General features: G+C 72.3%; 89 protein-coding genes (1 of these 89 only partly in view). 35 read left to right on the top strand and 54 right to left on the bottom strand.

From position 1 onward, the window contains the following. Positions 1–415: 415 nt before the first annotated feature. Genes C2865_RS37525 through C2865_RS41685 form a run of 6 tightly spaced genes read right to left on the bottom strand, consistent with a single transcriptional unit; the run spans position 416 to position 6,220 of the window. Complete coding sequence (locus C2865_RS37525; RefSeq protein WP_106403527.1) at positions 416–1,285, bottom strand: glycosyltransferase family 2 protein; 870 nt, start codon at positions 1,283–1,285, stop codon at positions 416–418. Between the two features lie 11 nt (positions 1,286–1,296). After that, on the bottom strand, positions 1,297–2,199 hold the full coding sequence (locus tag C2865_RS37520; protein ID WP_106403526.1) for a CDP-alcohol phosphatidyltransferase family protein: 903 nt from the start codon (positions 2,197–2,199) through the stop codon (positions 1,297–1,299). Between the two features lies 1 nt (position 2,200). Continuing rightward, positions 2,201–3,256, bottom strand: a complete 1,056-nt coding sequence (locus tag C2865_RS37515; protein ID WP_106403525.1) for an iron-containing alcohol dehydrogenase family protein — start codon at positions 3,254–3,256, stop codon at positions 2,201–2,203. A gap of 5 nt (positions 3,257–3,261) precedes the next feature. After that, positions 3,262–4,002, bottom strand: coding sequence for a phosphocholine cytidylyltransferase family protein (locus C2865_RS37510; protein ID WP_106403524.1), 741 nt, complete (start codon positions 4,000–4,002; stop codon positions 3,262–3,264). Then, positions 3,999–4,643: a DUF5941 domain-containing protein gene (locus tag C2865_RS41690; RefSeq protein WP_106403523.1), complete on the bottom strand. Its 645-nt coding sequence runs from the start codon at positions 4,641–4,643 to the stop codon at positions 3,999–4,001. Before C2865_RS41690 ends, C2865_RS37510 begins: the two co-directional genes overlap by 4 nt. Next, positions 4,640–6,220 carry a CDP-alcohol phosphatidyltransferase family protein gene (locus C2865_RS41685; protein WP_106403522.1) on the bottom strand — a complete coding sequence of 527 codons (1,581 nt, stop codon included), beginning with the start codon at positions 6,218–6,220 and terminating at the stop codon, positions 4,640–4,642. The genes C2865_RS41690 and C2865_RS41685 overlap by 4 nt, the downstream gene beginning before the upstream one ends. A gap of 78 nt (positions 6,221–6,298) precedes the next feature. On the opposite strand from C2865_RS41685, the gene C2865_RS37495 reads away from it, so the two are divergent. Further along, on the top strand, positions 6,299–7,000 hold the full coding sequence (locus tag C2865_RS37495) for an IspD/TarI family cytidylyltransferase (RefSeq protein ID WP_106403521.1): 702 nt from the start codon (positions 6,299–6,301) through the stop codon (positions 6,998–7,000). Here C2865_RS37495 and C2865_RS37490 read toward each other — a convergent pair. Beyond that, on the bottom strand, positions 6,978–8,552 hold the full coding sequence (locus C2865_RS37490) for an LCP family protein (RefSeq protein ID WP_106403520.1): 1,575 nt from the start codon (positions 8,550–8,552) through the stop codon (positions 6,978–6,980). The two genes, C2865_RS37495 and C2865_RS37490, sit on opposite strands and share 23 nt — an antisense overlap. Positions 8,553–8,641: 89 nt before the next feature. Here C2865_RS37490 and C2865_RS37485 point away from each other — a divergent pair, with 89 nt between their 5' ends. Next, positions 8,642–9,661 (top strand): glycosyltransferase family 2 protein, encoded by a 1,020-nt coding sequence (locus C2865_RS37485; protein WP_106403519.1) that lies wholly within the window; start codon positions 8,642–8,644, stop codon positions 9,659–9,661. Positions 9,662–9,671: 10 nt separating this feature from the next. On the opposite strand, the gene C2865_RS37480 is transcribed toward C2865_RS37485, so the two are convergent. Next, positions 9,672–10,988 (bottom strand): UDP-glucose dehydrogenase family protein, encoded by a 1,317-nt coding sequence (locus C2865_RS37480; protein ID WP_106403518.1) that lies wholly within the window; start codon positions 10,986–10,988, stop codon positions 9,672–9,674. 41 nt (positions 10,989–11,029) lie between these two features. Between C2865_RS37480 and C2865_RS37475 the strand changes: the two genes are divergently transcribed. Further along, entirely contained in the window at positions 11,030–12,199 is a 1,170-nt protein-coding gene (locus C2865_RS37475) for an acyl-CoA dehydrogenase (protein ID WP_232836032.1), read from the top strand. Between the two features lie 8 nt (positions 12,200–12,207). Here the strand turns inward: C2865_RS37475 and C2865_RS37470 are convergent, their stop codons facing one another. Beyond that, complete coding sequence (locus C2865_RS37470; RefSeq protein WP_106403516.1) at positions 12,208–12,915, bottom strand: glycerophosphodiester phosphodiesterase; 708 nt, start codon at positions 12,913–12,915, stop codon at positions 12,208–12,210. 44 nt (positions 12,916–12,959) lie between these two features. Between C2865_RS37470 and C2865_RS37465 the strand changes: the two genes are divergently transcribed. The 3 genes from C2865_RS37465 (at position 12,960) to C2865_RS37455 (ending at position 15,318) form a co-directional block, all read left to right on the top strand. Further along, on the top strand, positions 12,960–14,120 hold the full coding sequence (locus C2865_RS37465; protein WP_106403515.1) for a 5-(carboxyamino)imidazole ribonucleotide synthase: 1,161 nt from the start codon (positions 12,960–12,962) through the stop codon (positions 14,118–14,120). Continuing rightward, positions 14,120–14,611, top strand: a complete 492-nt coding sequence (gene purE / locus C2865_RS37460; RefSeq protein WP_106403514.1) for a 5-(carboxyamino)imidazole ribonucleotide mutase — start codon at positions 14,120–14,122, stop codon at positions 14,609–14,611. Before C2865_RS37465 ends, purE begins: the two co-directional genes overlap by 1 nt. 134 nt (positions 14,612–14,745) lie before the next feature. Then, positions 14,746–15,318 carry a GtrA family protein gene (locus C2865_RS37455; protein ID WP_232836031.1) on the top strand — a complete coding sequence of 191 codons (573 nt, stop codon included), beginning with the start codon at positions 14,746–14,748 and terminating at the stop codon, positions 15,316–15,318. On the opposite strand, the gene C2865_RS37450 is transcribed toward C2865_RS37455, so the two are convergent. Continuing rightward, entirely contained in the window at positions 15,302–16,573 is a 1,272-nt protein-coding gene (locus C2865_RS37450; RefSeq protein ID WP_106403513.1) for an ATP-binding protein, read from the bottom strand. The two genes, C2865_RS37455 and C2865_RS37450, sit on opposite strands and share 17 nt — an antisense overlap. A 38-nt stretch (positions 16,574–16,611) precedes the next feature. Beyond that, a complete protein-coding gene (locus C2865_RS37445) occupies positions 16,612–17,283 on the bottom strand; it encodes a response regulator transcription factor (RefSeq protein ID WP_106403512.1) in 672 nt (223 codons plus the stop codon). Between the two features lie 122 nt (positions 17,284–17,405). On the opposite strand from C2865_RS37445, the gene C2865_RS37440 reads away from it, so the two are divergent. The 4 genes from C2865_RS37440 to C2865_RS37425 all read left to right on the top strand — a co-directional run bounded on the left by C2865_RS37440 (position 17,406) and on the right by C2865_RS37425 (position 20,507). Further along, a complete protein-coding gene (locus tag C2865_RS37440; protein ID WP_106403511.1) occupies positions 17,406–17,849 on the top strand; it encodes a hypothetical protein in 444 nt (147 codons plus the stop codon). Between the two features lie 182 nt (positions 17,850–18,031). Then, complete coding sequence (locus tag C2865_RS37435; protein ID WP_106403510.1) at positions 18,032–18,376, top strand: (2Fe-2S)-binding protein; 345 nt, start codon at positions 18,032–18,034, stop codon at positions 18,374–18,376. Between the two features lie 101 nt (positions 18,377–18,477). Further along, entirely contained in the window at positions 18,478–18,975 is a 498-nt protein-coding gene (bfr, locus tag C2865_RS37430) for a bacterioferritin (RefSeq protein WP_106403509.1), read from the top strand. A 68-nt stretch (positions 18,976–19,043) separates the two neighbouring features. After that, positions 19,044–20,507 (top strand): CYTH and CHAD domain-containing protein, encoded by a 1,464-nt coding sequence (locus C2865_RS37425; RefSeq protein ID WP_198653874.1) that lies wholly within the window; start codon positions 19,044–19,046, stop codon positions 20,505–20,507. Here the strand turns inward: C2865_RS37425 and C2865_RS37420 are convergent. The 5 genes from C2865_RS37420 to C2865_RS37400 form a co-directional block, all read right to left on the bottom strand. Next, positions 20,504–21,415 carry an NUDIX hydrolase gene (locus C2865_RS37420; protein ID WP_106403507.1) on the bottom strand — a complete coding sequence of 304 codons (912 nt, stop codon included), beginning with the start codon at positions 21,413–21,415 and terminating at the stop codon, positions 20,504–20,506. The two genes, C2865_RS37425 and C2865_RS37420, sit on opposite strands and share 4 nt — an antisense overlap. Further along, a complete protein-coding gene (locus C2865_RS37415; RefSeq protein WP_106403506.1) occupies positions 21,405–23,489 on the bottom strand; it encodes an RNA degradosome polyphosphate kinase in 2,085 nt (694 codons plus the stop codon). Before C2865_RS37415 ends, C2865_RS37420 begins: the two co-directional genes overlap by 11 nt. Before the next feature lie 61 nt (positions 23,490–23,550). Beyond that, positions 23,551–24,501, bottom strand: coding sequence for an adenylate/guanylate cyclase domain-containing protein (locus C2865_RS37410; RefSeq protein WP_106403505.1), 951 nt, complete (start codon positions 24,499–24,501; stop codon positions 23,551–23,553). 67 nt (positions 24,502–24,568) lie between these two features. Beyond that, a complete protein-coding gene (locus C2865_RS37405) occupies positions 24,569–25,465 on the bottom strand; it encodes a biotin--[acetyl-CoA-carboxylase] ligase (RefSeq protein ID WP_106403504.1) in 897 nt (298 codons plus the stop codon). A 49-nt stretch (positions 25,466–25,514) separates the two neighbouring features. Further along, the gene (locus tag C2865_RS37400) at positions 25,515–28,130 is read right to left on the bottom strand and encodes a phosphoenolpyruvate carboxylase (RefSeq protein ID WP_232836030.1); all 2,616 of its coding nucleotides are present in this window, start codon (positions 28,128–28,130) and stop codon (positions 25,515–25,517) included. Positions 28,131–28,223: 93 nt separating this feature from the next. Between C2865_RS37400 and C2865_RS37395 the strand changes: the two genes are divergently transcribed. The 4 genes from C2865_RS37395 to C2865_RS37380 all read left to right on the top strand — a co-directional run bounded on the left by C2865_RS37395 (position 28,224) and on the right by C2865_RS37380 (position 31,941). Beyond that, on the top strand, positions 28,224–29,816 hold the full coding sequence (locus C2865_RS37395; RefSeq protein WP_106403503.1) for an acyl-CoA carboxylase subunit beta: 1,593 nt from the start codon (positions 28,224–28,226) through the stop codon (positions 29,814–29,816). 70 nt (positions 29,817–29,886) lie between these two features. After that, positions 29,887–30,096 (top strand): acyl-CoA carboxylase subunit epsilon, encoded by a 210-nt coding sequence (locus tag C2865_RS37390; RefSeq protein WP_106403502.1) that lies wholly within the window; start codon positions 29,887–29,889, stop codon positions 30,094–30,096. A gap of 74 nt (positions 30,097–30,170) precedes the next feature. Beyond that, entirely contained in the window at positions 30,171–31,196 is a 1,026-nt protein-coding gene (locus C2865_RS37385; RefSeq protein ID WP_106403501.1) for an NYN domain-containing protein, read from the top strand. Positions 31,197–31,263: 67 nt separating this feature from the next. Then, complete coding sequence (locus C2865_RS37380; protein ID WP_106403500.1) at positions 31,264–31,941, top strand: hypothetical protein; 678 nt, start codon at positions 31,264–31,266, stop codon at positions 31,939–31,941. Here the strand turns inward: C2865_RS37380 and C2865_RS37375 are convergent. Genes C2865_RS37375 through C2865_RS37330 form a run of 10 tightly spaced genes read right to left on the bottom strand, consistent with a single transcriptional unit; the run spans position 31,898 to position 41,123 of the window. Continuing rightward, entirely contained in the window at positions 31,898–34,708 is a 2,811-nt protein-coding gene (locus C2865_RS37375; protein WP_232836029.1) for a hypothetical protein, read from the bottom strand. The two genes, C2865_RS37380 and C2865_RS37375, sit on opposite strands and share 44 nt — an antisense overlap. A gap of 24 nt (positions 34,709–34,732) precedes the next feature. Further along, positions 34,733–35,176 (bottom strand): TadE/TadG family type IV pilus assembly protein, encoded by a 444-nt coding sequence (locus tag C2865_RS37370; RefSeq protein ID WP_232836028.1) that lies wholly within the window; start codon positions 35,174–35,176, stop codon positions 34,733–34,735. Then, positions 35,173–35,631: a TadE/TadG family type IV pilus assembly protein gene (locus C2865_RS37365; protein ID WP_106403498.1), complete on the bottom strand. Its 459-nt coding sequence runs from the start codon at positions 35,629–35,631 to the stop codon at positions 35,173–35,175. The genes C2865_RS37370 and C2865_RS37365 overlap by 4 nt, the downstream gene beginning before the upstream one ends. Further along, positions 35,628–36,059 carry a TadE/TadG family type IV pilus assembly protein gene (locus C2865_RS37360; RefSeq protein WP_106403497.1) on the bottom strand — a complete coding sequence of 144 codons (432 nt, stop codon included), beginning with the start codon at positions 36,057–36,059 and terminating at the stop codon, positions 35,628–35,630. The genes C2865_RS37365 and C2865_RS37360 overlap by 4 nt, the downstream gene beginning before the upstream one ends. A gap of 4 nt (positions 36,060–36,063) precedes the next feature. Then, the gene (locus tag C2865_RS37355) at positions 36,064–36,261 is read right to left on the bottom strand and encodes a Flp family type IVb pilin (RefSeq protein WP_106403496.1); all 198 of its coding nucleotides are present in this window, start codon (positions 36,259–36,261) and stop codon (positions 36,064–36,066) included. A 9-nt stretch (positions 36,262–36,270) separates the two neighbouring features. After that, on the bottom strand, positions 36,271–37,221 hold the full coding sequence (locus C2865_RS37350) for a type II secretion system F family protein (protein ID WP_198653873.1): 951 nt from the start codon (positions 37,219–37,221) through the stop codon (positions 36,271–36,273). Beyond that, positions 37,218–38,144, bottom strand: a complete 927-nt coding sequence (locus C2865_RS37345) for a type II secretion system F family protein (RefSeq protein ID WP_232836027.1) — start codon at positions 38,142–38,144, stop codon at positions 37,218–37,220. The genes C2865_RS37350 and C2865_RS37345 overlap by 4 nt, the downstream gene beginning before the upstream one ends. Next, positions 38,135–39,439 carry a TadA family conjugal transfer-associated ATPase gene (locus C2865_RS37340; RefSeq protein ID WP_106403495.1) on the bottom strand — a complete coding sequence of 435 codons (1,305 nt, stop codon included), beginning with the start codon at positions 39,437–39,439 and terminating at the stop codon, positions 38,135–38,137. Before C2865_RS37340 ends, C2865_RS37345 begins: the two co-directional genes overlap by 10 nt. Continuing rightward, positions 39,440–40,327: a CpaE/TadZ family protein gene (locus tag C2865_RS37335; RefSeq protein WP_232836026.1), complete on the bottom strand. Its 888-nt coding sequence runs from the start codon at positions 40,325–40,327 to the stop codon at positions 39,440–39,442. Between the two features lie 4 nt (positions 40,328–40,331). Beyond that, complete coding sequence (locus tag C2865_RS37330; protein ID WP_106403494.1) at positions 40,332–41,123, bottom strand: hypothetical protein; 792 nt, start codon at positions 41,121–41,123, stop codon at positions 40,332–40,334. A gap of 430 nt (positions 41,124–41,553) precedes the next feature. On the opposite strand from C2865_RS37330, the gene C2865_RS37325 reads away from it, so the two are divergent. From C2865_RS37325 to C2865_RS37315, 3 genes are all read left to right on the top strand, one after another. Further along, on the top strand, positions 41,554–46,050 hold the full coding sequence (locus tag C2865_RS37325) for an FtsK/SpoIIIE domain-containing protein (protein WP_106403493.1): 4,497 nt from the start codon (positions 41,554–41,556) through the stop codon (positions 46,048–46,050). Positions 46,051–46,381: 331 nt separating this feature from the next. Further along, complete coding sequence (locus tag C2865_RS37320; RefSeq protein ID WP_106403492.1) at positions 46,382–46,747, top strand: hypothetical protein; 366 nt, start codon at positions 46,382–46,384, stop codon at positions 46,745–46,747. Further along, positions 46,744–47,127 carry a PIN domain-containing protein gene (locus tag C2865_RS37315; protein WP_106403491.1) on the top strand — a complete coding sequence of 128 codons (384 nt, stop codon included), beginning with the start codon at positions 46,744–46,746 and terminating at the stop codon, positions 47,125–47,127. The genes C2865_RS37320 and C2865_RS37315 overlap by 4 nt, the downstream gene beginning before the upstream one ends. Positions 47,128–47,391: 264 nt before the next feature. Here the strand turns inward: C2865_RS37315 and C2865_RS37310 are convergent, their stop codons facing one another. Then, a complete protein-coding gene (locus tag C2865_RS37310) occupies positions 47,392–47,664 on the bottom strand; it encodes a WXG100 family type VII secretion target (RefSeq protein WP_106397130.1) in 273 nt (90 codons plus the stop codon). Positions 47,665–47,914: 250 nt separating this feature from the next. Here C2865_RS37310 and C2865_RS37305 point away from each other — a divergent pair, with 250 nt between their 5' ends. The 7 genes from C2865_RS37305 (at position 47,915) to C2865_RS37275 (ending at position 55,241) form a co-directional block, all read left to right on the top strand. Next, the gene (locus C2865_RS37305) at positions 47,915–49,663 is read left to right on the top strand and encodes an acetyl/propionyl/methylcrotonyl-CoA carboxylase subunit alpha (RefSeq protein ID WP_106403490.1); all 1,749 of its coding nucleotides are present in this window, start codon (positions 47,915–47,917) and stop codon (positions 49,661–49,663) included. Between the two features lie 193 nt (positions 49,664–49,856). Next, a complete protein-coding gene (locus C2865_RS37300) occupies positions 49,857–50,219 on the top strand; it encodes a YciI family protein (RefSeq protein ID WP_106403489.1) in 363 nt (120 codons plus the stop codon). Then, positions 50,216–51,472, top strand: coding sequence for an RNA polymerase sigma factor (locus C2865_RS37295; RefSeq protein WP_106403488.1), 1,257 nt, complete (start codon positions 50,216–50,218; stop codon positions 51,470–51,472). The genes C2865_RS37300 and C2865_RS37295 overlap by 4 nt, the downstream gene beginning before the upstream one ends. 79 nt (positions 51,473–51,551) lie before the next feature. After that, the gene (locus C2865_RS37290; RefSeq protein WP_106403487.1) at positions 51,552–52,688 is read left to right on the top strand and encodes a DUF6745 domain-containing protein; all 1,137 of its coding nucleotides are present in this window, start codon (positions 51,552–51,554) and stop codon (positions 52,686–52,688) included. A gap of 58 nt (positions 52,689–52,746) precedes the next feature. Then, on the top strand, positions 52,747–54,045 hold the full coding sequence (locus C2865_RS39805) for a hypothetical protein (protein WP_157964080.1): 1,299 nt from the start codon (positions 52,747–52,749) through the stop codon (positions 54,043–54,045). 45 nt (positions 54,046–54,090) lie between these two features. Then, positions 54,091–54,639, top strand: a complete 549-nt coding sequence (locus tag C2865_RS37280; RefSeq protein ID WP_198653872.1) for a TetR/AcrR family transcriptional regulator — start codon at positions 54,091–54,093, stop codon at positions 54,637–54,639. Between the two features lie 98 nt (positions 54,640–54,737). Next, the gene (locus C2865_RS37275; protein WP_106403485.1) at positions 54,738–55,241 is read left to right on the top strand and encodes a DoxX family protein; all 504 of its coding nucleotides are present in this window, start codon (positions 54,738–54,740) and stop codon (positions 55,239–55,241) included. Positions 55,242–55,336: 95 nt separating this feature from the next. On the opposite strand, the gene C2865_RS37270 is transcribed toward C2865_RS37275, so the two are convergent. From C2865_RS37270 to C2865_RS37260, 3 genes are all read right to left on the bottom strand, one after another. Next, positions 55,337–57,022, bottom strand: coding sequence for a phospho-sugar mutase (locus C2865_RS37270; protein ID WP_106403484.1), 1,686 nt, complete (start codon positions 57,020–57,022; stop codon positions 55,337–55,339). Beyond that, complete coding sequence (locus tag C2865_RS37265; protein ID WP_106403483.1) at positions 57,019–57,816, bottom strand: purine-nucleoside phosphorylase; 798 nt, start codon at positions 57,814–57,816, stop codon at positions 57,019–57,021. The genes C2865_RS37270 and C2865_RS37265 overlap by 4 nt, the downstream gene beginning before the upstream one ends. Positions 57,817–57,910: 94 nt before the next feature. Then, a complete protein-coding gene (locus C2865_RS37260) occupies positions 57,911–58,369 on the bottom strand; it encodes a gamma-glutamylcyclotransferase family protein (protein WP_106403482.1) in 459 nt (152 codons plus the stop codon). A 54-nt stretch (positions 58,370–58,423) separates the two neighbouring features. Here C2865_RS37260 and C2865_RS37255 point away from each other — a divergent pair, with 54 nt between their 5' ends. Continuing rightward, positions 58,424–59,812, top strand: a complete 1,389-nt coding sequence (locus C2865_RS37255; protein ID WP_232836025.1) for an NAD(P)H-quinone dehydrogenase — start codon at positions 58,424–58,426, stop codon at positions 59,810–59,812. Between the two features lie 7 nt (positions 59,813–59,819). Here the strand turns inward: C2865_RS37255 and C2865_RS37250 are convergent, their stop codons facing one another. Next, positions 59,820–60,371, bottom strand: a complete 552-nt coding sequence (locus tag C2865_RS37250) for a PH domain-containing protein (protein ID WP_106403480.1) — start codon at positions 60,369–60,371, stop codon at positions 59,820–59,822. Positions 60,372–60,474: 103 nt separating this feature from the next. Between C2865_RS37250 and C2865_RS41680 the strand changes: the two genes are divergently transcribed. Next, the gene (locus C2865_RS41680) at positions 60,475–61,914 is read left to right on the top strand and encodes an OmpA family protein (RefSeq protein WP_106403479.1); all 1,440 of its coding nucleotides are present in this window, start codon (positions 60,475–60,477) and stop codon (positions 61,912–61,914) included. A 12-nt stretch (positions 61,915–61,926) separates the two neighbouring features. Here the strand turns inward: C2865_RS41680 and C2865_RS37240 are convergent, their stop codons facing one another. The 5 genes from C2865_RS37240 to C2865_RS37220 form a co-directional block, all read right to left on the bottom strand. Continuing rightward, positions 61,927–62,580, bottom strand: a complete 654-nt coding sequence (locus C2865_RS37240) for a Uma2 family endonuclease (RefSeq protein WP_157964079.1) — start codon at positions 62,578–62,580, stop codon at positions 61,927–61,929. 111 nt (positions 62,581–62,691) lie between these two features. Continuing rightward, the gene (locus C2865_RS37235; protein WP_106403477.1) at positions 62,692–63,981 is read right to left on the bottom strand and encodes an ABC transporter permease; all 1,290 of its coding nucleotides are present in this window, start codon (positions 63,979–63,981) and stop codon (positions 62,692–62,694) included. Then, a complete protein-coding gene (locus tag C2865_RS37230) occupies positions 63,978–65,252 on the bottom strand; it encodes an ABC transporter permease (protein ID WP_106403476.1) in 1,275 nt (424 codons plus the stop codon). The genes C2865_RS37235 and C2865_RS37230 overlap by 4 nt, the downstream gene beginning before the upstream one ends. After that, a complete protein-coding gene (locus tag C2865_RS37225; protein WP_106403475.1) occupies positions 65,245–66,765 on the bottom strand; it encodes an ABC transporter ATP-binding protein in 1,521 nt (506 codons plus the stop codon). Before C2865_RS37225 ends, C2865_RS37230 begins: the two co-directional genes overlap by 8 nt. Before the next feature lie 126 nt (positions 66,766–66,891). Continuing rightward, positions 66,892–67,962, bottom strand: a complete 1,071-nt coding sequence (locus tag C2865_RS37220; RefSeq protein ID WP_198653871.1) for a BMP family lipoprotein — start codon at positions 67,960–67,962, stop codon at positions 66,892–66,894. 231 nt (positions 67,963–68,193) lie between these two features. Between C2865_RS37220 and C2865_RS37215 the strand changes: the two genes are divergently transcribed. From C2865_RS37215 to C2865_RS37200, 4 genes are all read left to right on the top strand, one after another. Beyond that, positions 68,194–68,610 carry a cytidine deaminase gene (locus C2865_RS37215; RefSeq protein WP_106403473.1) on the top strand — a complete coding sequence of 139 codons (417 nt, stop codon included), beginning with the start codon at positions 68,194–68,196 and terminating at the stop codon, positions 68,608–68,610. A 10-nt stretch (positions 68,611–68,620) separates the two neighbouring features. After that, positions 68,621–69,898 carry a thymidine phosphorylase gene (locus tag C2865_RS37210; protein WP_106403472.1) on the top strand — a complete coding sequence of 426 codons (1,278 nt, stop codon included), beginning with the start codon at positions 68,621–68,623 and terminating at the stop codon, positions 69,896–69,898. Then, a complete protein-coding gene (locus C2865_RS37205; protein WP_106403471.1) occupies positions 69,898–70,977 on the top strand; it encodes an adenosine deaminase in 1,080 nt (359 codons plus the stop codon). The genes C2865_RS37210 and C2865_RS37205 overlap by 1 nt, the downstream gene beginning before the upstream one ends. A gap of 257 nt (positions 70,978–71,234) precedes the next feature. After that, a complete protein-coding gene (locus C2865_RS37200; RefSeq protein WP_106403470.1) occupies positions 71,235–73,472 on the top strand; it encodes a protein kinase domain-containing protein in 2,238 nt (745 codons plus the stop codon). 55 nt (positions 73,473–73,527) lie between these two features. On the opposite strand, the gene C2865_RS37195 is transcribed toward C2865_RS37200, so the two are convergent. The 6 genes from C2865_RS37195 to C2865_RS37165 form a co-directional block, all read right to left on the bottom strand. Further along, a complete protein-coding gene (locus tag C2865_RS37195) occupies positions 73,528–74,808 on the bottom strand; it encodes an amidohydrolase (RefSeq protein ID WP_106403469.1) in 1,281 nt (426 codons plus the stop codon). 55 nt (positions 74,809–74,863) lie between these two features. Next, the gene (locus tag C2865_RS37190; RefSeq protein ID WP_106403468.1) at positions 74,864–76,030 is read right to left on the bottom strand and encodes a glutamate--cysteine ligase; all 1,167 of its coding nucleotides are present in this window, start codon (positions 76,028–76,030) and stop codon (positions 74,864–74,866) included. 322 nt (positions 76,031–76,352) lie between these two features. Further along, the gene (locus C2865_RS37185; protein ID WP_198653870.1) at positions 76,353–77,072 is read right to left on the bottom strand and encodes an ABC transporter ATP-binding protein; all 720 of its coding nucleotides are present in this window, start codon (positions 77,070–77,072) and stop codon (positions 76,353–76,355) included. Beyond that, positions 77,069–78,025, bottom strand: coding sequence for an efflux RND transporter periplasmic adaptor subunit (locus C2865_RS37180; RefSeq protein WP_157964078.1), 957 nt, complete (start codon positions 78,023–78,025; stop codon positions 77,069–77,071). The genes C2865_RS37185 and C2865_RS37180 overlap by 4 nt, the downstream gene beginning before the upstream one ends. Before the next feature lie 9 nt (positions 78,026–78,034). Continuing rightward, positions 78,035–79,282: an ABC transporter permease gene (locus C2865_RS37170; protein ID WP_106403465.1), complete on the bottom strand. Its 1,248-nt coding sequence runs from the start codon at positions 79,280–79,282 to the stop codon at positions 78,035–78,037. A gap of 161 nt (positions 79,283–79,443) precedes the next feature. After that, entirely contained in the window at positions 79,444–79,887 is a 444-nt protein-coding gene (locus C2865_RS37165) for a hypothetical protein (protein WP_106403464.1), read from the bottom strand. A gap of 221 nt (positions 79,888–80,108) precedes the next feature. Here C2865_RS37165 and C2865_RS37160 point away from each other — a divergent pair, with 221 nt between their 5' ends. Then, positions 80,109–80,324: a hypothetical protein gene (locus C2865_RS37160; RefSeq protein ID WP_106403463.1), complete on the top strand. Its 216-nt coding sequence runs from the start codon at positions 80,109–80,111 to the stop codon at positions 80,322–80,324. A 98-nt stretch (positions 80,325–80,422) separates the two neighbouring features. Here the strand turns inward: C2865_RS37160 and C2865_RS37155 are convergent, their stop codons facing one another. Next, positions 80,423–81,010 (bottom strand): TetR/AcrR family transcriptional regulator, encoded by a 588-nt coding sequence (locus C2865_RS37155; RefSeq protein WP_232836024.1) that lies wholly within the window; start codon positions 81,008–81,010, stop codon positions 80,423–80,425. Between the two features lie 94 nt (positions 81,011–81,104). On the opposite strand from C2865_RS37155, the gene C2865_RS37150 reads away from it, so the two are divergent. Beyond that, positions 81,105–81,938, top strand: a complete 834-nt coding sequence (locus tag C2865_RS37150) for an SDR family NAD(P)-dependent oxidoreductase (protein ID WP_106403461.1) — start codon at positions 81,105–81,107, stop codon at positions 81,936–81,938. Between the two features lie 138 nt (positions 81,939–82,076). Here C2865_RS37150 and C2865_RS37145 read toward each other — a convergent pair whose 3' ends face one another. The 8 genes from C2865_RS37145 to C2865_RS37110 all read right to left on the bottom strand — a co-directional run bounded on the left by C2865_RS37145 (position 82,077) and on the right by C2865_RS37110 (position 90,720). Continuing rightward, the gene (locus C2865_RS37145) at positions 82,077–83,096 is read right to left on the bottom strand and encodes a glycoside hydrolase 5 family protein (RefSeq protein ID WP_106403460.1); all 1,020 of its coding nucleotides are present in this window, start codon (positions 83,094–83,096) and stop codon (positions 82,077–82,079) included. Next, positions 83,093–83,674 carry a PadR family transcriptional regulator gene (locus C2865_RS37140; RefSeq protein ID WP_106403536.1) on the bottom strand — a complete coding sequence of 194 codons (582 nt, stop codon included), beginning with the start codon at positions 83,672–83,674 and terminating at the stop codon, positions 83,093–83,095. Before C2865_RS37140 ends, C2865_RS37145 begins: the two co-directional genes overlap by 4 nt. Positions 83,675–83,765: 91 nt before the next feature. Further along, complete coding sequence (locus C2865_RS37135; RefSeq protein WP_106403459.1) at positions 83,766–84,737, bottom strand: hypothetical protein; 972 nt, start codon at positions 84,735–84,737, stop codon at positions 83,766–83,768. A 119-nt stretch (positions 84,738–84,856) separates the two neighbouring features. After that, positions 84,857–85,411 (bottom strand): Uma2 family endonuclease, encoded by a 555-nt coding sequence (locus C2865_RS37130; protein WP_269802774.1) that lies wholly within the window; start codon positions 85,409–85,411, stop codon positions 84,857–84,859. Between the two features lie 168 nt (positions 85,412–85,579). Further along, the gene (gene meaB / locus C2865_RS37125; RefSeq protein WP_106403457.1) at positions 85,580–86,560 is read right to left on the bottom strand and encodes a methylmalonyl Co-A mutase-associated GTPase MeaB; all 981 of its coding nucleotides are present in this window, start codon (positions 86,558–86,560) and stop codon (positions 85,580–85,582) included. Next, positions 86,547–88,724, bottom strand: coding sequence for a methylmalonyl-CoA mutase (gene scpA / locus C2865_RS37120; RefSeq protein ID WP_106403456.1), 2,178 nt, complete (start codon positions 88,722–88,724; stop codon positions 86,547–86,549). Before scpA ends, meaB begins: the two co-directional genes overlap by 14 nt. Next, positions 88,721–90,466, bottom strand: coding sequence for a methylmalonyl-CoA mutase family protein (locus C2865_RS37115; protein ID WP_106403455.1), 1,746 nt, complete (start codon positions 90,464–90,466; stop codon positions 88,721–88,723). The genes scpA and C2865_RS37115 overlap by 4 nt, the downstream gene beginning before the upstream one ends. Before the next feature lie 47 nt (positions 90,467–90,513). Further along, complete coding sequence (locus tag C2865_RS37110; RefSeq protein WP_157964077.1) at positions 90,514–90,720, bottom strand: SCO4848 family membrane protein; 207 nt, start codon at positions 90,718–90,720, stop codon at positions 90,514–90,516. A 50-nt stretch (positions 90,721–90,770) separates the two neighbouring features. Here C2865_RS37110 and C2865_RS37105 point away from each other — a divergent pair, with 50 nt between their 5' ends. Then, positions 90,771–91,874, top strand: a complete 1,104-nt coding sequence (locus C2865_RS37105) for a D-alanyl-D-alanine carboxypeptidase family protein (protein WP_106403453.1) — start codon at positions 90,771–90,773, stop codon at positions 91,872–91,874. A gap of 6 nt (positions 91,875–91,880) precedes the next feature. Here C2865_RS37105 and C2865_RS37100 read toward each other — a convergent pair whose 3' ends face one another. Continuing rightward, entirely contained in the window at positions 91,881–92,366 is a 486-nt protein-coding gene (locus tag C2865_RS37100) for a hypothetical protein (RefSeq protein ID WP_157964076.1), read from the bottom strand. Between the two features lie 35 nt (positions 92,367–92,401). Continuing rightward, on the bottom strand, positions 92,402–93,703 hold the full coding sequence (locus tag C2865_RS37095; protein ID WP_106403451.1) for a lipopolysaccharide biosynthesis protein: 1,302 nt from the start codon (positions 93,701–93,703) through the stop codon (positions 92,402–92,404). Positions 93,704–93,788: 85 nt separating this feature from the next. Between C2865_RS37095 and C2865_RS37090 the strand changes: the two genes are divergently transcribed. Further along, entirely contained in the window at positions 93,789–94,733 is a 945-nt protein-coding gene (locus tag C2865_RS37090; RefSeq protein WP_157964075.1) for a YihY/virulence factor BrkB family protein, read from the top strand. A gap of 10 nt (positions 94,734–94,743) precedes the next feature. Here the strand turns inward: C2865_RS37090 and galK are convergent, their stop codons facing one another. Next, entirely contained in the window at positions 94,744–95,823 is a 1,080-nt protein-coding gene (gene galK / locus C2865_RS37085) for a galactokinase (RefSeq protein WP_106403449.1), read from the bottom strand. Between the two features lie 325 nt (positions 95,824–96,148). Between galK and trpS the strand changes: the two genes are divergently transcribed. Further along, positions 96,149–96,307 carry the start of a tryptophan--tRNA ligase gene (gene trpS / locus C2865_RS37080; protein ID WP_106403448.1) on the top strand. 876 nt of this gene lie beyond the right edge of the window, so the window shows 159 of its 1,035 coding nt (coding positions 1–159); it begins with the start codon at positions 96,149–96,151; its stop codon lies off the right edge, out of view.

Raw genomic sequence — 96,307 nt, 5'->3', positions numbered from 1 at the left:
ACTTTTAGCACGCTGTTGAGTTCTCAAGAAACGGACTCGCTCTTTCGTCCACCCTCGCGGGCTTCCTCCGGAGCAACTCGTTCAACTTATCAGGTCTTTCTTCCCTGTCAAATCCGTTCTTTCGACCGGATTTCCCTGGAGTGGGACCCTCGCAGTTCGTTCTGCGCCTTTCGGCGTTTCCCTCGCTGCGATGTTTCTAATTTAGCAGATCCTCGCCGACTGTCAATTCGGTTTGTTTCCGCCTGCCATTCCAAAAAAGGTAATGCAGTAGCATACCTCTGTTTTTCCTGGCTTTTCGCCCACCGGCCGGCCGCCGCGATCTCAGACCGCTCAGGCGTCCCGCGCCCCGGTTGGGCACAAGAGAGAACTCTACGCTCTCCCCCGATGCGAGTCAAACCAAACCGGAAGACCGCTCTCAGACGATCGGCGGGCGCCCGGTACGGGTCATCCGCCAGGCCGTCCGCCAGCTGATGGGCCGACGTGGCCCCGCGTCGTTACGGCAACCTTCAACGAAGCCCTTGAACCAGGGCTTCAGAGCGTCCATCTTACGTTCGCGTAGGACCGTGATGCCCACCCAGTCGGCGAGGTAAACCACCGCGATCGGCCAGGGCAGGTTCCGCTTGGCCAGCCACACCCGGTTGCGCGCGTTGTACCGGTAGAAGGACGCGTGCCTCGTCGCCAGGGTCGGCGGGTGGCACATCACGGACTCCGCGTCGTAGACGATGCGGTAGCCGGCGTTCAGCACCTGCCAGGCGAGGTCGGTCTCCTCATGGGCGAAGAAGAAGTTCTCCGGCAGGCCGCCGCCCGCGTCGAAGGCCGCGCGGCGGACCGCGCTCGCCCCGCCGAGGAACGTCGTGGCGGGCGAGGACCTGCCGGGGTCGCCCGCGCGCAGCCGCGGCACGTGGCGGCGCTGGCCGGGGCCGCCGTCCGGGTCCTTGATCTGGAAGGACACGATGCCGAGCCCCGGGTCCGCCTCGAACATCGACTGGAGCCGCTTGCCCAGTTCCAGCGACGGGTAGTGCCCGTCGTCGTCCAGGAAGATCACGATGTCGCCGGTCGTCTCCTGCACGCCCCGGTTGCGTCCGGCGGGGACGCCGATGTTCTCGGGCAGCAGCAGCGTCCGGATGCGAGCGTCCTCCACCGGCGGAGTCCAGTCGCCGCGCACGCCGTTGCCGACGATGACGACCTCGACGTCCACGTCCTTCTGGTTCAGCGCGCTGCGCAGCGCACGGTCCAGCTCGACCGGGCGGTTCCCCATCGTCAGGACCACGACCGAGAGCTTCACGAAAACCTCTTCTACTTCAGCCGCCGCGAGGCGACGATGCTCACGAAGTGCAGAACCGTCTGCAGAACGGCGACGGCCGCGACGGCCACCAGCAGTCCCCTCGTCACCGACCATTCGACCGGCGACCCGAAGTAACCCCCGAGTCCTGGCTTGAACGCCGCCTCGTCGAGCGGCGAGTAGGAGAACCACCCGAAATTCCCCTCACCCGCGGGAACGGGCAGGTCGAACACGCGGTCCAGCACCGCGGCCGCGAGGATCAGCAGCGACAGTTCGACGGCGCCGATGATGCGGTGGAACTTCAGCAGGGACGCCGCCTGTCGGGCCAGCGCCAGCCAGGTCGAGGTGGGCCGCAGCGCGCGGTCTCCCCCGGGCGGGTCGGCGGGCAGCCCCGACTTGGCGCGGGCCACCACGACGTTGTCGGTCTCGGCCTTGATCAGCGCCACGCCGAGCGCGCCGAGCAGGCCGAGCATGATCCAGCCGCCCTGGCCCCAGGGGAGGTCGAACTGCTTCTCCGCGCGGAAGCCGAGGCCGATGACGACGGCGACCTCGGAGAAGTAGTGGCCGAGCCGGTCCAGGTAGACGCCGGTGATGGAGGTGCGGCCGGTGACCCGGGCGACCTCGCCGTCCGTGCAGTCCAGCACCAGGTAGAGCTGGACGAGGAGCGCGCCGACGATCGCGCTGACCAGGCCGGTGCCCCAGGCGAACACCACGCCGGCGCCGAGCCCGGAGAGGATCATCAGGTAGGTCAGCTGGTTGGGCGAGAGCCCGGCCCGCAGCGAGATCCAGGTCAGGAACGGCGACAACGAGCGGGCGTAGAGCCGTCCGGCCCAGTGCTCCTCGTTGCGGCGGTCCTTCAGGCCGGGGGGCTGGCCCTTCTCCCGGATCTCCTTGAGGCTGTAGTTCCTGGGGGGCATCTCAGCTACCGAACTCCTGTAGGTACTTGCCCACCGCGGTGCGGATCTTCGCCTCGTCCAGGTTGAGGTACTCCAGGACGGTGTAGCGGCCCGGCCGGGTGGAGGGCGCGAAGGCGACGGCCTGGGCGAACTGCTCGGCGTTGAGGCCGACGTCCCCGGGGACGAGCGGCAGCCGGTGCCGGCTCAGGCAGTCCGCGACGATCTGCGCCCGCCGCGGCTCCTCGCCGAGGTACTCCCGGCGCAGGAAGTGGCAGAACAGGGCGCCGAGCCCGGCGAGCTCGCCGTGGTTGCCGGTGCCGGGGAAGAGCCGGTCGATCGCGTGCAGGATCTCGTGGTCGCCGCCGCTGGCCGGCTGGGAGGAGCCCGCGAACGACATCGCCATGCCCGAGAGCACCAGGCCCTCGGCCAGCACGGTCAGGAAGGCGTCGGACTCGATCGAGGCGGGCTGGTGGATCAGCGCCTCGGCGGCGGTGCGCGCGACGGTCAGCGCGAGCCGGTCGATGGGCTCGCCGGTCTCGGCGTGCGCCAGCTCCCAGTCGGCGACCGCCGACAGGTTGCTGACGACGTCGCCGACGCCCGAGCGCACCAGGCCCTCGGGGGCGGCCCGCACGTAGTCCAGGTCGACGATCATGGCGATCGGCATGACGACGCCGAAGGAGCCCTTGCCCTTGTCGTGCTCCAGGGAGGCGACCGGGGAGCAGATGCCGTCGTGCGACAGGTTCGTGGCGACCGACACCATCGGGATGCCCGCGAGGGTCGCGGCGTACTTGGTGGCGTCGATGGTCTTGCCGCCGCCGATCGCGACGACCGCCTCGTAGGAGCCGCCGCGCAGCCGGCCGCCCAGCTCGACGGCGGCGTCGACGGTGCCGCCCGGCACCCGGAAGACCTCGCACTCGGCGAGCGTGGGCCGCACGTGCTCGGCGATGACGTCGCCCTGGCCGGGACCGACCGCGACGGCCACGCGTCCCTCGGTGGCGATCCGCCGGTCGGCCAGCAGCTCGCCGAGGGACGCGATCGCGCCGCGCCGCACGTCGATCGACAGCGGCGCGGTCAGCATCCGCGTCAGTAGCGGCACGCGATCTCCCTGGCCTTCTCGAGGTCGTCGTGGTTGTCCACTTCGACCCAGGAGACCTCGCCGATGGGCGCGACGGCGATGGTGCCGCCCCGGTTGACGTACTCCTGGTAGCCGTCCTCGTAGTAGAGGTCGGGGTCCTTCTCGAAGGTGGCCCGGAGCGCGTCGGCCAGCGCCTCGGCGGCGGCCGGCTCCAGCAGGGTCGCGCCGATGTACTCGCCGGCGGCCTCGGACGGGTCCATGAGCTTGGTGATGCGCTGGAGGGTGCCCTCGGGCGAGAGGATCACCTTCATCTCCTCGTCGGCGAGCTTCTTGACGTCGTCGACCGCCAGGAGGATGGAGGCCTTCTCGGGGTCGCGGGCCGCCAGCAGCGTCTTCTCGACGGAGACCGGGTGGACCGTGTCGCCGTTCACCATGAGGACGCCCTTGGCGAAGTGCTCGCGGGCCAGCCACATGGAGTAGGCGTTGTTCCACTCCTCGGCCTTGTCGTTGTGCACGAGCGTGATGCGCACGCCGTACTTCTCCTCCAGGGCCGCCTTGCGCTCCTCGACGGCGCCCGCGCAGTAGCCCACGACGATGACGACCTCGTCCAGCCCCGCCGCGGCGAGGTTGCGCAGCGAGATGTCCATGATGGTGGTCTCACCATCGACCGGCACCAGCGCCTTGGGCAGGGTGTCGGTGTACGGGCGGAGTCGGCGTCCCGCGCCGGCCGCCAGAATCATGCCGATCATGCGCCGGCCTCCTCTTCAAGATCAACTTCGGCACCTGTGCTGCCGCGCTCCGTCTCCAGCCAGGTGCGGACACTCTCCCACCCGAACAGCACGCCCAGATAAAGCGCGAGGACGGCGTAGGCGGGGGTGGCGAACCCGGCCGCCGCGGCTCCCGCGGCGACCAGCATCCGGCCGTCCCAGCCGAGTCCGGCCCGGTACACCCAGTCGGGCGGCCACAGTCCCTGGCGGGTCCGGTAGACGGTGTCGTAGTGGTGGTAGACCAGCACCGCGAGCAGCGTGTAGACCAGCGGGCGCGAGACCCCCTGGCTGAACCCGAGCACAGCGAGGTAACCATACTCGATGCCCCTGATCGCCGGGGGGACGAGCCAGTCGAGCCTGCCGCCGTGCGGGTGCGCCGAGGTGGGGCCGACCAGCAGGGTCAGCAGGACGGCGGGCGCCAGCAGCGCCGGCAGATCGCCCGTCCGGGCGCCCACGACCAGCATGAGGACCGACAGCGCGCCGACGACCAGGGTCGGCGCCAGCGGTGCCAGGCGCCCGCGGGCCAGGCCGCCGAGGGCTCGGGAGACCGGCCCGTCGTCGCGGTAGGCGAGCTGCTGCGCGGTGCGCGCCGCGGCGCGCGCTTGGGTGTCGACGACGGTCATGCCAGGGACCTCAGAACACGGCCGGAGAGGGTGTAGGCGGCGGCGAGGCCGCCCCAGGCCAGCAGGGCCAGGAACGTGACGCGGGCGTCGAAGAACGCCGCGGTCAGGGCGATGAGGGCGAAGCGCTCGCCGATCGGCAGGATGATGATCTTCTTGGCCCAGCGGGCGCCGGGGACGCGCTCCAGCGCGGCGCTCGCCCGCACGGCCAGCATGCCCAGGCCGCCGCGGCGCGCGGGCTGCCGTGCGGGCGGGTCGAGCAGGCTGTCGTCGGGGACGTCCAGCGGGAGCTCCTTGATCGGCGCCGGCGGCGCCGCGCCCTTGTGGACGGCGAAGCTGAAGTCGACCATGTGGCGGCAGGTCTGCAGGATGATCACGGCGCAGGCCAGGCCCCAGACGTCGCCGAGGCCCGCGGCGCTGTAGCCGACGGCCAGGCCGGCGTAGGCCAGGTACTCCTTGGCCCGGTCGAAGGTGGCGTCCAGCCAGGCGCCCAGCGTGGAGAACTGGCGGGTGTAGCGGGCGACCTGGCCGTCCACGCAGTCGAAGACGAAGGCGAAGTACAGCAGGATCCCGCCGGTGACCAGGCCCGTGCGGGTGCCGTCGGCGAACCACAGGGCGGCGACCGCGGCGATCGCCATGGAGATGCAGGTCACCATGTTGGGGGTGAGCCGCATCCGCGCCGCCCAGCGGGCGAGGTACTTGGAGTAGCTGCTGACGAAGTACGTGGTGAAGAAGCCGTCGTTGGACTTCACCGCCGTGTCCAGCCTGACCCGGTCCTCGTCGACGGCCTCGACGGCCCGGCGGGCGGCCGCGGCCTGCTCGGGGGCGAGGACGCGCTCGCAGACCAGGACGTCGACGTTGCGGGCGGCGACCGGCGTCCCCGCGCGGGCCAGGGCGACCAGCAGGAGGCCCGCGGCGTCGTCGCCGCGCGGGGCGGTGGCGGCCAGCACGGGGTCCTGCGCGACGGCGCGGTCGAACTCGTCGCGCGCCTCGTTGTCGACGAACACCTCGAGCCCGTCGGCGGAGCGGCGGCCGAGCTGGCGGACCGGCACGTCCACCTTCGGCAGCAGGTCCACCAGCATGGTCAGCCGGTCGCACAGCTCGGCGAGCAGGCGGGTGTCGACGACCTTGAGCGCGCCGCGGAACACCCCGCCCGGGTCGGTGACCTGGTGGAAGGGCGAGCCGGCCGAGACCACCCGCCGGCGGGCGATGCGGACGGCCGGCCGGGTGCCGGTCACCGGCTGCTTGGCGGTGACCGCCGTGGTGGTCTTGTCGCGCAGCAGGCGGATCAGCAGCTCTTCGCTGATCACCAGGTCGGCGTGCGCGAGGTAGACCTCCCCCGCCGCGCGCGCCAGTTTCCCGATCTCGAACAGGTCGGTCGCCAGGTCCGGCGACTCGATCACTTTGCGGCCGTTCTTGCGCAGCACCGAGGCCGCCTCGGGCCGGGCGACGACGCGCACGTCCGATACGTTGTGTGCCGCCAGCTGCTCCAGCAGCCGGCCGAGCACGGTCACCCGGTCGTCATACGCGAGCTCGGCTGTCGGGTCGCCTGGCTCGGTGGCCAGCACCACGAACGTCACTCGCGGCCTCCAACACAGCAGGTCAGATCAAAGCCCTCAGCCTAGTGGGTGTACGGACGGGGAACGGAGGAGTACCAGGTGAAAACAGCCGGTGTGATCCTCGCCGGGGGCGTCGGCCTGCGGGTCGGCGCGGGCCGGCCGAAGCAGTTGATCGAGGTCGGCGGGCGTCCGCTGCTGGCCTACCCGGTGGAGACCTTCGCGACATCGCGGCTTCTGGACCGGGTCGTCCTCATCATGGCGCCGGGCCACGTGGCGGCGGCCGAGGAGATCGCCGCCCCGTACGGCGGCCGGGTGGAGGTCGTCGAGGGCGGCGAGACCCGCACCGCCTCCACGCTCCGGGCGATGGAGGCGATGGGCGGCGAGCCGGACGACGCGCGCGTCCTGTTCCACGACGCCGCCCGCGCGTTCGTCGAGCACGACGTGCTGGACCGCTGCCTGGCGGGGCTGCGGACCCACGAGTCCGTCGCGGTGGCGCTGCCCGTCACCGACACCGTGGTGTCCGTCTCGGGGGAGCTGGTCCGCGACATGCCGCCGCGGCCGAGCCTGGCGCGGTTCCAGACCCCCCAGGGGTTCCGGCTCGGCACCCTGCGCGCGGCCTACGAGCTGGCGCTGAAGGACCCGGAGTTCGTCGCCACCGACGACTGCGGCGTGGTGCACCGCTACCTGCCGCAGGTGCCCATCCGGGTGGTGGCGGGCGACGAGCGGCTGCTCAAGGTCACCCACCCCCTCGACCTGGTGCTGGCCGAGCACCTGGCGGCTACCCGCACAGGTTCTGCGTAGCGGTCCTGGTCTCGTAGTCGGGCTCCTTGGCCTCGGCGGCGGTCTCGACCTTCTTCGGCCTGGCCCAGTCGCTGCCCACCACGACCTCGATCCCGCTTCCCAGCGCGTCGACCTTCTGCAGCTCGGCGAACGGGATCGACGCCGCGAGGGTGCGGGCCGAGTCGGCGCGGGACGGGCCGTAGCGGATGAGCGTGGGCTTGATGTCGCGGCGCTGCACGACGCCGGTCACCCAGGGGGCGCGGAAGCCGGCGGCGGTCAGCCCGGCGCTGGCCTTCTTGGCCACGCCGGTGACGCCGGTGCCGTTGCGCACCCGGACGTCGATCTGCTCCGGCGGGACGGTCAGCGGCTTCTCGGTGGCGGCCGGTGCGGGCTTCGGCTCCACCAGCGGCTCGTCCCGGTCGATCTTGCGGAACATGCTGCGGGCCTCGCCCTCGTCCCACAGGACCACGGACTGGTTGATCCCGCCGAGCAGCGCGGTGCCCGCCGGGTCCTTCAGCGGCACCTTCACGAACTTCACGTCGTCCAGCGACAGGTCCTTGAACTGGTCGGCAAGCTCGGTGGAGTGCTTCTTCAGGCCCTCGTCCACCCGGACGGCCCCCAGCATCGCGGACAGCACCCTGGTGCCCCGCACCGGGTCCTTGACCTTGGCCAGCGACTGGCGCAGCAGGGACGAGACGAACGCCTGCTGGCGCTGCATGCGCCCGATGTCCTCGCCGAGGCCGTGCCGGACCCGGGCGTAGGCCAGCGCGGTCGCGCCGTCCACGTGGTGCTTGCCGGGACTGAGCTTCAGGCCGCTGGCGCGGTCGTCGATGGGCTGCTCGGTGCAGACCTCCACCCCGCCGACGGCGTCGACGACCTTGAGGAAGCCCAGGAAGTTGACCTCGACGTAGTGGTCGATGACCAGCCCGGTGTGCGCCTCGACGGTGTCCTTCATCAGCTGGGCGCCGCCGTAGGAGTACGCCCAGGTGAGCTTGCCCTGCTGGGAGGCGACCCGGCGCCCCTGGGTGCTCTTGTGGGCGGGGATGGTCACCAGGGTGTCGCGCGGGAGGCTGACCACCGTCACCTTGTCGCGGTCCTCGGAGACGTGCATCAGCATCATCGTGTCCGAGCGCGCCCCGGCCTCGCGGCCCAGGTGCAGCCGCTTGATGTCCGCCTCGCTCATGCCGTCGCGCTTGTCCACCCCGGCGAGCAGGATGTTCATCGCGCCGCGCGGCCCGGAGCCCTGGGGCAGCTCGATGTCGATGGTCTGGATCTTGTCCTTGAGGAACTCCTGGAAGCCCCAGGCGGTGCCGGAGGCGAACAGCACCACGGCGGAGACGGAGGCGGTCGCCAGCAGGTTGCGGCGGCGGCGCACGGCCTCGCGGGCCGAGCCTGGGCCGCCCGCCCTGCGGCGGCCGCGCGGCGGGTCGAGCTTCACCTTCGGCGCGCGTTCGCTGTCGACGGCGACGGCGTCCCAGCTGCCGCTGTCGTCGGCCACGGGCCCTCCCGGACCCTCCGCCCCCGCAGGTCTGGGGCGGAAGTACTGCTCGATCGGGTCGTCGTCCCCGGCCATGTCCAGCCCCCTTCGCTCCACCCCGACGGACGGAAATCCCTCCGATCGTGGCCTGCGGACCTGGCTGGATACGTTACCGTGGCGCCGTCATGAATCAGTCTCTCCACGCTGACGGCGAGCCGCGCACCACCTGGCCGGCCGTATCCGTCGTCATGCCCGTTCTCAACGAGGAACGCCACCTCGAGGACGCGGTGAACCGCATCATGGCGCAGGACTACCCGGGTGAGCTCGAACTCGTGCTCGCCCTCGGCCCGTCCAAGGACCGGACCGAGCAGATCGCCCGCCGCCTGGCCGAGCGCGATCCGCGGGTCATCCTCGCGCGCAACCCCACGGGGCGCACCCCCAACGGGCTGAACATCGCGATCAAGGCGTCCCAGTACTCCATCATCGTCCGGGTGGACGGGCACTCCCTGCTGCCCGCCGACTACATCCGGGTCGCGGTGCAGACCATGGAGGCCCACGGCGCCGACAACGTGGGCGGGCTGATGGCGGCCGAGGGCGTCACCCCGTTCGAGAAGGCGGTGGCGCGGGCGATGACGTCGAAGTTCGGCGTCGGCAACGCCCGCTTCCACACCGGCGGCGAGGCCGGCGAGGTGGAGACGGTCTACCTGGGCACGTTCCGGCGCAGCGCGCTGGAGCGGGTCGGCGGCTACGACGAGACGTTCGTGCGGGCCCAGGACTGGGAGATGAACCACCGGATCCGCCAGACCGGCGGACGGATCTGGTTCACCCCGGCGATGCGGGTCACCTACCGGCCCCGGCCCGACCTCAAGCAGCTGGCCAAGCAGTTCTTCTACACCGGCCGCTGGCGGCGGGTGGTGGGCCGCGAGCACCAGGGCACGCTGAACCTGCGCTACCTGGCCCCGCCGCTGGCGGTCGCCGGGATCCTGGTGGGCACCGTCGCCGGGCTGGCGGGCTTCTGGCCGGGCTGGATCCTGCCGGTCGGCTACTTCCTGGCGATCCCGGTGGGCGGCACCCTGCTGACCGGCGAGGAGCTGCCCTGGAAGGCCAGGCTCTGCCTGCCGTTCGTCTACGCGACCATGCACATCTCCTGGGGCCTGGGCTTCCTGACCAGCCCGCCCGGCCTGGGTCTCACCAAGGACCGGTGAGCGCCCCGCGTCAGGGGCGGCCCAGCGCCTTGTAGGTCCAGCCGGCGGCGCGCCAGCGTTCGGGGTCCAGGGTGTTCCTGCCGTCCACGATGTTGCGCGTCCGCACCCGGGCGCCCAGCACCCGGGGGTCGAGGTCGCGGAACTCCCGCCACTCGGTGAGCAGCAGGACGACGTCGGCCCGGGCCGCGGCCTCCAGGGCCGACTCCCCGAAGCCGAGGGACGGCTGGGCCTTGCGGGCGTTGTCCAGGGCCTGCGGGTCGTAGACGGTGACGTCGCCGCCCTGGTCGCGGATCCCGACGGCGACGTCGAGGGCGGGCGAGTCGCGCACGTCGTCGGAGTTCGGCTTGAACGCGGCGCCCAGCACGCAGACCCTGCGGCCCTGGAACGATCCGCCGAGCAGGTCGCGGGCCAGGTCGATCATGCGCATCCGCCGGCGGATGTTGATGGCGTCGACCTCGCGCAGGAACGACAGCGCCTGGTCGACGCCGAGCTCGCCGGCGCGGGCCATGAACGCCCGGATGTCCTTGGGCAGGCAGCCGCCGCCGAAGCCGAGGCCGGGGCCGAGGAACCTGCCGCCGATGCGGTCGTCGTGGGCCAGCGCCTGCGAGAGCTTGGTGACGTCGGCGCCGGTGGCCTCGCAGACCTCGGCCATGGCGTTGATGAAGGAGATCTTGGTGGCCAGGAAGGCGTTCGCCGAGACCTTGACCAGCTCCGAGGTGGCGAAGTCGGTGACCACCAGCGGGACGCCGTCGGCGAGCTGGCGGGCGTAGACCTCGCGCAGGACGCGCTCGGCGCGCTCGGACCGCACGCCGATCACCAGCCGGTCGGGGCGCAGGGTGTCCTGGACGGCGTAGCCCTCGCGCAGGAACTCGGGGTTCCAGGCCAGTTCCACCCCGGGTGCGGGGGCCAGCCGCGCCAGCAGGTCCGCGACCCGGGAGGCGGTGCCGACGGGGACCGTGGACTTGCCGACGACCAGGGCCTCCCGGGTCAGCAGCGGGGCGAGCGCGGTGATCGCGGCGTCGACGTGGGAGACGTCGGCGGCGTACTCGCCGGCTTTCTGCGGGGTGCCCACGCACACGAAGTGCACGTCGCCGAACTCGGCGATCTCCTCGTAGGAGGTGGTGAAGCGCAGGCGGCCGTTCTCCAGGTTGCGGCGCAGCACCTCCGGCAGGCCGGGCTCGTAGAAGGGGAGGTCTCCGGCGGACAGCCGTTCGATCCTGTCGGGCAGGACGTCGATGCCGAGGACCTCGAAGCCGAGCTCGGCCATGCATGCCGCGTGGGTAGCGCCCAGGTAGCCGGTCCCGATGACCGTCAGCCGTCTCACCACCGCAAACCTCCCTTTTCCTACTGGCGGGTAGCATGCCTGGCATGAGCTCTGACTTTCCCGCCTACGCTCCGTCACAGGAGCACGAGCTGCTCCGGCGGACGATCCGCGAACTCGCCGACACCAAGATCGCGCCGCATGCCGCCGAGGTCGACGACCAGGCGCGTTTCCCGCAGGAGGCCCTGGACGCGCTCGTGCAGAACGACCTGCACGCCGTCCACATCCCCGAAGCCTACGGAGGCAACGGGGCCGACGCGCTGGCCACCGTGATCGTGATCGAGGAGGTGGCGCGCGCCTGCGCGTCCTCCTCGCTCATCCCCGCGGTGAACAAGCTCGGCACCGTTCCTGTTCTGTTGTCCGGCGGCGAGGAACTCAAGAAGAAGTACCTGGCGCCGGTGGCACGTGGTGAGGCCATGTTCTCCTACGCGCTCTCGGAGCCCGAAGCCGGGTCCGACGCCGCGGGCATGAAGACCCGCGCGGTACGCGACGGCGACCACTGGGTGCTCAACGGCACCAAGATGTGGATCACCAACGCGGGCGTGTCGGAGTACTACACCGTGATGGCCGTGACCGACCCCGACAAGGGCGCCCGCGGCATCTCGGCGTTCGTGGTGGAGAAGTCCGACGCGGGCGTCTCCTTCGGGCCCAAGGAGCGCAAGCTCGGCATCAAGGGCTCCCCCACCCGCCAGGTGATCCTGGAGGACGTGCGCATCCCGGCCGACCGGATCATCGGCGCCGAGGGCACCGGCTTCAAGACCGCCCTGGCCACCCTGGACCACACCCGCATCACCATCGCGGCCCAGGCCCTCGGCATCGCCCAGGGCGCCCTGGACTACGCCATCGGCTACGTCAAGGAGCGCAGGCAGTTCGGCAAGCCGATCAGCGACTTCCAGGGCGTGCAGTTCATGCTCGCCGACATGGCGATGCGCCTGGAGGGCGCCCGCCAGCTGACCTACCACGCGGCGATCAAGTCCGAGCGCGCCTTCCACGGCGAGGAGATCCCGGACCTGACCTTCGTCTCCTCCGCCTGCAAGTGCCTGGCCTCCGACGTGGCGATGGACGTCACCACCGACGCCGTCCAGCTGCTCGGCGGCTACGGCTACACCCAGGACTTCCCGGTCGAGCGCATGATGCGCGACGCCAAGATCTGCCAGATCTACGAGGGCACCAACCAGATCCAGCGCGTCGTCATGGCCCGCCAGATCCTCAAGTAGGCGGCGGTTCAGCCCGTCCCGGCCGCCATCTCCTCCCACGCGGTGAGCGTGGCCGGGACGTCGTCGACGATCACCGCGTCGGCGGCCCGGTACTTCGGCAGGTCACCGGGCTGCGGGCACCAGACCATGACCTCCAGGCCCGCCTTGTGCGCCACCTCCAGGCAGTCGGCGAACGGGCGCTGCTTGGGGCTGGGCTCGCAGGACCCGGTGTGCAGGGCCACCGCCTGCAGGCCCAGTCCCGCGGCGGTGGCCACGGCGTGGCCGATGGGGAACCACAGCCAGGTCAGCAGGCCGCGCGGGACGCCCGTCCCGGCCAGGGCCAGCAGCAGCGCCGGGTCGAACGAGGTGACCACCAGCGGCCTGCGGCGCGCCTCCCTGCGCAGCACCCGCTCCAGCAGGGGGGCGGTGCGCGGGTCCAGCGCGTCCTCCAGCACCGTCTTGACGTCCACGTCGACGCCGACGTGATCGGGCAGCGCCTCGAACACCTCCTCGATCCGCAGCAGGCCCTCGCAGGGCCCGTCGACGAGGAAGGAACCGTCCTCGGAGGTGAAGTCGTGCCGCACCACGAGACCGTCGTCCGCGGCCCGCTGGACATCGACCTCCACCCAGCCCAGCCCCAGGTCCACCGCCCTCAGCAGGGACTCCAGCGTGTTCTCCGCCGGGCCCGATCCGCAACCGCGGTGCCCGATGATCGTAGGTGTGCCGTCAAACATCATGGTGCGCCCCCACTAAGCTGCTCGTTGTGAGAAGTCCTGGTCAGATGCCTGTTGTCGGAATGGTGGGCGGGGGTCAGCTCGCCCGGATGACCCAGCAGGCCGCGATCGCCCTGGGCGTCCGGCTGCGCGTGCTGGCCGGCGCCCCCGACGAGTCCGCGGCGATGGTCTGCGCCGACGTGCGGCTGGGCTCGCACGAGTCCCTGGCGGACCTGCTGGCCTTCGCCGAGGGCTGCGACGTGGTCACCTGGGACCACGAGCACGTGCCGGGCGAGCACATCAGGGCGCTGGAGGAGGCCGGAGTGGTCTGCCACCCCGGATCCGCCGCCCTGCTGCACGCGCAGGACAAGCTGGTGATGCGCGAGCGGTTGTCCGCTCTGGGCGCTCCCTGCCCCGCGTTCGCCCCGGTCCACGGCAAAGACGATGTCACGGCCTTCGCCGGAAATCACGGATGGCCGGTCGTGCTGAAGGCCACCCGCGGCGGCTACGACGGTAAGGGCGTGTGGGTCGTCGGCTCCGAGGACGAGGCGGCCGCCGTGCTCGCCGAGGTGCTCGCGGCGGGCACCCCGCTGATGGCCGAGGAGCGGGTGGACTTCCGGCGGGAGCTCGCGGCGCTGGTCGCCCGCTCCCCGCACGGCCAGGGCGCCGCCTACCCGGTGGTGGAGACCGTCCAGCGGGACGGCATCTGCGTCGAGGTGATCGCCCCCGCCGCCGACCTGGACCCCGAGACCGCCGCGCACGCCCAGGAGCTGGCCCTGCGGCTGGCCGAGGAGCTCGGCGTGGTGGGGCTGCTGGCGGTCGAGCTGTTCCAGACCGCCGACGGCGTGGTGGTCAACGAGCTGGCCATGCGGCCGCACAACTCCGGCCACTGGACCATGGACGGCAGCCGCACCTCCCAGTTCGAGCAGCACCTGCGGGCCGTGCTCGACCTGCCGCTGGGCGACACCGCCGCCAGCGCCGCCTGGACGGTCATGGGCAACCTGCTCGGCGGCGAGGACCCCGACCTCTACCCGCGCTACGAGCACGTGATGGCGCACGACCCCGGCGCGAAGATCCACTTCTACGGCAAGGGCGTACGGCCCGGCCGCAAGATCGGCCATGTGAACGTGACCGGAGAGGACCTGGAGCGCATGCGGGCGCGGGCGGCGCACGCCGTCGACTACCTGCGCGATCCGGGCTCGGTCTACCCCGAGGAGAGGGAGAAGTGATGGCTCCGCAGGTCGGCGTGGTCATGGGCAGCGATTCGGACTGGCCGGTGATGAAGGACGCCGCCGAGGCGCTGGCGGAGTTCGGCGTGGAGTTCGAGGCCGACGTGGTCTCGGCGCACCGCATGCCGCACGAGATGATCGAGTACGGCTCCTCGGCGGCGGGACGCGGGCTCAAGGTGATCATCGCGGGCGCCGGGGGCGCCGCCCACCTGCCCGGGATGCTGGCCAGCGTCACCCCCCTGCCGGTGATCGGCGTCCCGGTCCCGCTCAAGTACCTGGACGGCATGGACTCGTTGTTGTCGATCGTCCAGATGCCCGCCGGGGTACCGGTGGCCACGGTCGCCGTGGGGGCCGCGCGCAACGCCGGCCTGCTGGCCGTGCGTATCCTGGCCGCGGAAAATCCCGAACTCAGCACGAAGATGCTGGAGTTCCAGCAAGATTTGTACCGTCAGGCGAAAGCCAAGGGGGAGAGATTGCGGGAGAGTCTGTGAGCGGCCTCCGCTCCCCCCGAGCTTCCCTCTGACGGGAATGTCCGTGAACCGGGGTGACGTTCTGTTCTCGTCGCACACCGCGTGTGCGGACACTCCGTGACCGAAGGGCTGGTCGTTCTGCTGTGAGCCTCCTGGTGAACCTCCGTACGCGGCTGCGCCGCATGGCCCGCGAACTGGCCAAGTTCGGCAGCGTCGGCGCCATCTCGTTCGTGATCACCTTCGCGGCGTTCAACGTGTTCCACACCGGGCTCGGGCTGGGACCGATGACCTCGACCACCCTGGCCACCGTGATCGCCACCACGTTCGCCTACTTCGCCAACCGGTACTGGACGTTCCGCCACCGCGAGCGCAGCGGCCTGGGCCGGGAGTACATGCTGTTCTTCGCCTTCAACGGCATCGGGCTGGTCATCACCCAGGTCTTCATCGGGTTCGGCTACTACGTGCTGGACCAGCGGACGGCGATCGCCTCCAACCTGGCGCTGATCGTCGGCACGGGCGCCGCCACGGTCTTCCGCTTCTGGTCGTACCGCAAGTGGGTGTTCATGGCGCCCGAGCCCGCCGTCCGGACGGTCCAGGAGGGCCGGCCCCCGGCGGAGCGCCCCGCGCCGGACCCGCCGTTCCCGGCCGGGCAGGCGGTCCCGGACGTGCCCGCCCCCGGACGCCACCGGACCGCGCGGGCGGGCTCCCCGGTCAGACCGGGCCGCTGACCACCCGTTCGGAGGCCAGCTGGGCGTCCTCCTTGCGCCGCATGAGGTAGGCGAACAACGCGGGCTTGGGCTGCACCAGCTCCAGCCTGCCGCCGTCCACGGCCGCCAGCGAACGGGCCAGGTAGAGCCCGAGCCCGGTGCCGCCGCCCCCGCTGACGTTCCGTTCGAAGATCTTCCTGGCCAGTTCCGGCGGGACCCCGGGGCCCTCGTCCCCCACCTCGATGATCACGTTCTGCCGGGTCAGCAGGGTGTGGATGGTGACCGTGCCCTCCCCGTGCATGAGGGAGTTGTCCAGCAGGGTGGCCAGGACCTGCGACAGGCAGCTGGGCGTCACCACCGCCACCAGGTCCGGCTCGCCCTCGATCCTGATCTGCCTGCCGTCCTTGGCGAAGATCGGCCGCCACTCCTCGACCTGCTGCTCGATCACCAGATCGATCGAGGTCGGCACCGCCTGGCCGGTGCGGTCGTGCCGCGCCCTGGCCAGCAGCTGCTCCACCACCGCGACCAGGCGTTCGGCCTGGGCCAGCGCCGCGTGCCCCTCCTCGCGCACCACGTCGGGGTAGTCGGCGGCCTCGATCATCTCCTCCAGGCGCATGGTCAGCGCCGTGAGCGGGGTGCGCAGCTGGTGGCTGGCGTCCGAGGCGAACTCCCGGCTGGCCGCCAGCAGGTCGGCGATCCGGACCGCGCTGTTGTCCAGGACCTCCGCCACGGTGTCGACCTCGGGGATTCCGTAGCGGCGCCGCCGGGGCCTGGCGTTGCCCGTCCCCAGCCCGGCGGCGGTGTCGGCCAGGTCGACCAGCGGCAGGGTCAGCCTGCGGGCCAGCAGGATCGCCATCCCGGTCGCGATCGCCACCCCCAGCAGCACCAGGCTGGCGATCAGCAGCAGCTGCCGGAGCACCTCGTCGCGCACCTCGGAGTACTGCCGGTGGACGGTGACCATGACGTCGCCCCGGCTGCTGACGGCCGACATGACCGGCCCCTCGAGCGGCCGGCCCGCCGTCTCCGTCGTGTTGTCGGGAAGCCTGATCTCGACGTACAGGTTCGGGTAGGCGCCGGAGATCTGCGCCGGGTCGGGCCTGCGGCCCTGACCCAGCGGTACCTCCACCTCCTTGACCAGGCTGGCGGCCGCGGTCTCCAACCCCTGCTTGGCATCGTCGTAGATGAGCTTGCTGACCACGTAGGCCAGCGGGATGCCGAGCAGAAGGATCGCCGTGACCGCCACCCCGAGGGTGGACAGTACGAGTCGGCGTCTCATTCATCCCCCATGGCCGGCGGAGGCGGCCTGAGTCGTCTTCAGTCTCCGCGTTCGAACCGGAAGCCGACGCCCCGCACGGTGGTGATGTACCTGGGGCTGGCGGCGTCGTCTCCCAGCTTGCGTCGCAGCCAGGAGATGTGCATGTCGAGGGTCTTGGTCGACCCCCACCAGTTGGTGTCCCACACCTCGCGCATGATCTGCTCGCGGGTGACCACCTTGCCCGCGTCGCGGACCAGCACGCGCAGGAGGTCGAACTCCTTGGTGGTCAGCTGCAGCTCGTTCTCGCCCATCCACGCCCGGCGCGACTCGGCGTCGATCCTGACCCCCTGCACGATCGGCGTCTCGGTGCTGCCCCTGCGCAGCAGTGCCCGGACCCGCGCCAGCAGTTCGGCCAGCCGGAAGGGTTTGGTGACGTAGTCGTCGGCCCCGGCGTCCAGGCCGACCACCGTGTCGACCTCGTCCGCCCGGGCGGTGAGGATCAGGATGGGCACGCCGTGCCCCTCGGAGCGGACCCGGCGCGCCACCTCCAGTCCGTCGAGCTCGGGCAGCCCGAGGTCCAGCACTATGAGGTCGACGCCGCCACCGAGGGCCCTCTCCAGGGCCTGGGGCCCATCGGGGCTCACTTCGACGTTGTAGCCCTCCCGCCGCAGCGCACGCGCGAGAGGCTCGGAGATGGACGTGTCGTCCTCGGCGAGCAGTACTGAGGTCATGCACCGATCGTAGGACCATTCATGAACGTTTCCTGGGCAAGCACACAGGCTTGACCTGCGGTTTGCCACTCGTAGTACAAACTCAAATACGAATCATCCCACTGTTGTGGAGGAAAACCCCTATGTCCCGGACGCCGGTGCAGCCCCACCCCGAGGTGGCGCGGGCGGTGGGGGCCATGTTGTTCGGCGGCATCCTCTCGACCCAGGTCCTCGGACTGCCCCGCGGTTTCGAGATAGAGGGCTATGTCGGCGTCTTCATGATCTTTTCCTGCCTGCTCGCCTGGGCGGGCGCCGCCTGGCTCCTGGTCGAGGGCGGGAAGCACGTCTGGTGGTACACCCTGGCCGACGCCGCCCTGACGATCCTCGCCTGGCTGCTCACCCTGCTGTTCGGGCTGCCGGTCATCGACGAGCCCCTGAAGGGGCGCTGGCTCGACCGGCACAACCTCCTCCTGCTCTTCTTCTCGGCCAACCTCACCGTGCTGGCCGGCTGGGTGCTGTGGGGGCGCCGCAGGAGCGCGCATGCGCCGGTCTCCTCCGCGCGGGAACGGGCGCGCAGGCAGCGATGAGCGAAATGTGACCTACATCACTCCAGGAGATCAAAGCCCTGGAGTGCCTTGTTTTACGGGCTTTTACCCGCCACCCCGTGCCGGAGACCGGGTGCGGGAGGCGGAAGGGGTCTGGTCAGGCAAGGCAAGCCTCATGTAACTTAGGGATGCCTAACCTAATCACCGCCCCTAAGGATTTCGCGATGTACGTGTGCATCTGTAACGCCGTCACCGAAGACGCCGTGCACGAGTGCCTCGCGGCCGGGGCGAAGACCACGCGCGCGGTGAAGGAGGGCTGCGGCATGCAGCCCGGCTGCGGCACCTGCACCAGGCGCATCCGCACCATGGTGAGCGAGTGGCGGACCGCCTCGGAGCTGATGGACGCCCTCACCGGCGGCCCCGCCTCCCTGCAGCCGGTCGCCGCCGAAGACGACGAGCGGAGCCCGGAGGCCGCGCCGGCGATCGCGGCGGAGGGCGAGGACCCCGCCCCCGCCCGGCCGCAGCGGCAGCACCGCGCCCGCAAGGGGGTGAAGCAGCCCGCCGCCTGACCCCCTCCCTGACAGCGGGCCGCGCTGAGCGGCGCACGAGCCTGACGGCGACACGCCGTCGGGCTTGTCGTCATGCCGTGGAACCGTGCTTGGATGTAGTCATGGAAGGCGATAACGAAATCATCGCGCTGCTCAACGAGCAGCTCACCGCGGAACTGACGGCCATCAACCAGTACTTCCTGCACGCCAAGATGCAGGAGAACTGGGGCCTGGTGAAGCTGGCCAAGCACACCCGGCACGAGTCCATCGACGAGATGAAGCACGCCGAGGTCCTCACCGACCGGCTGCTCTTCCTCGAGGCGCTGCCGAACTACCAGAAGCTCAATCCGCTGCGCATCGGCCAGACGGTCAAGGAGCAGCTCGAGTCCGACCTGGTCATCGAGATGGAGGCGATCGTCCGGTTGCGCCGCGGCATCGAGGTCATGCGCCGCAAGGGCGACGTCACCTCGGCCCGCATCTTCGAGCACATCCTCGCGGACGAGGAGCAGCACGTCGACTATCTGGAGACCGAGCTGGGCCTGCTGGAGAAGCTCGGCGAACCGCTGTACATCCAGCGCTTCACCGACCCCGACCACGTCCACGGCCACAGTTACAACTGACCTGTTCCATCCGTTATCCGCGCGTGACACCCTGGATTCCCCGGTAGTCGGCGGAAGGGATGGTCGGGATGACCGAGCACTTGGAGGTCGAGCTCAAGTTCGACGCGGACAGCGGATTCGTCCTGCCGGACCTGAGCGACCTTGCGGCGGTCGGCGAACCCGTCATCCACGAGCTGGAGGCCGTCTACCACGACACCGACGACCTCAGGCTCGCCGCCCGCAAGCTCACCCTGCGCCGCCGTACCGGGGGCACGGACGCGGGGTGGCATCTGAAGATCCCCGCGGGGCCCGACGCCAAGCGCGAGCATCGGGCCCCTCTCTCCGACTCCCTCCCCGCGGAACTGGCCGGCCTCCTGCACGCCTACGTGCGGGGACGCGAGGTGCGGCCGGTCGCGACGCTCACCACCGTGCGGACCGTGCGCGAGCTGCGCTCCCCGTCCGGCGAGGTGCTCGCCGAGGTCGCCGACGACCTGGTCACCGGGACGATCGCCGGGACCCCCGGCGGCTCGTCCTGGCGCGAGATCGAGGTCGAGCTGGTCTCCGGCGACCCCGCGCTCCTGGCCGAGGTCGGCTCCCGGCTGCACGAGGCCGGAGCGCGGCGCTCCGCGGGCTCCTCCAAGCTGGGCAGGCTGCTGGCGTCCCGGATCGCCGCCCCGCCCGCCTGGGACGGCCCCCGCGCCGGTGACGCGCTGCTGCGGCACCTCGCCGCGCAGGTGGACGACCTGCTCTCCTGGGACCCCCGGGTCCGTCTCGAGCAGTTCGACGCCGTCCACAAGATGCGCGTGGCGGTGCGGCGGCTGCGCAGCGTCCTGGCCAGCGGCCGCCCCCTGCTGGACCGCGCGGTCACCGACCCGCTGCAGCCCGAGCTGCGCTGGCTGGCCGCGGTGCTGGGCGAGGTCAGGGACGCCGAGGTGCTGCACGAGCGGTTCAGCGAGCGGCTCGCCTCGCTGCCGGAGGTCTGCGAGGCCGACCCCGCCTGGCTGCGCCGCATCAAGAAGCGCGAACGCAAGGGTTACGCCGCCGTCCGCGAGGAGCTCTCCGGCGAGCGGTACTTCACCCTCCTCGACGCCCTGGACCGGCTGCTGGCCGCGCCCCCGTTCACCAAGCGCGCCCACCGCGACGCCGAGGAGGAGCTGCGCGCCCTCCTGCGGCGCAGCTGGAGGCGGCTCGAAAACGCCCACGCCGCGATCGGCGAGGCCCCCTCGGCGGAGGAGGCCGACGAGGCCCGCCACGAGACGCGCAAGGCCGCCAAGCGGGTGCGTTACACCGCGGACGCCGTCCAGGAGGTGCTCGGCAAGGACGCCAGGACCGTCTCCAAGGCCGCCAAGTCCCTGCAGGAGGTGCTGGGCAGGTTCCAGGACGGAGTGATAGCCCAGGAGCAGCTCAGGGCCGTGAAACCCGCCTCGGTGCAGGAGGCCTTCGGCCTCGGCGCCCTGTACGGGCTGGAGCACTGCGAGGCCGGGCGCGCGCGCGACGAGGTCGAGGCGGCCTGGGCCGACGCCCGCGCCCTGGCCCTCCCGCGGCTGGGTTAGGCCCCGTACCGGTCGCCGACGGCGTGGCGTTCCGCCGAGACGACCGCGCCGTCCGGGCCGGGCTCCCGGTGGAAGACCCAGAAGGACGCCTTGCGCAGTGACGGGTCCGCCGGGAGCCCGTCCCGCGGGCAGGCCTCCCGCGCCAGCACGGGGACCAGCTCCCCGTGCGTGCACACGACGAGCCCGTCGAGCCCGTCGTCGCGGGAGCCGACCAGCTCGCCGAAGCGGGCGGCGGCCCGCTCCGGCGTGGTGGAGCCCAGGGTGAAGGCCTGCTCGGCCAGGAGCGGGACGTCCAGCGCGGACGCGTAGTCCAGCAGGCTCTCCAGGCACCGGGCGGTGGCCGAGCTGAACACCCGTCGCGGCGCGTAGGCGCGCAGCAGCCGGGACATCTCGGCCGACTCCCGGCGGCCCCTGTCGTCCAGCGGGCGGACGAGGTCGCGGTCCCGCCAGTCGCGCTTCTCCCCCGCCGAGGCGTGCCGCAGGACGACCACCGGGCGGGTGCGCTCCGGCAGCGCCGCGTAGGCCTCCAGCACCGCGGTGTCGGGGGCGTGGCTGAGCCGGCCGAAGGCCTCCTCCAGCGGCACCCACTCCCACCGGTCGACCTCGTCTCCGGCGAGGAACGGTGCCGCCTCGCCGGCCTCGGCCGCCCAGTAGTCGACGCGTTTGAGCCCCTTGGCCGTCTCGTACTCGACCGACGGCAGGCGGGGGCCGAGCCGGGGCGTCACCCCGGTCTCCTCGGCGACCTCGCGCACCGCGGTGCGCAGGGGGTGCTCGCCGGCGTGCGGCTTGCCCTTGGGCAGGCTCCAGTCGCCGTACCGGGGGCGGTGGACGAGCGCCACCTCGCGGACCGCGCCGTCGCGGCGGCCCAGCACGGCCCCGGCGGCCCTGATCGGAGGGTCAGCCGCCATCCACGGTTCTCCAGCGGCGCGAGCGCATCAGGTGGGTCTGGATGTCCAGGGCGGGGGCCTCGGCGTCGCCGTTGTGGCGGGTCCACACCCCGTCGCCGTCCAGCCACCAGGAGGACGTGTCGGTCGCGACGCCCTTGTCGAGCAGCCGGAGCAGCTCGTCGCGGTGGGCCGGGTCGTTGACCCGCACCAGCGCCTCGACCCGCCGGTCGAGGTTGCGGTGCATGAGGTCGGCGCTGCCGAACCACACCTCGGGCTTGCCTCCGCACTCGTAGGCGAAGATGCGGGAGTGCTCCAGGAAGCGCCCCAGGACGCTGCGCACCCGGATGTTCTCCGACAGGCCGGGCACCCCGGGGCGCAGCGCGCAGATGCCGCGCACCCAGACGTCCACCGGCACCCCGGCCTGCGAGGCTCGGTAGAGCGCGTCGATGACGACCTCGTCCACGAGGCTGTTGCACTTGAAGCGGATGTGCGCCGGGCGGCCCGCGCGGTGGTGCCCGATCTCGCGCTCGATGCGCAGGACGAGCCCGCTGCGCAGGGTGTTGGGCGCCACCAGCAGCTGCCGGTAGCTGACCTGGCGGGAGTAGCCGGTCAGGTGGTTGAACAGCTCGGTGACGTCCTCGGCGATCTCGAGGTCGGCGGTCAGCAGGCCGAGGTCCTCGTACAGGCGCGCGGTCTTGGGGTGGTAGTTGCCGGTGCCGATGTGGCAGTAGCGCCGCAGGCTGCCGTCGGCCTCCTGCCGGACGACCAGCAGCAGCTTGCAGTGGGTCTTGAGGCCGACGAAGCCGTACACCACGTGGCAGCCGGCCTGCTCCAGCTTGCGCGCCCACTCGATGTTGGCGCTCTCGTCGAACCGCGCCTTGATCTCGACGACCACCACGACCTGCTTGCCGGCGTCGGCGGCGTCGATGAGCGCGTCCACGATCGGGGAGTCGCCGCTGGTCCGGTAGAGGGTCTGCTTGATCGCCAGCACCTTGGGGTCGGCCGCGGCCTCCTCGACCATGCGCTGCACGCTGGTGGCGAAGGAGTCGTAGGGGTGCTGGACGACCACGTCCCGCTCGCGCAGCGCGGCGAAGACGCTCCCCTCGGTGGGCAGCGCCGCCTTGGACGGCACGAACGGCGGGTACTTCAGCTCGCTGCGGTCCAGGTCGGCGATCTGGTTCAGCCCGCCGAGGTCCAGCGGGCCGGGGACCCGGTAGATCTGGCGCTCCTGCATGCCCAGCTCCTCGGTGAGCAGCTCGAGCACCTCGGTCGAGATGGACTCCTCCACCTCCAGGCGCACCACCGGGCCGAAGCGGCGGCGCAGCAGCTCCTTCTCCAGCGCCTGGAGCAGGTCCTCGGCGATGTCCTCGTCGACCTCCAGGTCCTGGTTGCGGGTGACCCGGAAGGCGTGGTGCTCCAGCACCTCCATCCCGTTGAACAGCTGGGTGAGGTGGGCGGCGATCACGTCCTCGAGCGGTGTGAAGCGGTTGGGCGAGGCCTCCATGAACCGCGGCAGGATCTCGGGGACCTTCACCCTGGCGAACAGGCGGGCCTCGGTGTCGGGGTCGCGCACGACGACGGCGAGGTTGAGCGACCGACCGGAGATGTAGGGGAAGGGGTGGGCGGAGTCGACGACCAGCGGGGTGAGCACCGGGTAGATGCGTTCGCGGAAGAGCCGCCGCAGGTGCTCGCGCTCGGACTCGGCCAGCTCCTCCCAGCGCAGGATCTCGATGTCCTGCTTGGCCAGGGCGGGCAGGACGTCGTCGCGGAAGCAGGCGGCGTGGCGGAGCATCAGCTCGTGCGCGATGACGGCGGTGCGCTCCAGCACCTCGCGGGGCTGGCGCCCGCTGGCGGAGCGGACGGCCAGGCCGGTGGCGATCCGGCGGAGGAGTCCGGCGACCCGGACCATGAAGAACTCGTCCAGGTTGGTGGAGAAGATGGCCAGGAAGCGCACCCGCTCCAGCAGCGGGAGGCTCCCGTCCTCGGCGAGCTCCAGCACCCGCTGGTTAAACTGGAGCCAGCTCTCCTCACGGTCCAGGAAGCGATCTTCGGGAAGGGGCTCGTCTCGGGAGATCTGTCCTGGAGTGGCACTCATGATGGCTGATGGTCCCCCTTGAAGATGAACGAACGGTGGACTCCGTGTTAATGGAATTTTTTCACTGCTGTGCGGAGCGCCGCACGACGTACGGTTGGATGATGCCCAGTCCCCGTACCGGTCTACGCACGATGCGCACGAGTTCGTAGGCGGGATCGCCCTCCAGCTCGGCGGCGAGGGCGGGATCGGCCACGAGGGTGCCCGGCCGGGCGATCGAGGTCAGCCGCGACGCCATGTTCACCGTGGTGCCGAAGATGTCGCCCATCAGGGGCAGGACCGACCCGTAGGCCATGCCCACCCGCACGTCGGGCACCTCGGTCTCGTCCCGGACCGCCTCGGAGATCGCCATCCCGATCTCCACACCGGTCCGTGCGTCGTCGGCGGCGTACAGCACCTCGTCCCCGAGGGTCTTGACCAGCCGGGCCCCGTGCGCCGCCACGATGTCGGAGGCGGTCTCCTCGAAGCGCTCGACCACCCGGCCCAGCTCCAGCTCGCTCAGCTCCCGGCTCATCGCGGTGAAGGAGACCATGTCCGCGAAGCCGACCGCCACCGGGCCGCGGCCCGGCAGGTCGCCGTCGCTGGCCGAGGCCAGCGCCCGCGCCACCGAGGCCGCCAGCTGGCGCCGCCAGGCGTGGACCACCAGCCGCTCCATCTCCGCCAGGTAGCCCTCGCTCAGCAGCTGGGACTCCGAGCCGGAGCCGAGCAGGATGCCGGTCTGCCACTCGGCCAGCCGCGCCATCGTCTGGCCCAGCGCCCTGGCCTGGCGCAGGACGAGCTCCTCGGACGTCCCGCGCTCCATCAGCCCCTGGATCCGCCGCAGCGCGTCCAGGTCGCTGTCGGAGAAGGCCGGCACCTCGTCGGCGGGGCCCGCGAAGCCGAACGAGCGCCACAGCCGCTCGGCGAACTTCCTGGAGACCCCGGTCAGCTCGGCGGCGTCCGCCCTGGTGTAGCTCAGCTCACCGCCCAGGAGGAGCTCTTCCAGCTCCTGGGACCCTCGCACCTGCCCGGACATCCTTCAACTCCCCGATTCCACGACCGATCGCCACAGCCGCGCGACAAAGGTTATGTGATGGTTGTCACTACTGTCCCGCTCGTCTCGGATTCCGGACATGAACGACATCACCGGCAGTGAAAGCCCGCTCCCCCGCCTCCGTCCCGACCACCAGCCTTCCCTCGGCGTCCACGTCAACGGCGGTGCCCGTCGCGGAGTTCCCGCCGGGCAGCTCCATCCTGACCTCCTGGCCCAGGGTGGCCGAGTGCTCGCGGTACGCCGCGCGCAGCCCGCTGCCGTCCGGATCGCCGTCCGCCGCCCGCCACTCGGTGTAGCGCAGCGCCAGCTCCCGCAGCACCGCCCGCAGGACGATCCCCCGGTCGTGGACCGCGGCGTCCTCCAGCACCAGCGAGGTCGCCGTCGGCACGGGCAGCTCGTGCTCGCGCAGCGAGACGTTCAGCCCCACCCCGACGACGACCGCGCCGTCCACGCGCTCGGCCAGGATCCCGGCCAGCTTCCGCTCCCCCACCAGCAGGTCGTTGGGCCACTTCAGCCCCGCCTGCACGACGTGCCCGCCGGGCTCGTCGCCGAAGTCCCCCCGGCCCGCCCGCGCGGTCACCGTCCGGATCGCGGCGGCCGCCGCCACCCCGGTCAGCAGCGGCAGCCAGCCCAGCCGTCCCGGGGGCACGCCGGGGCCCGGACGCAGCAGCACCGAGAACATCAGCCCCGACCGGGGCGGGGCGCTCCAGGCGCGGCCCAGCCGCCCCCGGCCCGCGGTCTGCTCCTCGGCCACCAGGACGGTCCCCTCGGGGACCTCCCTGCCGGCCGCCTCCGCCGCCCTGACCTGCTCGGCCAGATCGGCGTTGGTCGATCCGGTCTCCTGAACCACCCGCACGCCGCGCCAGAACGAGCCCTCCCGCACCAGTACGCGGTTGAGCGCCCGCTCGTTCAACGGGGGCCGGTCGAGGTCGGAATACGCGTCCATGCACCCATCCAATCCCACGGGGTCCCGAGGCCGTCCCCGGAGGGACCGGTCAGCCGGTGTTCTGCAGGCCGGCCGCGACGCCGTTGACCGACAGCAGCAGGAGGTTCTGCACCCTGGCCCGGTCCTCCTCGGGCACGTCGCCCGAGCGCAGCGCCTCGAGCGCGCGCAGCTGGAGGTGGCTGAGCGCGTCCACGTAGGGGTTGCGCAGCTCCACCGCGCGGGAGAGCACCCTGCGGTTCTCCAGCAGGCGGGTGTGCCCGGTGACCGACAGCACCAGCTCCAGCGTCCTGTCGTACTCGGCCATGACCGCGGCGCTCAGGTCGGGCCGGTCGCCCAGCGCCAGGTAGCGCTCGGCGATGTCGCGGTCGGTCTTGGCCAGCGACATCTCCGCGTTGTCGATCATCGCGGCGAACAGCGGCCAGCCCTCGTACGCCTCGCGCAGGTCGGGGTCGTCGGCGACGGCGGCCAGGCCGGAGCCGAGCCCGTACCAGGCCGGCAGGTTGACCCTGGTCTGGGTCCAGGCGAACACCCACGGGATGGCGCGCAGGTCGTCCAGGGTGCTGGCGCCGGTGCGGCGGGACGGGCGCGAGCCGATGCGCAGCTCGCCGATCTCGGCCAGCGGGGAGACCCGGGAGAACCACTCGGCGAAGCCGTCGGCCTCGACCAGGCCGCGGAACGCCCGGTGCGCGGCCTCGCTCAGCCGGTCGGCCAGCGGGCGGAACCGCGCGGCGGCCTCCCGCGCCGTGCGCTCGACCCGCGGGGTGGAGGCCAGCAGCACCGCGTGGGTGACCTGCTCGACGTGGCGGCGCGCGATCTCGGGGTGCCCGTAGCGGGCGAAGATGACCTCGCCCTGCTCGGTGACCTTGAACCGGCCCGCCACCGATCCGGGCGCCTGGGCCAGGATCGCCCGGCCGGCCGGGCCGCCGCCGCGGCCCAGCGAGCCGCCGCGGCCGTGGAAGAGCGTGAGCGTGATGTCGTTGGCCTCGGCCCAGCGGGCCAGCGCCTCCTGGGTGTCGTACAGCAGCAGCGTCGCGCTGGCCGGGCCGAGGATCTTGGCCGAGTCGGAGTAGCCGAGCATGACCTCCAGGCGCCGCCCCGTCTGGGCCAGCCTGCGCCGCACCGGCGGCAGTTCGATCGCCTCCCGCAGCACCTCGACGGCGCGTTCGAGGTCCTCGCCGGTCTCGAACAGCGGCACGACGTCCAGGACCGGGGCCTCCGGGCCCAGGGAGTCCGCCAGCTCGTAGACCGCGGCGATGTCGGCGGCCGAGCGGGAGAAGGAGATGATGTAGCGGCTGCAGGCCTGCTCGCCGAAGCGCTTCTGCGCCCAGGCGACCACCCGCAGGGTGTCGAGGACCTCCTCGGTCTGCGCGGAGAGCGCGCCGCCCGCCCGCACCTCGGCCAGCGCCTTCTCGTGCACCGCCGAGTGCTGGCGGATCTCCAGCTCGGCCAGGTGGAAGCCGAAGGTCTCCACCTGCCAGACCAGGTGCTGCAGCTCGCCGTACGCCTGCCGGGCCGCCCCGGCCGAGGCCAGGGAGTCCTGCAGCAGGACGAGGTCGTCCAGCAGCTCCTCGGGGCCGCCGTAGCCGAGGTCGGCGTTGCGCACCCGGGTCGACCTGATGCGCTCGGCCGCGTACAGGAGGTACTGGCGGTGCGGCTCGCCGGGCGAGCGCGCGGCGATCTCGCCGAGGAGCTCGGGGTGCGCGGTGCGGGCCGCGCCCAGCGCGTTGCGCAGCTCCGGGGACGGCGGGGTGGTGTCCTGGTGGACGGTCAGCTGCCGCCCGATCCGGGTGGCGGCGTTCTCCAGCGCGATCAGCACGTGCTGGGACTGGATCTTGAAGGCCTGGCGGGTGACCTGGGCCGTCACGTGCGGGTTGCCGTCGCGGTCGCCGCCGATCCAGCTGCCGAAGCGCACGTAGGCGGGGGCCAGCGGGGGCCGGGTGGCGCCGCCGTCGTACTCCTCCTCGCCCTTGAGCACAGTGTCCAGCGAGCGGTAGATCCGGGGGATCACCCGGAAGATCGTCTCGTCGAAGGCGGCGAGCGCGACCCGCACCTCGTCCAGCGGGTCCATCTGCTGCTGCCGGCGCTGGGCGGTGCGCCACAGCAGGTCGATCTCCTCGCGCATCCTGCGGCGCAGGTCCGCGCGCTCGCTGTGGGCGCCGGAGGCGTCGTAGGCGTGCAGCAGGTCGCCGACGCGGGTGATGGAGGTGACCACCGCGCGGCGCCGCGCCTCGGTGGGGTGGGCGGTCAGGACCGGCCGGAACTCCAGCCCGGCGACGGCCTCGGCCGCCTCCTCCAGCTCGGCGACGGCCTCGGCGAAGGAGGCGCGCTGCGGCGCGCCGCCCGCCACGTCCCGCTGGCGCAGCGTGCGGACGCGGTGGTGCTCCTCGGCGAGGTTGGTCAGGTGGAAGTAGACGGAGAAGGCGCGCGCGACCAGCTCGGCGCGCTCCAGCGGCCAGCCGGCCACCAGCTCGGCCACCCGGTCCCCCGGCAGCTCGCCCTTGCGGGCGGCGATCACGGAGCGGCGGAGGTTCTCGACGTCGTCCAGCAGGCCCTGGCCGCCGTATTCGACCAGCGCCCGCCCCAGCAGCGAGCCCAGCAGCCGCACGTCCGCGCGCAGCTCTTCGGGCAGGTCAAGACGGATCTGAGTGGCTAGGCTCTTGGTCACGGGGCCATCCTACCTAGGAAATAATTGGTCTATACCAGTCTCCCCGCCCCCCGGTGCGCAGGCTCGGGGAAGCACCCGGTTACTCTTGCGCGCATGGCGATGGAAGCGGTTGAACCCCCTGTCGAAAAGATCGACATTCACACCACGGCGGGAAAAATCGCCGACCTTGAGCGGCGCCGGTACGAAGCCGTGCACGCCGGCTCGGCGGCCGCCGTGGAAAAGCAGCATGCCAAGGGCAAGATGACCGCCCGCGAGCGGGTCGACGCGCTGCTCGACGAGGGCTCCTTCGTGGAGTTCGACGAGTTCGCGCGGCACCGCTCGACCATGTTCGGCCTGGAGAAGAAGCGCCCCTACAGCGACGGCGTCGTGATCGGCCACGGCACGGTCGACGGCCGCCAGGTGTGCGTGTTCTCCCAGGACGTCATGGCCTTCGGCGGCTCCCTGGGCGAGGTCTACGGCGAGAAGATCGTCAAGATGCTCGACATGGCGCTCAAGACCGGCTGCCCCATCATCGGCATCAACGAGGGCGGCGGCGCCCGCATCCAGGAGGGCGTGGTGGCCCTGGGCCTCTACGCCGAGATCTTCAAGCGGAACGTGCACGCCAGCGGCGTCATCCCGCAGATCTCCCTGATCATGGGCGCGAACGCGGGCGGCCACGTGTACTCCCCCGCGCTGACCGACTTCATCGTCATGGTCGACCAGACCTCCCACATGTTCATCACCGGCCCGGACGTCATCAAGACCGTCACCGGCGAGGAGGTGACGTTCGAGGAGCTGGGCGGCGCGCACACCCACAACAGCAAGTCCGGCGTGGCCCACTACATGGCCCCCGACGAGCAGGACGCGCTCGACTACGTCAAGGCGCTGCTGTCCTACCTGCCGTCCAACAACATGTCCGAGGCGCCGGAGTTCGAGCCGGCCGCCGAGCTCGACCTCGTCGACGAGCTGGACACCCTGATCCCGGACTCGGCCAACCAGCCCTACGACATGCACAAGGTCATCGAGGCGGTGCTGGACGAGGGCGACTTCCTGGAGGTCCAGCCGCTGTTCGCGCCGAACATCGTCGTCGGCTTCGGCCGGGTGGACGGGCGCAGCGTCGGCGTGGTGGCCAACCAGCCGATGCAGTTCGCCGGCTGCCTGGACATCGACGCCTCCGAGAAGGCCGCCCGGTTCATCCGGACCTGCGACGCCTTCAACGTGCCGGTCCTGACCTTCGTCGACGTGCCGGGCTTCCTGCCGGGCACCGACCAGGAGTGGGACGGCATCATCCGGCGCGGCGCCAAGCTGCTGTACGCCTACGCCGAGGCGACCGTCCCGCTGGTCACGGTCATCACCCGCAAGGCCTACGGCGGCGCCTACGACGTCATGGGCTCCAAGCACCTGGGCGCCGACGTCAACCTGGCCTGGCCGACCGCGCAGATCGCGGTCATGGGCGCGCAGGGCGCGGTCAACATCCTCTACCGGCGCGAGCTGGCCGCGGCCGAGGACCCGGACGCGCGCCGCGCGGAGCTGGTCACCGAGTACGAGGACACGCTGGCCAACCCCTACATCGCCGCCGAGCGCGGGTACGTCGACGCGGTCATCAAGCCGTCCGAGACCCGCGTCCAGGTGATCAAGTCGCTGCGCGCGCTCAAGGACAAGCGCAAGACCCTGCCGCCCAAGAAGCACGGCAACATCCCGCTGTAGCCCAGCGGCGCCGTGGTCGGTCGGCGCCGCAGTGACCCGCGCCGGCAGGCGCCCCGCCGGAGGTTGAAGCATGAGTGAGCGGCCGTTCCTTCAGGTCGTCAAGGGGGACGCCACCCCCGAGGAGATCGCCGCGCTGATCGCGGTGGTCTCCGCCCGTTCCGCGGGGGCGCCCGCCGCTCCGGCGCGCCGCCCGTCGGCCTGGACCGACCGCTCGCGCCTGGTGCGCCGCCCGCTCCGCCCCGGTCCCGGGGCGTGGCGGGCGAGCGCCCTGCCGGGCTGACGCTCCGGATTCGCGGAAACGCGGGGAGCAAGTACCCGACAGGGAAGCCTTGGTGGACATAGGGTGGTCTTCCCATGGCCACCTCGGAGTTCCTACCGCAACCGGCCCGCTACGCGATCTTCGTCGACGCGGGTTACCTTTACGCCGCCTCGGGAGCCCTGCTGCTGGAGGCCGGTTCCCGGCGCGAGTACCGGGTGTACGCGGAGAAGCTGATCAAGGCGCTGACCGCGCACGCCGACGAGCAGATCAACGGCGAGCTCCTGCGCCTGTACTGGTTCGACGCCGCGCCCCGCAAGCAGCCGACCGTCGAGCAGCGGGTCATCGCCAACCTGCCGCTGGTGAAGCTGCGCCTGGGCAACCTCAACGCCCAGGGCCAGCAGAAGGGCGTGGACGCCCAGCTGCGCGCCGACCTGGAGACCCTGGCCCAGCACCGGGCGATCACCGACGCGGTGCTGCTCGCCGGGGACGAGGACATGCTGCCCGCGGTCGAGGCCGCCCAGGGGTACGGGGTGCGGGTGCACCTGTGGGGCGTGGAGCCCACCCACGGCTCCAACCAGGCCGAGTGGCTGGTCTGGGAGTCCGACACGGTCGAGGTGCTGCTCGCCGACTTCCTGCGCCCCTATTTCGTCAAGGTCGGCGGGATGGCCGTGCCCGCCCCGCCCGCGCCCGCCGTGCTGAACGGGCCCAGGCCCCCGGTGCCCTCCCCCGCCCAGGTCTTCGCGGGCAAGGTCGCGCCGCAGGCGTCCGCGCGGCCGGGCACCGCCCCCGCGGCCGTCGCCGCGGCCGGGGCCCCCGGCGCCGCCGTGGCCAAGGCGCCCGCCCCCGAGAACAAGCTGGGCCCCGACCGCAACCAGATGCTGGAGATCGGCGAGCACGTCGCGCAGAAGTGGGTGTTCGAGCGGGGCCGCGACAACATCCGCGACCTCCTGCCGGGGCCGATCCTGCCCCCGGTCATCGACAAGGAGCTCCTCATCGACGCCGAGAAGGTGCTCGGCCGCTCGCTGCGCCCCTACCAGGAGGCGCGCACCTGGCTGCGCGACGGCTTCTGGGAGCGCATCTACCGGGAGTTCGGCATAGGCGTCGGCAAGTCCGACTCCTGACGTCCGACCTGGAGCTTTTCCCGTTCCCACCGGCACGGAGCGTGCCCGTGCCGCTACATTCTGCCGAATGGAGACTGCGGGTATCGGGCTGGCGGCCGCCGCCGCGTTGAGCGCCGTCGCCCTCACGGCCTGCGAGACGGTGCGGTTCCGCGCTGACGACGTCCCCGCGGCCGCGGCGGTGGGGCTCGGCGCGGCGGTCCCGTACCCGTGGCCGCCCGCGCCGCGCGAAGTCCCCCCGTCCGAAGGCGGCGGCGCCGCCTCCGGGCCCGAGCGGCTCGTCCTTCCCCTCGGCACCGGCCTGAGCGTGCTCGACCCGCGCGAGCTCATCCGGACCGCCCGGGTGCAGGCCCCTTCATCCGTCCAGAGCGTCGTCCCGGCGCCGGACGGGCGTACGTTCTGGGCGGTCGGCCCCCGGATGCTCCTGCCGGTGGACCCGCGCACCCTGCGCGCCGGTGCGCCGGTGCGCGTCCGCGCCGCCCTGCACCTGGTGTTCGCGCGGGACGGGAGCACCGCCCTGCTGCTGACCTCCCGCCGCCTGGAACTGCGCGACCCGGAGACGATGGCGCCGCGCTCCTCCTTCCCCCTGCCGTGCGCCCCCACCGCCCGCCCCGCCCTCACCGCCGACGGCGCCGTCCTCGTCACCGCGTGCGGGCGGACCCTGCTCGGGATCGACTGGGCCGCCCGCACCGCCGAGACGGACGTCAGGCGCCGCGAGCGTGGGCCCGGGGGACCAGCTCCTCGATGAGGGCCTCGGTTTCGGGCTGGAGGAGGTCGAGATCGGCACGGCCGCGGAGCTCGTCCAGGACGGTGTGGACGGCCGTGCGGTCGCCGGTGGCCTCGGTGGCGCGCAGGAGGTCGCGCCACAGCACCTCGTCGTCGGGCGCCAGGCGCAGTCCGGCGCGCGCCGCCTGGACGGCGCCCCGGACGTCGGCCTCGGCGGTCCGCAGCTCGTACAGGCGGTGGGCGGCGTCCACCACGCGGGCGACCGTCTCGTACTCCAGTTCGTCGGTGGCCAGCCAGGAGTAGCGGCCCTTCGGGCGGCCCGCCAGCAACGGGCCGCGGACGAGTTCGAGCGCGTGCGACAGGTACGCCGCCTCCGAGGCGGGTTCGGCCGCCGAACGCCACAGCAGGAAGCGGAAGTGCTGGAGGTCCACCCGCACCTCCGAGCCGAGCCGGAGCCTGCCCCGCTCGTCGGAGTACAGGTTCGGCCTGCCCCGCGAGTCGCGGCCCAGCCAGTCGGCGGCCATCGCGATGGTCGAGTCGCGGACGCCCGCGGTGACGCCGCGCGGCCAGACGGCGCCGCTCAGCACCGTGGGGTGCACCCCGCCGGGATGCGCCGCCAGGTAGACCAGGACCTCGGCGCAGATGTCGCGGCGTGCCTCGTCGATCGTGCCGGGCGCCTCCACCAGGACGCGGCCCAGCATCCTGATGCCGGCGGCGGGGCGCTCCGAGCCCGCAGGGGGCTCCGGCGGCACCGCCGGAAGCGGCACGCCCTCGGCGCGCCCCGCCGTGCGGAACAGGCCCGCGACCGCGTGGTACTCCGACTCCGAGACGCGCTGCGCCTTGACCTGGAAGCCCAGGACCCCGGCGTCCAGCTCGCCCTCCTCGTCGATCCGCCACTGCCAGGTGGCGTCCTCGACATGGCCGGCGACCAGGTAGCCGGCCGACAGCCGCTGGCCCGTCCTGGCCAGCGCCACCAGCCGCGCCGCGTCGGCCTTGGACGGCTGGTCGGCCGTCACCAGGTAGTGCGGCATCCACGCCTCGCCGAACACGCCGCGGCACCGTCCGGTGAGCACCGAGTCGGCGCCCGCCGCGTACAGCGCCTGGCGCACCTCGGCGGTGCGCGCCTCCAGCTCGGGCAGCGCCTCGGCCAGCGACGGCACGCAGCGGATGCGGTCGGGGGCGATCTGCTGCAGCTCGGTGCCGAAGCCGACCAAAGTCAGCCGCATGTGGTCCGACCAGCTGTTGGTGGCCAGCTCCACCGCCATCGCGGCGAGCGCCGCCTTGCGCTGCTCGGGCGGCCCGTCCACGGCGATGAGGCCGTGCGCGGCCTCCAGGTCGGCCAGCACCCGGCCGCTCTCGTTGGTGCCCAGCGAGATCAGGCCGGGGTAGGGGGCGAGCACGTCGGCGAGGTCCCGCTCCTGGAGCACGTCCAGCGCGGAGGTGTGCAGCCGCCACACCTGGCCGCCGTCGTGGGGCTCCCACGGGCTCGGCGGGTCCTCGTCGGCGGGGGCGATCCACAGGTCGAGGCTCCGCGCGCCCAGGTGCACCCCGTAGACGGTCGGCGGGGTGCGCCGCTGGGCGGCCAGCCCCTGCGACAACCGGCGCAGGCCCAGGTTCAGCGCCCGCGCGCCCTCGGCGTCCGCGCCGATCCGCAGCGCCTGCTCGGCCAGCGCGCTCGCGCCCTCCGGACGCGGGATCATGTGGCCGGGCCTGCGGCGCGTCAGCTGGGCGCGGCGGCGCATGCCCAGGCTGGTGAGCAGCCCGGCGGCCAGCAGCGACGTCCCGGCCAGCGCCTCGGGCCAGGGGAAGGTCTGCGCCTGCGGCTGGATCTCCAGGACGGGCGTCGGCGCGGGCGACTGCTGGGGCCGCTGGTCGGCGTGCACCTGGCCGGGCCGGTCCGGGCGGGGCGCCTGCGTGCCGGGCCGGGGGTCGGGCTTCGCGGCGGGCGGGGCCGCCTTCGCCGCGTCGCGCTCGGGCGCGGGCCGGGGCTTCGGCTTGGCCGCCGGCGGGTCGGGATTGCCGTCGCGGAAGTAGTCCTGGAGCTTGGACTTGGGGATGATCTCGGTGTTGCGGGCGTCGGAGGGCATCTCCATCACCCAGCCGGGCCGGATCAGGCTCGCCTGCTGCAGCCGCGAGCCGTCCGGCTGCACATGGCTCTTGTTGAGCTCGAAGATCTCCTTGTAGCGCCGCCCGTCGCCCAGGCACTTCTCGGCGATCTCCCAGAGGCTTTCGTGGTGGCGGCCGTGCGGCGGCTGCACGGTGTAGATCTTGGCGGTGGTGCCGTCCCGCTCCTGCGCGGGCGAACCGGGCCGCTGCTGCTCCGGATGGCCCTGCGCGTGCTGCCCGCGCATCTCCTCGTGGGCGGCCGCCTGCGTCACCCGGTACGGCTGCTGCTGGGCCGGGGACTGCGCGGCGAACGCGGGCATGATGGCCGTCGTCGCGGTGAACAGCAGCAGCACCGCCACCACGAGCTTGTGCACGATCGCCTGGGTCGCCCCGGCCAGCGGCACCCGCGCCGGGACCCCGATGCCGCGCACCCCGGCGTGCAGTTCGACCAGCAGGCAGACGACCAGCTGCAGCCAGGCCAGCCAGACGCCGAGCGTGACGACGTACAGGATCGTCTCGGTGTCGAGCGGCTCGGTGAACACCGAGCCGTCGGGCACGCGCTCGGGGAGCGGCGAGCCGGTGAACCGCAGCAGCGCCGTCGGCACCCCGGCCACGAGCGCGATCAGTGCCAGCAGGGACAGGAGCCCGGCCACGACGTCGCCGGTGCTCCGATGCTCCCTCACCGCCACGGGCTGCCTACGATTCACTCAGTCCGCCCCGTCTTCCGGATGTGCCGAGGCCTCGATCTCGATGGTAAACGCGTTCACTCCGATCAGGCCAAGGAAAATGGTGTCCACCTGCTTGGCGACCTGGACGGTGACCTCGTCCGCGCCGGTCAGCGCGCAGCCGCCGTCGTAGCCGTTCGCGTCGAACGTGGCGACGAACTCCAGAGCCCGGCCGCAGGCACCGTCCTCCAGGACCGGTTCTCCGGTGTCGCGCAGCACCTCGACATCGATCTCGTCGGCGCCCGCGCGGGCGGCCTGCTCGGCGATGTCCAGGGCGCGCTGGCGGGCGTGGATCGCCAGGCCGCCGTCGAACAGCAGGCCGGCGAAGAGCAGCACCATCGGGATGAACAGCACGGTGAACATGCTGAACGTGCCGCGGTCCCCGCGCCGTGCCGCACGTTCCGGCTCCACGGCCCTCACGTTCATTCGGGTACCTCGCAGGGTGCTCCGCCGCAGTCCATGCGCCGGTAGGTGTCGATCGGGGCGGAGGCCGTCCCGGTCTTCTCCGGGTTGCCCGCGAACGGCACCAGGTCCAGGCCGGTCAGGTCGGTCTGGCAGGTGACGGTCACGGTCACCTGGCCGCCGGGCTCCCAGCCGCCGAGGTCGACCTCCGTCTGCGCGGCGTCGCCCAGGCAGAAGCTGGCGCCGCCCAGCGACTGGTCGACGGCCTCGACGGCGAACGCCTGGGCGTCGCCCTCGCTGCGGGCGACCGAGGCGGCCCTGGCGCCGTCGCGCGCGGCTCCGTCGAGCTGGCTCTGCACGTTCACCAGCCGTCCGACCAGCGCGAGGAAGAGGAACAGCAGCACCAGCACGGGCGCAAGGAGCACCAGCTCCAGCGTCATGCCGCCGCGGTCGCCGCGGCGGCGCGTCCGGCGTCTCATCCGGCGTCCTCCTCGCAGACCTTGGCCTCGCCGACGTCCGGGCGGAAGCACTCCACCGGGCCGACGGCGCGCTTGGTGACCGTGAACGTCATCCACGGGATGACGGCCTTGGCGGTCCCGGTCACCTCGAAACCGCGGTCGTAGACGCCGTCCCCGTACGGCGTGACGCCCGTCAGCAGCAGCGCTCCGGGGCCGAGCTGCGCCACCGTGTTGCGGGCCGCCGCGTCGCCGACGCCCTCCCAGCCCCCTCCCGGACCCGCCTCGCGGGCCGCGCGGGAACCCGACTGCGCCGCGGCCAGCGCGATGTGGTTGGCGTGGTACACCATCATGAACTGGATGCACAGCAGGATGACGAGCAGGATGATCGGCGTGAGCAGCGCCCACTCCATCGCCGTGGCGCCCCGGTCCTTCCTGGCGGGGACTGCCATCGGGTTACTGGGTCTGGATGTTGTTGGCGGCACCTTCGATGGCGTTGCGGATGGTGACCGCGATGGCCAGCGTGATCGCCGCGATCAGGCCGGTGATGATGGCCCATTCGATGGCGGACGCGCCGGTGCTGCGGTCCTCCTCCGCACGGAGCCGGTCCATCCGGACCGCGAGCAGCGTTCGCAGGTAGTCGAGCTGATGCATGGAGACCTCCTAGAAACTGATGACCTGCACGGCCGACGGGTAGATCAGGAAGACGAGGAAGCCCAGGCAGAAGGAGAGCTGGGCGATGAGCATGGTCTGCGAGTTCTGTCCGGCCCTGCCTTCGATGGCGGAGATCTCCCGGCTGCGCATCGAGCCCGCCCGCGCCGAGAGCGACTGGCGCACCTTGGCCCCGTCGTCGGCGACCAGCGCGAGCGCGGCGGCCAGGTCGGCCAGCTCCGCGACGTTGATCTCCTCCCCCAGCACACCCAGTGCCTGCCAGGGCGTCATGCCGGCGATGCGCGCGTTGGCCAGCGTCTCGCGGATGCGCAGCATCGGCCAGCCGGAGCCGACCTGCGAGGCCGTCATCAGCGCCTCGGGCACCCCGCGGCCCCCGGCCAGGTTCATCGCCACCAGGTCGAGGAACGCGCCGACCACGTGCCGGAAGTCCTCGCGCGCCTCGGCCGCGGCCTGCCTGAGCTGGAGGTCGGGGAAGAAGAACGCCGCCCCGGCGAAGGCCAGGCCCGCCCACAGCGGGATGCTCAGCGAGATCCCGCCCGCGAACATCACCAGCACCATGAACACCGGGGTGAACGCCAGCGCCACGATCGGCGTGAGCACCTTGCTCGCCAGGTACGTCTCGTAGTCGCGGCCCAGGATCGCCAGGTCGGCGCGGGTGCTGCGCAGCTCCCAGCCGCGCTCCTCGCAGAACCGGGCCAGGGAGCGGCCCAGCTCCGTCTGGATCCGGTCCGTGCGCTTCTCCGTGCCGTCCGCGTCATCAGGTTTCGGAGACTTGATGGGGATCTGGGGACGCAGGGGCGCCTTGCCGGGCTGCGCGCGCCTGGCGACCTCGTCGTACTCCGACAGGCGCGCCCGCAGCCCGCGGCGGGCCGGGAAGAGCGCCCGCAGCAGCGTGAACAGGCCGAGCCCGACGACGGCCCCGGCCAGCATCGCCCCGGTCACCGGCCCACCCCCGCGTCCATCGCGGCCCTGCCGCGCAGCGGCCGCTCCGCCTCGGCGACGGCCGTATCGGTGTCGCCCAGCAGCCGCTGCGGCAGCTGGAACTTGGCCAGGCGGCGCAACCAGAAGAACCCGAGCGCGTACAGGCCGACCACCGCGGTCAGCACGACCTGGCCCATGAACGTGCCGTAGGGCTCCACGTAACCGGGGTTGAGGACGGTCAGCACCAGAGCGAACCCGACCGAGAACGTCACGACGATCTGGACGCTGCGCCGGGTGGACGCGCGGTAGGCCGACACCCTGCGGCGCATCTCCAGCTCGGTGCGGGCCGAGGTGGCCAGCGCGCCGAGCATCTCGCGCAGGCCGGGCCCGCGCAGCCGCGCGTTGAGGATCAGCGCCGCGACGATGAGGTCCGCCGAGGAGTCGTCGAGGTCGTCGGCGAACCGGCGCAGCGCCTCGGGCAGCGGGACCCGGGTGTGCATCCGGTCGACCAGCGCGCGCAGCGGCGGCTGCAGCGCCGGGGCCGCGGCCCGCACCGAGGCGGGGATGGCCTGCTCCAGGCCGACCGCGCCGGCGATGGTGTCGCGCAGCGACTCCGCCCAGGACGCCAGGCCCTCCAGCCGGGCCATGGCGCGGCGCTCCTCGGCCGCGCCGCCCGCCACGCTCTCCCAGCCCAGCACCAGCAGCGCGATGCCGCCCGCGACGACCACCCAGCGGGTGACCACGAGCGCCGTCACCCCGGCGATGATCGCGACGCCCGTCCGGGTGGTGACCGCCCTGATGAGCTCCTCGCGGGAGCGCGGGGTGCGCCGCCCCGGCCGCGCGGGCAGGCCCCGCACCGCCATCACCAGCAGGACCAGCCCGGCCGCGGCGATGCCGCCGGCGAACAGCGCGAGGACGACGTCCAGGTCGAGGATCACTGCCACCTCACCGTCCCCGCCTGGTCGTAGCCGAACTCGGCGAGCTCGTCGGCGCAGGCGATGGGCGCGTGGACCCTGGCCAGGCCGCCGGAGTCGGGCGCGAAGATCTCCGACGACAGGACCCGCCCGTCGCAGCCGGTCACCTCGCGGACGCTGGAGACGAACCGGCGCAGCCGGCCGCCCCGGTGGTAGTCGTTGCGCTTGTCGATGAAGACGACGAAGTCGATGGCGCCCGCGATGAGCATGTGGGTGGCCTCGATCGGCAGCCGCTCCTCCGACTGGATCGCGTAGGTGGCGATGCGGTTGAAGACCTCCATCGAGGAGTTGGCGTGGATCGTCGACAGGGAGCCGTCGTTGCCCTGGGTCATCGCGTTGAGCATGGTGACGATCTCGTCGCCCAGCACCTCGCCGACGATGACGCGGGAGGGGTTCATGCGCAGCGAGCGGCGCACCAGCTCGGCCATCGAGATCGCGCCCTGGCCCTCGGAGTTGGGCAGCCGCTGCTCGAAGGCGACCACGTTGGGGTGCAGCTCGGGGAACTGCTCCAGGCCCAGCTCCAGCGCGCGCTCGACGGTGATGAGCCGCTCGTGCGGCTGGATCTCGTTGGCGACCGCGCGCAGCAGCGTCGTCTTGCCGGCGTTGGTGGCCCCGGAGATCATGATGTTCTTGCGGGCGGCGACCGCGGCGCGGAAGAACGCCGCCAGCTCCGTGGAGACCGTGCCGTTGCCGACCAGGTCGTCCAGGAACACCTTGCCCAGGCGGGCGCGCCGGATCGACAGCGCGGGCCGCTGCGTGACGTCCATGACGGCCGAGAGCCGGGAGCCGTCCGGCAGCCGCAGGTCCAGCTGCGGGTTGGCGGTGTCGAACGGGCGCGACGACAGGCCCGAGTAGGCGGCCAGGATCTGGATGAGCTCGACCAGCTCCTCGTCGGAGTCGGCGACCGGCTCGGCCATCACCTCGCGGCCGTCGGAGTAGGACAGGAACACCCGGTCGCAGCCGTTGATGTCGATGTTCTCGATCTCATGGTCCTCCAGGAGCGGCTGGAGGCGGCCGACGCCGAACAGCGCGGCGTGGATGCCCGCGGCGTACTCCTCCTCCTCCTCGGCGGTCGGCGGGCGGCGCCCGTAGCCGATCTCCGAGCGGGCGTGCTCCTCCAGCACCTGGGCGATGAGCGCGCGGGCGAACTGCCGCTCGTCCTCGGTGGACATGGGCGGCAGGCCCGAGGCGGCGTCGAGCCGGCGCTGGTGGGCCAGCCGGTCGCCGACCTCCTGGCGCAGCCGCTTGACCAGGACGTGGTCCATCTAGATCCCCCTCCGGTCGCCCAGGATCTGGTGCGATCCCGACTGCCGGGGACCGGGCTGCGTGAAGCCCTGCGGGCCGGTGGAGTACCGCGGGTCGGCCACCACCGCGGGGTTGGCGGCGGACGGCGCCGGGCGTTCCAGCACGGGGCGCTGCATGAGGTTGCCGGCCAGCTCGCGCGCCGAGCGGATGAGCAGCGACTTGTCGAGCCTGCCGCCCCACTCGCCGCGCAGCATCTGCGCGCCCTTGGGGTCGTAGGCCAGCCCGCCGAGCACCGCGGCGGGCAGTTTCGACTGCGCCAGCACCCGCTCGACCTCGGTCAGCGAGCCGCGGTAGCCGCGCGGGTCGGCGACCACCACCACGCCGATCTGGGCGCGCTGCTGCGGCAGGTCCGCCGACAGCTGGGAGACGCGTTCGCGCAGGTGCGCGACGTGCTCGAGGGTGGCGTGCGTGACCAGGACGACCAGGTCGGCCTCGCGCAGCAGGTCCAGCGGCGACGAGCCGGGGCCGAGCCTGCCGCAGTCGGCCAGCACGTCCACGCCCGGCAGGATCGCGAACGAGCGGCCCAGCGGACTCCACAGCCAGTCCAGGCCCTTGGACTGCTCGGCGTTGGTCAGCCCGACCAGCACGTCCAGACCGCCGACCAGCCGCTGGGTGTGCGGGGCGATCTGCTCGGGGCGCAGGCCGCGGCGGGCCTCGGTGGCCAGCGAGAGCATGCCCCTGGCCGGGTCGAGCATGCCGTGCTCGCCGGGCAGGCGGTAGACGAGGTCGCCGCCCGCCGGGTCGCACTCGGCGACCATGACGGGGCGCGGCCAGACGGCGCCGAGGGCCACCGCGGCGGTGGTCACCCCGGGCGCGCCCTTGTCGGCGGCCAGCGCGATGAGTGCCACCGGCTCACCCGCCCGGCTTGGTCGTGGGCTTGGTCTGGGGCTTGGCGGGGGCCGGGGTCTGCGGCACCGCGGTGCCCGGCGGGACGATCGCGACCGCGACGTCACCGGCCGAGGCGGCCTGGGTGACGGCGGGCGCCTGCTCGGGCAGCACCTCGACCGAGACCCTGACCTCGGTGGACGACTTCATGCGGGCCGACAGCTCCGAGTCGTCCGACGACGAACCCGGCACCTCGCGCACCACGGCGTCGGCCGCCAGGAGCGTGCCGGGCTTGACGCCCGACTCGCGCCCGCCGACCGCGTAGAGGGCGAGCGTCTGGCCCATCTCCAGGCCCTGGCTGGGCACCTGGCCCGCCTTCAGCGACAGGCCGACGATGACCCGGCCCTTGGTGGTGTCCGGCACCTGGCTCGTCATCTCGCTGACGAGCAGCGCCCCGGGGGTCAGCGGCACCTTGGCGTAGGTCTGGGTCACCTTGTCGAGCTCGCTCCAGCGCACGTACTCGATGCCGGTGTCACCGATGGACACCTCCTTGAGGGCGGTCGCCGGGATCCGCTCGCCGGCGGCGACCGGCGCGTTGACGGCGATCGCCGAGACGCGGTCGCCGCTCTGGATGACGAGGTAGGCGCTGACCAGCGCTCCGCCGAGGATGAGCAGCACCGCCAGGGCCGCCAGCGCGGGCTTGCGCTCCCGGGGCGGCACCGGCAGCCGCTGCCCGGCGGAGGCGGCGAGGCCCGTGCCGAGCCCGCGGGGGCCGGTGTTGTTGGTGCCGGTCGGCTGACTTGGCTGACTGGTCCTCATCGCTCTGGCCACTCCGGGGGGTATCCGAGCACTCTGCAAAACGGCCGGAGCGACCATGCTTGCGGTCTTGACAACCTCACGTCAATGGATTCCAGTACCTGACGCACTCTCGTAACCGAGTGTAGGAAATTGACCGGTTTTCTACGCTTCCGGAGATGGTACCCCGGGCATTCGCGCGAAGTGCGTGATCAAGAGGCATGGGGACCGGGGCTACCCTTTTCCCGGAAGATCAAACACCGTTCCCGGAGCGGAAAGCCACCGCCGATCCGCTGGATCTGACTGGTGCATGACCGCAGATTCGTCATGAGTGCTGAAGACGGCCATCCGGAAGCCGCTTCATCCACAGCCCGGCGTTCGACGCCCCCCGCTCGCACGGCTCCTGTGGGACTCTTGATCCGGCCTTCCGTCCCCCGGCGAAGCGGAGTGGTGCGTGCGGATCTCGTTGACGGCGCTGGACGGCGCCGGCCCTCGTGACGTCCTGGTCAGCGGCGACGCGGACGCCTCCGTGGCGGCCGTCGCGCGGACGCTGGCGGGACTGCTCGCCCGGCCGGGGCAGCGGGCCCCGGAGGCGGGCCAGAAGGTCGTCTCCCTGCAGCAGGCGATCTACGCGGACGGGCGCATGCTCGACCCCACGGCCCCTGCCGCGCGGGAGCTGCGCGACGGCGCGATCGTCACGCTCGACCCCGCCACCGTCCCGGCCACGCTGACGTCCGAGCCCGACGGGCTGGTGGAGGTGCGCGTCGTCGGCGGGCCCGACGCGGGCCGCGTGCACCGGCTGGGACCGGGCGCCGCCGGCCTCCCGCAGGGGGTGACGGTGACGGTGGGGCGCGCGGGCACGACGGTGCGGGCGGCCCCCGGCGCGACCCTCGACGGCGAGGAGCTGGACGGGGAGCGGGAATGGCCCGAGGGGGCGCTGCTCGCCTGCGGGAACACCGTTCTCACCCTCATGCCCACCACTTCTCCGGACACCCATCTGGAGCCGCTTCCGCAGGGAATGGCGTTCAACCGGCCGCCCCGGATAGCGCCGCGGAACTCGTCGAAACGCATGAAAGTCCCCCACCTTCCGGAAAAGCAGGGAAAGGAAAGGCTGCGGCTTTTCGGAGCGCTGCTCTTCTCGGTGTTCGGGCTGGTCATGGCCTGGGTGCTGGGCCAGTGGTACTGGGCCCTCTTCGCGCTGGCCTGGCCGCTGATGATGGTCGCCGAATGGGTCGGCGACCGCATGTACGGAAGGAAGTCCTACAAAAAGGCCTACCAGGAATACCAACTCAAGTCCGCCTACTTCTCCAGGGACCTGGAGGAACTGCGGCGGGCCGACGAGCGGGACCGGCGGGCCGCCCACCCCGACCCCGCCGAGGTCCTCCTCACCGCCACCGGGCCGCGGCGGCGGTTGTGGGAGCGCCGCCCGGCCGACCCCGACACCCTGCACCTGCGCCTCGGGCTCGCCGACCTGCCCGCCGCCGTCGAGCTGGAGGGCTCCGAGGAGGACGTCCGCGAGGCGCTCGCCCGCGGCGAGCAGCAGATGCCCCCCGTCGCGCGCCACGTCCCGGTGCCGCTGCCGCTGCCCGAGTACGGCGTGCTCGGGCTCACCGGGCCGCGCGACCGCTCCCGCGAGACCGCGCGCTGGCTGGTCGGGCAGGCCGCGGCCCTGCACAGCCCGCGCGACCTCGCGATCGTGGTGCTGGCCGCGGACGCGTCGGCCGAGGAGCACTGGAACTGGGTGCGCTGGCTGCCGCACTGCGCGCCGCGCGAGGGCGAGGAGTGCGTGGCGCTGGTCGGCGCGGACCCCGCGGGCGTCGCGGGGCGGATCACCGAGCTCGCCATCAAGATCACCGAACGGCGGCGGGGGCGGCAGCAGAGCGTCTTCGACGCCGCGTCCCGCCCGAAGGCCGAGGTCCCCTACAACATCCTGCTCGTCCTGGACGGCGCGCGCACCCTGCGGCGCGCGCCCGGCATGCCGCAGGTGCTCAAGCACGGGCCCGAGTACGGCGTCCACGTCCTCTGCCTGGACGACGAGGAGCGGCTGCTGCCCGAGGAGTGCACCGTCGTCGCCTCCTGGGCCGGCGCCGACCACCTGCGGCTGCGCGGCCACGGCCTGGAGTCGCTCGGCCCCGTGCTGGCCGACCGGGTGAGCGTGCAGTGGGCGACGCGGCTCGCCCGGGCGCTGGCGCCGGTCAAGGACGTCTCCCGCGAGGACACCGCCGAGGCGCTGCCCGCCTCCGCCCGGCTGCTGGACCTCCTCGGCCTGCCCGACCCCACCGCCGCGCACATCCTGGACGGCTGGCGGCGCGGCGGCCGCGGCACCCGGGCCCCCGTCGGCGTGGGCTCCGGCGGCCCGTTCGAGATCGACCTCAGCGCCGACGGGCCGCACGGGCTCGTCGCCGGCACCACCGGCGCGGGCAAGTCCGAACTGCTGCAGACGCTCATCGCCTCGCTGGCGGTGCGCAACCGGCCGGACGAGATGACGTTCGTGCTCATCGACTACAAGGGCGGCGCCGCCTTCAAGGACTGCGCCGCGCTCCCCCACACCGTCGGGATGGTCACCGACCTCGACGGGCACCTCACCGAGCGGGCGCTGGAGTCGCTCGCCGCCGAGCTGCGCCGCCGCGAGCACCTGCTGCTGCGCGCCGGCGCCAAGGACATCGAGGACTACCAGGCGGCGCGAACCGCCCAGGCGCCCCGTGCCGCCCCACCCGGGCCGGAGCCGTCCGGGCGTGCGGCCCCGGGGGGCGGAGCCCTGCGGACCGGACCTGGGAACGGGGCCGGGCAGGCCGGGCCGGGAGGAGGGGTCGTGCAGGACCCGCCGGAGGGCGGGTTGCCGGCGTTGCCGCGGCTGGTGCTGGTGATCGACGAGTTCGCGGCGATGGCGGCCGAGCTGCCGGGGTTCGTCGACGGGCTGGTGGACATCGGGCGCAGGGGCCGCTCGCTGGGCGTGCACCTCATCCTGGCCACCCAGCGGCCCGCCGGGGTGGTGACCGCCGAGATCCGCGCCAACACCAACCTGCGGATCGCGTTGCGGGTCACCGACCCCGAGGACTCCTCCGACGTGCTGGACGTCCCCGACGCCGCCCGCATCGCCAAGGCGACGCCGGGCCGCTGCTACGTGAAGTCGGGCGCGGGCTCCCCCTCGGCGGTGCAGTCGGCGCGGATCGGCGGGCGGCGCGGCGGCTCCGGCCGGCCCACCGAGGCGCGGGCGCTGGGCTGGGCGCAGCTCGGCCACCCGCTACCCGTCCCCGCCGACGAGCAGGACGAGCAGGTCACCGACCTCGCGGTGCTGGTGCGGGCGGTCGCCGAGGCCGCGCGCAGGGCCGGCGTCCCGCCCCAGCCGAGCCCGTGGCTGACGCCGCTGCCCGACGCGGTCGTGTTGTCCCCCCGGCCCGCCGCCGGGGGCTCGGTGGTGCGGGTGCCGCCAGTGGAGTTCGGCGTCACCGACCTGCCCGCCGCGCAGAGCCGCGCGCCGCTCGCCCTGGACCTGGAGCAGGACGGCCACCTCTACCTCGCCGGGTCCGCCCAGTCGGGCCGCACCACGGCGCTGCGCTCGCTCGCGGGCGCGCTGGCCGCCTCCTGCACCCCCTACGACGTGCACCTGTACGCGATCGACTGCGGCGGCGGCGGCCTCGCCCCGCTGACCGCGCTGCCGCACTGCGGGGCCGTCGTCCCGCGCGACTCCTACGACCGGGTCGAGCGGCTGCTGAACGCGCTGAACGCCGAGGTCGGGCGCCGCCGGCAGCTGCTCGCCGAGGCCGGGTTCGCCTCGCTGCCCGAGCAGCGCGCCACCGTCTCGGCGGGTGAGCGGCTGCCCTGGATGGTGCTCCTCCTGGACCGCTGGGAGGGTTTCACCGCCTCCTTCGAGCACTACGACTACGGGCGCCTGGTCACCGCGCTGCTGCGGCTGCTCCAGGAGGGCGGCGCGGTCGGGCTGCGCGCGGTCTTCACCGGCGACCGGACGGGCCTGATGGGCCAGGCCGCGATGGCCTTCGACCGGCGGCTGATCATGCGCATGGCCGACCCCTCCGACTACGGCTACGCGGGCCTGCCCGACGCGCAGATCCCGGGGCACCTGCCGCCGGGGCGCGCGCTGCGCGTCACCCCGAACGCACCGACCCTGGAGTCCCAGATCGGGCTCCTCGGCCAGGACCCGTCGGGCACCGCCCAGGTCGCCGCCCTCCAGGCGATCGCCGCCGCGGCCGCGGCCCGCTACGGCCGGGTGCTGCCGGGCCCGCTGCGGGTGGACGAGCTGCCCGCCCGCATCACCGCCGGGGAGGTCCTCGCCCTCCGGCCGGACTTCCGCCCGCCGTCGCCGCTGTGGTGCCTGGTCGGCGCGGGCGGCGACACCCTCTCCCCGATGGGCGTCGACCTGCTGGAGGAGGGCCCGTCCTTCATCGTGGCGGGCCCGCCGCGCTCCGGCCGCTCCACGACCCTGATGACGATGGCCCGCACCCTCCTGGAGCGGGACGTGCCGCTGCTGGTCGTCACGCCCCGCCGCTCCCCCCTGCGGGAGCTGCGCGGCGTCCCCGGCGTACTGGCGGTGCTGGACTCCACGGCGGAGGAGGCCGAGGTCGAGGCGCTCACCGCCCCCGAGCACCGCTTCGCCGTCCTCGTGGACGACGCCGAGCTCATCGACGAGACCGAACTCGGCGACGCCGTCCAGTCCCTGCTGCGCAGCGCCCGCGACGGCGAGCACGCCGTCGTCCTCGCCGGCACCACCGAGGACCTCAGCCGCGGCTACCGCGGCTTCATCGCCGACGCCCGCAAGACCCGTACCGGCCTCCTCCTGGGCATCCAGTCCCCCGACGACGGCGAGCTCTTCGGCCTCCGCCTCCCCCGCAACGCCACCTACACCGGCCCCGTCGGCCGCGGCCTCCTCATCCTCGCCGGCACCTCCACCCCCGTCCAGGCCGCCCTCCCCCCGCCCCCCGCCGAAGACTGACCACCCCGAAGGCCCGGCCCCGGGGAGACCGGATCCGGGAGCCGAGCCGGAGGACCGAGTCCGGAAGAGCAAGCCCGGAGGACTGCGTCCAGCGAACCGGCCCTGGAGGCCGAGCCCGGAGGATCGGACCCCGGGAACCGGACCCCGAAAGCCGAACTTGAAGGACCGGGCCTTGAGGACCGGGCTCACAGGGCCGAGCGGGGTCGGGGAAACGGGCGCTTGCGTCCTGTGCTTGCGTCGTGGCTCGTGGATCCGCCGCGCCGGGCGGTCCGTGACCGTGGGTGTCGCAAAAACCACGCATGGCGACGGTCAATCGTGCCACCATCTGGCCATGACACTCGCCTTCGGCTTCGGTGAGCCCCCGGGAGACCTGTTCGACGCGGCCTACACTCGGGTCATGGCGCAGCTCGAAGCCCGGGAGCCGGGGTTCTCCATCGACGAGGACCTGCAACGGCACCTCGCGGCCCTCGCCCGGCAGCGGGGAGTCTCGCTCCGGGAGCTGCTGATCGGCGCGTTCGGCGAGCCGGCGCGCCGTCCCGATCCCCGGGACAGGCAGGCGCAGGCCCTCAGGTTCCGCGCGGCGCTCGCCAGGATCAACGCGGAGCTCGGCGAGGAGGAGTTCGAGCGGCGGTTCGAGGAGTACTGGCCGGAGCGCGCGGCCGAGGCGCGAGGGGAAGGCCCGGGGAGCACGGCGTGAGCGCACTGATCCTCGACCACACGGCCGTCGATCTCCTCGCCCGCTGGCAGCGCCGGCTGGTGGAGCAGGTCGCCGCCGCGGAACACGATCCCGCCCGGCGGGTCTTCATACCCGCGCTCAGCCTGGCCGCCGCCGAGGAGTTCCGCCCCGGGCTCAGCGAGGTGGTCTGCGCCACTCCGCAGATCACCATCATCCCGCTCGGCACCTCGGGCGCCTACTGCATGGGCAAGCTGATCTCCTCGGGCACCGACTGGCGGTACGCACAGGCGATCTACGAGGGCCGCCCCACCCCGGAGTTCCCCAAGGGGAGGGCCGTCGCGACCGCCGCCCCCGAGCACTACGCCGGCACCGGCGTCACCGTCGTCCCCGTCAGCCTCTGACCGCACGCCCCTCTCCGACGGCGCGGACCGCGCCCCCACCGGGAGCCGAGAGCGACCGCGCCCCTCCCCGGACACGGAGAGCCGACCGTGCCCCCGGAAGCCGAGAGCAGACCATGCCCCTCCCCAGAGACGTGGAGCAGACCGTACTCCCCGCCGGAGGCCGAGAGCGGACCGTGCTCCCCGCTGACCGTTCCCCTTGCCGGAGGCGGAGGGGCGGGAGGCGGGTGTCCGGGGACCGGGACCGGGACCGGCCCCGGGCGGGGGTCAGCGGGTGGCGGCCTCGATGTTCTGCTGGGAGCGGCGGACGTCGGTGGCGCCTTCTTCGAGGGCGACGGCCATCTTGTCGAAGGCGCTCTTGGCCTCGGCCCAGGCGGCGCGGAAGCGGTCGGCGCCGGGGCCCCACCAGATCTCGGTGGAGCTGACGGTGCGGCCGTTGAGGTCCTTGATGAGGGCGTCGAGGTTCTTGGAGTGTCGGGAGAACAGGCGGGCGAGTTCTTCCATCTGGCCGATGTTGCCGCCTCTGCGGTCCGCACCCATGGGTCGTCCTCTCGCTCGTCGAGCCGGATTTCCTGCGTACCTTCCACAGCTCACACCACTTCAGCCGCGCAGGGGCCGATCAAGGGCGTCCGCATCCGGCCAAAACGGCTCACACCCCCGGAACGAGCTGCGGAAGCGCCCAAATAAGGAGGCGATTACGCAGCGGAAATCTCGATTCCCTAAACTCGCGTGTCGACGGGTCAGGTCAGGGGTGATCCCTCTCGACGGTTCTCAGGGACGGAGACGTACGTTGCGGAAAGTTCTCATCGCCAACCGGGGCGAGATCGCGGTGCGGATCGCGCGCGCATGCCGGGACGCGGGGCTGGGCAGCGTGGCGGTCTACAGCGAGCAGGATCTCGACGCCCTGCACGTACGCGTGGCCGACGAGGCCTACGCGCTGGGCGGGCAGAGCGCGGCCGAGTCCTATCTGAGCGTGGACAAGCTGCTGAAGATCGCTGCTGACAGCGGGGCCGACGCGGTGCATCCGGGTTACGGGTTCCTGGCGGAGAACGCCGACTTCGCCCAGGCCGTGATCGACGCCGGCCTGATCTGGATCGGCCCGCCGCCCGCCGCGATCACCGCGCTGGGCGACAAGGTCCAGGCCCGCCACATCGCACAGAAGGTCGGCGCCCCGCTGGTGGCCGGCACCGCCGACCCGGTCTCGGGCGCCGAGGAGGTCGTGGAGTTCGCCAAGGCCAACGGCCTGCCGATCGCGATCAAGGCGGCGTTCGGCGGCGGCGGCCGCGGCCTGAAGGTCGCCCGCACGCTGGAGGAGGTGCCCGAGCTGTACGAGTCGGCGGTGCGCGAGGCCGTCGGCGCGTTCGGGCGCGGCGAGTGCTTCGTGGAGCGCTACCTCGACAGGCCCCGGCACGTGGAGACCCAGTGCCTGGCCGACCGGCACGGCAACGTGGTCGTGGTCTCCACCCGCGACTGCTCGCTGCAGCGCCGCCACCAGAAGCTGGTGGAGGAGGCCCCTGCCCCGTTCCTGAGCGAGCAGCAGCTGGAGCTGCTGTACACCTCCTCCAAGGCCATCCTCAAGGAGGCCGGCTACGTCGGCGCGGGCACCTGCGAGTTCCTCGTCGGCCAGGACGGCACGATCTCCTTCCTGGAGGTCAACACCCGCCTGCAGGTCGAGCACCCGGTCACCGAGGAGGTCACCGGCATCGACCTGGTCCGCGAGATGTTCCGCGTCGCCGACGGCGAGGAGCTGGGTTACGGCGACCCGGAGGTGCGCGGCCACTCCATCGAGTTCCGCATCAACGCCGAGGACGCCGGACGCGGCTTCCTCCCGGCGCCGGGCACCATCACCGCCATGCAGACCCCGACCGGTCCCGGCGTGCGCCTGGACTCGGGCTACGTGGCCGGCCAGACGGTGCCGCAGTCGTTCGACTCCCTGGTCGCCAAGCTGATCGTCACCGGCGCCACCCGCGAGCAGGCCATCGAGCGCTCCCGCCGCGCCCTGGAGGAGTACGTCATCGAGGGCATGCCCACGGTGATCCCCTTCCACCGCGACATCCTCACCCAGGACGCCTACACCGGCGCGCCGTTCTCGGTGCACACCCGGTGGATCGAGACCGAGTACGACAACACCATCGAGCCGTACGCCGGTCCGGTCGGCGAGGCCGAGGAGGCCGGCGAGCGCGAGAAGGTCGTCGTCGAGGTCGGCGGCAAGCGCCTGGAGGTCGTGCTGCCCTCCGGTCTCGGCGCGAGCGCCGCTCCGGCCGCCGCCGGCAAGGCCGCTCCCAAGCGCGGCAAGAAGAAGGGCGCCGCCGCCGCGGCGAGCGGCGACTCCCTGGTCTCCCCGATGCAGGGCACCATCGTCAAGATCCTCGTGGAGGACGGCGCGACCGTCGCCGCCGGCGACACCGTCGTCGTGCTGGAGGCCATGAAGATGGAGCAGCCCCTGACCGCCCACAAGGCCGGGACCGTCACCGGCCTGTCCGCCGAGGTCGGCCAGACCGTCACCAGCGGCGCCGCCATCTGCGAGATCAAGGACTGACGGCCGCCCGTCCGTCCCCGCCCGAAGGCCGGTGGCCCGTGCTCCCCGCACGGACCGCCGGCCTTCGGCCGTCCGGCGGCAGGCGTGAAAAAAGATCGAAGAGAATCCGCGGCGGATGTCGAGGCGGGCCGGACGGCTCCGACTCGGGGATGAGAGCGCGCCGGGAGGGCGCGCGGACGGAGGGACCACCACGATGAAGTACCTGCTGATGATCTACGGGAACCAGGAGAAGTGGGACTCGATCCCGGCGGACGAGTGGCCGGAAGCGGTCGCCCGGCAGGACGCGTTCAACCGGAGGTACCGCGAGACCGGTGAGCTGGTGGGCGCCTACGGGCTGGCGGACGCCGTGAACGCCCGGCTGGTGCGCCGGGAGAACGGCGCCCCCGCCGTCACCGACGGCCCCTACCTGGAGACCAAGGAGTACATGGCCAGCTTCTACCTGCTGGACTGCGAGAGCGAGGAGCGGGCGCTGCAGATCGCGGCGGACATGCCCTTCGCCGACCGGGACCCGGTGGAGCTCTGGCCGGTCCTGCACGAGGCGCCGGCGGACGCGTGAGCGGCTCCCCCGCGCCCGAGGGCCTGCTGCGCGAGCTGGCGCCGCAGGTCCTCGGGGCGCTCGTCCGGCGGTACGGCGGGTTCGACCTGTGCGAGGACGCGGTCCAGGAGGCGCTGCTGGCGGCCGCGCTGAGCTGGCCCGCCGAGGGCGTCCCGGACAACCCGCGAGGCTGGCTGGTCACCGTCGCCTCCCGCAGGCTGGTGGACCAGGTGCGGGCCGAACGTTCCCGCAGGCTCCGCGAGGACCGCGTCGCGCTGGCCACGCCGCAGTCGGAGCTGCTCGCGCGGCCCGCCGACGCCGATCCGGAGTCCGACCGGGACGACTCCCTGACGCTGCTCTTCCTGTGCTGCCACCCGGCGCTGTCCGCGCCGAGCCGGATCGCCCTGACGCTGCGCGCGGTGGGCGGCCTGAGCACCGCGCAGATCGCCGCCGCCTTCCTGGTCCCCGAGGCGACGATGGCCCAGCGGATCAGCCGCGCCAAGCAGGGCATCAAGGCCTCGGGGCTGCCCTTCCGGCCTCCGGAGGCGGCCGAGCGGGCGGCGCGGCTCGCGGAGGTGCTGCACGTCCTCTATCTGGTCTTCAACGAGGGCTACACGGCTTCGGGCGGCGACTCCCTGACCGCGCCCGCGCTGTCCGGGGAGGCGATCCGGCTCACGCGGCTGCTGCATCGCGCGCTGCCCGAGGACCCGGAGGTCCTGGGCCTGCTGGCGCTGATGCTCTTCACCGACGCCCGCCGTCCGGCCCGCACCGCTCCCGACGGGTCGCCGGTGCCGCTGGCCGGGCAGGACCGCTCCCGGTGGGACCGCGCCCTGGTCGAGGAGGGCTCCGCTCTCCTGGCCCGCGCCCTGGGCGGCGCCTCCCCGCTGGGCCCCTACCAGCTCCAGGCCGCCATCGCCGCGGTGCACACCGAGGCCGAGGACGCGGCCGCCACCGACTGGCCGCAGATCCTGGGCCTGTACGACCTGCTGGAGAAGATCGCCCCCAACCCGGTGACCTCGCTCAACCGCGCCGTCGCCGTCGCCATGGTCCACGGTCCGGATCCCGCCCTGGAGCTGCTCGCGTCCCTGGGGGCCGACTCCCGCATGGCCCGCAACCACCGCTTCCCCGCCACCCGCGCCCACCTTCTGGAGCTGCGTGGCGATCTCCCCGAGGCGGCCGACGCCTACCGCGCCGCCGCTCACCGCGCCCTCAGTGCCCCGGAGCGCCGGTACCTCCTGGCGCGTGCCGCCCGCCTGGCCCCGGAGGGCTCCTGAGCGGACAGGGATGGTGCGAGAACGGCGGTTCATGCCACACTGGACGCATGATCGTTGAGAGGGGCGAAGCCCTCACCGCGTGGTGAGGTCCGCCGATTCCGAGCGGTGGCGGGAAGCCGCCGCGATCCGTGACGAATGGCTCGAGTGGGCGCTCTGCAGCCTGCCGGCCGACAGGGCGGCCGCCGAGGCCGCCATCTCCGAGCTGTACCGGCTGGTCGGGCACGCCCCGCCCGAGTTCGTGTGGGTGGGCTCCCCCGCCGAGGCCCTCTCCCTGGTCCCGCCCTGGCCGCCGCTGCACCTGATCAACTCCGCCCCGCGCAGGGACGGGCAGCCGGTGGCGGGGCGGCTCGCGGCCCTGGTGTACGAGACGCGGTTCGCCCTGGACGCGCAGATCTCCCCGCAGGCGGATCTGGCCGCGAACGTGGGATGGCGAGGGCTCCCCACACGAAGGATCTCCGACGACCCGGTCTTCCGGGAGGTCTCCGAGCCGCTGCGCACCGTGGTCCGCGACGGGATCGTGTCTCCGCTGCGCGCCGAGGCCGGAGCGCCGCGGCCGGACCTGGCCTGGCGCGGGCAGCACGACGCCTACTGGGTCGCCCACTACGACGCCTGGCTGCGGATCGGCGACGTGTCCTGCCTTCCCGGGGAGCGGCTGCCGTTCGACCTGTTCGCGGTGCTGGCCCGCTCGTGCGGGTGGTGGTGGCCGCTGGACGGGCGGTGCGTCGTGGCCGAGCGCACGAGCGTGGTCCGGGTCGAGAAGGCCCCGGGCGGGGGCTCCGCGGTGCGGCCGCACGCCGAGGACGGGCCCGCCCTCGCCTTCCCCGACGGCTGGGGCCTGCACTCCTGGCACGGGACCCGGGTCCCCGCCTGGGTGGTCAACGGTCCCACCGGGGAGCTGATCTCCCGCGAGGCGAACGTCGAGGTCCGGCGGTGCGCCATCGAGCGCATCGGCTGGGACGCCTATCTCGAACAGGTGGCCCCCCTCCTGCTCGCGAAGGCCTCCGATCCGGGAAATCCGGGTTGTGAGCTGCATCTCTACGACCAGCCGGGCGACCTCCCGCGGCTGCTGGTCGTCGTCAGCGGATCGGTGGAGCGGGACGGGACGCGCCGCAGGTACGGGCTCAGCGTCCCCCGCCATCACGATGACCCGCTCACCGCCGCGGCCTGGACCTGCGGCCTGTCCGCCGAGTGCCACTCCCGGCTCGTCACCGACTGAACGCCCCCTTGAAAGCCCCTTTACCGACGAATAGCCATAAACCACGCAGTATGGACTTATGGGATCACTGCGTGTGTTCTTTCTGCTCTTCGCCCTCCTCGTGGCGGTACTGCCGACCGGGGGCGCACAGGCACACGCGGGAAAGGCGCCCGACCCCGAGGTGATCTCCGCGCTGCGCAGCGAACGGTTCTACGCCTCGCCCGACCAGACGACGCTGGACGCGGCGGGCATCGCACGGGTGAAGCAGGCGGTCCGGGAGTCCGAGACCCCGGTGTACCTGGTGGTCACCGGGGACATGGGCAGCGCGCAGACGTCGAACCGCTATCTGGTCGACATCGCCAACGCCGTGGGCAGCACCGGGGTCTACGGGCTGCTGTCCGGAAGGCACTTCGCCGCGGGGGCGCTCGGGCAGACCGGGCTGAGCCGGGGCGAGGCGGGGCGTCTCGCCGCGGAGGCGGCCAGCGAGAACCAGGGCCGGCCCGCCGACGGGCTGGTCTCCTTCGTGGACTCGGTGAACGTCGCCTCCGGCCGGCAGCCCTCCACCGCCAGCAGCGCGTTCACCTACGGGTTCCTCGGGGTGCTGCTGCTCCTGGTCGTCGGCGGGTTCTTCTACGTCAGGGCGGGCAGGCGCCGCCGGGCCCGGGACGAGCAGCGGCAGCTGCAGGAGCTCAAGCGGGGGGTGGAGGAGGACGTCACCCGGCTCGGCGAGGACATCACGGCACTCGACCTCGACCTGAAGAACCCGAAGGTCGACCCGGCCGCCAAGGACGACTACGTCCGTGCCCTGGACTCCTACGACCGCGCCAAGGCCGCCACCGAGTCCGCCCGCACGTCCGAGGACATGGAGCAGGTCACCCATGCGCTGGAGGACGGGCGCTACTACATGGTCGCCGTCCGGGCCCGGCAGGCGGGCGAACCCGTGCCCGAACGCCGCGCGCCCTGCTTCTTCAACCCCCAGCACGGCCCGTCCGTCCGGGACGTGCTGTGGGCCCCGATGGGCGGCCAGGCCCGCGAGGTCCCGGCCTGCGCCGCGGACGCCGAGCGGGTGGAGCACGGGGCCGATCCCGAGGCCCGCATGGTCGAGGTCGCCGGGCAGCGCCGCCCGTACTGGGAGGCGGGCCCGCAGTGGGCGCCCTACGCGGGCGGCTACTACGCCGGTTACGGCGGATTCGGCATGCTCAACTCGATCCTCATCGGCACCGCGATCGGCTCGATGTGGGGGGGCGGGTTCGGCGGCATGGGCTACGGCACCGTCGACCACGGCGGAGGATTCGGGGACTTCGGCGGCGGGGGCGGGTTCGGCGACTTCGGCGGAGGCGGCGGGTTCGGGGACTTCGGCGGGGGCGGCGACTTCTGAAGCCTCCCCTTGCAAAGTTAGTTATCAGTCACTAACCTTGCTGCCATGAGCCCGAGAATGAGCGCGGAGGAGCGCCGCCGCAGCGTGGCCGCCGTGGCGATGAGCGAGTTCGCCCGCGGCGGCTACGAGGGCACCTCCACCGAGTCCATCGCCCGCCGGGCCGAGGTCTCCCAGCCCTACCTGTTCCGCCTCTTCCCCAACAAGCGGGCCATCTTCCTGGCCGCGGCGCGGCTCTGCCTCGTCCGGACCCGCGACACCTTCGCCGCGGCCGCCGAGGGGGTGCCGCCGGACCGGGTCTACGGCGCCCTGGCCGGGGCCTACCTGGAGCTGATCGCCGACTCCGACCTGCTGATGATGCAGATGCAGGTCCAGGTCGCGACCTTCCAGGCCCAGCAGCGCGGGGACGAGGAGTTCGGGCGGATCATCCGGCGCGACTGGGACGAGCTCTACGACACCGTCCACCTGCTGCTCGGCGGGGATCCCGAGGTCACCACCGGGTTCCTGGCCTCCGGCATGATGATCAACACCTGGGTGGCCCTGGGCTACCCGTCCGAGGACCGCGTCTGGACCGGCCTGCGCCTCTCCCCCGACTGATCGTCCGGGGGCTCCCGCCCCCCTTTTTTCATCCCGAAAGTTATTGGTCAATCACTACCTAAGGGGCCGGCCACCGCCCGCCCCCTGGGAGGAGCCCCATGTTCACCACACTGCTGCTGTTCGCGATCCCCGCGCTGGGCTTCGGCCTCCTCGGCGTGCTCGGGGTCCGCAGGTTCACCGACCCGCGGGTCTGCGCCGCCCACGGCATGGCCGTCATGCTCCTGTTCACCGGCCTCGCCCACTTCCTTCCGGAGAGCGTCACGGCGATGCCCGGACACGACGACATGGCGGCGATGGTCCCGTCCTACGTCCCGTTCCCCCGCTTCATGGTCTACGCGACCGGGGTGCTGGAGTTCCTCGGCGCGCTCGGCCTCGTCCTGGCGCGGACCCGCCCGGCCGCCGGCGCCTGCCTCGCCCTCCTGTTCGTCCTGATGTTCCCGGCCAACGTCCACGCCGCCGCCGAAGGGATCCCGCTGAACGGCGACCCGGCCACACCGCTCTGGTTCCGCCTCCCCGAGCAGCTCCTGTTCATCGCCGTCGCCCTCTGGGCGTCCGGGATCGCCCGCCGGTCCCGCTCCACCGCGCCCGCACCCGTCTCCTGACGCCTGAGACCCGACGCCCGTCGCCCGCCGCCTGAGGCACGACAGCGGGAGGCCCGGTTCCGGACGGTGATCCGGAACCGGGCCTCCTGGGCGGTCTAGGCGGGCAGGCGGGCGGCCATCGCCGCCCGCAGGGACTCCAGTTCGGCGGCCGCCGCCTCCCGCGCGGCCGCGACGTCGTCGCCCTCCACCCGCACGACGACCTCGAGGTAGCACTTGAGCTTGGGTTCGGTGCCCGAGGGCCGGACCACCACCCGGGCGCCGCCCTCCAGCCGGAACCGCAGGCCCTCGGTGGGCGGCAGGTTGTCGACGCCCAGCGCCAGGTCGTCCGTCCGCAGCACCGCCCGGCCGCCCAGGACGGCGGGCGGAGCCTGGCGCAGCGCCGCCATCGCCTCGTCGATCAGGGCCTTGTCGGCCACCCGGACCGACAGCTGGCCGGTGGCGTGCACGCCGAACCGCCGCGCCTGGTCGTCCAGCAGGTCCAGCAGCGTCCGGCCGTCGCGCCTGGCCTCCGCGGCCAGCGCCGCCACGGCCAGGGCCGCGCCGATGCCGTCCTTGTCGCGCACCGGCAGCCCCTGGTCGCCGCCGAGGCTGTAGCCCAGGGCCTCCTCGTAGCCGAAGACGAGCCGGTGGGTGGGCGAACCCGCCCGCATGATCCACTTGAAGCCGGTGAGCGTCTCGGCGTAGTGCACCCCGTACGCCTCGGCGATCCTGCCCAGCAGCGACGACGAGACGATCGTGGTGGCCACCAGCCGGTCGTCGCCCTCGGTGTGGCGCAGCACGTGCTCGGCCAGCAGGCCGCCGACCTCGTCGCCGGTGAGCATGCGCCTGCCGCCGCCGGGCAGCGGGACGGCCACCGCGCACCGGTCGGCGTCAGGGTCGTTGGCCAGCGCCAGGTCCGCGCCGACCCGCTCGGCCAGCTCCAGCACCAGGTCCATCGCCCCCGGCTCCTCCGGGTTGGGGAAGGCGACCGTGGGGAAGGCCGGGTCGGGCAGGCACTGCTCGGGCACCACCAGCGGGGCGGCGAACCCGAACTCCATGAACGCCCGCAGCGCCGTGCCCGCGCCCACCCCGTGCAGCGGCGTGTAGGCGACCCGCACGTCCCGCGCGTCGCCCAGCGGGATCCGGCGCAACGCCTCCAGATAGGCCTGGACGATCTCGTCCCCGAGCACCTTCCAGGACGGCTCCTCCGGGCCGCGGACCCGGCCGGGCGCGACCCCCAGCGGCAGCTCGTTCACCGGGCCCACCGCCTCGATCGCGGCGGAGATCTCCCCGTCCACCGGCGGGACGATCTGCGAGCCGTCGCCCCAGTAGACCTTGTAGCCGTTGTCGCCGGGCGGGTTGTGGCTCGCGGTGACCATGACCCCGGCGTCCGCCGACACGTGCCGCACCGCGTAGGCCAGCACGGGCGTGGGCAGCGGCCCCGGCAGCAGCCAGGCGCGCACGCCCATGCCCGACAGCACCGCCGCGGTGTCCAGCGCGAACCGGCGGGAGCCGTGGCGCGCGTCGTAGCCGATCATGACGGCCTGGCCCCGGGCCCCCTGCCCGGCCAGCAGCCTGCGGCCCAGCCCGGCCGCGGCCCGCATGACCGTCACCCGGTTCATCCGGTTGGGCCCCGCGCCCAGCTCGCCGCGCAGCCCGGCGGTGCCGAACTCCAGCGAGGAGCCGAACCTGTCGGCCAGCGCCGCCTCGTCCCCGCTCTCCAGGATCAGGCTGAGCTCGGCCTGGGTGACCGGGTCCGGGTCCTGCGCGAGCCACTCCTCGGCGCGTTCCCGCAGGTTCACAGCCGCTCCACCACCGTCGCCAGCAGGCGTCCCATGCGCTCGGCGGCCGAGAGCCCGGCCGCCAGCACCTCCTCGTGGTCCAGCAGGGCGTCGGACAGGCCCGCCGCGATGTTCGTCACCAGGGAGATGCCCAGGACCTCCGCGCCGCCCTCGCGCGCCGCGATCGCCTCCAGGACCGTGGACATGCCGATGAGGTCGGCGCCCAGCGTCTGCAGCATGCGGATCTCGGCGGGCGTCTCGTACGTGGGGCCGCGGAAGGCCGCGTAGACGCCCTCGTCCAGCTCCGGCTCGACGCTCCTGGCCAGCGCCCGCAGCCGCTTGGAGTAGACCTCGGTGAGGTCGAGGAAGGACGTCCCGGTCAGCGGGTTGGACCCGCTGAGGTTCAGGTGGTCGGCGATCAGCACCGGGTCGCCCACGCGCTGCTTCTCCGGGCGCAGGCCGCCCGCCGCGTTCGTCAGGACGACCGTCTCGACCCCCGCGGCCAGCGCCGTGCGGATCCCGTGCACCACCGGGTCCACGCCCCGGCCCTCGTACAGGTGGGTGCGGCCGAGGAAGACCAGCGCGTTCCGCCCGCCGACCCGCACCGCGCGGACCTTGCCGCCGTGCCCCTGGACGGCCGGGGCCGCGAACCCCGGAAGGTCGGTGAACGGCAGCTCGAACTCCGGCTCGCCGATGACGTCCGCGGCCGGGACCCATCCGGATCCCATGACGAGGGCCACATCGAATTTCTCGAACGTTCGCTCGGTCAGCGCTGCTGCGGCCTCTCGGGCCAGCTCATACGGGTTGTTCTGCACTCCACCAGGCTAGGGGTCCCCGGCAGCGCGCACGCTGCCGATCCGCGCCAAACCCGCCCGCTGTTTCCCGGGAGGAATTGGAGGGTCCTCCAGGTCAGGTGTCGGTGCCGAGGGTGTCGCAGGGGCGGGAGCGCAGCTCCTTGACGTAGGGCTCGGGGGCGCCGGCCTTCTCGGCGGCGTCGGCGATGATGCCGAGGAACCGGGCCGAGGGAAGGCCGCCCTCGTAGGCGTCGAGCACGTAGATCCAGGCGAGCTCCTCGCCGAAGAGCGTCTGCACCCGGACCCTGATCTTGGTGTAGAGGCCGAGTTCGTGGCCCTCCCAGGCGTCCAGGGCCTGCTCGTCCCATTCGGGCACGTCGTAGAGCGCGACGAAGACCTCACCGTCGGGATCCTCGACCAGGGTGGCCAGCGCGCCGTCCCAGCCGATCTCCTCACCCCCGAAGGTCAGCCGCCAGCCCTTGAGCCAGCCGGTGTCGCGCAGGGGCGAGTGGGGAGCCCGCTCAGCCATCTGCTCGGGGTCCATGTTGGAGGCGTACGCCGCATACAGAGCCACGCTGACCTAGCGTACCGGCCCATCCATCGACCTTCGTAAGAAAGAATGGGCGTTGTGAGCACGCGTATCGTAATTCTGGGTGGAGGACCGGGCGGGTATGAGGCCGCCCTCGTCGCGGCACGGCTGGGTGCGGACGTGACCGTCGTGGAGCGGGACGGGCCCGGCGGAGCGAGCGTCCTCTACGACTGCGTCCCGTCCAAGACCCTGATCGCGACCTCCGTCCGCATGTCGGTGCTCAGCGAGTCGGCCCAGCTGGGCGTGCGGTTCGACGGCGGCCCCGACGGCGAGGTGGGCGGCGTCGCCGCGGACCTGCCGCTGATCAACAGGCGGGTCAAGGACCTGGCCCGCGCCCAGTCCTTCGACGTGGCCGACCGGCTCGGCTACGAGGAGGTCAAGATCGTCCGCGGCGAGGGGCGGCTGGACGGCCCGCGCGCCGTGGTCGTCGGCGACCGCCGCATCGAGGCCGACATGGTCATCATCGCCACCGGCGCGACCCCGCGGGTGCTGCCCGGCGCCGAGCCGGACGGCGAGCGCATCCTCACCTGGCGCCAGCTGTACGACCTCGACGAGCTGCCCGAGGAGCTGATCGTGGTCGGGTCCGGCGTCACCGGCGCCGAGTTCGCCGGCGCCTACCTGAGCCTGGGCTCGAAGGTGACGCTGGTCTCCTCCCGCGACCGCATCCTGCCGTCCCAGGACGCCGAGGCCGCCTCCGTGCTCGAGGAGGTCTACCGGAGGCGCGGCATGAACCTGCTGAGCCGCTCCCGCGCGGGCGCCGTGGAGCGGTCGGGGGACGGCGTCGTGGTGACCCTGGAGGACGGCCGCAAGGTGCGCGGCTCGCACTGCCTGATGACCGTCGGCATGGTCCCCAACACCCGCGGCATCGGGCTGGAGAAGGCCGGCGTGAAGCTGGGCCCCGGCGGCTACGTCGAGACCGACAAGGTCTCCCGCACCTCGGTGCCCAACATCTACGCCGCCGGCGACTGCACCGGCATCCTCGCGCTGGCCTCGGTGGCGGCCATGCAGGGCCGGATCGCGGTCTGGCACGCGCTCGGCGAGGCCGTCCAGCCGCTGAAGCTCGGCTGGGTCAGCTCCAACATCTTCACCGACCCCGAGGTCGCCTCGGTCGGCGTCACCCAGCAGATGGTCGACAACTGCGAGGTCGACGCCCGCACGGTCATGCTGCCGCTGAACACCAACGCGCGGGCCAAGATGCAGGGCTCCGAGGACGGCTTCATCAAGCTGTTCTGCCGCCGCTCCACCGGCATCGTGCTGGGCGGCGTGATCGTCTCGCCGCGCGCCAGCGAACTGATCATGACCCTGGCCGTGGCGGTGCAGCAGCACCTGACCGTCGACCAGCTCGCACACACCTTCACCGTCTACCCGTCGCTCTCGGGCAGCATCCAGGAGGCCGCCAACCGGCTCACGGTCGACTCCGCCTACTGAGGGGGGCTCACCCCACCAGCAGGGCCGCCAGCGCGCCCAGCGGCGCGAGCACGGCCAGCAGGGCGGGCCAGGACCAGGTGACGGCGACCTCGCCGTCGCCCTCGGACCGGGCGCGCACCTCCTCCAGTTGCTCGGCCGCGAAGTCGACGGGAGTGCGCCCGGCCGCCTGCTCCGCCAGCCTGCCCGGCAGCCGCGGGTCCGGCTCGGCCCGCCTCGCCCGCGCGGCGGCGCGCGCCGAGGACTGCACCGCCCACGCCTCGACCCGTCCGCCGTCCCAGGTGACGCTCAGCACGCGGCCCGGCCGGATCTCCTCGATCCGCTTCCAGGGCAGCCGCGTGGTGCGGAACGGGTTGTGGACCGCCAGCGCGGACTTCTCCGCGACCACCCTGGGCCGCAACCCCAGCGCGTAGGCCAGGCCGCAGCCGAGCAGCAGCACCGCGGCGGCGATCGCCGACGCCCGGTCCCTGCCCCGTATCGCCACGTCCACCAGGGCGACCGCGGCGACGGCCAGCCACACCCAGCTCACGATGGACCCTGCGGCGGAACGGAACGGCTTCATCCTTCCAAGATAGTGCGGCCTTCCTCCCGCGCCTCATCCATGGACCTGGGGCGGGCAAAAGTGATCGAATGGCGGTTACTGCCCCCTCCCGAGGGAGACCGCGATGCGCGTGCTTCCGATCGCCGCCCTGCTCGTCCTGGCCGTCGGCTGCAGCAGTACCGAGGACCCGCCGGCCGCCCCGCCGCCGCGGGACGGCGCGCCTCCCGCCTCGTCCGGGCCGTCCGGCCCGGCGGGCCCGCGGGCGCTGGCCTCGGTGGACGTCGACACCAGGGTCAAGGCCCGCCTGGAGGTCGTCGGGCTCAACCGCCACGGCGGCGACCACGTCCTCGCGCAGATCCGGGTGACGAACAACGACACCGTGGACTTCGACCCGCTGAACCACCTGGCGGACGACACCGACGCGACCCCCGACATGGACCGCGCGGGCGGCATCTTCCTCCTGGACGCCGCGGCCCGCCGCGTGGTGAAGCCCCTGCAGGGCGAGGACGGCTGCGTGTGCAGCGTCGCGGAGAGCTCGCTGAGCTCCTTCCTGAAGCCGGGCGAGCACGAGACGTTCTTCGCGGTCCTGCCCGCCCCGTCCGGCGGCGCGAGGACGGCCACCCTGCTGACCCCGATGTCGCCGCCGCTGCCGAACATCCCGATCAGCGACGCCCCGCCGTCGGGCCAGGGCTTCCCCGAGCCGGTCGGCGAGGTCGTCTCCTACCCCGTGGACGCCCACTCGGAGGACGACGACAGCGAGCTGCGCGACGACGGCGAGGAGGTCGAGGTCAGCCTGTCGGCGGACGTGCTGTTCGCCACCGGCTCCCACGCCCTGACCGCCGCCGCCGGTGATCTCATCGAGCGGACCGCCGGCCGGATCCCGGGCGGCGCCGTCAAGGTCGAGGGCCACGCCGACTCCACCGGCACCGCCGCGGTCAACACCCCGCTGTCCCGCCGCCGCGCCGACGCCGTCGCCGCGCGCCTGAAGTCCCTGCTCCCCGGGGCCGCCTTCACGACCGAGGGCTTCGGCTCGTCCCGGCCCCTGTACCCCAACACCACCCCGGAGGGCCGCCGCCGCAACCGCCGGGTGACCATCACCTTCACCCGGGCCGAGAAACCCGAGCCGCGCCCCGCCACGACCGCCCCGGCCGCTCCCGCCGCCCCGCGGGACGGCTTCACCCTGACCGTGGACCCCCTGGTCCAGGTGGGCGGCGGGCTGTCCCTGCTCACCTACGCCCTGACCAACACGGGCCAGAGCCAGGTCTCCCTGCGCCGCCTCACCGACGACACCGAGCGCACCTGGCTGAAGTTCCGCTTCTGGGCCGCCGCGAACGCCAAGCTCGTCGACGGCGACCGCCGCATCCCCCCGGCCCGCTACCTCCTGGGCACCCCCACCCAGGGCTGGGCCCAGCTCTGCCTGTGCACCAAGACCTCCGGCATCGCCCTGGGCGCCGACCGGTTCGCCCCCGCCCAGACCAAGCACTTCTGGGCCCTGGTCCAGACCCCCTCGGGCCCCGTCACCGCCGAGATAGCCGACCTCCCCGCCGCCCCCGTGCCGCAGTGACCCGGACCGCGTTCATCCCCAGAGCGCCCACTTGTGCGTGGGGATCCTCAGCCTGAAGGGGTCGGGGAGCACGACGTCCTCTCCGAAGGACCACACCTGCTTGTCCAGGTAGGCTCCGGCGGCCGCGTCGGGGATCGTGTAGAGCACCACCTGTGCGACCTTCGGATCCCGGTCGACCAGTAGGTAGTAAGGGACCTCCGCTCGTGCGTATCCGTTCCACTTGGTGGCACGGCCGTCGCGCGGCGGACGGTCATGGCAGGCGTTGCTCGGCGAGGTCACCTCCATCACCAGCTCGACCTCATCCGAGACCAGACAGCTCACCTCGGGCTGGAGGGACAGTTCGGCCTCCGGTGCCTCCCCCACCACCAGATCGGGTATGGCGCCGTACTTCTTCTCCGCCTCGACCAGGTCGAGGTTCGGCCCTGACAGGCATTCCCACTCGTGGTCGGCGCCCTCCTGCCTGGCGAAGGCCTGGGCGACGTACCAGACGATCTTCGCGTGCCCGACCGACGGTGCTGGTGACACGATGACCTCTCCCCCGACGACCTCGACACGGGCCCCTTCGGGCGCACCGACCGCATCGGCCAGCTCCCCCCGCACGAACAGGGCATGCGGAGTGTCCGGGAGGTCGATGGAGGTGTTTTCGCGGACGACAGCGTTGATCACTGTAGGTGTCCCCTCGTTCACGTCCTGACCTCCAGATCGTAGGGAAGGGTCACCGCCCAGCGTACGTAGTTCACCGCTTTCCGCCAGGTAGATCTTTTGCGTTTCCGCCGGTCAGCCCTTGGTGTAGGGCTGGCCGTCGGCGGCGGGTGCTCGGACGTGGCCGACGAGGCCGGCGACGGCGAAGATCGTGGCGAGGTAGGGGAGCATGGTCAGGAAGGAGGTGGGGACGGGGGTCTGCAGCGGCTGGACGGCGGTGGAGAGGCCGCCGGCGAAGCCGAAGAGGAGTGCCGCCCACAGGGCGCCGACGGGTGACCAGCGGCCGAAGATGACGGCGGCGAGGGCGATGAAGCCCTGTCCCGCGGCCATGTTCTTGTTGAAGCTGATGTTCAGGCCGATGGTGAGCCAGACGCCGCCGAGTCCGGCGATGAGGCCGGCGGCGAACATGTTGAGGTAGCGGGTGCGGATCACGTTGATGCCCACGGTGTCGGCGGCGGTGGGGTGCTCGCCGACCGCGCGGGTGCGCAGGCCCCAGCGGGTGCGGAACAGGGCGACGTGCACGAGCGCGATGAGCGCCATCGCCAGGTAGACGATGATGTTCTGGTCGAACAGCACCGGGCCGATCAGCGGGAGCTTCGACAGCAGCGGGATCTCGAGGTCGGGGAAGGACAGCGCCTGGTTGTAGGTGATGCTGTCGCGCTGCATGACGCTCTCGTAGAAGAAGCCCGTCAGGCCGGTGGCCAGCATGGTCAGGACGACGCCCAGGACGACCTGCTCCACCAGGTAGCGCTGGGCGAAGACGGCCAGCAGCAGCCCGAACAGGCCGCCCGCGAGGCAGCCCGCGGCCATGCCGGCCCACAGGGAGCCCGTCAGGGACGCGGTGAAGGCCGCGGTGCAGGCGCCCAGCAGGAACTGGCCCTCGATGCCGACGTTGATGACGCCGGAGCGCTCGCCCATCACGCCGGCCAGCGCGCCGAGGACGAGCGGGACGGCGGCCAGGACCGTCGCCTCCAGGACGGCCGCGAGGTTCAGGCTCTGCCCCGCCGCGGCCCAGACCAGGAAGGCCAGCACGTAGCTGAGCAGGAACACGCCCATCACCGCGGCGTTGCGCCGGCCGGACAGCGGGAGCGCCAGCTTCGCCGCTCCGCACAGCGCGGCCAGGACCGCCAGCACCAGCGCGACGGGCCCGGCGGGGAACGTCAGGTCCGGCAGCGTCAGGCCGGTGGCGTTGCTGAGGTTCAGCACGAACCGGGTGTCGACGCCGGAGGTGCGGCTGCCCAGGCCGAACGCCCAGACCCCGTACAGACCGACGACGATCATCGCGATGCCGCCGTAGAGGCGGCCCCGCTGCACGCCCGCCCCGGTCGGGGCGAGGTTCTCCGGAGGCAGCACCGTGGCCGTCATCCGTTCCATCCCTTCGAAGCGAGTGCGGCCTTCGACCCTCCGGCGCCCTTGAGGCGGAAGAGGCCGCGGACCAGCGGCGGCGCGGCCACGAACAGCACGATGAGCGCCTGGATGACCGTCACGATCTCGATGGAGACCCCGGACGAGGCCTGCATGGCGCGGCCGCCGGCCTGCAGCGCGCCGAACAGGATCGCGGCGAACACCGTCCCGACCGGCGAGGCGCGGCCCAGCAGCGCCACGGTGATGGCGGTGAAGCCCAGCCCCGCGTCGATGGAGGGGGTGAGCGCGTTGTTGGCGTTGGCGGTGCCCAGCACCTGGGTGGCGCCGACGATGCCCATCAGCCCGCCGGAGATGAGCATCGCCATGATCTGGCTCCTGCCCACGCTCATGCCGGCGGTGCGGGCGGCGGTCGGGTTGGCGCCGACGGCGCGCAGCTCGAAGCCGAGGGTCGAGCGGTTGAGCAGCCACCAGCAGAAGAACACCGCGGCGGCCGCGATCAGCAGGCCGGCGTGCAGCCGCAGGCTCCCGCCGCCCTCGGGCAGCCAGGACAGCAGCCGCGGCAGCTCGGCCGCCTCCGACACCGACTTCGACAGCGGCTCGTTGCGCTCGTGGTTCTTGACGGCGTCGGTGGTGATCAGCCAGACCAGGAAGGAGACGGCCACGTAGTTGAGCATGATCGTGACGATCACCTCGTGCGCGCCCGTCCTGGCCTTGAGGAGGCCGACCAGCGCGCCGTACAGGGCGCCGCCGGCGATGCCGGCCAGCACCGCGAGCACGGCCGCGACGACGACCGGGCCCTGCACCGTGAAACCGACGAGGGTCGCGCAGATCGCGCCCATGATCAGCTGGCCCTGGCCGCCGATGTTGAACAGCCCGGAGCGGAACGCCAGGCCGATGGCCAGGCCGCCGAGCAGCAGCGGGGTGGCCTCGGTGAGGGTCTCGCTGAACGGGGCGATCGCGGTGGCCACGTTCCAGGAGCTCTCGGGGTTCCAGACCGCGCCGCGGAACAACGCCCCGTAGGCCTCGCTGACCGCGGTCCAGGACGCCGAGAGCGCGTCGCCCGGCGCGGCGAAGAAGTACGAGAAGGTGCCGCGCACCTCCTCGTCCGAGACGATGATCATGATCGCGCCGAAGAACAGCGCCAGGACGACGGCCAGCGCGGTGACCAGCCACGAGCCCTGGAGGATCTCGTCCAGCACCCGCCTCAGGCCGCCGGGCGGCGCCTTCTCGCCCGCGGGCGCTGCCTTCTTCTCGGTCGGCTGTTCACTCATCGACGACGTCCTCGGGGTTCGCTCCGGCCATGAGCAGGCCGATCTTCTCCGTGGAGGTGTCCGCCGGCACGACGGCCACGATCTTTCCTCCGTACATCACCGCGACGCGGTCGGACAGCGCCATGACCTCGTCCAGTTCGGTGGAGACCAGCAGGACCGGCCGCCCCTGGTCCCGCTCCCTGATGATCCGCTGGTGGATGAACTCCATCGCGCCGACGTCCACGCCGCGGGTCGGCTGGGAGATCACCAGCATGCGCAGCGGCCGGGACATCTCCCGTGCCACCACGACCTTCTGCTGGTTGCCGCCGGAGAGCTCCCCGACGGGCTGCTCGATGGAGGTGGTGCGGATGTCGAACTCCTCGACCCGCTGCGCGGCGTTGCGCCGGACCTCCCGGACGTCCATCGTGCCGCGCCGCCCGAACGGCGGCCGGTCGTACAGGTCCAGGATGAGGTTCTCGGCGACGCTCGCGGTGCCGACGAGCCCGTCGTGGCCGCGGTCCTCGGGCACGAAGCCGAGCCCGGCGCGCAGCCGCTCCCGCGGGCTCCTCCCGGTCAGCTCGGCGCCGTCCAGCACGATCGAGCCGCTCTCGGGCTCGATGAGCCCGAGGACCGCCTGGGTCAGCTCGGTCTGCCCGTTGCCCTGGACCCCGGCGACGCCCAGGACCTCGCCCGGCCGGATGTCGAGGCTGACGCCGTCCACGACGGCCTGCCCGGCGAGGTTGCGCACCGTCAGGTCGCGGACGGAGAAGGCGGGCGCCGCGCCGGTGTCCCGCGCGGGCTCCTTCTCCACCTTCAGCCGGACCTGGCGGCCGACCATCAGGGCGGCCAGCTCGGACTCGGACGCCGACGGGTCGGCGGTCCCGACGACCTTCCCGCGCCGGATCACGGTGATCCGGTCGGCGATCGCCTTGACCTCCTTGAGCTTGTGGGTGATGAAGACGATGGCCGTCCCCGCCTCGCGCAGGCGGCCCATGACGGTGAACAGCTCGCGGGTCTCCTGCGGGGTGAGGACCGCGGTGGGCTCGTCCAGGATGAGGATCTTGGCGTTCCGGGTGAGCGCCTTGACGATCTCGACGCGCTGCTGCACGCCGACGGGCAGGTCGCCGACGGTCGCGTCGGGGTCGACGGCCAGGCCGTAGCGCTCGGAGACCTCCCTGACGTGCCGGCGGGCCGCGCCCTGGTCGAGGAGGGGGCCCTTGACCCGCTCGTCGCCGAGCATGACGTTCTCGGCGACGGTGAAGACCGGGACGAGCATGAAGTGCTGGTGGACCATCCCGATCCCGGCGTTGATCGCCGAGCGGGGGCCGTCCAGCCGCAGCGGGCTGCCGCCCACCCTGATCTCGCCCTCGTCGGGCTGGTAGAGCCCGTAGAGGATGTTCATCAGCGTCGACTTGCCGGCGCCGTTCTCACCGAGCAGGCAGTGGATCTCCCCCGGCCTGACTTCCAGGTCGATCGCGTCGTTGGCCACCAGCGAGCCGAAACGCTTGGTGATGCCCCGAAGTTCAAGTGCCACCCTGGATCCTCTCCGGAAATCCGTGGGATGAAATGGCCTGCCCGGTGGTCCGGCGTGCCATGCCCGTCTCCTCTTCACGGAACGGGGCGGGAGCCGTGCTCCCGCCCCGTTCCGTCACCCCGCCTCTCAGCCCTTGGGCTGCGAGGGCGAGGTGATCTCGATCTTGCCGTCGACGATGTCGGTCTTGATCTTCTCCAGCTCGGTCTTCAGCTCGGCCGGCACCTTGCTGTCGAACTGGTGGAACGGGGCCAGGCCGGTGCCGTCGTTCTCCAGGTCGCCCAGGTAGCCGCCGGTCAGCTCGCCCTTGGAGCCGTTGACGACGGCGTTCTCGACCGCGCCCTTCACGTCCTTGAGCACCGAGGTGAGGAAGACGTCGCAGTACTGCGAGGCGAACTCACAGCCGTCGGTGTCGACCCAGATCACGCTGGCCTTGCCGTTCGTCTCCTTGGCCGCGGCCGCGGCGCCCAGGCCGGTGCCGCCCGCGACCGGGAAGATGATGTCGGCGCCCTGCTGGATGAAGTTCTGGGTGATGCTCTTGCCCTTGGCCTGGTTGTTGAAGTGGTCGGCCATCGAACCGCTCTTGGGCTTGGTCTCGTCCCAGCCGAGGACCTGGACGTCCTTGCCCTTGGTCTTGTTGTAGTGCTGGACGCCCTCCCAGAAGCCGTCCATGAAGATGGTGACCGGCGGGATCGCCATGCCGCCGAAGGTCGCCACCTTGCCGGTCTTGCTCATGCCCGCGGCGAGGTAGCCGGCGAGGAAGGAGCTCTCGGCGGTGTTGAACTGCATGCCGTAGATCTTCTGGCCCTCGACCGTGGGGGAGTCGACGATCGCGAACTGCTGGTTCGGGTTCTGCCCGGCCGCCTCGGTGGTGGCCTCGCCCATCAGGCCGCCGACCGTGACGACGAGCGTGCAGTTCTCCTTGACCAGCCCGGTGATGTTGGGCACGTAGTCGTTCTCGCTGCTGGAGGCGATGAACTTCTCCTCGCCGCCGACCTGCTTGATGCCCGCCTGGATGCCCGCCCAGGAGGCCGCGTTGAAGGAACGGTCGTCGATGCCGCCGGTGTCGGTGACCATGCACGCCTTGTAGTCGGAGTTCGCGGTGGTGCCGCTGGTCTCCTCCTTCGGCTTCTCCCCGCACGCGGCGACCAGCAACGCCAGGCCGGCCATACCGGCAGCGAGCCGGATCCCCTTGGACACTTTGCCTCCATGTGTGACGAGCTACGGCAACCCTTGCCCAGCCAGTGCGGTATTCAGGTTCACCGTCCGTGGCCGCAGTCGTCGATATGTCCCATCAAGTTGTGGGCATACCGTTACGGAATAGCTGTGTCCGGGCGGACGATACCGTCATACGCGTGACGGTAACTTTACGCCCTGTTCGCCAGGATTGGCGAGCCCCTCTGACCTGGGAGACCGTATTACGCTCACCACATGGAAGAGATCGACTGGGTTTCCCTCCGCGCCGCCGCCCAGGCCGCCATGGAGCGCGCCTACGTGCCCTACTCCCACTTCCCGGTGGGCGCCGCGGCCCTGGCCTCCGACGGCAGGATCATCACCGGCTGTAACGTCGAGAACGCCTCCTTCGGCCTCACCCTGTGTGCCGAATGCAGCCTCGTCAGCGCGCTTCACGGCGCCGGAACGCCCGGAGAGCTCACCGTCGGTGAGACTCCGCCGCGCCTGGTGGCCGTCGCGGTGGTCGACCGCCACGGCTCCCCCCTCACCCCCTGTGGCCGGTGCCGCCAGCTGCTCCACGAGCACGGCGGGCCCGAGCTGCTCCTCGAGACGTCCGGCGGAGTGAAGCGGCTCCGCGACTACCTGCCCGACGCGTTCGGGCCCGAGTACCTCTAGGAAGGTTTCCATGGACGCCATCGAGGTGATCGTCGCCAAGCGCGACGGCGCCGAGCTGAGCACTCCCCAGATCGACTGGGTGATCGAGCACTACACCTCCGGTGTGGTGGCTCACGAGCAGATGGCCGCACTGAACATGGCCATCCTGCTCAACGGCATGTCCCGGCGCGAGATCGCCGACTGGACGCGGGCGATGATCCGCAGCGGCGAGCGCATGGACTGGTCGGCGCTGGACCGGCCGACCACCGACAAGCACTCCACCGGCGGCGTCGGCGACAAGATCACTCTTCCGCTGGCACCCCTCGTCGCCGCCTGCGGCGGCGCGGTGCCCCAGCTGTCCGGGCGGGGGCTGGGCCACACCGGGGGCACCCTCGACAAGCTGGAGTCGATCCCCGGATGGCGGGCCCGCCTCACCAACGAGGAGATGCTGGGGGTGCTGCGCGAGACCGGTGCGGTGATCTGCGCCGCCGGCGACGGGCTCGCCCCGGCCGACCGCAAGCTGTACGCGCTGCGCGACGTCACCGGGACCGTGGAGGCCATCCCGCTCATCGCCTCGTCGATCATGTCGAAGAAGATCGCCGAGGGGACGTCCGCGCTGGTCCTGGACGTCAAGGTCGGCCCCGGCGCGTTCATGAAGACCGTCGAGCACGCCCACGAGCTGGCCCGCACCATGGTCGAGCTCGGCCTGGACGCCGGGGTGAGGACCGTGGCGCTGCTCACCGCGATGGACCGCCCGCTCGGCAACACCGCGGGCAACGCGCTGGAGGTCGCCGAGTCGGTGGAGGTGCTGGCCGGCGGCGGGCCCGCCGACGTGGTGGAGCTGACCGTGGAGCTCGCCAGGGAGATGCTCGACGCCGCGGGCCTGAGCGGCAAGGACCCGGCCGACGCGCTGCGGGACGGCTCGGCGATGGACGTCTGGCGCCGGATGATCCGCGCCCAGGGCGGCGACCCCGACGCCCCCCTGCCGACGGCCCGCGAGACCCACACCATCACCGCCTCGGCCTCCGGGGTGCTCACCCGGCTCGACGCCTACGCCGTCGGCCTCGCCGCCTGGCGGCTGGGCGCCGGACGCGCCCGCAAGGAGGACCCGGTGAGCGCCGGCGCGGGCGTCGTCTGGCACGCCAGGCCCGGCGAGCACGTCGCCTTCGGCCAGCCGCTGTTCACGCTGCACGCCGACGAGCCCGAGCGGTTCGAGCGCGCTCTGGCCGCCCTGGACGGCTCCTTCGACCTGGTGGAGCACGGCACACCCGACCTGCTGCCCCTCATCATCGAGAGGATCGACGCGTGATGAGCCGCAAGCCCACGAGAGAAGAGATCCGGCGCGCGCCCAAGGTCCTGCTCCACGACCACCTGGACGGCGGCCTGCGGCCCGCCACGGTCGCCGAACTCGCCGACGCGCACGGTTACACCGCACTGCCCGAGAACGAGCCCGAGGCGCTGGGCCGCTGGTTCCGCGACGCCTCCGACAGCGGCTCGCTGGAGCGCTACCTGGAGACGTTCACCCACACGGTGGCCGTCATGCAGACCGCCGACGCGCTCTACCGCGTGGCCCGCGAGTGCGCCGAGGACCTCGCCGCCGACGGGATCGTCTACGCCGAGGTCCGCTACGCGCCCGAGCAGCACCTGGTCGAGGGCCTGTCCCTGGAGGCCGTCGTCGAGGCCGTCAACGCCGGCTTCCTCGACGGCGGGCGCGAGCACGGCGTCCAGGTCCGCTCCCTGCTGACGGCCATGCGCCACCAGGCGCGCAGCCGCGAGATCGCCGAGCTGGCCGTGCGCTACCGCGACCACGGCGTGGCCGGTTTCGACATCGCCGGAGCCGAGGCGGGCAACCCGCCCACCCGCCACCTGGACGCCTTCGAGTACCTCCAGCGGGAGAACGCGCACTTCACCATCCACGCGGGCGAGGCGTTCGGGCTGCCGTCCATCTGGCAGGCCATCCAGTGGTGCGGGGCCGACCGGCTCGGCCACGGCGTCCGCATCATCGACGACATCAGCGAGGACGGCGCGAAGCTCGGCCGGCTCGCCGAGTACGTCAGGGACAAGCGCATCCCGCTGGAGATGTGCCCGACGTCCAACGTGCAGACGGGCGCGGCACGCTCCATCGCGGCGCACCCGATCGGGCTGCTCACCCGGCTGCGGTTCCGGGTGACGGTCAACACCGACAACCGGCTGATGAGCGGCACCACCCTGTCGGAGGAGTTCACCCGGCTCGTCGAGGCCTTCGGCTACGGCTGGGCCGACCTGCGCTGGTTCACCATCAACGCCATGAAGTCGTCGTTCCTGCACTTCGACGAGCGGTTGGCGCTCATCGACGACGTGCTCAAGCCCGGATTCGCCGCCCTGGAGGACCGGCAGAGCACGGTGTGAGCCCGGGTGGGGCGCGGGCGAGGACACCACCGGCACGCCGGACCGCGGGAACCGCCTCCCGCGCCCGCCCCGTGGCCATGTCCGGTCAACCCGCCGCCGCCCGGATCGGTGGACGGGGTCCGGGTGCATATGCAGAAGGAAGAGGCTGCAATTCCATAACGTCCGGTTCTGTCCTCCCATACTTGCGGGGATCGCTAGCATTACGCCGCAGCAGGTTACGCGCATCGTGTTCCCGCATCCCCCCGAGGTGACTCCCTATGCGACCCTTCGAACCCGGCGATCCCGGACTCGTCGGCGGGCTCTGGCTCAGCGGACGGCTCGGAGAGGGTCCGCTCGGCGTGGTCTTCCTCGGGCAGCAGGCCGACGGGACCAGGGTCGCGGTCAAGCTGCTGCACGCCCACCTGACGGAGGATCCCGCGGTCTGGGAGGCCTACCAGCGGGCGATGGAGGAGCTGACCGGGCTCTCGGTCCCGCACACCGCCCGCGCCATGTCCACCGGGCTGGTCGGCGCGCGGCCCTTCCTGATGTCGGAGTACGTCGAGGGCATCCCCCTGCCCGACATCCCCGAGCCCTTCTCCGCCGCCGAGCTGGAGCGGCTCGCGGTGCGCACGGCCACCGCGCTGGCCGGGCTGCACGCCGCCGGGGTCCCGCACGGGGCGCTGCGCCCGTCCAACGTCATCATGAGCGCGCAGGGCGCCGTCCTCACCGACTTCGGGCTCACCCCCGACCGGGAGGCGGCGCTCGCCGCCGACCCGGCGGACTGGGCGCGGCTCGTCCAGGCCGCCGCGGGCGACCAGGAACTGCCGCCCCGCCTGCGCACCCTCACCGAGGCGTGCCTGTCGGCGGTGCCGCCGTCCGCCGCCGAGCTGCTGCGCCAGCTCACCGCCCCCACCTCCGACCCCGGCGTGACCGTCGCCGAACTCGCCGCGCCGCCCGCCGCCTTCGGCCGTCCGGCCACCGAGCCCGAGTCCCCGGCAGCGGAGCCCGCACCCGGCGCCGCCACGGGCTCCTGGGAGGTCCCTCCCCCGCAGCCCGCACCCGGCACCTCCTGGGAGGTCCCGGCCGCATTCTCCGGCCCGGCCGGGGAGACACCCCCCGCATCCGACGCCTCCTGGCAGGTACCGCCCGCCCCGAACGGCTCCGGAGAGATCCCGACCACGGCGTCCAGCGCGTCCTGGGAGATCCAGGCCGCCGGGAACAACCCCGAAGGGGTCTCACCCACCGCGTCCAGCGCATCCTGGGACGTGCCGCTCACCTCGAACGGCTCCGGGGCGATCCCGTCCACCGCGTCCAGCGCGTCCTGGGACGTACCGCTCTCCCCGAACGGCTCCGAAGGGGTCCCGCCCGGCGCGTCCTGGGAGATCCCGGCCGCCGGGAACGACTCCGGGGCGGTCCCGACCGCGGCGTCCAGCGCGTCCTGGGATGTGCAGCCCGCGGCGTCGGGGGGCGGGTGGGAGGTGCCGCCCGTCGAGTTGCAGGCGCCGCCGTACGCCTCTTCGGGCGAGGGGGTCCCGGGGCAGCCGCCCGCGCCTCAGAACGAGCTGATGGCCACCGCCTTCGACGCTCCGCTGGGCGCTCCGACGGGCAATGGCACGGCGCCCTCCCCCGCGGTCGACCAGACCATGATCGATTCCGCCTCGGGTGCTCCGGTGCCGGGCTGGGGCATGGAGACACGGGTCGAGCCCCTGCCGATGCCCGGCGTCCCGGCCGGGCCGGTGAACGGGCAGGCGCCGCCGGTTCCCGCGGGGCCGCCCGTTCCGGCGTTCGACGCTCCCCCGCCGTGGGCGGGAGAACGTTCGGGCGGCCGCGGGGCCAAGCGCCCGCTGCTGGTGGTCGCCGCCTCGGTGACCGTGGCGCTGCTGCTGATCGGGGTCTTCGCGATGACCCGGGGCGGCGGGGAGGGTCCCCCGCGGCCCGTCGCCGCCAAGACGGGGGTGCCGTCCACGGACCAGCCCACCGGAACGCCGACGGAGCAGCCCACCGCCTCCCCCTCGGCTCCGGTGAAGTCGCAGAAGAACGCGGGTTCGCCCACGCCGAAGCCCTCGAAGACCGCCGACCCGACCCCCGAGACGCCCGCGAAGCCGCGCAAGCCGCCGCGGAACCTCCTGGCCAACGGCGGATTCGAGGGCGGGTTCGGCAAGTGGCAGCCCCGTTCGGTGACCTTCCTGGGGGCCAAGGCCGCCCACTCGGGCGGGCGCGCCGTGCTGCTGACGGCCGGTAACGGCTACGACTCGGCGGTCGAGTACGTGGTGACCGGGCTCAAGCCGAACACCTCCTACCAGGTCGTCGGCTGGGTGACCTCCAACGCCGGCGCCACCTTCATCGGCGCCAAGGACTTCGGGCCGACGTCCAGCTACGTCAGCTCCACCTCCAAGAAGTGGACACGGCTGGCCGTGAACTTCAAGACCGGCAAGGGCACCACCGCCCGGATCTACTGCTGGCGGGAGGCGCCCGGCACCGGCGGCTGCGACGACATGGCCCTGCACCGCCGCTGACACGGAACGCCAGGGCCCCTCACCCGCGGGGTGAGGGGCCCTGGCATCTCCCGCGTCAGGCGCGGGAGCCCTCCAGGTCGGTGGGCAGCTGCGCCCCGGGCAGATCGCACAGGGCGGTCAGCACGGTCGCGGCGAGGATCTTGACGCCGACCGGGATGCAGGACTCGTCCACGTCGAAGTCTCCGCGGTGCAGGTCGTACTCGCGGCCGCCGGGCGTGCGCACGCCGAGCCGCCCGTAGGCGCCGGGGATCGACTCCAGGTAGTAGCCGAAGTCGTCGCCGCCCAGGCTCTGCGGCGCGGTCACCACCTTCTCGGGCTCCAGCACCAGGCCTCCGGCGTCCCGGAACATCTGGACGCTCACCTGGTCGTTGACGGTCGGCGGCACGCCCCGGACGTACTCCAGGGAGGCCTCCACGTCGTAGGCGCCCGCGACGGAGTGCAGCAGCGCGCGCATCAGCTCGGGGGCGCGGTGCCAGGCCTCGTCGTCCAGGCAGCGCACGGTGCCCTCGGCCAGCCCCTGGTCGGGGATGGCGTTGGCGACCGAGCCGGCGTTCATCCGGCCCCAGACCAGGCTGAGGCTGGAGCGGGGGTCGACCCGGCGGGACAGCGCCGCGGGCAGCTCGGTGACGATCTTCGCCAGCGCGTAGACGAGGTCGGCGGTCAGGTGCGGCCGGGCGGTGTGCCCGCCGGGCCCGTTGACCTTGACGTAGACCTTGTCGCAGGCGGCGGTGATCGGGCCGGTGCGCACGCCGAGCTGGCCCACCTCGAACTTGGGCTCGCAGTGCAGGCCGAAGATCCGGCTCACCCCGACCAGGCCGCCCGCGGCCAGGATGTCCAGCGCCCCGCCGGGGTTCTCCTCGGCGGGCTGGAACAGCAGGCGCACCCGGCCCGGCAGCAGGCCCAGGGCCGCCTGGCGGGCCAGGAACAGGCCGGCGCCCAGCACCACCGTGGTGTGCACGTCGTGCCCGCAGGCGTGGCTCAGGCCGGGGATGGTCGAGGCGTACGGGACGTCCTTCTCGTCCGGCAGGGGCAGCGCGTCGATGTCGGCGCGCAGCGCCACCGTCGGCCCGTTCTCGGGCCCGATGTCGCAGATGACGCCGGTCCCCTTGGGCAGCACCCGCGGCTGCAGCCCGGCCTCCTTCAGCCGCTCCACCAGCCGCGCGGTGGTGCGGAACTCGGTGAAGCCGAGCTCCGGGTGCATGTGCAGATCACGGCGGAACCCGACCAGCTCCTCGTTGTGCCGGTCGAGGAAGGACGCCAGCTGCGTGCCCAGGTCCGGGTCCCCGTCCGCGGCCGGCTCCAGGGACGGCATCACCCCTGGATGTGTCTGCGTCATGTGCGCCCCCTCAGGCGTGCCACTTCTCGTCGTATCGGTCTGTTCGGGGGGCTCCTCAGGTCGTCCCTGCATGGACCACCTCCCGTGGGCCGACGAACCTGTTCTCGGCGAACTCCATGATCGTCGCGGAGACGACGTCCTCCAGGCTGCCGCCCTCGGCGCGGATCGCGCGCTGGCGCTCGTACGGGGCGCCGTGTTCCAGGACCTCACCGATCACCTTCAGCTCTTCGGCACACCCCAGGCGGTCGGCCACGGGTGCGAGCTCGGAGGCGAGTTCGTACAGCTCGTCACGGAGCGGCGCGGTACGTCCGGAGTCATCGGTGATGATGATGGCGTCGAGCCCGTATCGGGTCGCTCGCCATTTATTATCGCGGACAACCCACGTCGCCGGGCGCGGAAGCGCATATCCGCGATCGATTTGCTGCTCGAAAAGCGTGACGAGGGACTGACACAACGCAGTAACCATCCCGACCTCCCGCATTGTCGGGATCCCGTCGAACATGCGCACTTCGACGGTTCCGAAGTCCGGGTGGGGGCGGATGTCCCACCAGACCTCCTTGATCGAGCGGATCGTCCCGGCCCGCAGCAGGGTGTCCATGTAGCCCTCGAACTCGGTCCAGTCCTCCAGCGAGTGCGGGGGCCCGGCGGTGGGCAGCGAGCCGAACACGATCGAGCGGCTGGACGCCAGCCCGGTGTCGTGGCCCTTCCAGAACGGGCTGGAGGCCGTCAGCGCCAGGAAGTGCGGCAGGTAGGCCGAGAGCGCGTTGATGATCGGGATCGCCTTGTCCTGGTGGGTGATCCCCACATGGACGTGCACGCCGTAGGTCTGGATCCGGCGGGCCAGCCACTGCATCTCCTCGATCAGCTCGGCGTACCGCTGGATCGGCGCCATCACCGCGTCCCGCCAGTCGCTGATCGGGTGGGTGCCGGTGCAGGCCAGCCGCATGCCGCGCAGCGCGGCCGCCTCGCGCAGCCGCGCGACCGAACCCGACAGGTCGGCGACGATCTCCGACACGGTGAAGCAAGGATCGGTGACCACCTCGATGGTCGACTCCATCAGCTCGTGCCGCAACTTGGTGAACTCGCCCTCGCTGAGCGAGGGAAGGTCCGCGAGCACCCGCCCGGCGTCCTGCCGGAGCAGCCCGCTCTCCTCGTCGATGAGCTGGAGTTCCCACTCCACGCCCAGGGTCGCGCCGCGAGACGGGTTGAAACGAATGGTCACGGCAACCTCCGTAGACAATCCTTGCAGGTCGATGCGGAGCCCGTGGCGCAATCCGGTCAGTCCGCCCCCGGTCGCGGACGAATCCAGACCGTACCCGACCGGCCCGCCCCGGCACCGTCGCCAGACTGTCTGCCCGATCTAGGAGGTTTCTACTCGGTCGCCGTCCGCAGCAGGACGGAGATCACTTCGCGCCGTCGTCCCCGTGTCCGGCCCCGGTCCCGTCTCCAGGCTATCGGCCGCCCCTGCCACGGAAATCGCGACCTACTCCCGCCGGTGGCCAAAGTTCCCGCAAGATACCTGTATAAGCGCCGGTCAAGCCGGATTATTTCCGGCTCGGCTCCGGCTCGGCCTCCGGTCGGCCGGTGTACAGGCGGCCGGCGTCCAGCGTGTAGACCCGGTCGGCGCGGCGGGCCAGGACGTGGTCGTGGGTGACCAGGATGAGCGCCCTGCCGTCCTCCCGCGCGGTGGCGAACAGCAGGTCCATCACCTGGGCGGCGGTCACCGGGTCCAGGGCGCCGGTGGGCTCGTCGGCGAGGATGAGGCGCGGGTCGCGGATCAGCGCGCGGGCGATGGCCACCCGCTGCTGCTCGCCGCCGGACAGCTCCGAGACCTTGGAGTGCAGGCGCTCGGCCAGGCCGACCCGGCGCAGCGCCTCGTCGGCCAGCTCGTTGCGGCGCCGCAGGGACCGGCCGCCCTCGTACAGCAGCGGGACGGCCACCTGCTGGCGCGCGGAGCGGCCGGACAGCAGGTTGAGCTGCTGGAACACGAAGCCGATCGTCTTGCCGCGCAACGAGGCGCGCTCCCGTTCCGGGAGTGCCGTCGTGTCCTTCCCGAAGAGGGTGATCGTCCCCTCGTCCGGGCGGTCCAGCAGGCCCAGGATGTTGAGCAGCGTGGACTTGCCGGCGCCCGACAGGCCGACGATCGCGATCGAACCGCCGCCGGGGACGACCATGGAGATGTCGTCGAGGACGGTCAGCGGGTCTTTTCTGCCCCTGAGCTTGAAGCGCCTGGTGACGCCGCTCAGCTCCACGGCGACCGTCACGGGTGCCCCTTCGGCTTCTCGGGCCCGGCGAAGGCGGCGTCCTCGGGGGCGAGGTCGAGGATCTTCTCCCCCACCTCCAGACCGGACTTGATCTCGATCCTCTTCCCGTCGTTCAGGCCCAGTTCGACCTCGCGGCGGGTCCGCTCGCCGGACTCCCCGACGACCGTCACCCAGCCGGTCTCGGCCTTGCCGAGCACCGCCGCGAGCGGGACGACCGGGACGTTCTTCGCCTGGTCCGTGAGGACCGACATCTCGGCGGGCAGCCCGGGGAAGACCTTGCGGGACTCGGGGATCCGGCAGGAGATCTCGACCTTGCCCTCCTCGCCGCCGCCCGCCCCGTAGGAGATCAGCGGGCAGGCGAACGGCGCCGGACCGTGGTCGATCTGCAGTCTGACGCTGCGGGGCTTGTTGTAGAGGCGGTAGATGTCCTTGGTCTCGACCTCGGCCACCGCGCGGAAACGTCCGCGGTCCACCGAGAACGCCACCTCTCCCGGAGAGACCGAGGAGCCGACGTGCGCCTGGATCTCCTGGACCCTCCCCGTCGCCGGGGCCGCCAGGTACAGCGTCACGGGCTTGACCGGCTTGGGCTCGGTGCCCGGCTTGGCGGGCGCCTTCGGCTCGGGGGTGTGCTCGAACGCCACGACGGCCTCGCCCTTGTTCACCCGCTGGCCCTTCTTCACCAGTACCCGGGTGACCGTCCCCGCCTTCTCGGGCCGGGCGGGCGCGGCCGGGTCGGCGTTCACCGTCGCCTTGAGCACGAGCCGCGCGACGATCGTGCCCTCGGCCACCTTGATCGTCTTGGGTGCGAGGTCGGGCACCGGCACCTTCTCGGCGACCGGCTCGGGCGCGGCGGCGCCGTTGTTGGCCAGGTAGCCGGTGCCGAAGATCACCGCGCCGACCGCCAGCAGGATGCCCGCCTTGCCCGCGCGGTTGCCCCAGATTCCCAGTGCCATCAGTTCTCCTTAAGCCCGGATCGCCCGGATGACGGATCGCTGCATCGCCCGCCAGGCGGGGATCAGTCCCGTGAAGACGCCCACGCAGACCGCCACGCCCAGCCCGAGCAGCGCAGCCTCCCAGGGGAAGGAGGTGTCGATGCCCTGCTCCGGTATCCCGAAGTACCGGGACATCAGGATCCCCATCGCCGGCCCCTGCACGAGGTAGCCGGCCGACACTCCGGCGATCCCGGCCGCGAAGCAGACGATCAGCCCTTCGAGCAGCACGGTGAGGAAGAGGTCGGATCCGGTCGCCCCGAAGCAGCGGTGCACGCCGAACTCGCTGCGCCGCTGGCGGACCGCGAAGATCCCGAGCGCGATCACCGGCAGCGAGCCGAGCATCAGCATGGCGGCCGTGACTCCGAACAGCAGCAGGCGGAGCTTGCCGCCGATCGCCAGGAAGTCCCCGAAGTTCTTCTGGACGTGGACCTGGTGCGCGCCCCACTTCGACGACTCCGCCTTGAGCCGCGTGATGGTCGCCGCGCTGTGCTCGGGCGCGACCCGCAGCTTGAAGGTCGGCTGCTGGGTGGAGATCCCCATCTGCAGCATCGACGCGAAGGGCAGGTAGACCATCGGGATCTGCCCGGAGGGGCCCATCATCCCCCCGGTCCCCGCTTCGGCGACCCCCACGATCCGGACCTTCTGCCAGATCTCTCCGGCGGCGAACTCGATGCGGGCGCCGACCGCCTCCCGCGGGTCCAGCCCGACCAGCCGCGCGAACCCCTCGGTGGCCACGATCGACGGCTCCAGCCGCTCGTCGTCGGTGGCGTTGAACCACCGCCCCGTCACCATCGGCACATGCTGGATCTCCAGCAGCCGGTGGTCGGTCACGGTCAGCGAGAAGTTCGGCGGCCCGTTCATCGGCTGCGTCTCGAGCACCCGGCGGTCGGCTGTGCGAATCTGCGCGCTGCCGAACTCGAAATACGGCGTGTGCACGATCCCGAACCGCTGCAGCGACTCCTTCATCGCCTGCACCGACTCCACGGGCACCCCGGACGCGTTCATCTGCCGGAACTCGGGATAGAGCATCATCGTTCCGGGTCGCCCCGTCTGCTGCTCGAACAGATCCCGCGCCACCTGCTGGGTCACCCCGCCCACCGCCGCGACCACCGTCACCGTCGCCACCAGGCAGGCCACGCAGAAAGCGGAGAGAAGAACCCTGACCTTCCCGACCCTGATCTCCGCGAGCGCGGAAAGGAACATCCCCCTGATCGGCACAGCGCCTCCTCAGGCCGAAGTGCCAACGATCTTGCGCCCGCTTCCCCGCTTACCGCAAGCAAAACCTTACGTGACAGAACTCACAAAACCATCAGGAAATACATGCAACCACGAAATGGAACGCTCCGGCCGGAATGCACCGCCGATTCATGCGGAACCCGTCACGCCGCACGGAGATAAACCGTGGCCGAACGGGTGCGCAGGAGCAGGATCGTCGCCCCTCCCAGGAAAAGCACCGAAGGAAGGAGCACCGCTTCAAGCGGGACGAACGCCGCATTGCTCAGGGCGCGCCCTCCGGCCGAGCACAGGCCGGGGAGCTCGTCGTACAGGAACGCGCCGAGACACAGCAGTTCCAGCCCCGCCGCCGTCGCGGTGCCCGCCAGCCCGTTCCTGCGCGCCTTGGCCGCACCGGGCCCGAGGGACAACGCCGAAATGTACATCCAGTGGGCCACGAGCACCGCGAGCGCCGAAACCGGGTACACGAGCGGGCCCCCATGGACGCCGATCGCGCCCAGGACCCCGAACACCAGGAGCAGCACGTGGACGACCGTCGCGACCACAGCGGCGACCACCGTCCACGGACGCCGGATGACAGGCCGCCCCATCTCGGCCTCCCGCCGAAATCACTTCTTTTCCCGCGGCTCTACGAGAGACGGCCCTGATTCACCGTCGATGGCCGGGGTGTCGGGAGAGGTGCCTTCGCTTTACAGTTCCCGGATTTCGCCATGTCCGCCGCACAGACGACCACCGCCTTTTCGGATTCTTCTACGAAGCGCCGGATCTGTCGCCGGATGCATGCTTGCGCGATCCCGATCCGAGGAGCCCCATGCGCAACTTCCTGACCGCCGCCGCCATGGCGGTCGCCGCCTTCTGCGCGGCTGCCGTCCTGGCCGTCCTGCCCACCGCGCCCGCCCATGCCCTGGGCAAGTGCTGGACCATGCGGCTGGGCCCCGAGATGGCCCGCGTCGTCCCCCACTACACGCTCGAGAACCTCACCGATCCCCGCTGCTGGATCAAGTGGATCACCGACGACCGGTCCTGACCGCGCGGCGGGCGCCCTTCCCGGGTGCCCGCCGCATCGCCCTCACCCGGGAGTCCGACGAGCAGGACCCGTAGGCCCAGGCGGGACCGGGCCGTCGCTCACCGCCGGGCCGTGACGAGCGCCTGGACGAGCCGCGCCACCAGGCCCCTCGTCTCCTCGAAGGAGGCCTCCCCCAGGACGGGGGACCTCACCACCGAGCGCATCACCCCCATGCCCAGCAGCAGCGCCCCGACCAGTTCGGCGCGCAGCTCCGCGTCCTCGCCTTCGAGCCGGTCGGCGAAACCCGCGAGATGCTCCTCGCACAGTTGCCCGCGCAGCTGCTCCCGCACCTCGGGCCGGTGCGCGGACCGGAGCATCACCAGCAGCGGGTGCTCCCCGTCGAATTCGGGCCAGTCCCCGAAGACGACGTCGTGGAGCAGCCCGTCGGCGAGGTGGACGAGCGGCCGGTGCGGATCCGCGGCCCCCGGGGGGATCTCGACGCGCATCGCCTCGGCGTACAGCTTGTCCTTCGACCCGAAGTAGCGGAACACCAGCGCCGGGTCGACGCCCGCGTCCCCGGCGATCTCGCGGACTCCCGTGCCGTCGAAGCCCTGCCGGGAGAACCGCAGCCGTGCCGCGTCGAGCAGGGCCGCACGGGTGGCCGCGCGGTCACGGCGGCGCGGAGGGGAAGCCGGGGAATCGGTCACCGGGTCATCGTAAGTCATCAAATGTTGACTTAGGCGGGACCACGTCTCCAGACTTCTGGTCATCAACCGATGACTTAGTGGGGAAGGCACGTTCATGCGCACCTATGTGATCACCGGCGGCACCGACGGCATGGGCAGAGGGCTGGGCCTGCACCTCCTCGGCCGGGGGGACCGGGTGGTCGCGGTGGCCAGCGGCGAGGAGAAGGGCCGCGCGTTCCTGCGTGAAGCGGAGCAGAGGGGCGCCGCGGACCGCGCCGTCTTCCTCCGCTCCGACCTCAGCACGGTCGCCGGAATGCACGCGGTCCTGCGCGAGGTCGCGGCCACGACCGAGGCGGTGGACGCGGTGGTGTTCGGAGCGCAGCGCTTCCGCCCCCGCCGGGAGGAGACCGAAGACGGCCTCGAATTCACCTTCGCCCTGGCCTACCTCAGCCGCCACGTGCTGGGCCACGGACTCCTTCCCCTGCTGGAACGGGCCGAGAGCCCCGTCATCATGAACCTCGCCGGCCCCGGCGGCCTCCCCGGCACCGTTCACTGGCACGACCTGCAACTTTGCGACGGCTACACCGGCACGCGCGCCGCCATGCAGTCCTCCCGCTGCAACGACCTGCTGGGCGTGCACTTCCCCGCCCGTCACCCCACCGCCCGGACCCGCTACGTCCTGTACAACCCGGGCTTCGTCCGCACCGCCATGGCCGACCCCCTCCCGGCCCCCCTGCGCGTCCTCACCAAGACCCTCGCCCTCCTGTTCGCCCAGCCCGCGGACAAGGCCGTCGTCCCCATCGCCCGCCTGCTGGACCACCCGCCCGCCGAGCCCGTCTCGGCCTTCAAACGCCGCGCCCGCCTCCCCCTGGAAGGCGAGGACTTCGACCCCGTCCGCGCCGAACGCCTGGACCGGATCACCGCGGAGCTCCTGGCGCCGCTCCCGTAGCCCGGCGACGTGCCGCGAGAGCCGCGCCGCCGAGCAGGACGAGGCCCGGAACGGCGGGCCGGCCATCGGACGCACCCGGAGACGAGACCCCGGACGACGGCCTCCAAGGCGGGATGCCGCCGGAATCGAGGGCCCTGCTCAGAATGGAGGGCCGGCGGTGCCCGAGACGTCCTGCCGGATGCCGTGGACGGCGTCGCGGTAGAGGGCGAAGGCGGGTTTGGGGCGGTAGGTGTCGGTGACGAGACCCAGGGTCCCGGTGGGTTCGGTGGAGCCGCTGTCGGCGTCCCGGAGGCTGAACAGCTCGTAGTGGGTGATGTTCCGGGATTCCTGGAGGGCGAGGATCGTGTCGAGCATGTCGGACAACGAGTCGCATTGCGCCTGCTCAGTGCGCGGCGAGCCGCTCGGGGTCCCGTTCTCCACGATGTGGACGGGAGTGCCGAGCGGGATGCGGGCGCGGGGCAGTGAGTGCTCCCGCAGGTGCCGCAGGGCGTGGGCGGTCAGGGAGGCGACGTCTCCCGGCGTGCCGCGCGGGGCGACCGGGGAGAAGGCGTCGGGGTACAGGGCCAGGCCGACGTAGTCGACGTGGTCGGCGAAGTCCCGGGCCGGCACGGTGGACAGGTACTGCCAGAACCCGTCGTCGCCGCCCAGCCATTCGGGTGGTTCGGCGACGGAGAAGCCGACCCGCACGTCGTGCAGGCCCCTTCTGTCCAGTGCGGCGCGGGCGTGCGGTACGCCGAGGGTCAGTGCTCGCAGGACGCCGGGGGCGCTTCCGTCGATGAGCGGAATCGGGAAGTTGGGCTCAAGGGTCACCTGGAGGTAGCGCATCAGGTGCCCGTAGCGGTCGATGACGGTGTCGAGGAAGGCCAGCCATCCGGGAACGTCGGCTTCCCGGGGGATGTAACTCGCCACGAGGTCCAGTTCGCGGCCGTCCTCGACGTACCACTCATCGGGCATCGTGAGGCGGGCGAGGTCCTGCTCCGCCCCGAGCGAGGTGACGACGTCCGGCGGTGTCGCGTCACCGAAGAAGTGCACGTACTCGCGGATGACGAAGGGACGCCCGCCCGCGACCTCGTCGACGAGGTCGCCGATCGCGGCGGGATCGGGCGGATACGAGCAGACGGTGCTCACACGCCCGCCCGGATAGATGCCGAACCTCATCTTCGGTCCTCCCCCTGCCCGCCGGGACCCGCTCCCGGCCAGTCGATGTCGTGCGAGCGGATCCGCGAGGCCAGCGTCCTGACCCAGTCGGCCTCGGCGGTGACGATGGTGCGCCAGTAGGCCGCTTCGAGCATGTGCGCCTCCGCCACGCCGTCGGGCCGGTCCCGCAGCCCGGCCAGCTCCCGGTCGAGCCGTTCGGCACGGGACTCCAGGAGGGACGCGGCATGGTCGGCGGAGAGCACTCCCGCATAGGCGACGGCCATGACGAAGTCCACGGAGGCGGCCCGCCCCTCGCCCAGCCCCGCCTCGACCTTCCTCCGGAAGTCGGCCATCCCGGCCTCGGTCAGCTCGTAGACCGTGCGCGGCGGCCGCTTCCCCACCCGCTCCGGCTGCTGCGAAGCGACCGACCCTGCCCTCTCCAACGATTTCAGCAGCGACGTGACCGTGCTGCGCGTCGCCGTCGGATGCCCGTACCGCTCCCGCAGCTGCGAGGCGAGTCCATAGGCGTGCGACGGCCGTTCGACCAGAAGTCCGAGCAACGGCAGCACCAGGCTGTTCTGAGACGCGTCCAAAGGCACCCGCACAACATATAGGCGTATACGCCTATTCGCCAAGCCGCCCGGAACGGGCGGGGCCGGACGGGAGGCGAGCTCGCGAAGACCGTCTCGCTCAGTCCAGGAGAAGGGAGAGCATGGCGGAGATCTCGGGGGCCACGGGAGAGATGCCGGTGAGAAGGCTCTTGTCGGCTTCGCAAGGCTTGCGAGCGATGTAGAGGTGAGCGCTGCGACCGGTGACGTCGGTCAGATGGAGGGTGTCCACAGAGGTGCTCTTGCGGCCGCCGTAACCGCCGCAGAGTGGACGGAGCCTCTTGGGCTTCACGGCGTTCACGGCGGCCCGGAGGGATTCCAGACCGGTGCGGGTGGCCTTGTGCTCGCGCAGGATCAACCGGCCGCCGCCATCTGCGGTGTAGCGGCAGGCGTTGACCACCGCGAGGGGTGACGGCAGCCTGGGTTCGTCCGAGGTGAAGTAGCCGCCCTCTCGGACGATCTCCGGAGCGGGGTGGACGGACCGCAGTCCTGACCGACCGGGCACGCTCGGAAGGCAGGCCGCAGGTTCGATCCTGGACGGATCGGACGTGGCGTGCTCAGCGCGCCACAGGCGGGCGAACTCGTAGGTGAGGCGCGATCCTCCCCCACGGATCGTGTTGTGCGTGCCCACCTCGTCACGGTTGCACTCGAACGACATGACGGTGCGTTTTCCGTCCGGGTAGTGCAGCACCAGGTTGACGGGCGGGCATCCCATCGAGGTGGAGAACCCGCCTTCCCTCGCCCGGGGAAGCGCGACCATCACCCGCTGCAGTTCCTTCACGCCTCGTGTGATCCGCAGCGGCTCGAGCCAGGAGGGCTTCCCGAAACCCATCCCCCGGCAGAGCAGCGCGTAGTCGGCGCCACCGCGAACGAACTCACGCGCGTAGGCCGACGCCGGAGCTTGGCCACTGAATCCGCTGAGCCCTTCGTACGGCTTCACCGGACACCCGGACGCCTCATATTCGAGCTTCGGCTCGGGACCCCGCACCGGAGTGGCCGCCCCCAGGGACCCCAGCACCAGCACACCCGCGGCAGCCGCCCACTTGATCCGCACAAGCCCTCTTCCGCCGCTGACGTACGCCCTTCGCAGGCCGCACAGTAGCGCGAAAGCCCTTGACCCGACCTTTCACCAGAGGAACGCTGCGGACTGATGAGAGCACGTGAGTACGCCGGTCAGAATTCGCGGGTCGGCAGGACTCCTTCGAGGGGAGCGGGAATCGGCAGTTCCTCTCCCAAGGTGACCGAAGCACTGTGGGCGTAGTCGGCTCCCCGGGGTTCGGAGAAGATCGTCGCTTTTCCCTCCAGCCTGTCGATCAGGAGGTACAGCGGAATGTCGGCGGCGGCGTAGCCGCGCCGCTTGGGACCCCTGTCCCGCTCGGCTCCCTTGCGGTCCCGAGCCCGTCCCGAGGTCACCTCCAGCACCATCGCCACGCCGTCGGGCTTGCTGTGCCATTCCCGGCCCGCGAACGCGCCTTTGGGAGCCGCGATCCCGTCCGGCACGTACTCCCCCTCCGGACTGATCAACGTCAGGTTCCGGTGCAGCCTCAGGCCGTGGACCTCCCGCACCCAGTCGTCGACCGCCACGACGATGGTCTCGTGCTGCCCGTCGGGGGTAGGTGACACGATGATCTCTCCATCCACCAGCTCCGCACGGAAACCCGGCATCACCTCGAGAGCTGCGAACGCCGCACGCAGATCGTCACGGACGACAGGTGACTCGTCCGGCATCGCCGTCATCGAAGCTCACCTCGCGGTCTCGGCAGTGGTGGCACCTGGACCCAACCTACATGTTCACGGTGGGCATGCCCGGATAACGGGGCCGTCCCGACGACCCGGCGACGTCTCGCGACTGACGCACCCGGCCGGGCCTGCGCGGCTCGTGCGCCTTGCGGTGCGTCAGTCGCCGGAGAAGGCCTTGAGGATCTGCTCCGCGGCGATGGCCGGGGGGAGTTCGCCTTCGGCGACGCGGCGTTCCAGGTCGGGGGCGAGGGACTGGACGGCGGGGTCCGTGCGCAGGGCGTGCAGGAGGCGGTCCTCGACCATGGCCCAGGTCCAGCGGATCTGCTGGTCGCGGCGGCGGCGTTCCAGTTCGCCGGACTCGCGGAGGGCGTCCTGGTGGGCGATGATCTGGTCCCAGACGTCGGCGAGTCCGGTGCCTTCCAGGGCGCTGCAGGTCAGGACGGGGACGACGCGCTCGGAGCGGCCGCGCAGGAGGCGGAGGGCTCCGGCGAGCTCGCGGGCCGCCCTCCTGGCCTCCATGGCGTGGTCGCCGTCGGCCTTGTTGACCGCGATGACGTCCGCGAGCTCCAGGACGCCCTTCTTGATGCCCTGAAGCTGGTCGCCGGTGCGGGCGATCGTCAGGAACAGGAAGGAGTCCGTCATCTCGGCGACCGTGGTCTCCGACTGGCCCACGCCGACGGTCTCCACGAGGATCACGTCGTAGCCCGCGGCCTCCATGACGACCATGGCCTCGCGGGTGGCCTTGGCGACGCCGCCGAGCGTGCCGGCCGTCGGCGAGGGGCGGATGAACGCGTTCGGGTCGGCCGACAGGCGGGCCATGCGGGTCTTGTCGCCCAGGATCGAGCCGCCGGTCCGGGTGGACGACGGGTCGACGGCCAGGACGGCGACCCGGTGGCCCAGGCCCGTCAGGTGCGAGCCCAGGGCGTCGATCGTGGTGGACTTGCCGACGCCGGGGACGCCGGTGATGCCGACGCGGCGGGCGTTCCCGGCGTACGGGGCGAGCTCGGCCAGCACGGACTGGGCGAGCCGCCGGTGGTCGGGCCGGGTGGACTCCACGAGCGTGATCGTGCGGGCGATCCACGCTCGGGAGCCCTCCCGGACACCGGCCGCGTATTCCCTGACGTCAGGCGTGGCCAAGGCTGGCGGACAACTCCTTCAGCAGGTCGAGCGCGGCCTCGGACAGGACCGTGCCGGGCGGGAAGATGGCCGAGGCCCCGGCGGCGCGCAGCTCGTCGAAGTCCTGCGGCGGGATGACGCCGCCGACGACGATCATGATGTCCTCGCGGCCGAGCCCGGCCAGCGCGGACTTCAGGGCGGGCACCAGGGTGAGGTGTCCGGCGGCCAGGGAGTTGACGCCGACGATGTGCACGTCGGCCTCGACGGCCTGGCGGGCCACCTCCTCCGGGGTCTGGAACAGCGGGCCGACGTCGACGTCGAAGCCAAGGTCGGCGAAGCCGGAGGCGATCACCTTCTGGCCCCGGTCGTGGCCGTCCTGGCCCATCTTCGCCACCAGGATGCGGGGGCGGCGGCCCTCGGCCTCGGCGAACTCGTCGGTCGCCCTGCGGGCGTTCTCGATCGCGGACACGGCTCCGGCCTCCTCCCGGTACACACCGGAGATGGTACGGATCGTGGCGGAGTGCCGTCCGTACGCCTTCTCCAGGGCGTCGGAGATCTCCCCGACGGTCGCCTTGGCGCGGGCGGCGTCGATGGCGAGCTTGAGCAGGTTGTGCTCCAGGTCGCCGACCTGGTCGGCCCCGGCGGCGGCCGTCAGCGCGTCGAGCGCGCGGGAGACGGCCTGCGGGTCGCGCTCGGCGCGCAGCCGCTCCAGCTTGGCGATCTGCTGGGCCCGCACGGAGGCGTTGTCGACCTTGAGGACGTCGATCATCTCGTCGACGTCCGGCCGGTACTTGTTGACGCCGATGACCGGCTGGCGGCCGGCGTCGATACGGGCCTGGGTGCGGGCCGCGGCCTCCTCGATGCGGAGCTTGGGCAGCCCCTCGTCGATGGCCTTGGCCATGCCGCCGTACTTCTCGACCTCCTGGATGTGCTCCCAGGCGCGGGCGGCGAGGTCGTGGGTGAGCTTCTCCATGTAGTAGGAGCCGCCCCACGGGTCGATGACCCGGGTGGTGCCGGACTCCTGCTGGAGCAGCAGCTGGGTGTTGCGGGCGATGCGGGCGGAGAAGTCCGTCGGCAGCGCCAGCGCCTCGTCGAGGGCGTTGGTGTGCAGCGACTGGGTGTGGCCCTGGGTGGCCGCCATCGCCTCGATGCAGGTGCGCGCCACGTTGTTGTAGACGTCCTGGGCGGTCAGCGACCAGCCGGAGGTCTGGGAGTGGGTGCGCAGCGACAACGACTTGTCGCTCTTGGGGTCGAACTGCTTGACCAGCTTGGCCCACAGCAGGCGTCCGGCCCGGAGCTTGGCGACCTCCATGAAGAAGTTCATACCGATCGCCCAGAAGAACGACAACCGCGGCGCGAACGCGTCGATGTCCAGGCCCGCCGCCCGGCCCGCCCGGATGTACTCCACGCCGTCGGCGAGGGTGTACGCCAGCTCCAGGTCGGCCGTGGCCCCGGCCTCCTGAATGTGATAACCGGAGATGGAGATCGAGTTGTACTTCGGCATCTTCTGCGAGGTGTACTCGAAGATGTCGGAGATGATCCGCATCGAGGGGGCGGGCGGGTAGATGTAGGTGTTGCGGACCATGAACTCCTTGAGGATGTCGTTCTGGATGGTCCCGGCCAGCTGCTCCGGCGCCACCCCCTGCTCCTCCGCGGCCACCACGTACAGGGCCAGGATGGGCAGGACCGCCCCGTTCATGGTCATCGACACCGACATCTTGTCCAGCGGGATCCCGTCGAACAGCTGCCGCATGTCGTAGATCGAGTCGATCGCCACGCCCGCCATGCCGACGTCGCCGGCCACGCGCGGGTGGTCGGAGTCGTAACCGCGGTGGGTGGCGAGGTCGAACGCGACCGACAGGCCCTTCTGCCCGGCCGCGAGGTTGCGGCGGTAGAAGGCGTTGGACTCCTCGGCGGTGGAGAACCCGGCGTACTGCCGGATCGTCCACGGCTGGGTCGCGTACATCGGCGCGTACGGGCCGCGCAGGAACGGCTTGATGCCCGGGAACGTGTGCAGGAAGTCCAGACCCGCCAGGTCCTCGGCGCCGTACAGCGGCTTGACGTCGATGCCTTCGGGCGTGTCCCAGGACGGCCGCTCGCCGGCCGCCTCACGCCACTGCTTTTCGAGGACGTCCGGCGCTACGGGCTCGCCGAGCGGGACGTCGGAGAAGTCGGGGATGCTCATGCCGTCACTCCCAGGTCCCGAAGGGTCCCCTCCAGGATCTCGATCGCGTTGCACCCGGCGAAGACGTTGCCGTCCACCCCGGTGTACTCGCCCTTACCGGCCAGCCAGACCTTGACCGCGCCGCGCTCCTTCAGCGTCCTGGCGGCGGCCTCGGCCTGCTCGGCGTACAGCTTGTCGCTGGAGCAGATGACCGCCACGCCGCCGTCGAACTCCTCGGGCGCGCCGCTGACGGTCTCGATGCCGCCCGCCTGGAACAGGTTGGCGGCGAACGAGGCGCGCGCCGTGTGCGCGGCGACGGGTCCGAGGACGGCCAGGAAGACCTTCGGCCGCTCGGCCTGGGCGTCGGCCAGGTCGCGCAGCGCCTCGTAGTCCTGCGCGTAGGTGTGCCGGGGCAGCCCGCCGCTCAGCGGAGCCGGGGCCTCCTCCCGCACGGGGAGCTCCTCGGCCAGGTTGGGGAACTCGCTGACGCCGGTCAGCGGGGCCTTGCGCCGGGCGAGGTCCTTGCGGCGCCGCTCCCAGGTGGCCGCGAGCTCGCGCTCGACGAGGCCGGACTCCAGCGCGGCGGCCAGGCCGCCGGCCTTCTCGATCTCGGTGAACCACTTCCAGGCGGCCTGGGCGAGCCGCTCGGTGAGCTGCTCGACGTACCAGGAGCCGCCCGCCGGGTCCACGACGCGGGCCAGGGAGGACTCCTCCAGCAGCAGCGTCTGGGTGTTGCGGGCGATGCGGCGCGAGAAGGCGTCGGGCAGGCCGAGGCGGGCGTCGAACGGCTGGACGGTCACCGAGTCCGCGCCGCCGACCCCGGCGGCGAAGCACGCGACGGTCGTGCGCAGCATGTTCACCCACGGGTCGCGCCGGGTCATCATCGCGTCGGACGTCACCGCGTGGATCCTCGCGGTGGTGTCGGACACGCCGGACAGCGAGGCGACCCGCGTCCACAGGCGGCGCGCGGCGCGCAGCTTGGCGATGGTGAGGAACTGGCCGGCGTGCGCGGCGTAGCGGAACTCCAGCTGCCCGGCGGCGTCGTCGACGCTCAGCCCGGCCTCCGTCAGCTCCCGCAGGTAGGCCACGGCGGCGGCGAGGACCGCGCCGAGCTCCTGGGCGTCGGAGCCGCCGGCGTCGTGGTAGGCGGTGCCGTCCACGGTGAAGGTGCGGATGCCGGGGAATCCGGCGGCGACGCGCCGCGCCAGGTCGGCCGGGACCGGGGTCCGCACGCCGGTGCGGGCCTCCAGGCCGAGCGGGTCGGCGCCGAGGTTGCCCAGGGACGCGGGCCCGGCCAGCGCGAGGAACGCCTCGGCCGCCTGCTCGGTCCGCGGCCCGGCGTCCAGGACGACCGCCGCCAGGTCGGTGTGCACGCCCTTGAGCACCTCGCCCAGGGCGGCGACCGGGACGCCCGCGTCGCCGACGGTCAGCCACACCGAGGTGGCGCCGTTCTCCAGGTCGGCGAGGATCGCCTCCCTGGTGCGCTCCGGATGCGGGTCGGCGTGCCGTTGCCGCACGTCCCAGCCCGCCGGGTTCTCGTCTCCGTCACGCGGGGCGGTGGCGAACGGCCGTGAGGCGACCGCCTCATCCGCGGTGTACAGGGGTGCGATCGGGACGCCGTCGTAGGACTGCCTCGTGAGCAGTTCCTCGACGGCGTCGAGAGGGGTGTCTTCGGTGGCGGCTCCGGACTTGCGGAGTACGCCCTTCAATAGCTCCCGCCAACGCTCGCGCTCAGCTTGGGGGAAGGCAGCAGCCAACTCCATGGAAGGGATGGTAGGCGAACCCTTATTAGACGACTGCGAGCGGGGTGTCACGATGACCTCTTCCACGCCTTCCACCCGATCCTCGCGAGGATCGCGGCGAAGACCACGTTCGCTGCGGCCAGGACGTAGTGCACGACGTAGAACGCCGTCGCCCGCCGGGGGCCGCTGCCCAGGTTCTTGGCGAGCATGATCCATTCAAAGGCCATGAAGGCGGCCAGTGCCAGCAGGAACACGGCCGAACGTCGAGAAGTCACCCTTGCAGGGTAGGCGGCGGCACGACCCGGCCGGTTAGGCTCTCGTCTTCATGGGAGCACCGCACAGAGCCGCCGCCGCGGCTGCCGCCGCCATGCTGACCGTCGCGCTGGCCCCCGTGCCCGCCGCCGCCGCGCCGGACACGCCGTTGAAGAAGATCAAGGCGGGGTCGTGGATCATCGCGGACGCCGACACCGGCGAGGTGCTGGCGGCGCACAACCCGCACAAGCGGTTCCTGCCGGCCAGCACCCAGAAGGTGCTCACCGCGGTCACCCTCATCCCGCGGCTCGGCGGGGACACCATGATCACCCCGACCAGGGAGAGCGTGGAGCCCGAGGGCACCAAGGTCGGCATGACGCCGAAGCTGAGCTACAGCTCCGCCGACCTGTTCCGGGCGCTGCTCATGGCGTCGGCGAACGACGCGGCGATGACCCTGACCCAGCCGCAGGGCGGGATGCGGCCGACCCTGGACCTGATGAACGCCGAGGCCGGGCGGATCGGCGCGGTGAACACCCTGGCGGGCTCCCCCAACGGTCTCGACGTCGACCTGGGGCTGAGCGTCAAGACGCAGTACACCACCTCCTACGACCTGGCGCTGATCCTGCGGGCGGGGCTGGCGATCCCCGAGTTCGTCGAGTACGCCTCGACGGTGCACTCGACCTTCCCCGCGCTGCGCCCGGCGAAGGTCGACAAGAAGACCAAGAAGAAGACCCCCGCCAAGCGCTACATGATGCCGATCTACTCCCACATACGGATGCTCCCGGGCGAGTCACGGCATTACCGGGGCTTCATCGCGGGCAAGAACGGCTACACCAACGCCGCGCGGCAGACGTTCGTGGGCGCGGCCGAACGCGACGGGCGGCGGATCGTCATCGCGCTGATGAAGGCCGAGAGCCTGTGGGACAACGCCAAGGTCCTCCTCGACTGGGGCTTCGCCAACGCCGGGAAGGTCGAGCCGGTCGCCTCGCTGGCCGACCCCTCCCCCTCTCCGTCGGCGGACCCGTCGGACCCCGCCGGGCGCGAGGCCCGGAAGGGCGGCGGCACGAAGGACTCCGGGTCCTCCGACAACCTGCTGCTCGGCGCGATCGGCGGCGGCTTCATCCTGGCGGGCGTCGGGGTGCTGCTGATCCGCCGCCGTCCCGCCCCCTCGGACTGACCGCGCCTATCCGGCGGGGCGGACCCCGGGCCCCCGCGACGGCAGCAGCAGCGGCACCTCGTTGTCGTCCGGACTGCGGTCGGGGACGGTGGTGTGCACCTCGGCGCTCCCCCTGCCCTCCCCCCGCACCCTGATCTCCACGCTCCCGCCGGAGGGCAGGTCCGGCCAGGCGCAGCCCGTCCGGACGCAGGAGGCCCGCAGGCGCCCTTCCAGGCGGTGCAGGTCGAGGGTGACGGGGCCGGTGCCCTGCGGCCCCCGGTTGTGGATGCGCAGCGTCCGCCCGTCGAGCGTCACGGACACGTCCGCGGCCGGAGGGGGCGTCCCCGGCGGGACGCTTCCGGCGGACCGGGACGAGCCGGAGTTCACCGCCTCGCGGCGCGGGTCCGGCAGGGACGCGACCAGCGCGCACACCACCGTCGCCACCGCCGCGCCGGCTCCGAACAGTACGAGCGCCTGCCTCTTCGTCTTCGGCCTCTTCGGCGGTGTCGTCACGGTGCGCACTCCCACGGATTCGCTACGTCACGACGTTAGCGTGTTCCGTGCGCGTGCGCGGCCCATCGCCGGTACAGCCGCGCGGCCAGCAGGACGGCCGCCGCCGCGCACGAGAGCGCCAGCGCCGCCTCCACCCGCACCAGCGCGGGCAGCGGGACCAGGCAGACCGCCAGGAAGACACCGAAGGCTGCGCTCCAGCAGAGCGCGTTGTCGCGGTGCCGCTCCAGGGCGACCAGCCCGGCCTGGAAGACCTGGGCCAGCATGTAGCAGCCGGTCGCGGCGGCCAGCACCACCAGGTGGCCGCGGTCCAGCGCGAACCCGTCGCCGAAGGCCAGCCGCACCAGCCAGGGCCCGGCGACCGCGGCGCCCAGCACCCCGGCGAGCGCGACCGCGCCGGTCGCGGCCAGCACCCCGCGCAGCTTGCCGCGGAAGGCCCGGCGGTCGCCCGCGGCGAGCGCGCCCGCCAGGCCCGGCAGCAGCACCGCCTGCACTCCCTGGAACAGGAACAGCGGCACCCGCGCGATGACGAAGGCGGCGAGCAGCCGTCCGGCGGTGCCGTCCCGTCCGGAGAGGAACTGGAGGGCGACGAGCGCCGCGTTGGCCACCGCCTGGGCCGCCACCCCGGCCAGCAGCAGCCAGCCGAGGTTGGCCGACAGCTCCGACCAGGGGGCGGGCGGGCCCGGCCGCAGGGCTCCGCGCAGCCCCGGCAGGGTCAGCGGCAGGGCCGCCAGCGGGGCCAGCGCCAGCAGCCACAGGTAGGGGGCGGCGGCGTGGACGCCCAGGCCGAGCAGCGCGCCGCAGACCGCGATGCGCACGAAGCCCTCCACGCCCAGCTGCGCCGAGTACCAGCCGAACCGCGACGAGCCCGCGTAGATCCCGCGCATCACGTACCCGGCGGCCATCACGGCCATGGACAGGGCGAACACCCCCGGCGGCGTCCACCCGCCGGAGAAGAGCCCGGAGACCAGCGGCGGCGACAGCACGAGCCCTGCCGCCAGGAGCACGGCCAGCAGCACCGCGGAGACCAGGGCGACCTTGCGGACCAGCGGCCCCGTGCCGGCCCCCCGGGCGGCGCGTGCCGCGAAGGCCCGCCCCAGCTCCTGTTCGAACGGCATGAACACGCCGATCCCGAACGTGTAGACCAGCGTCCAGAGCGTGGAGAGCGAGGCGAAGGCGACGGGTCCGACGGCGCGGGCGGAGACGGCGAGGTAGACGGCTCCGGACAGGCCCAGCAGGATCAGGCCCGCGGCCATCGTCGCGGTGCCGGCGCGGACGTGGACGGGCGCCGCGGGCGCCGGGGGCGCCGCGGAGGCCACCGCTGCGGGCGCCGACGCCATGCACCACCGCCCTTTCCCGCCGCCCGTGTCCGATCCGATCCCGGAACGCCGCCGGACGGGCCGGTCCGGTGGGTACAGTCCCCTGGTGACCCGGCTGATCGCACCGGTGGTGCAGCGCTACGGCGTCCTCCGGCAGAAGACCGCCACCAGACTACGGAGCCTACGCACCGAACGCCCCTGGTTCGGGCATCTTGTCCGGGCTGTCCGGAGGTACGACCGGGAGAACGGCGAGCAGCTCGCCGCGGCCCTGACCTTCTACTCGTTCCTCGCCTTCTTCCCGTCCCTCGCCCTGGCGTACGCGCTCCTGGGCTACGTCGTGTACTTCAGCGAGACCTTCCGCGAGTACCTGATCCAGTCCATCGACGACTACCTGCCGGGACTGGCCACCCAGCTGGACGTCGCGCAGATCGCCCAGGCCAGGGTCGGTGCGAGCATCATCGCCCTGATCGGCCTGAGCTGGGCGGGCCTGGGCTGGGCGGCCCAGCTGCGCGAGTCCATCCGGATCCTGTGGGGGCGCGCCCCGCGCAGCGCGGGGAACTTCTTCCTGCTGAAGCTGCGCGACCTGGCCGTCATCGCCCTGCTCGGCGCCATCCTGATCTGCTCGGTCGCCGCCACGACCGTCGCCGTGCGGATGACGACCTTCACCGTCGAGCAGCTCGGGCTGGCCGACTCCTTCTGGGCCTGGCTCAGCCTGCGGATCGCCTCCGTGGCGGTGGCGCTGGTGTTCAACACCCTGCTGTTCCTGGTGCTGTTCACCCGCATGTCGGGCACCAACGCCCCGCACCGGCACGTCGGCAAGGGCGCCCTCGTCGCCGCGGTCGGCTTCGAGGTCCTCAAGACCGCCGGCGCCTACCTGTCGGGGTACATCACGGGCAACCCCGTCTACGCCTCGTTCGCGGTCCTCGTCGGCGTGCTCATCTGGATGAACCTGCTGTCCCGGATGACCTTCCTCGTCGTGGCCTGGACCGCCACGCTCGACACCGTCGAACGCACCGACACGCCCCTCAACCCCGAACCCGACGCCGCCTGAGCGGGCCGGCTCAGGACAGGCGGGCGGCGCCCCGCGACGGCACGGCCTCCAGGTAGGACGGCGCGCTCCAGCCGTGCGCGGCGTAGGCGGCGTCGATCGACTCCCGGACGGCGGGCAGCGCGTCCCGGTGGGCCAGCACGATCACCGAGCCGCCGAAACCGCCGCCGACCATCCGGCCGCCGCGCGCCCTGCCCTTGACCGCGGCCTCCACCGCCACGTCCGCCTGCGGCCACGAGACCTGGTAGAGGTCGCGCAGCGACAGGTGGGAGGCGGTGAGCATGGCGCCCACGTCGGCGGCGGCGCCCGCCCTGAGCAGGCCGACCGTGGCCTCCACCCGGTGGTTCTCGGTGACCACGTGCTGGACGCGCCTGCGCAGCACCGGGTCGGTCAGCAGGGACAGCGACGCCGCCAGGTCCTTGACGTCCCGCAGGGCCGGCACGCCCAGCCGCCGCGCCGCCTCCTCGCACTCCGCGCGGCGGTCGGCGTAGCGGCCGTCCTCCAGGGCGTGCCGGACCCCGGTGTCGACGATCAGGACGCGGTGGTCGCCCAGGTTCAGCGGGACGCGGGAGGACATGCCGGTCCGGCAGTCCAGCAGGAGGGCGTGGTCGGCCTCGCACAGCAGGGACGCCGACTGGTCGAGGATGCCCGAGGGCACCCCGGCGTAGGCGTTCTCCGCGCGCTGGGCGACCCGCACCAGGTCCCGGCGGTCGGCCTTCACCCCGTACAGGTCGGTCAGGGCCAGGGCCGTCGCGCACTCCAGCGCGGCCGAGGACGACAGGCCCGAGCCCGAGGGCAGGTCGGAGGTGAAGCGCAGGGTCGCGCCCCCGACGAGGTAGCCGGCCTCGGTCAGCGCCCCGGCGACCCCCGCCGGGTAGGCGGCCCAGCCGCGCACCTTCCCGGGCGCCAGCCCCGCCAGCTCCACGACCTCCCGGAGGCCGCCCGAATGCAGCTCCAGCAGTCCGTCGTCCCGCTGCTCGCCCTCCACCGTGATGCCCTGCGGCAGCGCGAAGGGCAGGACGAGGCCCTCGTTGTAGTCGGTGTGCTCCCCGATCAGGTTGACCCTGCCGGGCGCGTGCCAGACCCCGTTCATCGCGTGCGCGCTCCCTGTGCTCGTGGCCGTCGCGGCGGCCCGTGCGCCCGCCCTCCGCGATCTCCCCAGGACATGAAGCCTAGCCACATCGCGGCAGGGCACCCGGTCCCGGCCTCGCCGAAAAACTCTCCCCATGGTGATATCCGTGACGAATACGATGTGAAGGACACCCCGGGCGCCGAACGTCTTATGGCGTGATCGTGGGTTTCCTGTCGGCGGCGCTCGGGCATGTGCCGTCCGTCGGGCCCGTGGTCCCGCGCACCTGTCGCGATCATGGGAGAATCGAAACGATGGCGGCCCCGGCGAAGGCGGAGGAAGAAGACAGTTGACTGAGCAGCATCGCCCCCGGGTCCTGTCCGGCATCCAGCCGACGGCCGACTCCTTCCACCTGGGCAACTACCTGGGCGCCGTCCGCCAGTGGATCCCGCTGCAGGACACCCACGAGGCCTTCTACTTCCTGGCGAACCTGCACGCCATGACCGCC

Origin of the sequence: Actinocorallia populi, assembly GCF_002995495.1 — a bacterium.
Lineage (GTDB): Bacteria > Actinomycetota > Actinomycetes > Streptosporangiales > Streptosporangiaceae > Actinocorallia > Actinocorallia populi.
Note: the sequence above shows the minus strand (reverse complement) of the source record. Positions and strands in the feature narration are given on the sequence as shown.

Coding starts and splice junctions, on each gene's coding strand:
- C2865_RS37365 (WP_106403498.1), bottom strand. CDS start 35,631: ATGAGACGCCGGACGCGCCGCCGCGGCGACCGCGGCGGCATGACGCTG.
- C2865_RS37415 (WP_106403506.1), bottom strand. CDS start 23,489: ATGAGTGCCACTCCAGGACAGATCTCCCGAGACGAGCCCCTTCCCGAA.
- C2865_RS37105 (WP_106403453.1), top strand. CDS start 90,771: ATGGGAGCACCGCACAGAGCCGCCGCCGCGGCTGCCGCCGCCATGCTG.
- C2865_RS39805 (WP_157964080.1), top strand. CDS start 52,747: ATGGGATCACTGCGTGTGTTCTTTCTGCTCTTCGCCCTCCTCGTGGCG.
- galK (WP_106403449.1), bottom strand. CDS start 95,823: ATGAACGGGGTCTGGCACGCGCCCGGCAGGGTCAACCTGATCGGGGAG.
- C2865_RS37250 (WP_106403480.1), bottom strand. CDS start 60,371: ATGAAGCCGTTCCGTTCCGCCGCAGGGTCCATCGTGAGCTGGGTGTGG.
- C2865_RS37095 (WP_106403451.1), bottom strand. CDS start 93,703: ATGGCGTCGGCGCCCGCAGCGGTGGCCTCCGCGGCGCCCCCGGCGCCC.
- C2865_RS37440 (WP_106403511.1), top strand. CDS start 17,406: ATGTCCCGGACGCCGGTGCAGCCCCACCCCGAGGTGGCGCGGGCGGTG.
- C2865_RS37490 (WP_106403520.1), bottom strand. CDS start 8,552: ATGGCCGGGGACGACGACCCGATCGAGCAGTACTTCCGCCCCAGACCT.
- C2865_RS37395 (WP_106403503.1), top strand. CDS start 28,224: ATGGCGATGGAAGCGGTTGAACCCCCTGTCGAAAAGATCGACATTCAC.
- C2865_RS37340 (WP_106403495.1), bottom strand. CDS start 39,439: ATGGACCACGTCCTGGTCAAGCGGCTGCGCCAGGAGGTCGGCGACCGG.
- C2865_RS37310 (WP_106397130.1), bottom strand. CDS start 47,664: ATGGGTGCGGACCGCAGAGGCGGCAACATCGGCCAGATGGAAGAACTC.
- C2865_RS37515 (WP_106403525.1), bottom strand. CDS start 3,256: ATGCTGACCGCGCCGCTGTCGATCGACGTGCGGCGCGGCGCGATCGCG.
- C2865_RS37470 (WP_106403516.1), bottom strand. CDS start 12,915: ATGATGTTTGACGGCACACCTACGATCATCGGGCACCGCGGTTGCGGA.
- C2865_RS37160 (WP_106403463.1), top strand. CDS start 80,109: ATGCGCAACTTCCTGACCGCCGCCGCCATGGCGGTCGCCGCCTTCTGC.
- C2865_RS37235 (WP_106403477.1), bottom strand. CDS start 63,981: ATGACGGCCACGGTGCTGCCTCCGGAGAACCTCGCCCCGACCGGGGCG.
- C2865_RS37390 (WP_106403502.1), top strand. CDS start 29,887: ATGAGTGAGCGGCCGTTCCTTCAGGTCGTCAAGGGGGACGCCACCCCC.
- C2865_RS37380 (WP_106403500.1), top strand. CDS start 31,264: ATGGAGACTGCGGGTATCGGGCTGGCGGCCGCCGCCGCGTTGAGCGCC.
- C2865_RS37410 (WP_106403505.1), bottom strand. CDS start 24,501: ATGTCCGGGCAGGTGCGAGGGTCCCAGGAGCTGGAAGAGCTCCTCCTG.
- C2865_RS37450 (WP_106403513.1), bottom strand. CDS start 16,573: ATGAGACGCCGACTCGTACTGTCCACCCTCGGGGTGGCGGTCACGGCG.
- C2865_RS37275 (WP_106403485.1), top strand. CDS start 54,738: ATGTTCACCACACTGCTGCTGTTCGCGATCCCCGCGCTGGGCTTCGGC.
- C2865_RS37165 (WP_106403464.1), bottom strand. CDS start 79,887: ATGGGGCGGCCTGTCATCCGGCGTCCGTGGACGGTGGTCGCCGCTGTG.
- C2865_RS37435 (WP_106403510.1), top strand. CDS start 18,032: ATGTACGTGTGCATCTGTAACGCCGTCACCGAAGACGCCGTGCACGAG.
- C2865_RS37485 (WP_106403519.1), top strand. CDS start 8,642: ATGAATCAGTCTCTCCACGCTGACGGCGAGCCGCGCACCACCTGGCCG.
- C2865_RS37420 (WP_106403507.1), bottom strand. CDS start 21,415: ATGGCGGCTGACCCTCCGATCAGGGCCGCCGGGGCCGTGCTGGGCCGC.
- C2865_RS37280 (WP_198653872.1), top strand. CDS start 54,091: ATGAGCCCGAGAATGAGCGCGGAGGAGCGCCGCCGCAGCGTGGCCGCC.
- C2865_RS37360 (WP_106403497.1), bottom strand. CDS start 36,059: ATGGCAGTCCCCGCCAGGAAGGACCGGGGCGCCACGGCGATGGAGTGG.
- C2865_RS37200 (WP_106403470.1), top strand. CDS start 71,235: ATGCGACCCTTCGAACCCGGCGATCCCGGACTCGTCGGCGGGCTCTGG.
- C2865_RS37300 (WP_106403489.1), top strand. CDS start 49,857: ATGAAGTACCTGCTGATGATCTACGGGAACCAGGAGAAGTGGGACTCG.
- C2865_RS37115 (WP_106403455.1), bottom strand. CDS start 90,466: ATGGAGTTGGCTGCTGCCTTCCCCCAAGCTGAGCGCGAGCGTTGGCGG.
- C2865_RS37425 (WP_198653874.1), top strand. CDS start 19,044: ATGACCGAGCACTTGGAGGTCGAGCTCAAGTTCGACGCGGACAGCGGA.
- purE (WP_106403514.1), top strand. CDS start 14,120: ATGGCTCCGCAGGTCGGCGTGGTCATGGGCAGCGATTCGGACTGGCCG.
- C2865_RS37445 (WP_106403512.1), bottom strand. CDS start 17,283: ATGACCTCAGTACTGCTCGCCGAGGACGACACGTCCATCTCCGAGCCT.
- C2865_RS37475 (WP_232836032.1), top strand. CDS start 11,030: ATGAGCTCTGACTTTCCCGCCTACGCTCCGTCACAGGAGCACGAGCTG.
- C2865_RS37520 (WP_106403526.1), bottom strand. CDS start 2,199: ATGCCCCCCAGGAACTACAGCCTCAAGGAGATCCGGGAGAAGGGCCAG.
- C2865_RS37150 (WP_106403461.1), top strand. CDS start 81,105: ATGCGCACCTATGTGATCACCGGCGGCACCGACGGCATGGGCAGAGGG.
- C2865_RS37205 (WP_106403471.1), top strand. CDS start 69,898: ATGAGCCGCAAGCCCACGAGAGAAGAGATCCGGCGCGCGCCCAAGGTC.
- C2865_RS37330 (WP_106403494.1), bottom strand. CDS start 41,123: ATGAGGACCAGTCAGCCAAGTCAGCCGACCGGCACCAACAACACCGGC.
- C2865_RS37510 (WP_106403524.1), bottom strand. CDS start 4,002: ATGATCGGCATGATTCTGGCGGCCGGCGCGGGACGCCGACTCCGCCCG.
- C2865_RS41690 (WP_106403523.1), bottom strand. CDS start 4,643: ATGACCGTCGTCGACACCCAAGCGCGCGCCGCGGCGCGCACCGCGCAG.
- bfr (WP_106403509.1), top strand. CDS start 18,478: ATGGAAGGCGATAACGAAATCATCGCGCTGCTCAACGAGCAGCTCACC.
- C2865_RS37210 (WP_106403472.1), top strand. CDS start 68,621: ATGGACGCCATCGAGGTGATCGTCGCCAAGCGCGACGGCGCCGAGCTG.
- C2865_RS37355 (WP_106403496.1), bottom strand. CDS start 36,261: ATGCATCAGCTCGACTACCTGCGAACGCTGCTCGCGGTCCGGATGGAC.
- C2865_RS37385 (WP_106403501.1), top strand. CDS start 30,171: ATGGCCACCTCGGAGTTCCTACCGCAACCGGCCCGCTACGCGATCTTC.
- C2865_RS41680 (WP_106403479.1), top strand. CDS start 60,475: ATGCGCGTGCTTCCGATCGCCGCCCTGCTCGTCCTGGCCGTCGGCTGC.
- C2865_RS37215 (WP_106403473.1), top strand. CDS start 68,194: ATGGAAGAGATCGACTGGGTTTCCCTCCGCGCCGCCGCCCAGGCCGCC.
- C2865_RS37145 (WP_106403460.1), bottom strand. CDS start 83,096: ATGAGGTTCGGCATCTATCCGGGCGGGCGTGTGAGCACCGTCTGCTCG.
- C2865_RS37180 (WP_157964078.1), bottom strand. CDS start 78,025: ATGGCACTGGGAATCTGGGGCAACCGCGCGGGCAAGGCGGGCATCCTG.
- C2865_RS37230 (WP_106403476.1), bottom strand. CDS start 65,252: ATGAGTGAACAGCCGACCGAGAAGAAGGCAGCGCCCGCGGGCGAGAAG.
- C2865_RS37465 (WP_106403515.1), top strand. CDS start 12,960: ATGCCTGTTGTCGGAATGGTGGGCGGGGGTCAGCTCGCCCGGATGACC.
- C2865_RS37130 (WP_269802774.1), bottom strand. CDS start 85,411: ATGCCGGACGAGTCACCTGTCGTCCGTGACGATCTGCGTGCGGCGTTC.
- C2865_RS37370 (WP_232836028.1), bottom strand. CDS start 35,176: ATGAACGTGAGGGCCGTGGAGCCGGAACGTGCGGCACGGCGCGGGGAC.
- C2865_RS37405 (WP_106403504.1), bottom strand. CDS start 25,465: ATGGACGCGTATTCCGACCTCGACCGGCCCCCGTTGAACGAGCGGGCG.
- C2865_RS37320 (WP_106403492.1), top strand. CDS start 46,382: ATGACACTCGCCTTCGGCTTCGGTGAGCCCCCGGGAGACCTGTTCGAC.
- C2865_RS37195 (WP_106403469.1), bottom strand. CDS start 74,808: ATGACGCAGACACATCCAGGGGTGATGCCGTCCCTGGAGCCGGCCGCG.
- scpA (WP_106403456.1), bottom strand. CDS start 88,724: ATGAGCATCCCCGACTTCTCCGACGTCCCGCTCGGCGAGCCCGTAGCG.